General features: G+C 41.9%; 127 protein-coding genes, 6 tRNA genes and 1 pseudogene (1 of these 134 running past the window's edge). 78 read left to right on the top strand and 56 right to left on the bottom strand.

Annotation, left to right across the window (positions count from 1 at the left end; genetic code table 11):
• The 3 genes in view from COT72_04100 to COT72_04090 are tightly spaced (at most 54 nt apart) and all read left to right on the top strand, a layout consistent with a single transcriptional unit that may run on beyond the window.
• Positions 1–509 carry the 3' portion of a hypothetical protein gene (locus tag COT72_04100; GenBank protein ID PIN99989.1) on the top strand. 31 nt of this gene lie to the left of the window's left edge, so 509 of the gene's 540 nt are visible here — the last part of the coding sequence; its start codon lies off the left edge, out of view; its stop codon occupies positions 507–509.
• Positions 506–937, top strand: coding sequence for a hypothetical protein (locus COT72_04095; GenBank protein ID PIN99988.1), 432 nt, complete (start codon positions 506–508; stop codon positions 935–937). The genes COT72_04100 and COT72_04095 overlap by 4 nt, the downstream gene beginning before the upstream one ends.
• A 54-nt stretch (positions 938–991) precedes the next feature.
• On the top strand, positions 992–1,549 hold the full coding sequence (locus COT72_04090; protein ID PIN99987.1) for a hypothetical protein: 558 nt from the start codon (positions 992–994) through the stop codon (positions 1,547–1,549).
• Positions 1,550–3,291: 1,742 nt separating this feature from the next.
• Here the strand turns inward: COT72_04090 and COT72_04085 are convergent.
• Positions 3,292–3,369: pseudogene (locus COT72_04085) on the bottom strand (LysM domain-containing protein).
• Between the two features lie 29 nt (positions 3,370–3,398).
• Here COT72_04085 and COT72_04080 point away from each other — a divergent pair.
• Complete coding sequence (locus COT72_04080) at positions 3,399–3,647, top strand: 4a-hydroxytetrahydrobiopterin dehydratase (protein ID PIN99986.1); 249 nt, start codon at positions 3,399–3,401, stop codon at positions 3,645–3,647.
• Positions 3,644–4,126 carry a hypothetical protein gene (locus COT72_04075; protein ID PIN99985.1) on the top strand — a complete coding sequence of 161 codons (483 nt, stop codon included), beginning with the start codon at positions 3,644–3,646 and terminating at the stop codon, positions 4,124–4,126. Before COT72_04080 ends, COT72_04075 begins: the two co-directional genes overlap by 4 nt.
• Here COT72_04075 and COT72_04070 read toward each other — a convergent pair.
• From COT72_04070 to COT72_04055, 4 genes are read right to left on the bottom strand one after another with little or no spacing between them, the layout of a single operon-like run.
• A complete protein-coding gene (locus tag COT72_04070) occupies positions 4,111–5,058 on the bottom strand; it encodes an epimerase (GenBank protein PIN99984.1) in 948 nt (315 codons plus the stop codon). The two genes, COT72_04075 and COT72_04070, sit on opposite strands and share 16 nt — an antisense overlap.
• Positions 5,059–5,060: 2 nt before the next feature.
• On the bottom strand, positions 5,061–5,375 hold the full coding sequence (gene trxA, locus COT72_04065; protein ID PIN99983.1) for a thioredoxin: 315 nt from the start codon (positions 5,373–5,375) through the stop codon (positions 5,061–5,063).
• Complete coding sequence (locus COT72_04060) at positions 5,372–6,892, bottom strand: NAD-dependent dehydratase (protein PIN99982.1); 1,521 nt, start codon at positions 6,890–6,892, stop codon at positions 5,372–5,374. Before COT72_04060 ends, trxA begins: the two co-directional genes overlap by 4 nt.
• Complete coding sequence (locus COT72_04055; GenBank protein ID PIN99981.1) at positions 6,889–8,169, bottom strand: hypothetical protein; 1,281 nt, start codon at positions 8,167–8,169, stop codon at positions 6,889–6,891. Before COT72_04055 ends, COT72_04060 begins: the two co-directional genes overlap by 4 nt.
• A gap of 100 nt (positions 8,170–8,269) precedes the next feature.
• On the opposite strand from COT72_04055, the gene COT72_04050 reads away from it, so the two are divergent.
• Genes COT72_04050 through COT72_03990 form a run of 13 tightly spaced genes read left to right on the top strand, consistent with a single transcriptional unit; the run spans position 8,270 to position 18,267 of the window.
• Positions 8,270–8,518 carry a CopG family transcriptional regulator gene (locus COT72_04050; protein PIN99980.1) on the top strand — a complete coding sequence of 83 codons (249 nt, stop codon included), beginning with the start codon at positions 8,270–8,272 and terminating at the stop codon, positions 8,516–8,518.
• 15 nt (positions 8,519–8,533) lie between these two features.
• Entirely contained in the window at positions 8,534–9,328 is a 795-nt protein-coding gene (locus COT72_04045) for a sulfate adenylyltransferase (protein ID PIN99979.1), read from the top strand.
• A 6-nt stretch (positions 9,329–9,334) separates the two neighbouring features.
• The gene (locus tag COT72_04040; GenBank protein ID PIN99978.1) at positions 9,335–10,564 is read left to right on the top strand and encodes a hypothetical protein; all 1,230 of its coding nucleotides are present in this window, start codon (positions 9,335–9,337) and stop codon (positions 10,562–10,564) included.
• Between the two features lie 2 nt (positions 10,565–10,566).
• A complete protein-coding gene (locus COT72_04035) occupies positions 10,567–10,833 on the top strand; it encodes a hypothetical protein (GenBank protein ID PIN99977.1) in 267 nt (88 codons plus the stop codon).
• Between the two features lie 53 nt (positions 10,834–10,886).
• Entirely contained in the window at positions 10,887–11,585 is a 699-nt protein-coding gene (locus COT72_04030) for a glycosyltransferase family 2 protein (protein ID PIN99976.1), read from the top strand.
• Entirely contained in the window at positions 11,582–11,932 is a 351-nt protein-coding gene (locus tag COT72_04025) for a hypothetical protein (protein PIN99975.1), read from the top strand. Before COT72_04030 ends, COT72_04025 begins: the two co-directional genes overlap by 4 nt.
• Positions 11,929–12,759 carry a hypothetical protein gene (locus COT72_04020; GenBank protein ID PIN99974.1) on the top strand — a complete coding sequence of 277 codons (831 nt, stop codon included), beginning with the start codon at positions 11,929–11,931 and terminating at the stop codon, positions 12,757–12,759. The genes COT72_04025 and COT72_04020 overlap by 4 nt, the downstream gene beginning before the upstream one ends.
• A 5-nt stretch (positions 12,760–12,764) precedes the next feature.
• A complete protein-coding gene (locus COT72_04015; GenBank protein ID PIN99973.1) occupies positions 12,765–13,769 on the top strand; it encodes a hypothetical protein in 1,005 nt (334 codons plus the stop codon).
• Positions 13,770–13,829: 60 nt separating this feature from the next.
• Complete coding sequence (locus COT72_04010; protein PIN99972.1) at positions 13,830–14,861, top strand: hypothetical protein; 1,032 nt, start codon at positions 13,830–13,832, stop codon at positions 14,859–14,861.
• On the top strand, positions 14,858–15,964 hold the full coding sequence (locus COT72_04005; protein ID PIN99971.1) for a hypothetical protein: 1,107 nt from the start codon (positions 14,858–14,860) through the stop codon (positions 15,962–15,964). Before COT72_04010 ends, COT72_04005 begins: the two co-directional genes overlap by 4 nt.
• Positions 15,961–16,581 (top strand): hypothetical protein, encoded by a 621-nt coding sequence (locus COT72_04000; GenBank protein ID PIN99970.1) that lies wholly within the window; start codon positions 15,961–15,963, stop codon positions 16,579–16,581. The genes COT72_04005 and COT72_04000 overlap by 4 nt, the downstream gene beginning before the upstream one ends.
• Positions 16,568–17,212: a hypothetical protein gene (locus COT72_03995; protein ID PIN99969.1), complete on the top strand. Its 645-nt coding sequence runs from the start codon at positions 16,568–16,570 to the stop codon at positions 17,210–17,212. Before COT72_04000 ends, COT72_03995 begins: the two co-directional genes overlap by 14 nt.
• Positions 17,212–18,267 (top strand): hypothetical protein, encoded by a 1,056-nt coding sequence (locus COT72_03990; GenBank protein ID PIN99968.1) that lies wholly within the window; start codon positions 17,212–17,214, stop codon positions 18,265–18,267. The genes COT72_03995 and COT72_03990 overlap by 1 nt, the downstream gene beginning before the upstream one ends.
• 637 nt (positions 18,268–18,904) lie before the next feature.
• On the opposite strand, the gene COT72_03985 is transcribed toward COT72_03990, so the two are convergent.
• Complete coding sequence (locus COT72_03985) at positions 18,905–19,177, bottom strand: hypothetical protein (protein PIN99967.1); 273 nt, start codon at positions 19,175–19,177, stop codon at positions 18,905–18,907.
• Positions 19,178–19,199: 22 nt separating this feature from the next.
• Here COT72_03985 and COT72_03980 point away from each other — a divergent pair, with 22 nt between their 5' ends.
• The 4 genes from COT72_03980 to COT72_03965 all read left to right on the top strand — a co-directional run bounded on the left by COT72_03980 (position 19,200) and on the right by COT72_03965 (position 23,383).
• Complete coding sequence (locus tag COT72_03980; GenBank protein ID PIN99966.1) at positions 19,200–19,964, top strand: hypothetical protein; 765 nt, start codon at positions 19,200–19,202, stop codon at positions 19,962–19,964.
• A gap of 41 nt (positions 19,965–20,005) precedes the next feature.
• Positions 20,006–21,058, top strand: a complete 1,053-nt coding sequence (locus tag COT72_03975) for a hypothetical protein (GenBank protein ID PIN99965.1) — start codon at positions 20,006–20,008, stop codon at positions 21,056–21,058.
• A gap of 97 nt (positions 21,059–21,155) precedes the next feature.
• On the top strand, positions 21,156–22,328 hold the full coding sequence (locus tag COT72_03970; protein ID PIN99964.1) for a hypothetical protein: 1,173 nt from the start codon (positions 21,156–21,158) through the stop codon (positions 22,326–22,328).
• Positions 22,325–23,383 (top strand): hypothetical protein, encoded by a 1,059-nt coding sequence (locus COT72_03965; protein ID PIN99963.1) that lies wholly within the window; start codon positions 22,325–22,327, stop codon positions 23,381–23,383. Before COT72_03970 ends, COT72_03965 begins: the two co-directional genes overlap by 4 nt.
• Here COT72_03965 and COT72_03960 read toward each other — a convergent pair.
• Genes COT72_03960 through COT72_03925 form a run of 8 tightly spaced genes read right to left on the bottom strand, consistent with a single transcriptional unit; the run spans position 23,365 to position 32,032 of the window.
• Positions 23,365–24,762, bottom strand: a complete 1,398-nt coding sequence (locus COT72_03960; GenBank protein PIN99962.1) for a hypothetical protein — start codon at positions 24,760–24,762, stop codon at positions 23,365–23,367. The two genes, COT72_03965 and COT72_03960, sit on opposite strands and share 19 nt — an antisense overlap.
• A 55-nt stretch (positions 24,763–24,817) precedes the next feature.
• Positions 24,818–25,414: a hypothetical protein gene (locus COT72_03955; protein ID PIN99961.1), complete on the bottom strand. Its 597-nt coding sequence runs from the start codon at positions 25,412–25,414 to the stop codon at positions 24,818–24,820.
• Between the two features lie 5 nt (positions 25,415–25,419).
• Positions 25,420–26,433, bottom strand: a complete 1,014-nt coding sequence (locus COT72_03950) for a hypothetical protein (GenBank protein ID PIN99960.1) — start codon at positions 26,431–26,433, stop codon at positions 25,420–25,422.
• Positions 26,376–27,164, bottom strand: a complete 789-nt coding sequence (locus COT72_03945) for a hypothetical protein (protein ID PIN99959.1) — start codon at positions 27,162–27,164, stop codon at positions 26,376–26,378. The genes COT72_03950 and COT72_03945 overlap by 58 nt, the downstream gene beginning before the upstream one ends.
• Positions 27,161–27,937 carry a hypothetical protein gene (locus tag COT72_03940; GenBank protein PIN99958.1) on the bottom strand — a complete coding sequence of 259 codons (777 nt, stop codon included), beginning with the start codon at positions 27,935–27,937 and terminating at the stop codon, positions 27,161–27,163. The genes COT72_03945 and COT72_03940 overlap by 4 nt, the downstream gene beginning before the upstream one ends.
• Complete coding sequence (locus tag COT72_03935; GenBank protein ID PIN99957.1) at positions 27,930–29,030, bottom strand: glycosyltransferase family 1 protein; 1,101 nt, start codon at positions 29,028–29,030, stop codon at positions 27,930–27,932. The genes COT72_03940 and COT72_03935 overlap by 8 nt, the downstream gene beginning before the upstream one ends.
• Positions 29,011–30,477: a hypothetical protein gene (locus tag COT72_03930; GenBank protein ID PIN99956.1), complete on the bottom strand. Its 1,467-nt coding sequence runs from the start codon at positions 30,475–30,477 to the stop codon at positions 29,011–29,013. Before COT72_03930 ends, COT72_03935 begins: the two co-directional genes overlap by 20 nt.
• Before the next feature lie 40 nt (positions 30,478–30,517).
• Complete coding sequence (locus tag COT72_03925; GenBank protein ID PIN99955.1) at positions 30,518–32,032, bottom strand: hypothetical protein; 1,515 nt, start codon at positions 32,030–32,032, stop codon at positions 30,518–30,520.
• Between the two features lie 86 nt (positions 32,033–32,118).
• Here COT72_03925 and COT72_03920 point away from each other — a divergent pair, with 86 nt between their 5' ends.
• From COT72_03920 to COT72_03905, 4 genes are all read left to right on the top strand, one after another.
• On the top strand, positions 32,119–32,517 hold the full coding sequence (locus COT72_03920) for a hypothetical protein (protein PIN99954.1): 399 nt from the start codon (positions 32,119–32,121) through the stop codon (positions 32,515–32,517).
• Complete coding sequence (locus COT72_03915; GenBank protein ID PIN99953.1) at positions 32,499–33,311, top strand: hypothetical protein; 813 nt, start codon at positions 32,499–32,501, stop codon at positions 33,309–33,311. Before COT72_03920 ends, COT72_03915 begins: the two co-directional genes overlap by 19 nt.
• Positions 33,312–33,509: 198 nt before the next feature.
• Entirely contained in the window at positions 33,510–35,144 is a 1,635-nt protein-coding gene (locus COT72_03910; protein ID PIN99952.1) for a hypothetical protein, read from the top strand.
• A 7-nt stretch (positions 35,145–35,151) separates the two neighbouring features.
• On the top strand, positions 35,152–35,820 hold the full coding sequence (locus COT72_03905) for a hypothetical protein (protein PIN99951.1): 669 nt from the start codon (positions 35,152–35,154) through the stop codon (positions 35,818–35,820).
• A gap of 160 nt (positions 35,821–35,980) precedes the next feature.
• Here COT72_03905 and COT72_03900 read toward each other — a convergent pair whose 3' ends face one another.
• Together COT72_03900 and COT72_03895 are read right to left on the bottom strand one after the other, a co-directional pair.
• On the bottom strand, positions 35,981–36,319 hold the full coding sequence (locus tag COT72_03900; GenBank protein PIN99950.1) for a hypothetical protein: 339 nt from the start codon (positions 36,317–36,319) through the stop codon (positions 35,981–35,983).
• Positions 36,320–36,322: 3 nt separating this feature from the next.
• Positions 36,323–36,562, bottom strand: a complete 240-nt coding sequence (locus tag COT72_03895) for a hypothetical protein (protein PIN99949.1) — start codon at positions 36,560–36,562, stop codon at positions 36,323–36,325.
• A gap of 250 nt (positions 36,563–36,812) precedes the next feature.
• Between COT72_03895 and COT72_03890 the strand changes: the two genes are divergently transcribed.
• The 3 genes from COT72_03890 to COT72_03880 all read left to right on the top strand — a co-directional run bounded on the left by COT72_03890 (position 36,813) and on the right by COT72_03880 (position 37,703).
• Positions 36,813–36,887, top strand: a tRNA-Met gene (locus COT72_03890).
• 59 nt (positions 36,888–36,946) lie between these two features.
• Positions 36,947–37,156 (top strand): hypothetical protein, encoded by a 210-nt coding sequence (locus COT72_03885; protein PIN99948.1) that lies wholly within the window; start codon positions 36,947–36,949, stop codon positions 37,154–37,156.
• Positions 37,157–37,184: 28 nt separating this feature from the next.
• A complete protein-coding gene (locus COT72_03880) occupies positions 37,185–37,703 on the top strand; it encodes a hypothetical protein (GenBank protein ID PIN99947.1) in 519 nt (172 codons plus the stop codon).
• Between the two features lie 130 nt (positions 37,704–37,833).
• Here the strand turns inward: COT72_03880 and COT72_03875 are convergent, their stop codons facing one another.
• The 7 genes from COT72_03875 to COT72_03845 all read right to left on the bottom strand — a co-directional run bounded on the left by COT72_03875 (position 37,834) and on the right by COT72_03845 (position 41,876).
• A complete protein-coding gene (locus COT72_03875; protein ID PIN99946.1) occupies positions 37,834–38,061 on the bottom strand; it encodes a hypothetical protein in 228 nt (75 codons plus the stop codon).
• A 1-nt stretch (position 38,062) separates the two neighbouring features.
• Entirely contained in the window at positions 38,063–38,275 is a 213-nt protein-coding gene (locus COT72_03870) for a hypothetical protein (protein ID PIN99945.1), read from the bottom strand.
• 118 nt (positions 38,276–38,393) lie between these two features.
• On the bottom strand, positions 38,394–39,371 hold the full coding sequence (locus tag COT72_03865; protein ID PIN99944.1) for a GDP-fucose synthetase: 978 nt from the start codon (positions 39,369–39,371) through the stop codon (positions 38,394–38,396).
• A gap of 37 nt (positions 39,372–39,408) precedes the next feature.
• Positions 39,409–40,263, bottom strand: a complete 855-nt coding sequence (locus COT72_03860) for a hypothetical protein (protein ID PIN99943.1) — start codon at positions 40,261–40,263, stop codon at positions 39,409–39,411.
• 27 nt (positions 40,264–40,290) lie between these two features.
• A complete protein-coding gene (locus COT72_03855; protein PIN99942.1) occupies positions 40,291–40,914 on the bottom strand; it encodes a hypothetical protein in 624 nt (207 codons plus the stop codon).
• Positions 40,911–41,111, bottom strand: a complete 201-nt coding sequence (locus COT72_03850) for a hypothetical protein (GenBank protein PIN99941.1) — start codon at positions 41,109–41,111, stop codon at positions 40,911–40,913. Before COT72_03850 ends, COT72_03855 begins: the two co-directional genes overlap by 4 nt.
• A gap of 117 nt (positions 41,112–41,228) precedes the next feature.
• Positions 41,229–41,876 carry a hypothetical protein gene (locus COT72_03845; protein ID PIN99940.1) on the bottom strand — a complete coding sequence of 216 codons (648 nt, stop codon included), beginning with the start codon at positions 41,874–41,876 and terminating at the stop codon, positions 41,229–41,231.
• 86 nt (positions 41,877–41,962) lie between these two features.
• Here COT72_03845 and COT72_03840 point away from each other — a divergent pair, with 86 nt between their 5' ends.
• The 5 genes from COT72_03840 to COT72_03820 all read left to right on the top strand — a co-directional run bounded on the left by COT72_03840 (position 41,963) and on the right by COT72_03820 (position 50,834).
• The gene (locus tag COT72_03840; protein ID PIN99939.1) at positions 41,963–47,161 is read left to right on the top strand and encodes a hypothetical protein; all 5,199 of its coding nucleotides are present in this window, start codon (positions 41,963–41,965) and stop codon (positions 47,159–47,161) included.
• Positions 47,162–48,787 carry a hypothetical protein gene (locus COT72_03835; GenBank protein ID PIN99938.1) on the top strand — a complete coding sequence of 542 codons (1,626 nt, stop codon included), beginning with the start codon at positions 47,162–47,164 and terminating at the stop codon, positions 48,785–48,787.
• A gap of 119 nt (positions 48,788–48,906) precedes the next feature.
• Positions 48,907–48,981 (top strand) — tRNA-Arg (locus COT72_03830).
• A gap of 28 nt (positions 48,982–49,009) precedes the next feature.
• Positions 49,010–50,716 carry an arginine--tRNA ligase gene (gene argS, locus COT72_03825; GenBank protein PIN99937.1) on the top strand — a complete coding sequence of 569 codons (1,707 nt, stop codon included), beginning with the start codon at positions 49,010–49,012 and terminating at the stop codon, positions 50,714–50,716.
• Positions 50,717–50,759: 43 nt separating this feature from the next.
• A tRNA-Arg gene (locus COT72_03820) sits at positions 50,760–50,834 on the top strand.
• A 111-nt stretch (positions 50,835–50,945) separates the two neighbouring features.
• Here the strand turns inward: COT72_03820 and COT72_03815 are convergent.
• From COT72_03815 to COT72_03795, 5 genes are all read right to left on the bottom strand, one after another.
• Positions 50,946–51,197 carry a type II toxin-antitoxin system RelE/ParE family toxin gene (locus COT72_03815; GenBank protein ID PIN99936.1) on the bottom strand — a complete coding sequence of 84 codons (252 nt, stop codon included), beginning with the start codon at positions 51,195–51,197 and terminating at the stop codon, positions 50,946–50,948.
• A complete protein-coding gene (locus tag COT72_03810) occupies positions 51,198–51,425 on the bottom strand; it encodes a hypothetical protein (protein PIN99935.1) in 228 nt (75 codons plus the stop codon).
• A 73-nt stretch (positions 51,426–51,498) separates the two neighbouring features.
• Positions 51,499–51,684, bottom strand: a complete 186-nt coding sequence (locus COT72_03805; protein ID PIN99934.1) for a hypothetical protein — start codon at positions 51,682–51,684, stop codon at positions 51,499–51,501.
• On the bottom strand, positions 51,668–51,925 hold the full coding sequence (locus COT72_03800; GenBank protein PIN99933.1) for a hypothetical protein: 258 nt from the start codon (positions 51,923–51,925) through the stop codon (positions 51,668–51,670). The genes COT72_03805 and COT72_03800 overlap by 17 nt, the downstream gene beginning before the upstream one ends.
• Before the next feature lie 46 nt (positions 51,926–51,971).
• Entirely contained in the window at positions 51,972–52,262 is a 291-nt protein-coding gene (locus tag COT72_03795) for a hypothetical protein (GenBank protein ID PIN99932.1), read from the bottom strand.
• Positions 52,263–52,409: 147 nt separating this feature from the next.
• Between COT72_03795 and COT72_03790 the strand changes: the two genes are divergently transcribed.
• From COT72_03790 to COT72_03775, 4 genes are all read left to right on the top strand, one after another.
• Complete coding sequence (locus COT72_03790; protein ID PIN99931.1) at positions 52,410–52,799, top strand: hypothetical protein; 390 nt, start codon at positions 52,410–52,412, stop codon at positions 52,797–52,799.
• Positions 52,800–52,843: 44 nt separating this feature from the next.
• Positions 52,844–52,917: transfer RNA gene (locus COT72_03785), tRNA-Arg, on the top strand.
• A 124-nt stretch (positions 52,918–53,041) separates the two neighbouring features.
• On the top strand, positions 53,042–53,296 hold the full coding sequence (locus COT72_03780; protein ID PIN99930.1) for a hypothetical protein: 255 nt from the start codon (positions 53,042–53,044) through the stop codon (positions 53,294–53,296).
• Positions 53,293–53,607, top strand: coding sequence for a hypothetical protein (locus tag COT72_03775; GenBank protein PIN99929.1), 315 nt, complete (start codon positions 53,293–53,295; stop codon positions 53,605–53,607). Before COT72_03780 ends, COT72_03775 begins: the two co-directional genes overlap by 4 nt.
• Before the next feature lie 52 nt (positions 53,608–53,659).
• On the opposite strand, the gene COT72_03770 is transcribed toward COT72_03775, so the two are convergent.
• On the bottom strand, positions 53,660–53,923 hold the full coding sequence (locus tag COT72_03770) for a hypothetical protein (protein PIN99928.1): 264 nt from the start codon (positions 53,921–53,923) through the stop codon (positions 53,660–53,662).
• A 296-nt stretch (positions 53,924–54,219) separates the two neighbouring features.
• Between COT72_03770 and COT72_03765 the strand changes: the two genes are divergently transcribed.
• The 4 genes from COT72_03765 to COT72_03750 all read left to right on the top strand — a co-directional run bounded on the left by COT72_03765 (position 54,220) and on the right by COT72_03750 (position 55,519).
• On the top strand, positions 54,220–54,447 hold the full coding sequence (locus COT72_03765; GenBank protein ID PIN99927.1) for a hypothetical protein: 228 nt from the start codon (positions 54,220–54,222) through the stop codon (positions 54,445–54,447).
• Positions 54,429–54,767, top strand: coding sequence for a hypothetical protein (locus COT72_03760; GenBank protein PIN99926.1), 339 nt, complete (start codon positions 54,429–54,431; stop codon positions 54,765–54,767). Before COT72_03765 ends, COT72_03760 begins: the two co-directional genes overlap by 19 nt.
• Positions 54,768–54,917: 150 nt before the next feature.
• Positions 54,918–55,196 (top strand): hypothetical protein, encoded by a 279-nt coding sequence (locus COT72_03755; GenBank protein ID PIN99925.1) that lies wholly within the window; start codon positions 54,918–54,920, stop codon positions 55,194–55,196.
• Complete coding sequence (locus tag COT72_03750) at positions 55,193–55,519, top strand: hypothetical protein (GenBank protein PIN99924.1); 327 nt, start codon at positions 55,193–55,195, stop codon at positions 55,517–55,519. Before COT72_03755 ends, COT72_03750 begins: the two co-directional genes overlap by 4 nt.
• Before the next feature lie 60 nt (positions 55,520–55,579).
• On the opposite strand, the gene COT72_03745 is transcribed toward COT72_03750, so the two are convergent.
• From COT72_03745 to COT72_03735, 3 genes are read right to left on the bottom strand one after another with little or no spacing between them, the layout of a single operon-like run.
• Positions 55,580–56,320, bottom strand: coding sequence for a hypothetical protein (locus COT72_03745; GenBank protein ID PIN99923.1), 741 nt, complete (start codon positions 56,318–56,320; stop codon positions 55,580–55,582).
• A gap of 2 nt (positions 56,321–56,322) precedes the next feature.
• Positions 56,323–57,198, bottom strand: a complete 876-nt coding sequence (locus COT72_03740; protein ID PIN99922.1) for a hypothetical protein — start codon at positions 57,196–57,198, stop codon at positions 56,323–56,325.
• Complete coding sequence (locus tag COT72_03735) at positions 57,155–58,264, bottom strand: hypothetical protein (GenBank protein ID PIN99921.1); 1,110 nt, start codon at positions 58,262–58,264, stop codon at positions 57,155–57,157. Before COT72_03735 ends, COT72_03740 begins: the two co-directional genes overlap by 44 nt.
• A 361-nt stretch (positions 58,265–58,625) precedes the next feature.
• Between COT72_03735 and COT72_03730 the strand changes: the two genes are divergently transcribed.
• The 7 genes from COT72_03730 to COT72_03700 all read left to right on the top strand — a co-directional run bounded on the left by COT72_03730 (position 58,626) and on the right by COT72_03700 (position 63,373).
• A complete protein-coding gene (locus COT72_03730; GenBank protein PIN99920.1) occupies positions 58,626–59,729 on the top strand; it encodes a hypothetical protein in 1,104 nt (367 codons plus the stop codon).
• Between the two features lie 48 nt (positions 59,730–59,777).
• Positions 59,778–60,197 (top strand): hypothetical protein, encoded by a 420-nt coding sequence (locus COT72_03725; GenBank protein ID PIN99919.1) that lies wholly within the window; start codon positions 59,778–59,780, stop codon positions 60,195–60,197.
• A gap of 43 nt (positions 60,198–60,240) precedes the next feature.
• A tRNA-Arg gene (locus COT72_03720) sits at positions 60,241–60,314 on the top strand.
• 142 nt (positions 60,315–60,456) lie between these two features.
• Positions 60,457–61,248, top strand: a complete 792-nt coding sequence (locus COT72_03715; GenBank protein ID PIN99918.1) for a hypothetical protein — start codon at positions 60,457–60,459, stop codon at positions 61,246–61,248.
• Positions 61,245–62,297 carry a hypothetical protein gene (locus tag COT72_03710; GenBank protein ID PIN99917.1) on the top strand — a complete coding sequence of 351 codons (1,053 nt, stop codon included), beginning with the start codon at positions 61,245–61,247 and terminating at the stop codon, positions 62,295–62,297. The genes COT72_03715 and COT72_03710 overlap by 4 nt, the downstream gene beginning before the upstream one ends.
• A 22-nt stretch (positions 62,298–62,319) precedes the next feature.
• Complete coding sequence (locus COT72_03705) at positions 62,320–62,643, top strand: hypothetical protein (GenBank protein PIN99916.1); 324 nt, start codon at positions 62,320–62,322, stop codon at positions 62,641–62,643.
• A gap of 49 nt (positions 62,644–62,692) precedes the next feature.
• Positions 62,693–63,373: a hypothetical protein gene (locus tag COT72_03700; GenBank protein ID PIN99915.1), complete on the top strand. Its 681-nt coding sequence runs from the start codon at positions 62,693–62,695 to the stop codon at positions 63,371–63,373.
• A 5-nt stretch (positions 63,374–63,378) separates the two neighbouring features.
• Here COT72_03700 and lysS read toward each other — a convergent pair whose 3' ends face one another.
• Positions 63,379–64,812 (bottom strand): lysine--tRNA ligase, encoded by a 1,434-nt coding sequence (gene lysS, locus COT72_03695; GenBank protein PIN99914.1) that lies wholly within the window; start codon positions 64,810–64,812, stop codon positions 63,379–63,381.
• A 104-nt stretch (positions 64,813–64,916) separates the two neighbouring features.
• On the opposite strand from lysS, the gene COT72_03690 reads away from it, so the two are divergent.
• The 3 genes from COT72_03690 (at position 64,917) to COT72_03680 (ending at position 66,396) form a co-directional block, all read left to right on the top strand.
• Positions 64,917–65,801, top strand: coding sequence for a hypothetical protein (locus tag COT72_03690; protein ID PIN99913.1), 885 nt, complete (start codon positions 64,917–64,919; stop codon positions 65,799–65,801).
• 20 nt (positions 65,802–65,821) lie between these two features.
• Positions 65,822–66,055 carry a hypothetical protein gene (locus tag COT72_03685; protein ID PIN99912.1) on the top strand — a complete coding sequence of 78 codons (234 nt, stop codon included), beginning with the start codon at positions 65,822–65,824 and terminating at the stop codon, positions 66,053–66,055.
• Between the two features lie 101 nt (positions 66,056–66,156).
• Positions 66,157–66,396 carry a hypothetical protein gene (locus tag COT72_03680; protein ID PIN99911.1) on the top strand — a complete coding sequence of 80 codons (240 nt, stop codon included), beginning with the start codon at positions 66,157–66,159 and terminating at the stop codon, positions 66,394–66,396.
• Positions 66,397–66,429: 33 nt separating this feature from the next.
• On the opposite strand, the gene COT72_03675 is transcribed toward COT72_03680, so the two are convergent.
• Together COT72_03675 and COT72_03670 are read right to left on the bottom strand one after the other, a co-directional pair.
• A complete protein-coding gene (locus COT72_03675; GenBank protein ID PIN99910.1) occupies positions 66,430–67,602 on the bottom strand; it encodes a hypothetical protein in 1,173 nt (390 codons plus the stop codon).
• Positions 67,603–67,651: 49 nt separating this feature from the next.
• On the bottom strand, positions 67,652–68,293 hold the full coding sequence (locus tag COT72_03670) for a hypothetical protein (GenBank protein PIN99909.1): 642 nt from the start codon (positions 68,291–68,293) through the stop codon (positions 67,652–67,654).
• 125 nt (positions 68,294–68,418) lie between these two features.
• On the opposite strand from COT72_03670, the gene COT72_03665 reads away from it, so the two are divergent.
• The gene (locus tag COT72_03665; GenBank protein ID PIN99908.1) at positions 68,419–68,679 is read left to right on the top strand and encodes a hypothetical protein; all 261 of its coding nucleotides are present in this window, start codon (positions 68,419–68,421) and stop codon (positions 68,677–68,679) included.
• A 52-nt stretch (positions 68,680–68,731) separates the two neighbouring features.
• Here COT72_03665 and COT72_03660 read toward each other — a convergent pair whose 3' ends face one another.
• The 4 genes from COT72_03660 to COT72_03645 all read right to left on the bottom strand — a co-directional run bounded on the left by COT72_03660 (position 68,732) and on the right by COT72_03645 (position 73,409).
• Positions 68,732–69,187, bottom strand: a complete 456-nt coding sequence (locus COT72_03660; GenBank protein PIN99907.1) for a hypothetical protein — start codon at positions 69,185–69,187, stop codon at positions 68,732–68,734.
• Complete coding sequence (locus COT72_03655; protein ID PIN99906.1) at positions 69,184–69,654, bottom strand: hypothetical protein; 471 nt, start codon at positions 69,652–69,654, stop codon at positions 69,184–69,186. Before COT72_03655 ends, COT72_03660 begins: the two co-directional genes overlap by 4 nt.
• Before the next feature lie 699 nt (positions 69,655–70,353).
• On the bottom strand, positions 70,354–70,650 hold the full coding sequence (locus COT72_03650; protein ID PIN99905.1) for a hypothetical protein: 297 nt from the start codon (positions 70,648–70,650) through the stop codon (positions 70,354–70,356).
• Positions 70,647–73,409 carry a hypothetical protein gene (locus tag COT72_03645; GenBank protein ID PIN99904.1) on the bottom strand — a complete coding sequence of 921 codons (2,763 nt, stop codon included), beginning with the start codon at positions 73,407–73,409 and terminating at the stop codon, positions 70,647–70,649. The genes COT72_03650 and COT72_03645 overlap by 4 nt, the downstream gene beginning before the upstream one ends.
• Positions 73,410–73,532: 123 nt before the next feature.
• On the opposite strand from COT72_03645, the gene COT72_03640 reads away from it, so the two are divergent.
• The gene (locus COT72_03640; GenBank protein PIN99903.1) at positions 73,533–73,694 is read left to right on the top strand and encodes a hypothetical protein; all 162 of its coding nucleotides are present in this window, start codon (positions 73,533–73,535) and stop codon (positions 73,692–73,694) included.
• A 67-nt stretch (positions 73,695–73,761) separates the two neighbouring features.
• On the opposite strand, the gene COT72_03635 is transcribed toward COT72_03640, so the two are convergent.
• Positions 73,762–74,550, bottom strand: coding sequence for a hypothetical protein (locus COT72_03635; GenBank protein ID PIN99902.1), 789 nt, complete (start codon positions 74,548–74,550; stop codon positions 73,762–73,764).
• A complete protein-coding gene (locus COT72_03630) occupies positions 74,528–74,818 on the bottom strand; it encodes a hypothetical protein (GenBank protein PIN99901.1) in 291 nt (96 codons plus the stop codon). The genes COT72_03635 and COT72_03630 overlap by 23 nt, the downstream gene beginning before the upstream one ends.
• A gap of 103 nt (positions 74,819–74,921) precedes the next feature.
• Between COT72_03630 and COT72_03625 the strand changes: the two genes are divergently transcribed.
• On the top strand, positions 74,922–77,537 hold the full coding sequence (locus COT72_03625) for a hypothetical protein (protein ID PIN99900.1): 2,616 nt from the start codon (positions 74,922–74,924) through the stop codon (positions 77,535–77,537).
• Between the two features lie 117 nt (positions 77,538–77,654).
• Positions 77,655–79,109: an IMP dehydrogenase gene (locus tag COT72_03620; protein ID PIN99899.1), complete on the top strand. Its 1,455-nt coding sequence runs from the start codon at positions 77,655–77,657 to the stop codon at positions 79,107–79,109.
• Here COT72_03620 and COT72_03615 read toward each other — a convergent pair.
• Entirely contained in the window at positions 79,106–80,611 is a 1,506-nt protein-coding gene (locus COT72_03615; GenBank protein ID PIN99898.1) for a hypothetical protein, read from the bottom strand. The two genes, COT72_03620 and COT72_03615, sit on opposite strands and share 4 nt — an antisense overlap.
• Positions 80,612–80,725: 114 nt before the next feature.
• On the opposite strand from COT72_03615, the gene COT72_03610 reads away from it, so the two are divergent.
• Positions 80,726–81,250: a hypothetical protein gene (locus tag COT72_03610; GenBank protein PIN99897.1), complete on the top strand. Its 525-nt coding sequence runs from the start codon at positions 80,726–80,728 to the stop codon at positions 81,248–81,250.
• Between the two features lie 27 nt (positions 81,251–81,277).
• Positions 81,278–83,266 (top strand): hypothetical protein, encoded by a 1,989-nt coding sequence (locus COT72_03605; GenBank protein ID PIN99896.1) that lies wholly within the window; start codon positions 81,278–81,280, stop codon positions 83,264–83,266.
• Here COT72_03605 and COT72_03600 read toward each other — a convergent pair.
• The 6 genes from COT72_03600 to COT72_03575 form a co-directional block, all read right to left on the bottom strand.
• Positions 83,241–83,774 (bottom strand): hypothetical protein, encoded by a 534-nt coding sequence (locus COT72_03600; protein ID PIN99895.1) that lies wholly within the window; start codon positions 83,772–83,774, stop codon positions 83,241–83,243. The genes COT72_03605 and COT72_03600 overlap by 26 nt on opposite strands.
• 36 nt (positions 83,775–83,810) lie before the next feature.
• The gene (locus COT72_03595; GenBank protein ID PIN99894.1) at positions 83,811–85,178 is read right to left on the bottom strand and encodes a hypothetical protein; all 1,368 of its coding nucleotides are present in this window, start codon (positions 85,176–85,178) and stop codon (positions 83,811–83,813) included.
• Positions 85,179–85,232: 54 nt separating this feature from the next.
• A complete protein-coding gene (locus COT72_03590) occupies positions 85,233–86,597 on the bottom strand; it encodes a hypothetical protein (GenBank protein ID PIN99893.1) in 1,365 nt (454 codons plus the stop codon).
• A 60-nt stretch (positions 86,598–86,657) separates the two neighbouring features.
• Positions 86,658–86,741 (bottom strand) — tRNA-Leu (locus COT72_03585).
• A gap of 62 nt (positions 86,742–86,803) precedes the next feature.
• Positions 86,804–87,229: a hypothetical protein gene (locus COT72_03580; GenBank protein ID PIN99892.1), complete on the bottom strand. Its 426-nt coding sequence runs from the start codon at positions 87,227–87,229 to the stop codon at positions 86,804–86,806.
• On the bottom strand, positions 87,222–87,641 hold the full coding sequence (locus COT72_03575; protein ID PIN99891.1) for a hypothetical protein: 420 nt from the start codon (positions 87,639–87,641) through the stop codon (positions 87,222–87,224). The genes COT72_03580 and COT72_03575 overlap by 8 nt, the downstream gene beginning before the upstream one ends.
• A 139-nt stretch (positions 87,642–87,780) precedes the next feature.
• Here COT72_03575 and COT72_03570 point away from each other — a divergent pair, with 139 nt between their 5' ends.
• The 11 genes from COT72_03570 (at position 87,781) to COT72_03520 (ending at position 98,291) form a co-directional block, all read left to right on the top strand.
• Complete coding sequence (locus COT72_03570) at positions 87,781–88,470, top strand: hypothetical protein (protein ID PIN99890.1); 690 nt, start codon at positions 87,781–87,783, stop codon at positions 88,468–88,470.
• Positions 88,467–88,967, top strand: coding sequence for a hypothetical protein (locus COT72_03565; protein PIN99889.1), 501 nt, complete (start codon positions 88,467–88,469; stop codon positions 88,965–88,967). Before COT72_03570 ends, COT72_03565 begins: the two co-directional genes overlap by 4 nt.
• Before the next feature lie 7 nt (positions 88,968–88,974).
• A complete protein-coding gene (locus COT72_03560; GenBank protein ID PIN99888.1) occupies positions 88,975–89,424 on the top strand; it encodes a hypothetical protein in 450 nt (149 codons plus the stop codon).
• A 266-nt stretch (positions 89,425–89,690) separates the two neighbouring features.
• Positions 89,691–92,303, top strand: coding sequence for a hypothetical protein (locus COT72_03555; protein ID PIN99887.1), 2,613 nt, complete (start codon positions 89,691–89,693; stop codon positions 92,301–92,303).
• 120 nt (positions 92,304–92,423) lie between these two features.
• Entirely contained in the window at positions 92,424–92,855 is a 432-nt protein-coding gene (locus tag COT72_03550; protein ID PIN99886.1) for a hypothetical protein, read from the top strand.
• Entirely contained in the window at positions 92,852–93,970 is a 1,119-nt protein-coding gene (locus COT72_03545) for a hypothetical protein (protein PIN99885.1), read from the top strand. The genes COT72_03550 and COT72_03545 overlap by 4 nt, the downstream gene beginning before the upstream one ends.
• Before the next feature lie 14 nt (positions 93,971–93,984).
• Positions 93,985–95,277 (top strand): hypothetical protein, encoded by a 1,293-nt coding sequence (locus COT72_03540; GenBank protein ID PIN99884.1) that lies wholly within the window; start codon positions 93,985–93,987, stop codon positions 95,275–95,277.
• The gene (locus tag COT72_03535) at positions 95,271–95,915 is read left to right on the top strand and encodes a hypothetical protein (GenBank protein ID PIN99883.1); all 645 of its coding nucleotides are present in this window, start codon (positions 95,271–95,273) and stop codon (positions 95,913–95,915) included. Before COT72_03540 ends, COT72_03535 begins: the two co-directional genes overlap by 7 nt.
• On the top strand, positions 95,887–96,417 hold the full coding sequence (locus tag COT72_03530) for a tRNA (cytidine(56)-2'-O)-methyltransferase (protein PIN99882.1): 531 nt from the start codon (positions 95,887–95,889) through the stop codon (positions 96,415–96,417). Before COT72_03535 ends, COT72_03530 begins: the two co-directional genes overlap by 29 nt.
• A gap of 27 nt (positions 96,418–96,444) precedes the next feature.
• Positions 96,445–97,464, top strand: coding sequence for a hypothetical protein (locus COT72_03525; protein ID PIN99881.1), 1,020 nt, complete (start codon positions 96,445–96,447; stop codon positions 97,462–97,464).
• Complete coding sequence (locus tag COT72_03520) at positions 97,446–98,291, top strand: hypothetical protein (protein ID PIN99880.1); 846 nt, start codon at positions 97,446–97,448, stop codon at positions 98,289–98,291. The genes COT72_03525 and COT72_03520 overlap by 19 nt, the downstream gene beginning before the upstream one ends.
• Here COT72_03520 and COT72_03515 read toward each other — a convergent pair.
• From COT72_03515 to COT72_03505, 3 genes are all read right to left on the bottom strand, one after another.
• The gene (locus tag COT72_03515) at positions 98,224–100,242 is read right to left on the bottom strand and encodes a hypothetical protein (GenBank protein ID PIN99879.1); all 2,019 of its coding nucleotides are present in this window, start codon (positions 100,240–100,242) and stop codon (positions 98,224–98,226) included. The genes COT72_03520 and COT72_03515 overlap by 68 nt on opposite strands.
• Entirely contained in the window at positions 100,208–101,392 is a 1,185-nt protein-coding gene (locus tag COT72_03510) for a hypothetical protein (protein PIN99878.1), read from the bottom strand. The genes COT72_03515 and COT72_03510 overlap by 35 nt, the downstream gene beginning before the upstream one ends.
• A gap of 113 nt (positions 101,393–101,505) precedes the next feature.
• Positions 101,506–101,784: a hypothetical protein gene (locus COT72_03505; protein ID PIN99877.1), complete on the bottom strand. Its 279-nt coding sequence runs from the start codon at positions 101,782–101,784 to the stop codon at positions 101,506–101,508.
• A 52-nt stretch (positions 101,785–101,836) separates the two neighbouring features.
• Between COT72_03505 and COT72_03500 the strand changes: the two genes are divergently transcribed.
• Genes COT72_03500 through COT72_03490 form a run of 3 tightly spaced genes read left to right on the top strand, consistent with a single transcriptional unit; the run spans position 101,837 to position 105,424 of the window.
• A complete protein-coding gene (locus tag COT72_03500; GenBank protein ID PIN99876.1) occupies positions 101,837–102,748 on the top strand; it encodes a hypothetical protein in 912 nt (303 codons plus the stop codon).
• A gap of 44 nt (positions 102,749–102,792) precedes the next feature.
• Positions 102,793–103,740, top strand: a complete 948-nt coding sequence (locus tag COT72_03495) for a hypothetical protein (protein PIN99875.1) — start codon at positions 102,793–102,795, stop codon at positions 103,738–103,740.
• Between the two features lie 46 nt (positions 103,741–103,786).
• Positions 103,787–105,424: a hypothetical protein gene (locus COT72_03490; GenBank protein ID PIN99874.1), complete on the top strand. Its 1,638-nt coding sequence runs from the start codon at positions 103,787–103,789 to the stop codon at positions 105,422–105,424.
• A 237-nt stretch (positions 105,425–105,661) separates the two neighbouring features.
• Here COT72_03490 and COT72_03485 read toward each other — a convergent pair whose 3' ends face one another.
• The 3 genes from COT72_03485 to COT72_03475 all read right to left on the bottom strand — a co-directional run bounded on the left by COT72_03485 (position 105,662) and on the right by COT72_03475 (position 108,433).
• Entirely contained in the window at positions 105,662–106,318 is a 657-nt protein-coding gene (locus COT72_03485) for a ribonuclease HII (protein ID PIN99873.1), read from the bottom strand.
• A gap of 91 nt (positions 106,319–106,409) precedes the next feature.
• Positions 106,410–107,498 (bottom strand): hypothetical protein, encoded by a 1,089-nt coding sequence (locus tag COT72_03480; GenBank protein PIN99872.1) that lies wholly within the window; start codon positions 107,496–107,498, stop codon positions 106,410–106,412.
• Positions 107,432–108,433: a hypothetical protein gene (locus COT72_03475; protein ID PIN99871.1), complete on the bottom strand. Its 1,002-nt coding sequence runs from the start codon at positions 108,431–108,433 to the stop codon at positions 107,432–107,434. The genes COT72_03480 and COT72_03475 overlap by 67 nt, the downstream gene beginning before the upstream one ends.
• Positions 108,434–108,519: 86 nt before the next feature.
• Here COT72_03475 and COT72_03470 point away from each other — a divergent pair, with 86 nt between their 5' ends.
• A complete protein-coding gene (locus tag COT72_03470; protein ID PIN99870.1) occupies positions 108,520–109,569 on the top strand; it encodes a hypothetical protein in 1,050 nt (349 codons plus the stop codon).
• Between the two features lie 30 nt (positions 109,570–109,599).
• Positions 109,600–110,139 (top strand): hypothetical protein, encoded by a 540-nt coding sequence (locus tag COT72_03465; protein PIN99869.1) that lies wholly within the window; start codon positions 109,600–109,602, stop codon positions 110,137–110,139.
• On the opposite strand, the gene pth2 is transcribed toward COT72_03465, so the two are convergent.
• Positions 110,131–110,475, bottom strand: coding sequence for an aminoacyl-tRNA hydrolase (pth2, locus tag COT72_03460; GenBank protein PIN99868.1), 345 nt, complete (start codon positions 110,473–110,475; stop codon positions 110,131–110,133). The genes COT72_03465 and pth2 overlap by 9 nt on opposite strands.
• A 206-nt stretch (positions 110,476–110,681) precedes the next feature.
• Between pth2 and COT72_03455 the strand changes: the two genes are divergently transcribed.
• The 4 genes from COT72_03455 to COT72_03440 are packed head-to-tail and all read left to right on the top strand — an operon-like array spanning position 110,682 to position 113,293.
• Entirely contained in the window at positions 110,682–110,849 is a 168-nt protein-coding gene (locus tag COT72_03455) for an RNA-binding protein (protein PIN99867.1), read from the top strand.
• A 15-nt stretch (positions 110,850–110,864) separates the two neighbouring features.
• Entirely contained in the window at positions 110,865–111,146 is a 282-nt protein-coding gene (locus COT72_03450) for an elongation factor 1-beta (GenBank protein PIN99866.1), read from the top strand.
• 39 nt (positions 111,147–111,185) lie between these two features.
• Complete coding sequence (locus COT72_03445) at positions 111,186–111,755, top strand: hypothetical protein (protein PIN99865.1); 570 nt, start codon at positions 111,186–111,188, stop codon at positions 111,753–111,755.
• A 41-nt stretch (positions 111,756–111,796) separates the two neighbouring features.
• Entirely contained in the window at positions 111,797–113,293 is a 1,497-nt protein-coding gene (locus COT72_03440; protein PIN99864.1) for an AMP phosphorylase, read from the top strand.
• A 113-nt stretch (positions 113,294–113,406) separates the two neighbouring features.
• Here COT72_03440 and COT72_03435 read toward each other — a convergent pair.
• Positions 113,407–113,654: hypothetical protein (locus COT72_03435; protein PIN99863.1), on the bottom strand; the 248-nt coding region annotated here is incomplete at its 5' end.

Genomic DNA, 113,654 nt, shown 5'->3' with positions numbered 1-113,654 from the left:
TTGAAACAGCATTATTTTCTTTGTTGTGCAAGCGGGCGGGAGAAAAATTAAGTCAGCGAGAACTAGCTGGTTTATTATCCGTTTCTCCTACTGCTGTTTCTAAAGCAGTACATCGGCTTTTAGATGAGAATCTCGCGAAGCGAGAAAAGACTAGAACTGCACATTTCGTGTCTTTTAATATAAACTATCCACGAGCGATTCAACTTAAACGTGTTGAAAATCTTAGATTGGTCTATGTTTCTGGTTTATCTGATTTTCTTGAGGAAAAACTTGCAGGTGCAACGATTATTCTCTTTGGTAGTTATGCAAGAGGAGAAGATACAAAAGGATCAGACATTGACATTGCAGTGATTGGAAGAAAAGAAAAATACCTTAATGTTGCGGCATACGAAAAAGAATTACACAAGATGATAAACATTAATTTTTATGATTCTTGGAAATCTATACACAAACATCTTAAAAATAATCTTCTTAATGGCATTGTTTTAGAGGGGGGTGTTGAGTTATGAGAATAGTAAAGTCTTTTGAAGAATTTCTTGAAGAGGGGGTTATAAAAAAAGGAAGTAACGATGTAGAGCGAGCACGAAGTATGTTGTCAGAAGCGAAGCGAAAATTCTTCATTTTACAGAACATGGTAGATAGACTTGGCATAGATGATACGAATGCAAATGATTATGTTGAATACTGTTATAATATTATTATGTTTTTAATACGAGCAAAGATGTATGAACAAGGGTTTTCAAGTGTAGGGCATGGCGCTCATGAAGCGGAAGTTGCCTTTTCGAGAAAACTTAAGTTTTCTGAAACAGAAGTTCGCCTCTTGAATAAATTGCGCTATTTTAGAAATGGTATTTTGTATTATGGCAAACAGTTCGATAAAGAGTATGCAGAGATAGTTATACAATTTACCACGAAGATATATACCCGTTTTATATAATTCTTTTTTTGAAAAACATAATGGTTTTAAGTGTGTTCGGTCTTGTGTGATAGTATGTTAGAGTGGATTGGCGCTATTGCCATTGGGTTAATTGTGCTCCTTGTCATTGTGGCGTGGAGCGTGTACAATTCACTTGTCGTGCTCAAAAATCGTGTTGAGAATTCACTTGGTCAAATAAACGTGCAGCTCAAGCGTCGAGCAGACCTTATTCCAAATCTGGTTGAGACCGTTAAGGGGTATGCAAAGCATGAAAAAAGTGTGTTTGAAAATGTCACAAAAGCGCGTGCAAGCATGATGTCTGCACAATCAACTGAGGATAAGTTGAGTGCAAATAATATGTTAACCTCTGCGCTTAAGACGTTGTTTGCGGTTGCAGAGAATTATCCAAAGCTTCGTGCAAATGAGAATTTTGTGAGCTTGCAAGCACAACTTGCAGAAACTGAGGATAAACTCGCGTATGCAAGACAGTTCTACAACGACACAGTGCTTATGTACAACAATAAAGTGCAAATGTTTCCATCAAACATGTTTGCAAAACTATTTGGGTTTGCGCAAAAAGACGTGTTCAACCTGCCTGAAGCTGAGAAGGGTGCGCCAAAAGTATCATTTTAAAAAGGCATGGCACGCATTATTCAAAGCAACACATTTGAACGCGTTTTTGTTTTTTTTATATTTTCACTAGGCGTTTTTCTTTTTTTGCTTGCAGTTTTTCATCCGACTCTTGTCATTTCCTCATTTTCACAAAAGCATTACGCGCTTTCTGACGCAAACGTGACGGTGAACGTGCTCCAAAACGGTTCTATTGCGGTTCATGAAGACATCATGTTTGATTTTACGGGGTGCTACACGTTTGCGTACCGTACCATCCCGCTTGCGCAAGGTCAGCGTGTTACAAACTTTGCGCCAAGCGCCAACATACCAAACACCGTGTTGATTGGTGGTTCATCAGCGCAGGCTACGGGAAAAATCACGTTCACAAATCCTGTATGTAATCAAAAACAGGTTGTCAGTTTTGACTACGTGCTTAATGGTGCGGTGTACGTGTATGATGATGTAGCAGACATTCATTTTCAGGTGTGGGGTCGCGAGTGGGAAGCACTTGAAAACGTGTATGCCACAATTAATTTCTCGACGCCTGTTAGTAACTTCTGGCTTCAACCCTATTATGGCGTGAATGCGCGCTACGCGTCTTCACAAAGCATGTACACCATTACCGCAAAGGATTTGCCAAAAGGGCAGTGGCTTGAGTTTCGCGCTCTTATGCCCGGTGCAGCGTTCACCAAACCTAATGTTGCACAGCGCATGCCGGGTCTTGGAGAGGAAAAAATTCTTGCACAGCAAAACACTCATAACACACAAAACGCGCTCGTGTTTTATGTTTTCCAACTCATGCCTCTTTTGATTTTGCTCCCTCTTTTCGTGTTTGCGCTCGTGTATCTCAAATTTGGTCGCGAGCCTGACGTTGAGTATTTTGGCGTGTACGAGCGTGAACCCCCAACTGAGCACGCGCCTGCTGAAGTGAATGCGATGTTTCTTGCAAGCCTTGGCAGGAGTAGTGAACCTACGCTTGACGGGTTTTTAGCAACCCTTTTTGACCTTGTTACAAAAGGTTTTGTCAAACTCACACGCGTGTCACACAAGAAAGCGGGTCTTTTTGGAAAAAAGGTTGAAAAGGATTTCAAACTTACCTTTGTGCACGCAAAAAAACCGTTGCGCGATTTTGAAGAGTTGGTTCTTGAATACGTGAAAAGCGTGGCTCAAGGCAATGAATTGTTGTGGAGCGAGTTTCAAGGCCACATACAGAATCAAACAAATTGGCGTGCTTTTGACCGCGTGTTTAAAGAATGGAAATACTTGGTGAGTTCTCGCTTCTCAAAAAAACAATTATTTGACGCAACAGGGGTGCACGTTGTTCTTGGCACAAGTCTTGTTACCATCTTTGTCGCGCTTATGTTTTTTGTGCTTGTGTCAAGTAGCGCGTATTCGTATCCTGCAATTAGTATTGGGTGGGCAACCCTTTTTTCTGTGGTGATAAGCGCACTCACGCTTGTCGTGCCTATGGCGGTTGTGGGGCGCAGAACTGTTGAGGGTGCCTTGTTTTATTATAAGTGGAATAATTTTAAGAAGTTCTTGTCAGATTTTAGCTTGATAAAAGAACACCCTCCTCAATCAGTTGTGCTCTGGGAACAATATTTGGTGTATGGTATTGCCCTTGGCGAAGCGCAGAACGTGATTAAGGCAATGGAATTGTTTATGCCTGATTTTGAGAGAAGTTCGCTTGGGCCTGTTTTGTGGTATCCTGCGTTTTATATTGGTTTTAATAGCGCGTATGCTGCTGGTTCGCCCAAGAGTTCGGGTGGCGCTGGCGGTTTTGGTGGCGGCGGGGGTTTTGGTGGCGGCGCTGGCGGTGGTGGAGGCGGAGCTGGGTAAGCGCAGCTTTTAATAAACACGCGTTCCTATCATGTGTGGTATGGCATGGAAGCTTGAGAATGGGCAGTTGGTAAAAGAGTTTTCTTTTGAGGATTTTATGTCTGCAGTTGGTTTTGTTAATCATATTGGGTTGCTAGCAGAGCAGGCAAATCATCATCCTGATGTGTTGATTTATTCATATAATACGGTGCGTATTATGTTAGTTACGCATGCCAAGAAGAGAGTAACCGAAAAGGATTATTCTCTTGCAAAACAAATAGACGCGCTTTACGTGAAATGATGATGCCTCGAACGCACGTGTTGATTGGTTTTTGTGTAGCTGCAGTTATCAATCTTTTTTTACCGCTCGCATGGTGGCATTTTTTGCTTGCAGGTTTTGTTGCAGCAATCATCGACCTTGACCACGTGATTAATTTTTGGCGTGTGAAAGGAGAATTAAGCGTGCAAAAAGCGTGGAATACTGCGTTTGAGCATTTGGGTTTTGAACGAAGCTTTTTGCATCGCAAGTATGGCATTCTCTTTTTTATGGTGGTTTCCTCTTTTATCATGATTTTTTCACCAGTATCTGGTGTTATTGTATTTTGTGCGGCTCTTTCTCACTGGTTGTTTGACCACACCTATTTTAGAAAGGCGCATGAGCGTTTGGTAAAAGTAGGGCACTGGCTGTATCCCATAAGTTTTGAAGAACTCACCCTTGACATGGTTTTTATTTTTCTAAGCCTTGTTTTTTTAATGCTTAATAATCATGTAGCTGTTTGAACAAACCAGGTAACGGTCCTGTCAATGCCTTGTTCAATACTAACATCCGGCTCAAAACCAAGCTCTTTTCTTGCAAGAGAAATATCAGAATAATTGCGCAGAATCTCGCCTGCACGCGCTGGCTCGTGCACAGGCGGTTTTACGCTGATTCCGTGTTTTTTGCAGGATTCTTCTATAAGCGAGAAAAGCGTGTTCACACTTGTTTCTTTTCCTGTTCCAAGCTGGAAAAGGGAGAACGCGTTTTTGAGTTCTTTTGTGAGCGCTAAGTAAATTGCGGTACTGATGTCGTGTGTGTGAATAAGGTCGCGGGTTTGCTTGCCATCTCCGTATATGGTGATTTGTTCGCCTGCCACGATTTGTTTGATGAATTTTGAAACAGCGCTTGTTTTGTTGGTTGATTTTGGGCCATACACGTTTGAGAATCGTAATGCGATAGTTCTAAGTCCATATGAGCCTGCAAACGCGCTTGCGTACGCTTCATTTGCAAGTTTGCTCGCACCATAAGGGCTGAGTGGTCTTGGCACTTTTTGTTCATGAACGGGAGGTTCTTGTTCGCCAAGCGGTGCGGCTGATGAGGCAAGCACGACACGTTTGACGGCATATTTTTTGCATGCGTTAAGCATGTTAATGGTTCCTATCACGTTGGTGTGTGCATCAAAAAGAGGGTCTTCTATTGATTCTATTACGCCTACTTGTGCTGCGAGGTGCACAACAAAGTCGCATCCTTCAACTGCGTTTTCGATTTGTTGTTTGTTTTTAATGTCTCCCTCTATGATTGTAACCCTGTTGTTGTCGGTGTCTTCATTTTTTTCAAGCAAAGCGGTGTCAGTTGAATTGTCAAAAATTCGCACTGTCCAGTCTGTGTTTTTGAGCACGTATTCGGTGAAGTTGCTACCAATAAATCCCAGTCCGCCGGTAATCAAGATGTTCATGGTTATATTGTTTCAAGTGTGTTTAGTATAGTTTGTGGTCCTTGTGCGCCAATGAGTCGTGCTTTTTCTTCACCGTTTTTGAAAAAGATAAGTGTTGGCAACCCTTTTACGTTGTAGTGGGCAGTTGTGAAAGGATTTTTGTCAGCATTAAGGTTCACAATAATGGCTTGTCCGCGTATTTGTTTTTCAAGTGATTCTATCATGGGCTCCATTACCTTGCATGGCGGACACCAGCTTGCCCAAAACTTGACAATAACAGGAAGCGTTTTCTCTAGAACCTCTTGTTTAAATGTTTTATCGCTGATTTCTTTTGTCATGTTTCATGAAGCTTTGGTTCGAATCTGCTTGTTTTAGTGTTGACTGTGTTATTGTAGAGTTCAAGCGTTTCTGATTTTTTCTTAGTCCCATCCCAGCGTGTTTCAGGGATGATTGCATGTTTCATTGCTTCAAGGCGTTCAAGAGATTCGGGTTGTGTGAGAATTTCAAACATGTGTCGCACTTCCTGCTCAAGCGTAGTTTGCGTCTTGAATCCAAACGTGTTTGGAAGTTTTGTTGACACTACTTCAAGGGGATGATTGTCAGCTTCCACTCGCGGATTTTCGATTCGTTGTATACGAACAGTATAGCCAAATTCTTTGCCAACCTTTGCTACGGTATCTGCAAGTTCTCGTACTTTGTAGAGTCCAGACACTTGATTGACTACATCATATTGTCCGGGTTCTGGCGGTGAATTGATGAGGCGCACCATGCACTGCATGGCGTCTTCTAACGCGATGAATCCGCGTATTTGTTCGCCGCTTCCATATATAGTGAGGGGAATACCAAGAATTGCTTGAGCAACAAAACGGTTTATTACCGTGCCAAACCATTCATCAGCATCAAAACGGGTAAGTAATCGTTTATCTTTACTGATTTCGTTTGTGTGCACGCCATAAATCACGCCCTGCATGATATCATATGAGCGCAACCACCAGTACTTGCATGCTTCATATACGTTGAACGTGTCTTGCACTTTTGAAACGTGATAAAAGCTTACGGGGTCTCGTGGTGTCATCTCCCCGCCAAGACTCCACGTTTGCCCTTTCCACTCAATTGTAGCATCTGCAGGAAAGAGCCCCTCAAAAATTGGCCTGCCCGTGAGGGGGGCTCCGTACTCGCCCATAGTTCCAAGTTTTATGAGTGTTGATTCTGGAACAAGTTCTTTAATTAAGAAGAGTAGCCCGAGTGTGCCAAGTACGTTATTGTCTTGTACGTTTATCGCGTGCTCAGCGTTTACCATGCTGTAGGGTGCGCTTGGGCATTCTGCATAATGGATAATTACTTCTGGTTTGTGTTCTTTAAGAAAGTTTTTGAGTTTGTCTCGCTCGCGAATATCAATTTCTGCAAAGGCGATGTCAACATCAAATACTTCTTTTGCTGCTTGCAAGCGCTCTTGCATGGGGAGGATTGGCGTGATTGAGTGCGAATTTTTTTCTGCAACGCAACGTCGTCTCCAGTAATTGTCAAACCCTGATACTTTGTAGCCGAGTCGTGCGAGTTTGAGGGCAAGACTCCAGCCAAGGTAGCCATCCATGCCAAGAATCATGACGCGCATGTCTTTTAGTTTGTAGCCGTATTCGCTTTCTTCCCATTGGTTGCATTGTTCAAATGTCAAGTTTGGTTCAAAGTAGCCAAGTTCAGGTCGTCGTGAGCATTCAATCATAATTTGGCCTTTGTCGCCTTGTTTTGATTTGATGTCTTCTTTTGATTGTCCGCACGCGCGAAAGTCAACATTTCCTTTGAATACGGCGGCAGGACAGTTCCAGCAGGTTTTGTTTCCGTTTTTGCAGTTCATTGTTCATTCACGTGTTGGAGTTTTTTCATAATGTCCACCACGTCTTCAATGGTGGGATTTTCTGGGATGATGTTTGGTTGTTTTGTGTTAACATAGATGAACGCGTTTTCGAGGGTGTGTTTGCCCGTGAAAATTTCGTCTGCAAAGATTTCTTTTTTGATGATGTTTCCTCGCATGTTAAAACCTGACGCTCCCTCAATCACAAGGTCTGGCGCGTTTTTCGTGTAGGGACCATGATAGATGTCATCTCGTTTGTAGATTTTTGCAACGACCTTTTGAGCGTTCCATTCAAGCGATTCAAACGCTTTGATTAATTCAGTAATAATTTCTGCTTCTTCTTCAAGAAGTACTTCACCTTTTGGATATTTTCCTTTTCGATTCAGATAAATTCGTCCTGGGTCAAGACAGAATGCCTTGGTTCCTTCTTTGATATTATTGTAGCCTGCGCGCAGGTCATAATCCGCGTTCAAAAATCCTTTTTCTCGCAGGAATGCATTCACGAACACGTTTGTTTTAACCTGTTCCATACCATGGTCTGAGAGCATGAGGAGTTTATCATCTTCATGCATGCGCGAGACCACGTCACCAATTTGTTCGTCTACTTTTTTGAAAAAATTTAAAAAATCTTGGTGGTGCTTGTGTTCTGCGTTGTGGTATGCTTCCCATAAGAAATGGCCGAGCCGGTCACTGCCGGTGACCACATACATGAACGTATCCCACTCAAATTCTGTCCACGTTTTATCGAGTAGTGCTTTTCGTTTTTCAAGCGTGTAGAACAAATCTTTGATAAATAATTCCTGCGCTTCGTGCCCAAGCATTGAGTCAACATCAATTCGGTAGTCTATATTGTTGAGTGTTTGCAAATAGTCTGCGGGATAGACTGCTTTATCCATATCAATTGCAACAAATCCAGATACATGCAGGCCATTGATTTCTTTTGCAGGATATGTTGAGGGAACGTTCAAAATCACGTACTTTTTATCATCTTCTTGCCAAAATGCAGGTTGCATGACGCTTTTAAAATTGGGAAAACGCATGGTGTAGGTTCCTTCAATTAAGTCAATAAAACCGTACACGTTGTGCTCGCCTGCATTTTTCCCCGTAATCATTGAACTCCATGCAATAGAAGAAATGTCAGGAATGCTTGAGCGCAATTTTTTGAAGGTGCCTTGTTCCCGTAATTTTTTGAAGTGAGGCATGACTCCTCTATCTGATAAATCTTGCATGAGTTCATAGGGTACGCCATCAATGCCAAAAATAACGGTTCTCCCACGCATAACGCACTACTTTAACGGGCAGTATAATAAAAGTATTTCGTCAGTACTCCAGCTCAGAGGCGTAATGCTTATTAATGCAGTTTAATTAAAACACAGTGTTATGTTGGGGAGAAAACATACAACGGTTTCGATTCCTCGAAAGCTCTATGAGAACATTGAAAAACGGTTGGAGGGAAGCGGGTTTACAAGTGTTTCGGATTACGTAACGTATGTGTTGCGCCAAGTTGTTTCAGAGCTTGAACGAAAAGACAGTGATGTATTGCCCAAAGGCAAGCAAACATCTACCCCCTCAAAAGATGATGAGGAGGAAGTGAAAGCGCGTTTGCGTTCTCTTGGTTATTTAGATTAAACTGGTGGTTATGTCATGGATTTGAAGGAATTAGAAAATAAGAGCATTTATATTATTCGGGAAGCAAAAAAGCAATTCAAAAACCCTGCTATGATGTGGAGCGTGGGAAAAGATTCTACGGCAAACGTGTGGCTTGCAAAAAAAGCATTCTTTGGTAAAGTCCCGTTTCCAGTTATTCATATTGATACGAGTTACAAGTTTAAGGAGATGTACGCGTTTCGTGACCGGCTTGTTGATGAGTGGAATCTTGATTTGATTGTTGCGCAAAACAAAAAAGCACTTGCTGATGGCATGTCAAACGTGCGCAAGTTTGAATGCTGTAACGCGCTTAAAACGCAAGCGCTTAAAGATTGCATGGCAGAGTACGGGTTTGATGCGCTTATTCTTGCTATTAGACGTGATGAGCATGGCATTCGCGGAAAAGAGCGCGTGTTTTCACCGCGCAATAAGGAGTTTAAGTGGGATTATCAAAACCAGCCTGCTGAGATGTGGGATTTGTTTGTGAAATCAACTGATGAAGGTACGCACACGCGCGTGCATCCTATCTTGGATTGGACTGAGTTAAATGTGTGGGAGTACGTGTTGCAGGAGGGTATCCCAACAAACCCTCTTTATTTTGCACAAAATGGCAAGCGCTACCGAAGTCTTGGCTGCCAACCCTGCACGTTCCCTGTTGATTCAACAGCAAGCAGTATACAAGAGATTGTTGACGAGCTTAAGACAAGCAACCTTTCTGAGCGGTCAGGTCGTGCGCAGGATAAAGAGGACACGTACACGATGCAAAAGCTTCGCAGTCTTGGATATATGTGATACGTAATGGAAAAGCCGGTTATTCGTTTGGTATTTGTAGGCCACATTGACCATGGGAAGTCAACGCTCATTGGTCGTTTGCTTTTTGACACGAATTCTCTTAAACCAGAAAAAGTCAATGAAGTCCTTGCTCAAAGCAAAGCGCTTGGAAAAGATATTGAGTATTCATTTGTGCTTGACAGTTTTTTAGAAGAGCGCGAACAGGGCATCACTATTGACATTATTCGAATCCCTTTTTTGAGTGAAAACTATGAGTATCAAATTATTGACTGTCCGGGTCATAAAGAGTTTATCAAAAACATGATTTCAGGCGCGAGCCAGGCAGAAGCAGCAGTGCTCCTTGTTTCTGCAAAAGAGGGGGTTGAAGAACAAACCAAGCGACACTCGTTCTTGCTTAATTTTCTTGGCATCAAAAAAGTCATTGTTGCCGTAAACAAAATGGACCTTGTTGATTACTCTCAGACACGTTTTAATGAAGTGAAGCGTGTTGTGGGGGAATATTTGACTTCTGTTGGTTTTGAACAACAGCACATGACCTTTGTCCCGCTTTCAGCGAAAGTGGGGGATAATGTGATTGAACCCTCTGCAAACTTGGCATGGTATCCAAAAACGTTTATGCAAATTCTTGACAAGAAGGCTGCACAAAAAGAAGCAAAAGAACAGCATTTTCGCATGCCAATTCAGGATGTGATAGACATTGATGGTGAAAACTACGCGCTTGGAACGGTTGTGAGCGGTTCATTGCGTGTGGGTGAGAAAGTGGGAATCGCGCCTCACGGTCTTTTTGCAACAGTGGTTGATGTGCGCGATTTTACGGGTTCGCTTATGAGTGCAAGAGAGGGTCAGAGTGTTGGTTTAAAACTCAATGGCGCGCTTGTAACGTCTGAGCTTATTGGTGCGGTGTCATACACGCAAAGCCTCACTGCAGTGAGCAATACTATTAATTCGCAGGTTATTGTGTTTACTGACAATGAACTTCGTGAAGGTGAAGATATTGATATTCGCCTTGGCACGCGTTTAGTTCAAGCCCGCGTCTTGCGTATCGTGCAAAAAGTCAATACCGCTGGTGAAGATGCTGTTCTTGACAATAATCTGTTAGCCGAGAACGAGGCAGGCATGGTGTTATTAACCACGCGTGAAAATCTTGCGTTTGAGAAGTTCTCGGATGTGGAGAGTCTTGGTCGCTTAGTCTTGTTGCGCAACGGCAGACCAATTGGTGCTGGCGTGGTGTTATAGTTATGAGTGATTCTCATGTTAAGAGCATTGCAAAAAGTATTAGTTGGCGTTTTGTTGCAACGCTTACCACGTTTTTTCTTGTATTTATATTCACCAGAAAAATGACGCTTGCATTGTCTGTGAGCGCGTTAGAATTGTTTCTCACGCTTGTTATCTATTACGCGCACGAACGCGTGTGGGCGCGAATCAATTTTTTTGACACGGTTTATTTTACGTTCTCACCCCCTGCATTGGCTGCGCCCATGCTAGTGGAAGAAGAGGATGTGTAAGTCCGTTCTGTGAGAAAACAATTCTTTTAAACAGTTAGCAACATTACATACGTATGCCTCGCGTACTTGCGATTATTCCTGCGCATAATGAAGAAGCAACCATAGCTGGTGTGGTTTCTCAAACCAAAAAATACGTGCGGGACGTGGTTGTAATTGATGATGGGTCAGGAGACAGAACTGCTCAATTAGCGCGCCAAGCAGGCGCCTTTGTTATCTCGCGTGTTTGGGCGGGGGGTTATGGTGCTGCGCAAAGAACAGGTCACTTGTATGCTATTCGTGAAGGATATAATTATGTTATTCAATTAGATGGGGATGCTCAGCATAACCCAAAATATATTCCTAAACTTTTGCGTCCTGCTTTGAGCGGTAAATATGATTTAGTTATTGGTAGCAGGTTTTTGAATGGCAGCCATAAAAAGTTTAGTTTTGTTCGTCGCTGCGGCATCGCGTGGTTCACGTTTGTAGTAAGGCATCTTGCCAAGCTTGACATTACTGATGTTACTTCAGGTTATAAAGTGTTTAAGGTTTCGAGTCTGAAAAAACTTGAACGCTGTGCTGATATGTATCCTGCTGTTCAGCAAATGCTTGAGATGGCACGTAAAGGATTTAAGATAAAAGAGGTATCAGTAAAAATGACGCTTCGCGAACATGGTTCTTCTCATCTCAATTCATTTAAGAGCTTCTTTTTTTATCCTGTTCGCATGACAAATATTATTTTTACGTTTCTTATATTTGGCGGTGGTAGAAAATAGCACTCCTTTATGCTGTCAGTTTTGCTCTTGGTATTTTTATTCTCTTTAAGAGTTATACGCTTGCGCGAAAAAGTAAGCTTGAATTTTTTGAATTTGTGAGCTGGTCGCTTGTTGGTCTTGCAATGCTGCTCTATTCAGTGGGTGTGGATTTTGTTAAATATGTCCTTGTTATAACGGGTATTGGGACGAGAACAAATGCAATTCTTGGTTTTAGCATTCTTGTTATTGTGTTCTTACTGTTCATGTTGTTTAAGGAAGTTAAGAATCTTGAGGTTAAACTTTCTGTCTTAAATGATGAGTTGAGTCTTGTGCGCGTTCAATCAAGGAGGAGGAAGGGGAAAACGTGAAACAAGCAATTATTTCCTTTGATGTTGAGAACTTGTATCACATTCCTGCAGGAAAAAAAGCGTTGAGACGGGGCGTGAGAAAAGATGAGCTTGACCTAGACCTTTCTCACGCGCTTGGTTTGATTCTTGATATGTTGGCCAATCACGATGTTTTGGCAACGTTTTTCGTGGTAGGTGAGTTTGCCCAAAAGAACCAACATATAATCAAAGAAATTGCGCGAAAACATGAAATCGCGTCACATTCTCAAACGCACCCGTTTCTTAACCGCTGTACAAAAGATGATTTTAGACGAGAAGTTGTGGAATCTAAGAAGGTGCTTGAAAAAATTTCAGGAAAAAAAGTGATTGGCTTTCGAGCTCCAACGTTTAGCATGAACCACGAAGATTATCACCTGCTTAAGCAAGCCGGGTATCAGTATAGTAGCTCTTATATGCCAAGCATTAAAATACCTTTTTTTTATGGCGGTAAGAAATTTCCTCAAAATATGAGTATTCCTGAATTTCCGTTGTCAGTTCATCCTGTTTTTAAATTGCCCTTGGGTGGTGCGTGGGTTCGCTTGCTTGGAAAACAATTTGTTTTAGATGGGGTGCAACGTTTGACTGCGCACTCGCAGACAATTTGTTTGTATTTTCACCCTTGGGAATTTCTTAATCTGGCATCAACACCTCTCCCGTTTAGAGTTCGCTGGAGAACAGGAAACTATTATCAAAGTGTGTTTGGTTCTGTTTTGGATACGTTGCAAGATGAAGATTTTAATTTCACTTGTTTTCGTGATATGCTTAACTTGTATCCTAAGAACGTGATAACATATCATGGAGGTTGTTAAATACAATGCCGGTAAAATTGCTGGAATCAGCACAAGAACGCACCTATCATGAGTATGTCAAAAAACATCCGCATAGCACTATTTTTCACACGCTTGGTTGGAAGCGAGTGTTAGAAGAAACGTATGGCTACAAACCACTTTACACTATTCTCGAGGATAAAGGCAAGATTGTTGGTGTTTGCCCTGCTTTTCTTGTTAAAACAATTAAGGGTAACTCTATTGTTTCTCAGCCTTTTGCTGAGTACGGGTATCCTCTTGTCAACAGAGTTGAGGATATACAAAAATTTATTGAATTTTACAAGTCATTTGATGCGGACGTTATCGAATTTAGAGAGTCTCCATTTTATCCTATTGCCCATGAGAACAAGAAACTGAATGGTTACCTGTACTATCTTGACATTGCTGGAAAAGATTTTGATAATGATATTTGGCATGGTGTTTACACAAAAAAATCTGGAATTCGAAAAGCAATCCGTAAAGCAAATAATTCAGGCATTCATGTGTGTGAAACCAAGGATATTGATACATACTATTCATTCTATATCAAACGAATGAAAGAATTGGGAAGTCCGCCGCATGCAAAGTCATTATTTACGAATATAAACTCATATGTGAACTGTGCCCGTTTTACCATGTGCTATACGTATGAAATCCCTATTGGAGTGATGCTTACGTTTTATCATGGAAAAACAGCACTTATGTGGAACATGGCCTCTAACTTATCATATAGTTCTTGCATGTCAAATGATGTGCTGTATAATGAACAAATAAAACATGCATTAGATGTAGGCTGTTCTCGCATAGATTTTGGTAGAACCCAACCCCGTGATTCGTATATGCGTTTTAAAAGCAAGTGGGGTTCAAAACAAGCCATTCTCAATAGCGTGCACGTAAAAGGGGAGAGCATAGATAAGAAAAAATTTCTTTTTCTTTCTCCGCTTGTCAAGCATGCTCAAAGAGTCTTATGCAATCCCTATATCGGCCCTCAGATAAAACGGAGGTTTCCGTAGTTGATTCCTGCTCACACACCTCAATTAAGTCTGAACGAAGCATACACTGCACTTTTTAGGATGAACAAGCAATCCATATCCCAGTTCGAGAAGGAACTGAGTGACTTTTTGGGAGTAAAATATGTTGCGCTCTGTGCATCTGGAAGACAGGCATTGTTTCACCTACTAAAGTACGCTGGCGCGCCGTCAAAAGTTGTCATGCCCGCGTTTACTGCAGACATTGTTGCAGACGTTGTGAAATATGCTGGGGCAAAACCTGTTCTTGCTGACGTGCGTAGTGAGGATTATGCGCTTGACTCAGAAAATGTGGATTTTGCAAAAACTGGTTCAAAGATTCTTATTTCAGTTGACCCTTTTGGTAATCCTGCGCGCTTAGATGAGTTGCACGATTTTTGTCAGGATAATGAACTTTTTTTTATTGATGATGCAGCAACCGCATTTGGTGCACGATACAAAAATAGGTGTGTAGGTTCTTTTGCTGATGCAACTATTTTTAGTTTTGGTTTGGGAAAATCGCTTGCCCTTGGTGGTTTAGGATCTGTTGCAACAAATAATGAGGGGGTGCACTCATTCATAAAACAGCGTGTTGCCTTTTCATCACAAGGCCTAACGAATTTCGTACGAAATTTTGTGGCGTCTGTCCTTACTAATGAAACAGTCTATTCATATGCAGGACATTTTGTCAAACAGAAACGTCTCAAAACTCAATATGCCCATCTATCATCGCAATTAGCTGCGAATCCGTCACAGTATCTCGCGTCACTGGGAATTGTGAAATTGCGTGACTTTTCCCTTGAATTAGAGCATAGACGAAAAGTGTCACTTCTCTTGAGGAAAAAACTAAGTGAACACGGCTTTGTTGTGCAAAAAGAAAATGGAAAAAGCACGTTTAATCGTCTTATGTTTTCAACAGACTATAAAGCGAATACAATCCTCAGACTAAAGAAGCAAGGGGTTGAAGCAGTTTCCTTGTTTGGTGGGTTTCCTGTTGAGAGAGGGGTGTGTCCTGTTTCGGATAGTCTGGCTTCGCGGGTTTTGGGAATACCTGTTGACGCGCGTGTCGTACCACTAATGGAGGAATTGTTTGGATGAAGATATTGCAAGTTCCTTCAACGTTTCTTCCACGAAAAGGTGGGGTGCCTTACTACGTGTATTATTTGAGCAAAGAAATGATGAAACAAGGTCATGATGTTTCAGTGCTTACCTCGACTTTAGGCTCTAAAAAATCTTTTGAAGTTATGGATGGAATTCCCATAAAGCGAGTTAAATCACTATCCATTCTTGGTATGCCTTTTTCTTTAGGGATTTTCTTTGAAATTTTGAAGTCTGATGCGGATATCGTGCAACTCCATTATCCGCATCCTATTTTTTTAGATATTGGGGCTCTTGCATGTATTATTGCGAGAAAGACCTATGTTGTCTATTCTCATGGTAAAGAGATTCGCATGAACTGGTTTTTCGGATTGCCTTCTTCGTTGTATAATAAGTTTTGTTATACTTTCATTTTGAAGCATGCTGCAGGTATCATTGTTAATTCGCGTAAGGCAATTAAATCATCAAAATTTCTTTCAAGGTACAAGAAGAAAATAAACGTTATTTATCATGGTGTTGACACGAAAAAATTTGTTGCCAAAAAGAGAAATCTTCATTCTCCGTTACAAGTCTTGTTTGTGGGTGCTTTACGACGTTATAAGGGATTGGACTATTTAGTTGACGCTGCAAAGTTACTCGAGAATGAAAAGGTGAGTTTTACTATTGTTGGCAATGGTCCGCAAGAAGCAATGATTAAGAAAAAAGTACTTGAACTTGGTCTTGAGAGAAAAATAATTTTTCGGAACTTTCTCCCAGAAAAAGAGCTTCTAAAGATGTATGAAGAGTGTGATGTGTTCGTGCTACCCTCCCCGTCGATTGAGGAAAGTTTTGGTATGGTTGCCCTTGAAGCCGGCGCTATGGGCAAACCAGTGATTGTTACGTATGGTGCGGGTGTTTCTGAATTATTTTTAAAGGAGAAACTAGGAGTGGTTATAGAACCTTATTCGGGTAAGGCGTTGGGTAGAGCTATTATGAAGTTTATTAACAATAAAAGAGATATTACGCAGGTAGGATACAAATTAAAAGGGGTTATAGCTTTAAAATATTCATGGAAACATGTTGGTTTAGCTACGATTAATTTTTATAAGGGGATATTAAAATGAGTTTACAAGAAAGGATATTTGATACACCCTCACTTTATCGAATGAAGATAGTGCTTTTATCAAGAGTAGGGAAATATGCTAAGCGTTATTTTAAGAAGACATGGGACGTTCAAGATATAGTTTTAAGGTTTAATGTTCGTTCTATTGTTGATCTTGGTTGTGGTCGGGGGGATTTACAAACGAATTTAGGATTGGATGTTGAAAAATTTTATGGAATAGATCCAAGTTTTGAAATGGTTAAACATGCATCTAACCTAACTAAGTCATTTGTCGTAGGTCGCGCAGAAAATGCTCCCTTCCGTGATAACAGTTTTGATTTGAGCGTTTTGTCATCGGTTGTGCATCATATACCTATTGGTAAAGTAGTTTATGCTATTGAGGAATCATTACGTGTTTCAAGCTACACGTTAATATTGGATAATATTAATTCCAACAAGGGGTTTGTGCGTTTGATAAAGAATATATGGTGGAAATGTCTTGATGGGGGAACAAAGTATAGAACATTAACTGAATGGCATGAATTGTATGAGCAGTCTGGGGCAAAAGTGTTGTATGAGAACTATTCTAAGCCATTTAGACATTTTTATATCGCTGTGATAAAAAATGGTAATCGCTAAAGATAATATTAGAAAACATTATGATAATGACCCCCCTATGGCTATGTTTGATGACTCAAAACCATGGGGTCGTCTTAAAAAAAGAGAACTATCTTACGTGCTTGATTTTTTAGAAAATCGTTCAGGCACGTTACTTGACCTTGGTTGTGGTCCTGGTATTTACTCTTCGCAACTACTTAAACGCGGCTTATCTGTTGTTTCAGTTGATTTTTCATTTAATATGTTGCAATTTTTTAAGAAGACTGTTCAGTTTCCACCCTGCCCCGTTAATGCTGATGCGGAAAATTTACCGTTCAGGGACAGTTCCTTCGATTTTGTTCTTTGTGTGGATGTGATGCACCACCTTCCCGATGATGTTGTTGTCAACTCTCTTAAACAAATGCACGCCGTTCTTAAGAAAGAAGGAATTCTAATTTTTGAGTTCAAAAATTCATGTAACCCCCTCTTGTGGTGGAGATATCGAAAAAAAAGCAGTGATGAATTTCTGTTATGCAGTAGGTCCTTTGCCACGATACAAAAATTACTTCAAGATAGTGGTTTTGAAATTATCCGGACAAAGGGAATAGGATTCCCTCTTAAACTTATTGCACCCTATACTGTAGTGATAGCAAAGAAGGTAGGAGTGAGATAATGAAAGCTTGTCTTATTATTGATGATATGAATCTTTCTGACCATAACTATGGTGGAACTAATCATATCCATGATTTAGCTGTTTCTTTGCAAAAAAAGGGTATTGAAACCACTATTTTTTCTTTTTCTAATAATGAAGAAAAAATCAAAGCTGCATTTACGAATGCGCTTTCAAACACTACTGCGTCGTTTCCGATTCGTTTTTTTAAGAATAGCAGATCTATCTTGAAACATGTCGCATATTTCAAAGAATGTGATATCATTCATTCCGTTTCTTGGTCTTCAATACCAGCACTTCGAGTTGTCTCTCTAAAAACAAAAGTTCCTTTTCTTTTTCATTCCCTCAATTCTCTTAAAACGCCAAACGCAGGTTCTAACCACTATAAAAAAATCATGTTGTCACTTTTCTCTCCAGATCACGTTGCGTTTTGTGATAGGAATTCACAGAGAAGCTACCAGAGCGAAATTAACAAAGTTTCCTCTTCATATCTGCCGAATCCAGTTGATACTGAGCTTTTTTACCCTGTTCAAAAGCGTTTTTCAAACACGTTTCTTTTTGCGTCAAGTCTGACAAAAGCAAAGGGATTTCATGATGTAATTTCTGCATTTGAACGCGTGCATGCTAAATATAAAACTGTTCAACTCTTAGTTGCAGGTAAGGGATCCCTCTTGTCTCTTGCAAAAGAAACTGAAGGTGTTACTTATTTGGGCAGCATTTCGCATGCTAACATGCCTACTGTCTTTAATAAAGCAGATGTTCTTCTTAACCCCTCATACTTTGAAGGATTTTCACTAACAGTGTTAGAAGCTTTATCAGCTGGGCTTCCAGTCATCACTACTGCTGTTGGGGGTCATAGAATTCTTGAGGAAGAGCATTCTGCCATGATTATTGATTCTGGAGATATTGATTCATTAGAAGCTGCAATGTTTGATATTATTATAAACAAGGAGTTACGTTTAAAGCTTAAAAGAAACGGTAGGAATTTCGTAATGAAGAATCATTCGTGGTCTCTTATTTTGCAGAGAGTTTCTCAGTTATATGAACAGATTTGTTAGTGATTTCTCTATAGTTTTGATTGATAATAACTTTAAATTCTGCTGTTAGGTAATCTTTTCTTATGCGTATTTGGCTTTATCCGCTTATAGGGTTGGTTTTATTAAACATAGGCTTACTAGAGGAGAATACTCTCTTTCTTGTAGTTCTGTCACTACCCTTTATTGGTATTGGTTTTGCAACCTTGTTTAAACCATTTAATAAACTCTTTTCTTTTCTTGAGCTTTTGATTGCTGGTATTTTAGGAGTGTTGAGTATTTTTTCAATTATACAGTTTTTAAGTTACTTTATTAGTATTAGCGCTCTACTATTTTGCAACTTGTTTATTGTTGTTCTTACAATCTTGCACCTTTTAGACTTCAATAAACAGGTGAATCCTGAGAAATCGGAACTTTTTATAATCTGCCTTTCTTTTATTTTTTTAGTTTTACAACTGACGCGGAACTTACATATGATGGGTACCGAGGATGAATATGCTTACGCCTGGTCTATTTTACACCCTTCCACTTTTTTAGCCCTTTCAAATATTTTCCGTGTATTCTTCTCTCTTGTTCTTGCTTTTTTCGGTGAACTTCATTTTTCTCTTCTATTTTTGCGTTATGTGATGATTTTTTTATCATCTCTATTACCAATAGTTACCTATCTTATCGGCTCACTTTTTTCAAAACGTTTAGCGTGGTTTGCTTCTTTACTGGTAGTTGTTTTTCCTACAGTATGGTTTAACTCACCACGTTTATACTCTGATATTTTTTTAGCGATTACATTATCTTTTAGCTTATTCTTATTCTTAAGATATAGCAAAGAAAGGAATAGATCGCTCTTGTTTAGTTCATATATTTTTCTTACCCTTTCTTTTTTGATTAAACAATCTTCCTTTATTTTCTTCCCTTTATTCTTCTTTTCCCGTTCCAAAAAAATAAAACTTTTTTTAATTATGAGTTTTGTTTTACTTGTTTTTTCCTTGCCGAGTTTAAGTTTTTTAGTAACAGACTCCTTTGAATTTTTGCGTTCGTTATCAGATAATCTCGGAATAATTCAAAATAGGCTAGCCTCTCTATTTGGTCACACTGCTCTGTTGATAGGATTACCACTTCTTATATTTCTGGGTAAGCGTAAAATACCAAAACAAATATTATTAGCGATTCTTATTTTTTATTATTCTGTCTTTGCTTTTATTTTAGTCTACTGGGCTCATGGAACAAGACATCTTCTGTTTGTTTTACCAATATTTTCTTTTCTTGTAGTGTACAGCTTCAAAAAAGTCTTTACTCCTCGTATATTTTTCTTAGCAGTAACCCTCCTCTTTGTTGTTTTAATTAGTTTTTCATCTCTGTTTTTTCCTGTTCAATCTGACGAGTTTTTATCAGATGCTGCTAGCTGGATATTCCAAAATACGAATTCGTCTGATAGTATCCTCTCTAATGCGTATACTGCGCTTACCGTATATGCGAATCAAGAAATAACAAGCGTTCCAAGAAGAAGAATAGAATTTGAGCGATTGATAGAAAATCATTCAGTTGACTATCTGATTGTTCTTCACTTATATCCTTTACGTCATTATGAGCGGTGGCCTTATCTTTCAGACTATATAGCAAGCGAATCGAATGATTCACATTTAGATTTAGTTTACACAAAAAGTGGCAAAGACCCGACAACAAAGGTGTTTTCTCAAATAATTTCTGTATATAAAGTAGAGTAGTACCTATTACTTTTTATTTTTAATTCTTGTATACTCATTTTGTGAAGATAGGGCTTATTGTGTTTGGAGATTGGAGTAAAAATTGTGGTAATATTGTTAGGCCTAAGAATTTTGCATCTATGTTAGAACCCTCATATAATGTCAAAGTCTTGTCTACGTTTGAAAAGACTCCTTTTTTGCTTTCTAGAATCCCCCCAATGTTTAAATCTTTTCTTTATCCATTGTATAGTCTCTTATGGTATTTGAAAATATTGCTCTTTATGTCACGAACTTATGACGTATTTCTTGTTTCAGGCGTTTTACATGGCTTTTTCTTAATCGCAGTAGTGGCAAAACTTAAGAGAATAAGATTGATATACGATTTTCATGGGATCATCTCCGAAGAATCAAGGGAGTTTCATGTTACCAGAAGAAAGTCATTACTTGAGAGATTTATAATTAGGCAGAGTGATTTTGTTATTTGTGCTTCAAGAAATATTACTAAGTATTATCGTAGGGAATATGGTGTTAAAAAGATTCAAACAATAAATAATATTATTGATGAAAGCGTTTTCTATCCAAAAAGAAAAAACAATGATGTGTTTAGAGTAGCACTTGTTGGTCCTTTCGATTCTGTGTATAATAAAAACACGCTTAATTTTGTTGAGGAAAACGTGGCATGTTTTTCTTCTAATATCGAGTTTTTTGTTATAGGAAAATCACCTCAAAAATCTGACTCTAAAACTATTCATTACTTGGGTTATGTGGAAAATTACGCAGATATTTTGGCATCTAATCATGTTCTATTAGTAATCCCATTATTTAAGACCTCAGGTAGTCTTAATAAGATTCTAGAAGCAGCTGCTTGTGAGATTCCAACCATCACTAATGATAAGGGTGTTGAAGGTCTTAATGAGTTCAATTTAGATAGCGATATTATCTTGCTAAATAATGATGAGATCGTCAATTATATCAACAAGATGTCAAAAAATTTCTCCAAGTTTCACAAAACGGGTTCTAATGCACGGAAAACTGTTTTAAAAAACTATTCTTTTAGTTCTGTTGGCGAGAGCTTACATAATCTGCTACAGGGTGTATTTAAGTCTGACCAGTAGAGCTATCGTTTCTTGTTGAACTCGCACTATTTTTTTTCATCTGTGATATCAGAATCCTTAATAGTGTATTCCATACTAAAAAGTTGTGTGTGCGGTCATGAGAGTTGCTTTTTTAACATACTTAAATCTTGAGAATACTGCTGGAAAAAATTCTAGTGCGGGAGCTATTGCTCGTATTAGTGGACTATCTAAGCAGGTAGATTCTTTCATAGTGCATAAAAATAATTTTTACTATGCTAATTCTGATAGGTTAAAATATCCAACTCCACTTTTTATGTCTTATTATCTTTTTCTGCCAATTTACTTTCTTTTTGATAATATAATTTCGTTTCTATTTTTTATACTGGGTGGTTCTAATTCTTTCCCGCTTTCAGAAGCCGCGCACATCTCTTTTTCGTATAGGATAGATCTTTTTTTAAAAGTATTATATGTTGCTAAGAAACATAAACTCGATATCATTCAAGTTGAATTTCCCGCATTATCTGTAGGTGCTTTTTTTCTAACACGTCTTTTAGGATTAAAACTGGTTGTTGATGAACATAATATTGAGTTTCATAAGGTTCTAAGAAGCAAGGGAAAATCGCCAGCAGCATCTCTTCTTAAGAGTTGGGAACTATTTTGTTTGAAGTTAGCTGATGGTGTTATTGTTCCATCTAATCTTGATAAAACGATTTTACAAAAGCATGGCCTCAAAGATTACATTTTGGTAATTCCTAATGCGTTGGCGTCTTCGTATGAAATTAAGAATATTGATAAGACTGGTTGTACTATCATATTTCATGGTTCATTAAACTACTATCCAAATTTTGAAGCGATTTCGATTATTGATCGGTATATTGCAAGAAGAATGCCTGAGTTTAAGTTTGTAGTTGTTGGTTCGGGTGAGGTTTCCGTCTCATCTAAAAATGTTGAAGTTGTTGGCTTTGTTGAAGATATATACAGTTTTTTATCTCGGTGCGATATAGCTATCGTTCCTTTGTTACAAGGAGGGGGTACGAGATTTAAGATTCTTGATTACTGGAATGCAGCTCTTCCTGTTATCTCTACAAAAGTTGGAGCAGAAGGACTTGACTATACTGATGGTAAAAATATTCTAATAGCAGACACCTGGTCCAATTTTCGAAAAAAAATTAGACAACTTGCGCGTAATAGAAAGCTACGAGCGTTACTTTCAAAAAATGGGAAATCACTTTTGGAATCAAAATATCTGTGGAACAAACACAAATCTTCTTTGCACATATTTTATACGAAGTTAAGAGTGGTTAGATGAAACTGCTGTTGGTAAGCCCTATTTTTGAACCGACAAGAGGCGGAGCCAGTATATACTTTGCTATGCTTGTAGGCTATTTTACGCATGATCCTGACGTAGATGCTATTTGTTTGCTTACCGTTTTTAATAAACATGCCAAAATCGTTGAGAAACGTGGCAAGATTATTTTTCTTAGAGTTTTACCAAAAAATTATCTGCGGAAAACTAGATATATTGGTGCTTTAGCAGAACGAACAAAATATCTTCTTTCTTTTGTTTTATCTTTCTTTGTTATTTCTTTTTTTAATCCTTCAATAGTTCATGCGCATTCACATGTTGACTGTTATGGAACTATCCTTGCTGCTAAACTTTTAGGAAAGCCGTTAATTACTGACGTTAGGGACACAGGTTGTGAGAGAAAGATTTTTTCGAAAGGAGATAGAGTGATCGTAATGTCAGAAAATACCAAAAAACACGTAAACTCACTTAACAAAGAAAAAGTAAACTATATACCCTTGCCTTTTGAGGCGCAGCTTCCTAAAAAGTCCTTTGTTGAGAAGGTAATTTCTACCTATGGATTGAATGGAGTCAATTTTTTGATTTTTGTTGGCGATGCCTCTAATGATAAAGGTCTTTTGAATTTGATAAAAGCAATGAAATTTCTTGAAAAGGATAAATTACATCTTGTTATTATTGGCAAGAATTCTCTTGGAGAAGTCTTAGCCAAGTACACACGTAAAAATCAAAGAATCCATTATTTAGATCAATTAGACCCTCCTGCTGTTTTATCATTAATTAGCGTAGCAAAAATGCTCATCCTTCCCTCAAAGAGAGAGGCGTTAGGTCGGGTTGTATTAGAGGCGCTTTTTTGTGGAACACAAGTTCTGGTTCCAGACTTTATCTCAGAATTTTCATACTTTCCTAAAGAATCGCGCATTACTGATTTTACACCAAGAGGTCTTTCCTCCTCGATTGTTAACTCTCTGAAATCAAATATACCCCAATATGATTTTAAAAAGCATAAGCCAAGTATTGTTTTTGAAAAAACAAAGCAGGTTTATACCTCGCTCTTATGAAGTTTGTATTGTTCGTATATATTTAGTGCGTCGCTTATTTTAAATTGCACATCATTAGTTTGTTGCTTAAGAAACACCTGCAGTCTTTTTTTAGGGTTATATCGTACATTACGAATAATTTGTTCTCTTAATCTTGCAAGTTCGTCTTTGGATAGGTACAGTGTTTTTGCGTTTGGTTTTAAAAATAAAAATGAGCCACGTTGACCTCCACGTAGTGGACCGTTAATTAGTTTCATTTCTCTCATCGTTGTATATATTTCTGTTCCAGGTTCTGGGACAAGAAAATTTACACCGAAATTTTGTATATATCTAGGAAAGAACTCATTAAGAAACTGTTCCATTTCTAATAATGTTTCTCTGCTGTCCCACGGAAATCCAACAATCATTGAAGCATGAATTATAAAATTGAATTTCTTCAATTTTTTTAATCCGCGTTCAATCATGCTTTTATTAATACCTTTTTTAATCTTCTTTAGTATAAAGTCATTTGCACTTTCAAGACCAAGATGCAACAAGTCAAATCCTGCTTTTCTGAATGTGTATAATGTTTCATTCTTTAGCATGTATGCTCGTAATGATGTTGTCAATTTTAAATTAATATCATTATTAATTATTTGTTCTGATAAGTCATGAACATATTGATCATTAACTGCAAAATCTTCATTGAGAAGAAGAACTCTCTTGATGTTTTTGTATTCATTAATGTATGATAACGTTTTAATTATCTTTTCCATAGGTACGAACTTCGCTTGGTTTCCATGTAACGCTCCTTGATGGCAAAAAGTGCATTTAAAGGGACAGCCTTTTGCTGATCGAACAGGTGAAAAAGTATATTTTTTCATGTCAATTAAATCATAAGCAGGAAATTGCAGTTTAGAAAAATCTATTGTAACATATTTTGGTGTTGAAATGATTTGCCCGTTTCGTCTGAATAATATGCCTTTTATGTTCTTTAGGTCACGTTCTTTTTCTATTGCGTCAAGTAATTCCTCTATGACAAACTCTTTCTCTTCTCTCATAAGAATATCAATGAAATGATGTTCATTCATAACAAGACCCCCTGCATATGCGTCATTTAAAACAAGGATAGTAATGGCTCCACTTTCCTTTGCTTTCTCTAAATAGGCAAGTTCATACTCAAGTTTTAATTTGTAAGAGGCCATAGAAATTACAACATCAAAATTGTGCATATTGATGTCATCAACAGTTGTTTTTGTTATAAGGCAATCAATAACTTTTAGGTCATGCACCTTCCTTATTTCTGCTGCTATTTGGAGCATATGTTCTGGCACTACTTTACTTCCGGGACATAATCCGTTCCAATCTTCTTCGCGTCGTACATCTTCAGGATAGTAGGGATTAACAAGCAAAACTTTCATTTGAAAGATAACAATTGATAATCATATAAATAGTTTTGTGAATTTGATGTTGTCTTTATTTTTTAGCTTCTATGAGTAAATATGGTGCGTAATCTATGTCAAGCGCCCAAGACAATATTCTCTTTAATGGGAGTTTAAAATTTTTATGGACGCCGTTTCTAATTATTGTTATGTTTTTGAACCCTAAGATTTTTAGTAGAGAATATAAGTTCTTTCCAGGAAGATAGGTTCTGTGTTGCGGATCATGTCGTTGACTTGTTGGATGGTACACATTGCTCACTTGAATGAACAATAACCCGTTATCGTCTAGCACATCATAACTTTTTTTAAGGTAAGTGTAAACATCAGATAGTTCCAAATGGTCTAATATCCCAATCATTAGAACTATGTTATATCTGCCGTTTATTTTATGTATGGAATAGAAGTCATGCGTATTTCTTTTGTCGATGTCAAAGGACTTATAAACACATATCTTATTTTTCATTGTTTTTTTCATATTTTTGTCGGCCCCACCTATGTCAAGAATTTTTGCGTTAGGTAGAGCTTCTCTTGCAATAAACTCTTTGATATTGCCATATATGAGAGGATATCTCCGTATTGGTTTGAATTCTTTTGAATATCGGGTTAGAGATGTCCAGTCTATACTTTTCATTGTTATCACTTTATTTTCAGTAATTTATATAGTTTTGAATTTTTCGTCCATGTGATTGTTGGTACAGGTCTACCGCCAAAGCTTTCTTTGTATCTGAATAACCCATCCTCGAAATTTGTGCGAGCATTACCAAAATCATAGTACCGGTATCCGTTTTGTACGCTCCAGTTAAGGGCATACTTGTGTAGTATATCAGATATATGGTCATTTGTATATCCTTTTTCAATCCCACTTAGGAAGTGAAATATTGTTGAACGCGAGTTATCAAGTATGTACAGGTGACTGCCAATGATAATTTTTTCAAGCGAAGCGCCAACTAAGAGAATGTTTGATGCGCATTTTTCTAATAATACACTAAAAAAATTGAAGGGGAGAGCAGTTGAACCAAATTTTTTTACTAATGAACTGTAGAGCGCGTAAAAAGTGCGTAGGTTATCTTCAGTTAAAGGAAGGATTGAAATCTGAATCTTTTTATTTGCGTTTTTTATCTTTCGCTTTCTTGAAGGTTTCACGTCTTTATTAATATTATAGGAATCAAGATCGATAATGAATCTACAACTATCCATGTCTAATTTGTAATCAAACAACTTAAAAAAATCATTATATCTGAGATATGCGTGGTCATGACAGATTATTTTATGTTGGGAGTATAGGTTCTTGTCAAGTAATTTTAGCATGAGATGTATTATTTTTTTTTCATCTTTGATGATCACAGGTCCTCCACTGCCAAGAGGTATCGACACGTTTTTCTTGATATTTGCCCTCTTGTTTTTGATGAAGTTGGGGAAAACGCCTATTAACCTATCTGTTTCGTAAGCAACTAGATGCTTTGCTGGTAGGTTTAATCCTGCTTGTACACTTTCAAGCCATTCTGTTGTTTGGAAGAAAGTGCCTGTTTTTGAATGATATATTAGATTATCCCATTGTTTTTTAGTTTTTTCAGTGAATTCAGTTATTATATCTAGTCGCATATGATATCCCGTGCATTGCTTGTTCCGTATCCTTTTAACGTCTTGCATAATTGCTTAAATGTGCTAAATTTGTTAAGATTGTACATGCATTGTGGATGGACAATTAATGTAGAAACAATTCCTTGTTTTTCATTTTCTCTTATTTGTTCCTTAACTTGTTTGAGCCATTGATCTCCACTGAATGATTTATTGGTGAAGGAATCTGTCCATCCTGTTTTAAGAAAATTAGTTACAACTGTCTTTGTTCTAAATCCATGATATAAATGCTCATGGTCAGGCAGCACATTAATTGGTAAAATCATTACCCCGTTTTCTTCTTTTGGTTCAATATTTGGTTTAACGATATCTGATATGACTTTTATTCCTTGTTCTTGTAATATTTTCACTGTGTTAGCATCAGATGCGTAGGCGTGTGTGCGCCATGAAGTGATGTCTACTCCTCTCTTTTTGAACGCTTTTATCGTCCAAGAAATATCAAGTGCCTGATTGAAATACGGGCCATACGTTTTTCCGCTCATCTTTTTCATGAATTTGTATAGTATTGTCGGGCGGAACGCACTATATGTGTGACCCCCAATTTCTAGGTTCTCAAAGTTTTGTAATGTTTGAATAAATTCTTTGTCCTTCGCGCATTTTCCAGTTAGGAACAGTGTGATTTTGAGTCCATTTTTTCTTGCGATTTCTGTGTAAGTAATTGCAAGTTCTTGTTCAGTTTTATCACAGATTTGTTGTTCTTTTGAATTTATGATGTGGTGAACGTCTCCGGTTAAGCAGATCATTTTCTCTCCTCTAAAATAAAGATCCATGCAGAAGCAATATGTTTTGGCACGAACTTCGCGATGAAAGAGTCAATTTTCCTTAGAGTTTTTGTTGATTTTTGTTGTTTATTACTCCTCTTGAAAATGTATGCGATGAATGGTGTGAGAAATTCTGTATTCAGCGTTTCTAATAGTTTAAGATTGTTCTCTTCAAAGACATTTTTCCATGCGGAAAAGCCCTGTAAGTTCTCATGATCTGTGCGTATGTTCCCATAATTGTGTTGTCCGCCTCTATTCATCAATATATCATAGAGCACGCAATAAGCGCCATACTTGTTTGGAACGAGTATTATTATCTTTCCATCTTTTTTTAAAATTCGTTTAAACTCACCAAGAGCATTATTAACATTAGGTATATGCTCAATCATCGAAAAAGAAAAAATGGTATCTATGCTTTTATTTTTAATTGGAATTTTTTGAACATCCGCTTTTACTAAGGTATTTGTTGATTTTGTGAATGTTTTCAGCATTTTAGCTTCTCCCAGCGCAGAGTCTGATAAATCTAGAGATATAATTTTCCTATTTTTCGAAAGCTCAGAAGAAACCCATCCTGTTCCACATCCTGCATCAAGCAAAAAACTTCTTTCTCGTGAATATTTCTGTATTACTTTAATTCGCAGTTTTGCTGATGGAAATACTGTCTGTGGAAAGAATTTTTGCGTTACTTCATCGGGGCTATATTCTTTGTTTACCTCAGAGAATTTGCATATTGTTTCATGAAGTTGGTTATTCATGATATAGCCTCTTTAGTTTGTTTGCGATGATGCGTGGAGTATATTCTCTTTCTATATGCTGTCTTGCAGCTTGACCCATTCTTTTCTTTTCCGTTTCATTTTGGTAAAAGTATAAGATATTCTCTTTAATATCCTGTGGTGATTTATAATTTATTACAAAGCTTGTTTTTTCAGTAACTATCTCAGGCATACCCCCCACATTTGTCACAAGTGTAGGCTTTCCGCATGCCATGGCTTCATGCACAACTTGACCGAACTGTTCTTCATTGTTTTTGGTAGGTATACTTGGTAATATCCCTATGTCTGCTAAGTTATAAATTCTTGGTAACTGTTGATGTTCGACATAAGGGATGTGATAGATGTGCTTATGTCGTACATTGAAATGCTCAACATTTTTTCCAATAAGAATAAGTCGCACATCTTCTTTTTTGATTCTTTTGAAAGCATCTAGTAGCCAAGGTATTCCCTTCTGTTCGCTCAGGCGACCAACAAAAATAATGTTGAATGTGGTTTCTAGCTCTTTGGGTAAGTCTGTTCCACTTGTTCTTTTGGGTTCTGGTGTGAAGAGGTTCGTGTCTGTTGCGTTTGGGACAATGAATATCTTTTCATCATTTACTCCTTCATGAATTAATGCTTTCTTTGCTAATTCTGTGGTTGTTGTTATCTTCTCTGCGTTCTTATTAACAAACCGTTTAATGTGTTTTATTAAATAACTGTTCTGGGATGAGGGGTGCGGGATGTTTTCACCTTGTGCAAAAAAAAATCGTTTTCGCTTACAATATTTTGCTGTCTGATAGGAGAAAAGATGGTAGTTTTCGCTTACATGTAGAATATCATTTTCGTTAACTACTTGTTTAATATCGAAAAGCAGATTTCTTGGAAATTTTAATTTAGTTAGTGCGAATCTAACAGCCTTTGAATAGCCTTCGGGCCAGAACAATTCTTTTACTGGCATATTAAGAGATGAATATTCAAATCGTTTGGGTTTGCTAGCGTAGGCAGTCACAGCTATGTTAGAATGGTTATGTAGATATTCCCATGGAAGTACCCCATTCGCGCGGAGATAAGGTCCTCTAAGTAGGCCAACTTTCATTTTTTTTGCTCGGGTAATTGAATAGTACGAAAACGCCAATAGAATATATAATTATCCCCGCTAGGATACTTATTATCATGTCAAGAACGATATTTGAAATTACTATCTTTGACACAAATGTATACATAAGCAACGAAACGATGAAGTATTTGGAAATGTTAAGTATATCTATATTTGGTCGTATGTATACAAACACTAGGCCCCATGCTACTAAGAACTCTAGAACATAACCGATGCTAAGGGCTATTGCTGCTCCATTTAGACCAAAAAGAGAGATTAGTGCTATACTGATTATTGTATTTGAGATTAGATTAACTAAGGGGATAATTTGAACTTCCCTTACGCGTTTAATACTTAATAATGCTTGTCCGGCTCCAGTAGTTAAAAGTCCTGCAATCAATCCTGGAATCAATAAGTTAAGCACAGAGCTGGCTGCCAAATAATTTTTTCCAAAGATAATTAATATAATATTCTTGGAAATAGCAATGACACCAAAAGCAATGGGAAATGCAATTAAGCTCATGCGTTCTATTAATAGTTTAAGTGTATTCTTTAAGCGTTCCTCATTTTCAAGTCTAGAAAAAGTTGGGAGGAGTATAAATGACAAAGAGTTGGATAGTAGGAACATAAGGCTTAATATTTTGAATGCAGCATAGAATAGCCCTGCAGATTCAACACTAATGAAATAAGTTATTATTGGTGCCGCGATGTTGTGCCCAATTGTACTTATGGCGAGACCAAACATCAACCATTTATTAAAATTAATAACTTCTAGAGTAATCCGCTTTGATATCCGTGCGGTCAATATGTTGATTACTGGTGAAATACTTGCATAGGCTACCCCTGATAAGAGCAGTGCTATTATATATGAGATGATAGTGTTACTAACAGTAAGATCCGCTTTGATGATGAATAATGAAATTAATAGAATTCTTATGATGTCTTCGGTCACTCGAATAAGAGAGATTGATCGAAATTTGTGTAATGTTCTAACAATTGTGGATAAATAATTGTTTAAGTTAATTGCAGTGGCAAGTATCATCGTGTAAACTAAGGGAAGTTCAAATGAAGCATTATGAAACACGTTATTCGCGAGTAGGCCTGAGAGTGATACTCCTACTGGTAAAGATATCATTGTAACAGCTAATTTTGCTAATAATCCGAGTTTTAAGACAGCGAATCCGTTTTTATTCATTTTTTTCCCAAAATGTGAAGAGCTTATCACGGTAATAGCCGTGTTAATATTCAGTTCGAGTACCGATGAAATTATTACTGCAGATGAAAGTACAAATGAAAGCAAACCAAATTCAGTCGTTGATAAATTTCTTCCTAAAATGCTCAAAAGCAGCATCCCTATCGGGATTGTGATAATTTTACTTGACAATATGAAAATAGAAGCCTTAGCTATGTTTGAATTCTTAATTGATATAATTTCATCTATTCTCATGATTATAATACTAACCGTGTTTTATACTCCCATACTCTATCTATTTAATAATCTGTGTGCAATAAGTATCTGGATAGAATAAACCAATATTATTGTTTTCTATAAATGTTGTATTCTCGCAGTTCTCTTCAAAGAACCAGTTTAACTCTTGATTCCGTTCTGCCAAAAATTCATTTGGTCCGTCACCAATTCGTGAATATACTGGAAGTCCTGTTAACGGGGTAAATGCAAGTGCTTTCCACGGGTCAATTGCAACAACACCGCCAGTGTATTGCTCTTTTAATGAGAGAAATGTTGTATATTCATGCTCATCAATAACATTGTAGTATGGCATGTCTAAATTCCGTTGAAACGCAGGAATAACAATAGCAATAATGAGGGTAGTAAGACAGAGAATAGTAAGCGCGTGTTTTCTTTTACGAAGAGACAAGGGGACCATAATGCTTGCAATTCCTATACACAGTGGAATGAACGTGATGTGAAATATCCAATCCGCACTTGGTTTGGTAAAGGGATTAGTTCGAATCAGAAATAGAATAAATGGCAAAAAAATCAGGAGGGTTATAGTAAGGGCGGCATGCTTTTGTTCAATGAGGTTTTTTATTGTATAACCAATTGGAAAAACCATGAGCACCATTAGATAGAAATACGCGCGCGTTGGAGGAATGAGAAACGAAAAATCTTGAATGTGAAACAAGAAGATAATCACTAAGAGAAACATGCTTGTGATCGAGAAATACTTGAGTCGTCTATTCTCATGTTTCCAAACAAGATACACTCCAATAACAAAGAGTGCAGTAAGAACCACACCAAACTCTCGCGCCACATCTAGAACTACAGGAATAACTGTAAATGAAAGTGCTCGCCCCTCTGTTTCTATAACATACCTAAGATGTTGTGGAATGGATACCACTATTGCTATAAAAAATGGTATACTTAATAAGAATCTTTTTTGAAACACGATAAATGGCAAGACAATAAAACCTAATAGGATTAGTGCCGGAGGATACGCATATGCGAGATAGAGTGTAATAATACTTACACTTGTAAGAATGTGTTTTGTTTTTAATTCTCGCGTCAATAAGAGTATCCCAATAAGAACAGAAAGAAGCGTGAATGAAACTGGAACAAGAAATACGGGGCCAAGTAAACGTACACTTGTAGGAATAAGCGTGTAGACAAGTGCGCTTTCTAACCCTATATTTTCTCGTTTTCCAATGCAATACACGGTGAGAGTGCTTAAGAGTAAGAGTACTACGGGCATGAACCTGAATATATTCAACCAGGGGATGCCCGTTACCTGTTGTATTATACTTATGGAAAGGAATGTACCAATTTCTAAATCGCGATGGACTACATTTTGTTGGAGATACGGTTCTGTGTAGGGGATGCCGTCGTTTTCTATTTGTTGCGAAATTGCCCAAGACTTCCATTCATCAACATGAATTGGAAATTCGTAGTCAAGGCGCATATGAAAGTTTAACACAAAGGCAAGACCTAAAATGAGCAAGAGTAAGAAATACTTGTTTTTCAAAAAATTAAGCCCCACTTTCATGCAAATAGCTAAGCGGTTGCATAGTTAAAAGTTAATATGTCACGTATTGAATAACATTAAAAACTTAGCAACACTTACGTTTGATAATGAAAGAAATAAGTCTGCGTAGGCAGTGGGTACTTGCTGGAACCAGTATAGTAATACTAACGCTATGCGCGCTAGTCCTAGCCCTAACGCCATCGTTTACGTTAACCTCATCATTACGCGCGGTGTACGGGATTCCCTTTATACTCTTTCTTCCAGGATATAGTATAACAAGGACATTCATCCAAAAAATTGACAAACTTGAAACATTCGTGATTAGTGTTGCACTTAGTATCGCAAGCATGACAATGTTAACTTTTTTCACAAACTACTACTTGAGAATAGAGTTAAGCGCGTTAAACCTTTTAATACAATCCGTTCTCATAATCCTCTTTCCTTTAGTTTTCAAAAAGTATGAGTCAAGATTTAAAAATAAAATATTATGGAAAAACAAAAAATAAAACAAATACTAGGAGAAACATTAAGCAGCCTAACTTTGGTAACCCTCGTTCTTTGGTTTGTAAAAGGAGAAAGCACGTATCTGCAAAACCTATCAGAACGGATACTGCTCTTAACGCTGGGTGTTGCAACACTCACACTCGCTGTGCGCATAAACTTTCGTTTACGGCACAGGAATGTAGTGAGTATCCGCTGTTTTCTTAACAGAATAAAACCCGTAAAAACAATAAGCAAACTACTCAAAAAAACATTCACTTCATTCAATCGCAACGTACGAGCGCTTGCAAAAACAGTGGGCAAAACTATGGCGTATTTCAAAAAAAGAATACCTCTCAATACGGTTAACCATATAAAAATAATCCTGTCAAGACAGTTCAAACATACTAGACGTTACGCACATACAAAATTACACGAATATTCTCATCACGAACAAAAAACAGAACTCCTCATAAACTACGCATTTCAATTAAGCATCCTTATCTTTTTGTGTTTACTTCTCGTAAATGAATTCAAAGAATTATCTATAAATTTCACATACGCTATAATCATCATATCCATTCTTGGCGCAGCAACCTTTTTTCATCCCGTCAAACAAGAAGAGAAGACAAAAAAAGTAACGAAAGGGGATTACCTTCTTAGTGCAGCGCTTTCGCTCATTGGTGTAGCAATTTTATACGTTAAAACCAGAGACATTGGAGCTTTGGGGATTGGAATAAGCATTGCGGGCGGATTGCTCATACTGATTTCAAGTTTGCTGATTAACAGCGGGGAAGCAGAAGAACAAGAAGCAGTCTAATTGTTACATACTTTCAATGCCGCACAATTTCTTGAAAAACACCACGCAGGGGAATGGGTTAATAAACGAGCTTAAAGAACTTGAAAAAGAAATAAACACGTTCTCACTCTGTAGTGTAACACATTTTTAGCGTAGTGTAAATGCCTTATTGAGTAATGTAAAAAGCTTTATATATATTTAACACGCTTATGAAAAGTAATGGCTTTCAAACGAACCATTAATGGGAAGGAATATCTTTACGAGTCAGCACGAGTAGATGGCAAAGTTAAGAGCATCTATCTAGGACCCGCAAAAAAAGACAAGAAAAAAATTCTGCGTCCATTCATTGTATCATTTCTCATACTCAGTTTGTTAATTCTTTCAGGACCAGCTCAGGCAGTCACCGTCACATCATCTGCAGATAAGTCAACCTACAAAGCACTTGACCCCGTAAACTTTACTGTTGGCGTTGATATTGATGCAGGTGAGCGAATACCTGTTAAGAATTTGACACTTACAATTTCTAGTGGTCAAGTCAACAAAACGTGTGTGTTCACGCCGGGTGGTACTGCAGTTTCTGGTTGCGGAAATCTTACTATCTACCCAATTTACACGGTTGGTTATGCGTCAAGCACGAATCTATATGGGTACGGATATGGATACGACATAAGCTCAACGTCGTATGGTAATAACAACGAATCTTTCGCTAACGGCTATGGGTATGGATATGTTTCGGGATATAGTGATTCTGGTTTGTATGCGGGAGGCGAACTTCGCTATAATATTACCTGGAACCTCACTGCTGAAACGCTTGCGACAACAGGAAACTATACTGCATTCTTGAGCGCTCACGCGCAAGATGGCACGGGTGATTTCATTTATTCTAACATTAATAATAAAACATCATTCTCAATTGACTCAGTGGCTCCAACCGTGAGCTTGACGTATCCATTGAATCTTACCTATAACACCACGCTTGTTAATGTCACGTTCACGGCAGTGGATGACATATCAACCTCTTCCACGTGCCTCTACACGCTTGATGGCGCAAATACTACGATTGGCTCGGCAACAAACAACACGGCCACGTCAGTCAACACCTCAGACCTTGCAAACGGACAGCACGCAATCAATGTAACGTGCAGTGACGCTGCAGGAAACTACGGCACGTCATCAACCCAATACTTCAGCCTCAGTTACGCAGTGGGGGCAGGAGTCACCATCACGGTTTCAACAAGCACGCCTGCAACAAACAAGACCAAAAACACGCCCGCACAAGTAAACGTGGTTAAAGTCAACAAAACGCTTCCAATCGTGCCGCCGGGACTTGCTAAAAAACTTGAATTTGAAAATGCAAGCAGCACGAACATTAAATCACTGAGCATTACCACAAAAAACACGCAAACAAACGTCACAATAAGTGTGCAAACCCTCGCTGAAGAACCAACTGAAACGTCAGGCTTTGCAATTGCAGGACTCTCAGAAATCTACCGCTACCTTGAATTTACGTCAAGTGTGAGCAACGATGACATTGAAGAAGCAGTTGTAGAATTCCAGCTGCCAAAAGCATGGCTTGAAGAAAACGGCTACAAAACCAATCAAATCAGGCTCACCCGCTTCCACAACGGGGCGTGGAGCACGTTGCCAACAACCCTTGTGAGCAGTGACGGCGAGAACTACTACTTTGAAGCAAAAACGCCTGGCTTCTCGTACTTTGCAATCTTTGCAAAACTTGAAACCACCATAAGCACGCTTCGAGACTTGTTTGACCTGATAGACTCGTACTTTAGCGGTTCAAGCGCGCTCACGCTCAGAGAACTCTTTGACTCAATAGAAACATACTTTGGAGGATAGAAAAATCATGAAAAAAATCGTATTCGCACTCGCACTCCTCTTATTCATAGGTGCAGCACACGCTGAGAGCGTGAGCAGAAGCATCAGCCCCGCGCGCGCAGCATCTGGAGAAATCGTGACTATAAGTGTTAGCATCGTAACCGAGAGCCCCGCAGGATTCGCGCTCTCAGACAAACTACCAAACGGCTGGAGCGTGCAAGACTGGTCAGTAAGCGGGTTCTCACAAGATTACGTTACTGTCACGATTGTCGGACAAAACATTGACGTTGAATTTGACACGTCACTTCAAAACCTCACGAGCGCCACGTTTTCGTACACCACGCTCGCGCCAATCACTGAAGGCAGCTATTCGTTTGGACCCTACTTGTACGCGCAATCAACACCAACTTCAGTCAGTCAGGAAAGCGCGGCACAAACCGTCACGGTACGAACCATCACGTGCGGAGACGGCGTCTGTGAAGGTAGCGAGACTACAGCAAGCTGTGAAGCAGACTGTGCAGAAGCAGATGTTATCTCAGCACCGGTTGCAGAAGAGAACGTAACTGCTCAAACCGGCGTGAGCGAAGAAGAACCACGCACGAACTGGATGCTTTGGATTGGACTTGCGGGCATTGTAGTTGTGATTATTGCAGCTGCACTCTACCTGTACCGCAAACAAATGATGAGCCAACTCTAAACGGTTCATCACCAACTCTTTTTTTTCACATTCTTTTGCGGGGTCTGCCTGGGCGCAATTCACCGCGTATTCAACTACATAAAAGAAAGTAATGACGCATTCTGGATAATGACATCAAAAGAATTAAGAGAACTCACCAAAATAGGGGGAACGCTCAGTATTAGAAATTAAAAAGTGTATCATAATCAGGGTGGGATAAGCAATCTACAAGCAAAACGCCCACAATTTCAATATCATTAGAACCTCCAATGGTGTATAATAATCTATAACCGTCGGGGAGATTGATTATGTTAAGGTTTGAAAAACCCCTATATTTTTTGGGAATGAGCTTCTTTTTAACGTTTCTTCCCATTTCTGGATTGTCTTTCAACAATTTTTTAATTTCTTGTATCTTATGATATATTGCTTTGAAACTGCTGTTGTTGAATTCTTCAATCTGGTTTTCAACGTCTTTGTTTAAGAAACCCACTTTTATTTCCTTATCCTCCCACCAAGCCATTTTTTAAAACACCGCGTTTTTTATTAGTTCTGGCTGGTAAATCCAGATAATCTTTTTCTCCTTGTTTAGTATGACTCTGTTCTTTTCTTGCAAATAAAAGACGATTCGCTCTACAAGTTTCTTACTTTTCTTTATCTCATTTGCTAATTCTTCAATGGTTTGATATTCTTCTGCGTTCTTAATCGCGAATTCAACATCCAACACATCTTCTGAATCTATGAACGATTTATTTGTCATAAGCATGAGTTAGCGAATGCTAAAGTCTTTTTAAACTTTTTTGTAATACTAGAATTATAAATTAGCATGCGACTCCCCCTCAATCCCTCAACACATTTGTTAAAATGGTCGTTCACATTTAAAAAAGTTATTAAGAATTGGGCTTTGCACATAACTATAGTCACGTTATGTGCAACGTCTACGTTTCAGTTAACTTTAAAAGGAGCTTTCATGTTTCAAGTACGGCGAGGGTATAGCCCTTAGAGAACCTATTGATAGCGGGATAGAGCAGTTTGGAGTGCTCGCAGGGCTCATAACCCTGAGGTCGGAGGTTCAAATCCTCCTCCCGCTATACCCCCCACCTTTTTTTTCAACAATTCTTATATGCGCGCACATGCTTTACGTACGGGTATGAACGTGTGGAAAAAAGAGCGCGAATGCGCACGCAACCGGTTATGGCAAAGCGAGCCCTACCACGTATTTCACTTCAAAAACGACCACGATGCGCACGTGCTTTTTGAAAATCTTGAATACGCAACGGATTGCAAAAAACCGCAAGAACACTTGTTTCGCGTGTGCGAAAAACCCGGCACAAGCTCGCGCCGCGTGGTACTGGTTTAATAAAAAACACGCGCGCGCGTTTTTTTCCATGCTCAACGAGTTTGAAGTATTACTGCTTGCAAAACGCGAAGAACACGGGTTTCACGTTATTGGCTACGCGCTCTTTTCTCAAAACTGCCATGCGGGTTTTGTCCAAGATTTTTTATCAATTCCAAAACTTGATGCGATTATAAAACGCTTACTGTTTTTAGAATACCTTACCGTTATTCCAAAAGAGCGCCGCTCACGCGTTGGCAAAAACGCGTTTGGCACCCTGCTTTTTAATGCGCGTGAACAAATTGCGTTTGAGCGTGCTAAGATTGGCGTCATGCTCATTCCCGAAAACAGGTTATGGACGCGCTTTCTTGCAAAAGACAAAAAAAGTTTCTTATTCATCAAAGACCCGCGCCACAATGCATCGGCTCTTCTTGCGCTAAAAGGCTTTGACAACTATCACTCCATGCTTAAAGAAGAGCTCACTGCGCTTGCCAAAAAAGGCAGCATTGAGCTTCTAAGCCATGACGAGGCGCGCGAATATGTGATGCGCGCACAGCGTCACCTTCTTTAAGCGTGCGCACACGCATGACAACGCGCGTGTACTTTCAGACTAATAATAGGATGGTTCTATATTAGACCCGTATAGGGTATTCTATTCCTTAACTTTTTTCTCCCAGTTAGACGAAATCGAAAAAGTTGGTCTACACGTGTTTCATTAAGTCATCTCTTGTAATTTCCAAATCCTTCTTTACAATTTTATTTAGAAGTCCACGATTCAGTTTTTCTCTAGGGTAATTCGGTACTACCGTTGTTCTTCCGTCTGGATGCCTAAAAAATACGTGGCTTCCTTCTTGCCTTATCTTTTCAAACCCAAGTTTACTTAAAACTTTAAAGAATACTCTAGCGGATAAAAGTGGCAATTTTGACATGTTATAGTGCTATTTTCTGCATACCTATGAACGTGTCTGTAACGTCAACAGAGTCATCTTTGGATTTAAGATATAATGAAATTGCTTCTTTAGTTCTCTTAATCAATTCATCCATAGATTTTGCTTGTGTATGGCATCCAGGAAGTCCAACTACTTCAGAAATTAAATAACCATCTTCACCTTTTTCAATAATTATATTAAATTCTTTCATTATAAAAACGTATAATGCTTTGAGCCATATAACTCTTATTATCAGCTACACGTTCTCAACTTAAAGATTTAATCTTTCCTTTTTGCTTCTTCAGTATCCTCTCCATTTGCGCTTGCGTCTTTTAGCGTGAGGCTATGTTTTCAAGATACCATGCGTAGGTTTGTTTAAGGCCTGCGTCAAAATCAATGGTTGCTTTCCAGCCAAGTTGTGAGAGTTTTGATACGTCCAAGAGTTTTCGTGGCGTGCCGTCAGGCTTGGTAAGGTCGTGTTCAATGCGTCCCGAGTAGCCGACAATGTCTTTTATCTTGTAGGCAAGGTCTTTGATGCTGATGTCAGTTCCCGTGCCAATGTTGACAAAGGTTTTGTTTGGCGCGTTTTCTTCCCAGTCAAGGCGTGCAATGTCTTCGAGACTCACGCGTTCCATCACGTAGACGAGCGCATCTGCCAAGCTGTCCACGTGCATGAACTCGCGCTTTGCACTGCCCGTTCCCCAAAGCGTCACGGTCTTGTCTGCGCGCTCTTTTGCTTCGTGAAATCGGCGTATGAGCGCGGGAATCACGTGCGAAGACGTGAGGTCAAAATTGTCGTGCGGGCCATATAGGTTTGTGGGCATGACTGAGAAAAATTCCGCCCCGTATTGGGTGTGGTAGTGTTTGCACAGTTCCATGCCCGCAATTTTTGCAACAGAATACCCTTCATTGGTTGGCTCAAGCGGACCGGTAAGAAAGTATTCTTCTCGCATGGGTTGGCGCGCGAATTTTGGGTAAACGCACGAGCTTCCAAGAAACAATAGTTTTTTTACGCCCGTCTCGTACGCGGTTTTGATAAGATTAGTTTCAATAAGCAGATTGTCAGTAAGAAAGGTTGCAGGTGATTGTTTATTTGCCATGATGCCGCCAACTTTTGCTGCAGAAATGATAACATACTCTGGTTTTTCTTTTTGAAAGAATGCTTCAACACTGCTTTGTCGTCGCAAGTCAAGTTCGCGTGAGGTTTTGTACACAAGATTGGTGTAGCCCCGCTCTTCAAGTTTTCGCACAAGCGCGGAGCCTACAAGTCCGCGGTGTCCTGCAACATAGATTTTGGCATCTGATTCCATGAATGTAAGAACATTGCATGTTGGATTTTAAAGATTTCTACACGCTTACTTTGAGAAACGTGAAGTTTTCGCCAAACTCTTCTTTTAAGAATTTTTCCGCTTTTTTAGTGAGCTCTCCTGTTGCGAGATAGAGTATGGGTGCTTTTTGCTTTCGTCCCTCAAACCATGCAGCAATAAGGTCGTTGTCGTTGATTTTCTTTTTCTTGCGCGCTTTTACAAAATAGGTTTGGGGAATCAAGTCTCCCTGGATTTGCACAGTAAAGTTTATTTCCGCATTGCTTCGCACCACATCCGTGTTGAGAATGCGAATACCCCGCTTGACAAAGAAGTGTTTTACTTTGCGCGTGAACTCATCATCACCTGAATCTTTGAGATGGATGGGTTTTTTCTCCTCGTGGGGTTCTGCTTCTTGTTTGATAAAGGGTTGCTGTTCCTCTCTTCGCGCGCTCGGCTCTGGTTTTGACACAAGAGGTTTTGGCGGTTCAAGCGTTGGTTTTGCATTTGTTCCGGGCACTTTCCAGTACGTTTGGTTGTTTTCTTGTTCTGATTCAAAAAAATCAACCAAGTCCTTGATAAAAAACCGCTCAGTTGGGGTGAGCTCGTCCTCGCGCACCACGCCTTTTTTAGTGACAAAATCAACTAATTCTTTTTCTCGAGGGTCAAGTCGGTCATAAATGATTCTTCGTGCGTGATTAATGTGTTCTGGCAGAAAGTAGAGCGGTGAGTTGCCGATTTTTTTTCGCGTAAGCCTGATTTGTTTTGTAGCCACAAGCCCGCCAAGCAGTGCTGAAGCAAACATCACATTTTCTTCTAGTGCTTTTGACACTTGTACTGGCAGGCTTGGTCCGTTTGTTCGCAAGTACTGTACAACACGCGCTTCCCTTTCATTCATACTCGTTTTTGATGTGGCGTGGGTATTTCATATTTTCTGTATAAAACCCGTCACGTTCATTTTTGCCCTGCGCCAAACGCTTCTCATCGAGATGTTTTGCACGCGAAGCAGCCACACCACCCACATGAGCAGGATGAGCGCGATAAGCCCTTCTCTCCACAAGAATGTGTGCGTGAGCTCAAACCAGTCAAGCCCGAAGGTTGCGCCAATCCAGATAGTTGAGACAACCCGAACAATGTTTGTAAAAAAGAGAATGGGTGCAAAGACTATGAGCCCTAAGAGTCGTTTCTTGTTTGGTATGCGCGGCACCGCGAAGATAAGCGCAGCAAGCGCGATAAATGAGCGGTAGCCCGTGCATGCGCGCGCGATTCCCACGCCTTTTTCAATGCCCTGCACGTAGAGTAGGGGCATGGCAAGCCCGTTGTATTCGACCCCTTCGCTTCTCAACACTGCTTTTCCGCTTATAGTGAGGGCGTATTCGCTGATATTTGCAATAAGGTCTTCAGCAAAATAAAGCGAGAGTGGGGAGTACATGATAAGATAGAGCGGGATGGCAAGGAGAAGAAATCGGGTGAAGAATTCGAGTACGCGCAGGCGTTTTTTGTTTTGCGGAGTCCACAACGCGTGCCATTTTTTTGATGCCATACTCATTTTTTAGGTGTGGTGCTATCTTTAATCTTTGCGCGCGCTTGCTGTAGGGCTCTTTTTTGAGGGTTAAATATTGTTCTGCAGTTAAGGGAAAGTGTTTTGCGTTTTCCATCAGGGTGCGTTCGCACGTATTCAGACCAATACGTAATAAAGGCGTGCCTGTTTTCCTGATTGGTTACTTTAGGTTCAAGTTTTTTCATAGTTTTCAATCTTTTTCAAGCCCTGATGCTTTTGTTTTTGATAACATTCATAGCGTTTCACATATAGTGTGGATGTCGTGTATTTAGAGCATTTTCTCCTATCCCCCCGCTATTTTTTTATTGTTTATACCTCTTTTGTATAATGTCTTTAATGCGTTCTGCCGTGATTTTTCCCACACCCTCAACGCTTGTAAGCTGTTCATGTTCGCTTGTGACAAATGAATGAATGGTTTTGAATTGTAAGAGAATATTTTGCGCAGTTCGTCTTCCCACTCCCGGAAACGAGGACACGATGTATTCCATCAATTCAACGTCCGTTAAAGGTTTTGGTGCTGCACGCAGGTTTGCCTGCGTGTCAGTTTTTTCGCGCTTGAGAATGGTGATAAAAAAGTGAGCCGTATCTTTTTCATCTTTTGTAAAAATAATGGGTAATGAGAAGTCAAGAGCAAGGCTTGCCATTGCCCCGCGTATTGCATTTGCGTGCACGTTTCGAACCGAGTACATGTCTCGCGTGCCTTCAATAATAAGAAACGGTTTTTTGTACGCGTCTTTAAGCTGTTTGACTTGTTTGAAGAGTCTTCCGTCAAGTAGGCTGTTTACAAAATCTTCCACGCCTTTTCGCTCGCACACTACATGCTCGCCAAGAATGAAATCACCAATCGCGAGTTGTTCAGTTATGATATGTACCTTGTTTCGAAACAATTCTTTGACAACTCCACTTTTGAGCTCGCGATGGTCAACAACGATGCGCAATTCTTGCTCCATACCGTGTCTTGTGCGCGTGCATGCATTATAATGTTGTGCTCTTTTTCAAGCAAGTTTATATATATTTAACAGTGTAATATGTTATAATGTTGGGTGGGAAGGGGGCAGTATACGTTTTGTTGTTTTTAGCACCTATCCTGCTCTTGCCTGCGTCGTCTTACGCTGTTTTGCAAAACTCGTGTCAAACTCTGTTTTGTCTTTCTGACGCGTACAATACTGCTGGCAACCAAAGCATAACCATTTGTGCGGGCACGCTTCAAACAGTCAAGGATTTCAACCTCTGGTATGATGGCACGGGTCCTTTTAATTTCTCAAGTCCTGAATTTAACATAACAAACGCAACGCTTCTTAATGGTGCTCCCTTCGACAACGCAGTCGGGCTCACTAATGAAACAGGAGGGGGTTGTGTAGACCTCGTATTAAATGCTACGAACGCGCCATTTACAAACAGTACGATTCAAATTAATGCCACGCTTTTTAACAAAACAAATTACGCAACTACCGCTGCAGAATGCGCCGAAGGCGTGGGCTGTAACGGCAGCATGTTTACCATCAACTACGTTGCGTTGCACGCGCTTGATGAAGATGATAACCCAATTCAAAACACACTGCTCATGACCTACAATAATGGCACAAAATCTTTTATCGCGTCAGGTCCTGCAGCAACAGATACCTCAGGGTATTACGCAATTCATTGTTTAGGACAAGTTGATTCAGGTGATTGTATCAGCCCAACACCCGCCATATCCAATAACATGTGCGTAACGCGGGGCATACCGTTTCCTTCAGAAGGCGAAGGACCTTCAAGTGATTGCCAGATAAACGCGACCGCATCCATTTTTGCTTTTGATTTTATTACATCAAACACGTCCGCGGTTGTCAATATCACTCCGGGCACCGCGCTTAACGTAATTCTTCAAACGCCCGCAGCAGTGGGTTTTGTCTCGCCCCAATTGTACAGCACTTCACCAGGCATGCCCTCACAGCCAAACATTGCAGAACTTAACTTAACCGATTATGAAACCGACGCACTTGTCTACCACTCCGTACCCCCGCAAGGCGGCGGTGATGGACCAAAAGGAGGTTTTCCTTTTTTTATTGCAAACAATCACTTCTATAATATCCAAGCAAACGTGTCAGGAGTCGGCTTGCGTTCGTATCCGTTCATGACACCGTCAACTGGCATGACTGGCGCGGATATCACTGTTGTGAACACTACTACTAATTACACCGCGTTTATTGGCAAAGTCATAAACAGCACAAAAAATGCCGTTCCTAACGCGATTGTTTATGCCCAACTCTATCAGGGAGGGGGTGGTGGTTTTGGTATCTCGTTTATTAATTCAACCGTTACTGACGCAAACGGAAGATTTAGTTTAAGCGTGCCAACAACGCAAATGATTTCAGATGATTTTGGTTCCTATCCATACCCTATCTACCAGTTTTATATTATCAGCAATGAAACTACTGATGGCGTGCCAATATACTTCCCTACGGTGGAAACAAATGGAAACCGCGGTTACTTCGCGCAAAGCGCAACAGTAATTCTCTCACCCCTTCAACTCGAGGATGGTGGTCGCGTTGACATTAATGTAACGCTCAACAGCGCGGCTCTTGTGTTAAGCGAGTTAAGTAAAGTGGTTACAAATGGTATCGGTCTTTTGAGAAGCGCAGTTGCAGGAAAAATCAACATGCTTTCAATTTTTACTGGTGTGTCGCTGCCGCAAAACCTGATTCTCTCACTGCTTGCACCCGTGTCTAATGATGATGTGTTTTTCAACTTGCTTGGAAAAAATTCCACGTTTGGCGGCGGGCCAGGGGGGAGTAGTCCTGCAATTGGTGTGTGTCAAAGCGAAGTAACAATTATGCAAGGAAGTGCAACAGCAAGCACCTGCAATCTTTCAGAGCCGGGCTCACTTAATCTTTCAGTTACTGATTTTCAAAATATTTTTAATCCAACCGGGGGAAGTCCGCAACTCATTTCGCAGTTCAATTTCTGGTTTGAAACAAACATTGTCATTAGAAATTCAGTAAACGGGAAAACTATCTACTACCTCAACCCTGATGGCACAATACTCCAAGACATTCTTGGTTTTGGCCAAAATCCTGACCTAAATATCAGCATCCCGCTTCCAGCAGGCTCCTACACAATTGAGCTCGCGCCTCGCTTTGAAATGAGTCGTTTTCTTGGTGTGTATAACAGCACAGCATTTACAATTACTGCAGGAGCAACAACAAATGTTAACCTGCGAAGAGGAAACGCGTGGCAGGTGCAGCCAATGTTTCCTGACTCAATGACGCTCTCAGACAATAATACACTCTTTGCATCAGTTATGGGCAGCACCGGACCATTAAACAGCACCTTTGTTAACCTCACCGGCCACATACTTTTTGTCAACAAATCTTCTGCAACAGACAGCCCAATCAATTTCACCTTTGACCCAACCGGTCCGGGGGCAAACAGTTTTAATGCAACCCTTAACGCAAGCGAACTCGGTCTTATTGGTGACAAGTACTGGTTGCTGCTTAATGCAACAAACAGTACTGACGGCGTGACGTTCTCTTCAACCACGATTTTTCCTATCAATCTTTTTGACTTCGTGCTTGGTCTTGACCTACCGGGCTTTAGTTTTGGCACGGGACAAAGCGTTTCGGCAAAAATATTCGCGTTCAACGCAACAGGACCTGTTGCGCAAAACACGTCAGCCATCATTGTTGAAATGCATGACGCAAACGGCAACGCAGTGAGCATCGTAAACGCGTCTTCAGGCATTGCTGATGGTGAAGGAACACTTAACCTCACTATGCCTTCCTCAGTGGGTTTCTACGAACTTACCGTGAAAATTGAAGCAGACGGACGGTATGGTGTTTCAAACCGGTGGATTCAAGTCAGCAATCTTAACATCAAAGTTGAATCAGAACGCCAAAAATACAAACCAGAAGACATAGTCAAGCTGAATGTTGAAGTATTGAACGCTGCAGACAACGACCCGCTTGTGAATGCAACTGTTGAGGCAGTAGTTGATAATAGTAATACGCCAATTATTAATCTCACGGGCAGTGATGGAAAAACAAGTATTTCACTTGACCCAGCAAGTCTTGGCACGAACGGGCAGTGGAGTTTTGGCTTCCATAACGTGCAACTCAAAATCTCGCGTGATACAGGAACTGACGTGGTGCGGATTGAAACATTCTATGGCTTTGATATTCGCGGTCTTGATTCTTTTGTCCACCCTGATCGTCCTGTGTACGAAGCTACTGATGACGTGTTCATTAACATGTTCTTCCCGCCTGACGTGTCAATAAGTTCGATAAGCGCCGTTGTTGACGGAAACGATTCAGTTTCATTTGCTGGCGAACAAGTTGATGGCGGTTTTTGGCACGTTAATTTGAGCAGTCATGCGGTAGGCCATCACGATGTTAAGCTTACGGTTACTGATGCAAATGCAAATTCTCAAAAATTCTTCACCGGCTTTGACGTGAACGCGTACATCATACACGCGCAAACAGACAAATTCAGTTATGATACCAACGAACACGTGAATGTCACGATTAGTGTAAGTTATCCAAACGGCACCGCTATTGACGCAACTGCCGTTGCAGCAACGCTCTTTAAAGCCCAACCGCCAAATGATATTAACGTAAGCGCGAATGTGAGCACTACAAACGAAGCCGGTCGGGCAAGCGTGCTTTTGAACGCGTCAAAACCCGGTTTCAACTACGTGCGAATCGTTGTTGGCGGTCAATCACAATTCATTGGATTGCAGGTATCTTCGCTTAAAGTGAGCTTGCTTAACGCTACTGCGGGAAGCGAAGTCACGTCATACAACGCAACACCGGGCTCTTTTGTAACGCTCTTTATTAATGCGTCAAACAGTGGAAACGTGCCAGACGATTCTGTTGTTGATGGTATTATCTGGGCGTTTGGAAACCGCATTGAGCTTCCATCAAACACGACAACTGACGGAAACGCAACAATCAGCTTTCCAATCCCGCAAGACGCGCCAACACACAGCTACGACCTTGAAGTGAGTGTGACAACGCCAAGCGGCGAGCGCGGGTTTGCGCCGCCAGTACACTTTGTTGTTACCGGTGGCACTGCACTCAACATTGATGCAAAATCAGACAAGCCTTTCCAAAACCCATACCGTCCCGGTGATGTTGCTACGTTTAGTGCACTCGTATCATTCTCGAATAACACTGCTATTGCTGGAAAGAACGTGACATTTGAAATCGGTTCAAAAACGCTTAAGCCAACCACGGTTGGAACGGCAATAACTGGCGCGTCAGGTGTTGCAAAAATAACATACAACATAACTGCAAACAACACTGACGGCGATTATTTCATCCATGCCTTTCTTACGAACAGTCCAAGTGTGCAATTCTACTCAGGATTTGCAGTCAGCCGCTTAAAAGTGGTGGTTAATTCATCAAAACCTCAGTACGCGCCAGGCGAGAACATTACGCTTAATGTGCAGGTCATTAATGTAACCCTTGGTGGCGAGGTTAATGCTTCAAGCAGTTCAATTTCAATTTTCACGCCAAAAGGAGAAATCAAACAGGCATTTAATACTACAGGTAGAAGCCAGCCATACATAATAAATATTTCAATTCCTAATGAAACAAGCGTTCTTGGCGACTACCCTGTTGGTGTGCGCATGTTTGTAAACCAGTCAGTTGGTTTTGGCTTTGCGTTTATTAGCATAAAGAGTGCAGGCGCCCAAATCAATCTCTCCGTTCCATCAATTGTTGCAGGAGAAAGTTTCCTTGCAAATCTCAGTTCAAGCGCGAGCACGACAGCAAATCTTACTGTGTTCTCGCCTGCAGCAAAAAACCTTGCTTATGATAATGGAAGTGTGGTTTTGAGTGGCGGCATTTCACAAGTCACGCCTGTTAATATCACCCTTGCAAGTCCTGGCTTGTACGTGTTCAAAGCGTTTGTTCCTGGTGTGGGAAGCGAGACAAAAGTTGTAAGCGTTGCGCCTGCGTCAGGGTCAGTTCCAATTATCTGGACAGGTTCAAGTGTGTCAACTAACGCGACACGCTTTGCAAGTAACGAAGACGTGTATCTTTTGACTAATGAAGCAAATGCAACGGCAACTACCATTACGTTTAATGCAACATCAAACGAGACCACCTCGTTTTCAACTCCGCTCAACCAAGTATCAGGCAGTAATTATTATGGCGTGCTCAACAGCACGAATACGATGAGTGGTAATTACTTTGTCCGCCTTGACATATCTTCAGCAACTGCAGTTGCAACAAACATATTTTCGGTGTCATAAATGAAACGAAACGCATTACTGATTGCAGCCCTTTTTGTAGCGTTTAGTGTGTTTGCGCTTCCCGCGCACGCAGCAGGTTCGCTTTCAATTACGAGCATCAGTATTCCTGACAGCGCGTCACAAGCGTCTTCTTTCACAATTTCATTATATGCTTCAGGCTCGCAAGTGTCAAGTGTTAAAGCATCACTCACCCTGCCTTCAGGCGTGTCATGTTCACCCTCAACGCCTCAAGATGTTTCATTAAGTGCGTCAGGCACTGGTTCTGCCAGCTGGTCGTGTTCTGCTAGTCTTGCAGGCGATTACACCGGTCAAATCACGGCAAGCCTTTCAGGCACTGATTCAGGTACGGGCGGAAGCCTTTCAGACAGTCAGCAAACCGGGCTTATTGTTCCTGCTCCTGCGAGTCTGGCTGCGTCCTCATCAGCGCTTTCAGCCTCAAGTGTTACTGCAAGTGCTGCGTCCTATTGGGCAGTAAGCGTTCACAACACGGGGGGAGAAACAACAAATTATTCAGTAAGTGTTTCCTCATCTCCCTCTGGCGTGAGTGCGTCACTTGTGTCAGGCTCTGTAAGCGGCTCTATTACGGGGGGTTCAGTTATTGACCTTAATTACTCGCTTTCAGCATCATCAGCTAATACGTATAACGTGAGCACAACTATTACGGGTGGCAACGGGCAAACGCTTGTTGAGTACACGTCTCTTACGGTGACTGCATCTTCTTCAAGCACGACTACTACAGTAGTATCGTATGATACGCCATCATCCAGCACGAACCAGACGCAGACAATAAACGAAACGCAAACAAACCAAACTCAATCAGCCACAACGAATGAAACAGAAGAGGAAGCACTAAGTAATGTTACTCAATCAATGGCGCGCACGCAACGAACCATCGCACCGCGGGGCATTATCAATAACACAAAACTCCTTGGCGCACTCGAAAACGTGCTTGCAGCAGATAAGCTTGCAGACCCTGCTCAGCAGAACTTATTGCAGCTCTCACAACTTATCACTTCACAAACAAGTATTGACCGCAGCGCACGCGCTGAACCCGGAAGGACCGTAGTGAGCACACGAATACGCTATGCGGGAAATCATTCTGTTCAAAACTTCACCATCTACGAGCGCGTTCCAAAAACGTTTGCAGAGCACGCGGGAAGCATTATCGTAAGCGCGCGTGGCGCGCGTTCTATTCAAGTGGTTACTGCAGACCCTGAATACCTTATTACCTACGATTCTGTTGAGCCTGGTGACGAGTTTGTGGTAAACTACACGGTTTCGCGCGAAATATCTAATTCTTCAAGCGTGCTTAACACGCTTGTAAACGGGTTTTCCTCAGAATTGTTTGCTGACGCGCTCATTGAAGAAGCGAGTTTAGCCTGCACGCCAAATCAGCCACGCTGTTCTGACAACGTGCTTGAACGCTGTTCAAGTGATGGCCTTGCCTGGGTTGTTGTTGAAGTATGTGAAACATCATGCACAACAAGCGGGTGCGCGCTAGCACAAAAAGAGTCGGTAATTACCCTTGTCTCTGCGCTTATCATCTTCATTTTTGTCGGAGCAGCAGGAATTGTTGGCTACCTTCTCTACCGCAATAAGAGTTTTAGCTCACCTTACCGCAAGTAGGATTTTTGGGGTGGTGGAAACTTTTTTAAGGCATTTAAGGGTGTAACTGTTGTTATGTATGGTGAGTGTCCCAGAAACCGCCAGTACTTCTGACTTTTTTAGTTGCACTCATACTAAACGGGCGTGTGGCCTAGTCTGGATAAGGCACCTGGCTTCTAACCAGGGGATCGGGGGTTCAAATCCCTCCACGCCCACTCATTTAAAGGGAGGGACTGTCTTAGTATGAGTGTGGAATTTGGTTTTAATGAGGCTACAAAGCTCTTAGCAAAACCTACTGGTCTAAAAACAAAAGAGGTTTTTGCACTGCTCGAAACGCCACCAGACCAGTCTCTTGGAAATATCGCATTTCCGTGTTTTAGTTTAGCAAAAGAGCGCAAAAAAAGCCCTATGCAAATTGCAATGGACATTATTCATACTCTTGACGTGTCAAAGAGTGCATTGTTTATTGATGCAAAGCCCCAAGGCCCGTATGTGAATTTGTTTTTTGACAAAGCAGAATTTTCAAAACAAGTATTGTCCTGCATTTCAAAAGAGAAATCAAGATTCGGGTTTAAAAAACCAAACAAAAAAGTGGTTGTTCTTGAGTCGCCCTCGCCAAACACAAATAAGCCACTCCACATTGGCCACGTGCGAAACATGGTCTTAAGCGAATCAGTTTCCCGCATTCTTGAAAGCCAGGGTTATCGCGTCAAACCGGTGAATTTGAATAATGACCGGGGCATTCACATTTGCAAATCAATGCTTGCCTACCAGTTGTGGGGCAAGAATAAGAAGCCGGATAAGAAGTCAGACCACTTTGTTGGCGATTATTACGTCTTGTTTTCACAAAAAGCAAAAGAACATGAAGAACTGCAAAAAGAAGCTCAAGACATGCTTGTCAAATGGGAAAACAATGACCCTGAGGTTCGCGCGTTGTGGAAGAAAATGAATGCGTGGGCGCTTGACGGATTTTATGAAACATACAAACGCTTTGGCTTGAAGTTTGACAAAGAATATTTTGAAAGCGATATCTACGAACGTGGAAAAAAACTCGTTCTTGATGGGGTCAAAAAAGGCGTGTTCAAAAAGCGTGAGGATGGTGCAGTAATAATTGACCTTGGAAAACCATTGGGCGAAAAAGTGTTGTTGCGCGCAGATGGCACAAGCGTGTACATCACACAAGACCTGTATTTAGCAAAGCAAAAATATGCTGACTTTCATTATGACCAGTCGCTGTATGTGGTTGCAAATGAACAGGATTACCATTTCAAGGTTTTGTTTGAAATTCTCAACATGCTCAAACTCAAAGCAGCAAAAGGAGTGCGCCACTTAAGCTACGGCATGATTGGCCTGCCAACGGGCAGGATTAAATCACGTGAAGGAACAACTGTGGACGCAGACGACTTGCTTGACGAGCTTGCAAAAAAAGCGCAAGTCGAGCTTGAAAAGCGCAAAGGCATCACAAAAAAACAAATGAGCGTGCTCTCAGAAAAGATTGGTCTTGGCGCGCTTCGCTATTACATTCTCAAATACAGCGCGCACAAAGATTTCGTGTTCAAACCTGATGAGTCCATCTCGTTTGAAGGCGAGACTGGACCATACTTGCAGTACGCGCTTGTTCGCGCAAAACGTATTGAGCACAAAGTGGGCAAAAAAACAGCAAAGCCTCAAATGAGTGCGCTTTCAAATCCTGAAAGCCAGGCGCTTATTCACTATCTTGCGCGTTTTCCGTTTGTAGTTGAGGAGTCTGCAAACCGGCATTCTCCTCATACTATAGCTGAATACGCGTTTTTACTTGCATCAAAGTTTAACGCGTTCTACGAAAAAAACAGCGTGCTTCACGCGCGTGGTGGCGTTCAAACTGCGCGTTTAAAGCTGGTAAACGCGTACGTACACGTGCTCTCATCCTGCTTGTCTTTACTTGCTATTGAACCTGTTGAGAAAATGTGAGCAGAAAGGATTAAAAAACAGTTCTTTATGTTCTTGTGGTAATGGGCGTGTGGCACAGTCTGGATAGCGCGGCTGCCTCCTAAGCAGTAGGTCGGGGGTTCAAATCCTCCCACGCCCGCTACCCTTTCTTTTTTTTCTAAAAAAGAACGTGTAAGATGCCAAAATAAAAAAACTGTTTTTGGTCAAGCTTTTTATCAAGAAGGTTGAGTGGAATCCTCCCATGCCCGCTTCATTTTTTGTAAACTTTTTTTCTGTGCTTGACGTTAAGGATTAATATTGCAAGCTTATCCTTAATAATAGTAAAAATAACCCGGTAATCTCCGACCCGCACCCGGTAAAAAGAAGTGCCAGCAAGCTTTTTAGCATTAGAATAAGGATTTTCCTTTAATTCATCAACTTTTTTGTAAACTCTTTTGCTAATGTTTCTTGGAAGTTTTCTCAAGTTATTAGCAGCATTATCTGACCAAACAATTTCAAACATTTAAAAACCTAATTCCTTACCCAAGTCTTCATGAGAGACGAATTCTCCTCTTTGAATCTGAGCAATTGATTCAGAAATCTCTTTCTTAGTAATTTCATTCAATTCCATAGTATCTTCAATCAACTCCTTAATCACATCATTAAAAGTATCCCTATCAGAAAGCTTCAATGATTCTAATTTATTTTTAACTTCAACATCAACCTGAATCGTTGTGATAGCCATAGACATCTATATATAACTATGGTTTATATGGTTTTCTCCTTAATAAAACTCAAAAAAATCCTCCCACGCCCGCGTTTTTTCAAATAAAGCGGTCTGTTTGTACAAACTTGCTAAACATTTTTGTTTTGATAAGAAGGTCTGCCATCTCTTTGGTAAGGTAGTGTGTTGGCGTGTATGCGCTAAATGTGGCGTCACGCAAAAAGAGCACGTTTGAACATTCATGTTGCGAGAAGTCAAGCTCGTTTTCGCTAAGCCAGCCTGTCACGTTCTTGTACGCTCTTGCTTTCGTGTTGTAAAATACGAAGTACGTGGCGCTTAACATTAGAAATAAGCGTTTCCAACTTGGAAATCTGGTTGTTTGCCGTGGCGTGAAAGAGTCCAAACTCGCGTGGCTTATCAAGACCCATACCAACACACGTCGTGATGTTGTAGGTCTTAATTGGATACATATCCTTAGCAATAGCGTATTCGCTCATGTATACAAGATGACCAGCAGGCTCATGCATGCTCCTCACCGTATCGCGACGCCTTTTTTAAGGTTTTGGCGCTTGTTTATTCTTGTTGGTGTATGATGTAGAGGAGTCCTTGGTTTATTAAATCCGAAAACTCGCCGAGGTGTTGTCTGTTAATTACTACTGCGCAAAGTTGTTCGTTATGGGTTATGAGCGCGTGATAGTCTCGGACAAATTCTGCAAAACCAGTCTTGCCTGCAAGCAAGAGTTGATTGGGCATCATGTTCTCGAAAAGGTAGGATAGTTCGTTTCGTGCTTTGCTGATAAACACCCGATGACCCTCTTTTTGGTCAAGAAAAGATTTGACTTGATTGTATGTTGCTTCAACCATTACTATTAGAGGTGCATTTGCTTATTTATGCGTTATGAACGTTTCAACTCCTGTTCCCTCTTTTTTTAAAAAAACAGGGGTTTTTGGGCTCTTTTTTGGTTTGGAAATGTTTAAAAGCAGTAATGAGGGTATTCTTGTTGAAAAATCATGACTTGGCTTGAAGCAACGCGCAAAGAATCAGAAAAACGGTATGAAGAACTAGTCATGCTTGTTGGCAAGTTTGAAGTGTTTCGCCCCGTGTTATCAAAAGAAGCGTTTGCACAAATCTCAACACTCACCTCGCTTCTTGGAACTGAGTTTTCTTCATTGAGTTATGGTAATCTTAAGGAGTTGCGAAACACGCCGCTCTACACGCGTCTTGACGCCTCGCTCAAAGCATATGTTGATTCTGCAAACGGTGTTTCGTTTGAAAAGATTAGCTCGTTTCAGGAGTTAAAAACGTATAGCGCGCTTTTTGAAAAGTATAATGAGCGTGTTGCTGAGCTCTATTCTCTTCTTGAGAACAATCTCGCACAGCTGAGAAGCGTTCATACGTAAACGCTAAGGTTTAAAAAGCAGTTTCTCGTATCTTTATTGCGATTGGGCTTATGAGGTAATCTGGATAGCCTGGCAGGCTTCGGACCTGCTCGTCGGGGTTCAAATCCCCGTAAGCCCACTCCAGTTTTTTTTTTTGGTGCAGCTTTTCTTAAAAGGTGCGGTGGAATCCTCCCTCGTCCGCTTTTTTCATGCAGTACTCACGAGGAAAATGCTTAAATATCTAAAGATACCTTCGGATATTTATGGGAACAAAGCAGTTGAATGTTAAATTACCCGAAAAGTTATTGCAGAACGCTCAAAAGTATGTGAAAACGTTTGGTTTCACCAATGTTCAGGAATTGATTAGAGACAGTTTGAGAGAAAAAATTTTTGAATCAAGATATGATGAAACATTCACGCAAAGAGAAATAAACCTGATTGACAGTGTTATAAAAACGTCTTTAGAACAGGGTCATGTTATTTCTGAAGAGGAACTCGTGAACGTGTTAAGAACATGAGGTATTCCATAAAGGCGTTTAGAATTTTCAAAGAACAAGTAGCGCAGATTGATGCAAAATCTAAAAAGATTATTGAAAAGAAAATCTTGTTGCTTAGAGAAAACCCCTTCCGCTTTAAAGCAGTACATTCAAAACTGTTTAGAAGAGTGTTTCGCATACCGCTTACCATTCAAGGAAGAAGTGTGAGACTGATTTATGTAGTTATACAACCAGACGTTATACTCATCTGCCTCTTAGATAGAGGAAATGACTATGCTGATTTAGAATCATATCTGGAAAAATACCAAAAGCAAAGAGAATCAAAAACGTGATTTCTGATACTGAATAAGCAGTAGATCGGGGGTTTGAATCTAGGTAAGCCCATTAGATTTGTTTCTTTAGTTTTTTAATCCATTCATCAGCTTTCTGGATTAAATCTTTTTGTGTGAGTGTGGGGTCTGTTAAGTCATTTAGTTCGAGGAATTCATCATCGCCACCAACTGCTGCGGCTATATATCCTGCGAATTCAAAATGACCTTGTTTTATCTTGATTAGATAGTCAATGAGTTTTTTACGAAACATTTGTCTGTCACGGTCTAGATGCTGGGCTAGTTCGTTTATTAACCTCAATCGATACTCTTCTCTCATGATATATTAAAAAGAAGGCATTGCCCTCTTAATCCATTTTTGGGAAGTTGTTGAAGATGTTATCTGAGTGCCCGTGGTTCCGTCTCTTCGTGTGTAATTCATTGTATTGTTTTATATCACCTGTGGCAATGAATTCAAGGATATTTAAGCAGACTCCTTTAATGGTAGTTTCCCATTTCAGTGCAAGAGCGATTGCTCTATGATGTCCACCAACTAAATAATACTCATCCTTTTTTCCATTAAGTATCTTCCATTCTTGAGATATATTTAAATAACAGTAATCTCTTGGGATTACTATGAAAACAGTGACGGTTAAATTCCCAGAAAAGGAAGCAAAGGAGCTTGACACGTTTATTAAGGAAAAAAATTATCCTTCAAAATCAGAGTTTATCAGAAATTTAGTCAAAGATAAGCTTAATGAGTTTGAAAAAGAAAAGCAAGGATGGCTTGTGCTTGCCGAGCAGAAGATGAAAGAATTATGGGATAATGAAGAAGATGAAAAAGTTTGGGGCAAGTACCTGTGAAACAAGGAGACTTACTTCTTGTACCTTTTCCATTTTCTGATCAGTCGGGAAGAAAAGTTCGTCCAGTAATAGTGGTAAGCAATAATTCTTTCAATAAAACTCAGGATGTAATTGTTGTTGGCGTAACTTCAAATCTTGATGGGGGGGATATTATCATAAACCCCGTGGATGTGGAACAAGGTAATCTTTATGATGAGTGTTGTGTTAAAGTGAGTAACATTCTAAAGCTTGACAAACGGTTAGTAATTAAGAGGATAGGAAGAATAAAAGCAGGACTACTCCGTGAGATAATAACTCGTATACATAAAATACTATGCTAGGGCAATATTTTGTTGGATTCGGCGAGAGCTGGGGCGGGTTCAAATCCCCGTAATCCCATTACTTTGAGGTTTTCTTTTTTATTTTGCTTGGCACGTGATCAAATACTTTTGAGGAAATGTTTATATATCAATTGATATACTTACTTGATTATGCAGCAGCAGTCAGTGAAGAACCCATTTGTGCGATCTCCAACATTAGCTACGGTATTGATGGTTGAAAAAACCATAGATGAATTTAGTGGCGAGTTTAATAGAACAGACTTGTGGAAAAAGCTTCCAAAGAAAGTGATGTGGCAGACCTATTTGGTTGTACTTGAATATCTTGAAAGCATAAATAAAATCGCTTTTGACAAGCAAGGAAAAATAGCCTATATTTGGAATCCGGTTCTTGCAAAAAAATTGGCAAAGAGAAAGGAGATTGAAATATGATTAAAGCTTCACGAGTGGTTTTCATCTCAGATGAATTAGAAAAAGTGTTTCATGCATTATCTGAAGAAGATTTTGTTAAAAAATCAATGATACGAGCGATTCATGACTTAAAGCAAAATGCGTTTGCAGGAATTCAAATACCTAAAAAACTTATCCCTACGAGCTATGTGCAAAACTATGGTATCAAAAACTTATGGAAGTATGATTTGCCAAGAGGATGGAGATTACTGTATACGGTTACTGCTGCTAACGAAGTCGAATTAATATCGGCAATTCTAGAGTGGTTTAACCATAAACACTATGAACGAAAACTGAAATACTAAATCAATTCATGGAGCGCTGGGGCGGGTTCAAATCCCTTGTATGATACGTGTATTAGACTGTTATTTCATCTCTTGTTGGAGTTCTGTTCTTATGTGAGCATATGTTTGTCTGTTGGCCATCGCTTTTTTGATGATAGGCCGCATTCTTGATTCAGGAGAATTCTCTGGCATTGGCCCGCTACTGATTATAATACCTTTTGGTGCAAAGACGCGTGTAACTGCTTCAATGAAATTTCTGTCTTCTTTGAAGTAGATATTTTTTTGTGTAAAATGAATAAGCTCATGAATAAGTACTGCAAAGTCTTTGAAGATAGTTTCTTCTGAAAAATTCTGGTAATTACGGGGAAATAGGAGGACAACATCTTTAGAGTATCTAAAATCAACGTTACCCTTTCCAAAAAGAGTGGTTGAACCTGGGCATAGGATGAGTCTTATTCGCTTAGGAATGGCGTAACCAAAGAATTTTTCAACTGGTGCGAGTGAATCAAAATTAAAAGATTCAGCGTTCTTTTGGATAGCACTTCGAATACTGTCCATGGTGGTGTGTGTTTTTTCCCAGTATTTGAGCCATGCGTTCCAATTTATTTCTTTGATTTTTTGAAGCTCGGGCGCAGTGTTGATTTTTTCTGTACTTGCTGAGAAAACGCCTTCCTTAATTATTTTTTTTGTTACTTCTGATACGGTGTATTCAGAGAGTACTTGTTCAAACTCGTATCCCATCTTTTCTGAATCCGTTCTGTTTAGGTTGAATATGCTACTCCAAAACATGAGTTCTTTGTCATCTACAAATTCAATTTCCATGGTTAGAATATGTACCTCTCTAAGAATTCAAGGTTTCTTTTAGTGTGTATTTTAAGAATTTCGGGATTGTCTAATGATTGTCTGTCTGATATAATGTCTGTGATAATTCTGTACACGCAATCGCCGAATATGAGTTTTTCTAGCTCGTCTGCTGTTGCGTGTTGCATAAGTGCTGTGTTTTCCATCTGTGAGATGTATGAATCCAAAACTGTTTTGACATTAGTGATGGAAACGTCAAATAATGCACGTGCAAGGTCCCAGGTGGGATAATCAAAATAAGCGCGTTCAAAGTCGTTAAAGAGGATGTCACCACTCTCTTTTCGATGAATGTTTCCTCTATGGAGGTCTCCATGTGTTAGTATCTTTGGCAGTTCCTCATATGCGTGAGGTGGGACTTCATTTATGTAAGAGTGTAGTCGTTCTGTATCAACTGTATCTTTTAGTAATTCTGCATGTTTGTCAAGACGAGGTACACCCCTTACCCGTCGGTCATTACTAAATATCTTGCTCTTGAGATAGTTTGGATAGTTGTTGAAACCAACTGCTGCAGTGTGGAAAGATGCAATGTCGTTTATGCATTCTTCAACAAGAACATCTTGAAGTTCTCCTTGATATGTGGTTATAAGAAAACCTTGCTGTGAATTAATCAGTGTAGGTACTGGGATGAGTTCTGTTTCATTAAAAAAACTAAGTGCTCCTTTTTCACGTTTTTCAATCATTTCGCGAAGCAAGGGACTTTCAGAGTACACCTTTATGAATAATATTGGTTTGTTTTCCTGATACAGGATGTACTTATCATTCTTTGTGTGTTTGTCAAAAGGGATTATGGAGATATTATCCGTTGAAACCAATTTTTCTAAGTAGTCTTGTTTTAACATTAGGATCCTCCAAATCTTTTCTTATGACATTGAATAGTTCCTTTCTTGGCTCACAATAATATGTTTTCTCGAATATATCCCTCTTGAAAGAATACGCTTCAATAGGGCAACCTCCCGAACAATACGGCAAAATATCACAACCTTTGCACTGTCCTTCTTTGAGGGATTTGTATCTGTCAAGTATAACTTGATGTGCTTGGTTGCCAATAATTTCATATAAGCTTTGTGTTTTGATGTCGCCAATTTTTAGTTCTGGAAGATGTGTCGCTCGTGAGCAAAGATAAATCTCTCCTTCAGGATTTGAACCTACGATTCTATAACATGCATATGCTGAGAAATCACATGTTTTAACCCATCCCAAAGCGAGACCGCGTATAATGCTTGAAAATGGGTTGAGGATGAATTCTGTTTCGTCTTGTTTCCATAGCTCATAAAATCTTTTGATGGATTGCTCAGCTTCATTTTTTGAGGGGAGTAATGAATCTAATCCGCTAAGAGATCCTCCTGACGGCGTGAAAAAATTGATTCGCGCCCGATCCGTGAGCGATGTCAAATTAGAGTAAACTTCTTCTTCTCTGCCAAGCATCGGTTTGGTTAAAACTGAGATTAGTCCAAGAGTGCCTTCTATTGAATTAAAATTGTTGAGAATCTGCTCTCCAACGGGAATGAGATTGTGAGTTACTCTGTTTGTTTCTTGGAGATCAAGACAGCCATCAAAACTGCCTCCCACTTTGTAGCCCATTTCATGCAAAGAATCATAGCGTTCTTTAGTCAACATGAGACCATTTGTTTGGATTGAATGACTTATCTCAAGATTTTTCTTGTTATGTTTCTCACTCAGTTCGATTATTTTTTTCCAAAATGAGTTTTTTCTAACAAGTGGTTCGCCTCCAATCCATGTAAAATGACCAAACTGATTATTGTAGCTAAGTGTTTGTTCAATAATCTGCTCTAAGACATCATCAGTCATATCCCTATGTGGGCGGTCTCTATCCATGTAACAGTATGTGCAGTTTAGGTTACAATTATCCGTTACTTGTACAACTAATGATATGTCTGGTCTCATAATAGAATAGGTTTAGTAGTCTTGATAATCAGGAGTTGAACTCAATTCGTAAGGACGTTGTTTTCTGAAGTATTCTAGTCTTTTCTCGTCAATGTCTGTTTTTATCAAAGGAACTAGATCTAAGACAATGTCTTGCAGTTTTTTTTCTGAATCTTTTAAATTTTCAGTTGTCATGTTGCGACATGAGTAACAAAGTTAATACTTAAACATTTGGGTAAGCATTTTATTCTCGTACCCATATCTTTTTGATTCTGATACAAGATTCAAACAACTTTGCGAGAGCTGTGGAGGGTCAAAATCCCCGTAAGCCCACTCTCTTCTTACTATAATCTTTTTAAATTAAGGGTGCGATTTTTTGTTGATGAAAGTGAACGTGGGCGAACTCGTACTAGACGAAAACGCACGAAAATACGTGAATGATGCGCTTGAACGAAACTGGCTGAGTCGCGGAAAATATCATGAATTGTTTGAAAAAGAATTTGCTCGTTATCATAACGTTTCTCACGCTTTGCTTGTTGCAAGTGGAACTGACGCGCTTAAAATAGGATATGAAAGTGTAAAGCCCGAACTAAAAAAGCAGGTGTATACGTCAGCAACCACATTTCCGGCAACGTGGAATGCCGCGCACTATGGGGGAATGCCTGTTTACGGTGTTGATATTAACAAGGAAACATGGCTTATTGACATGAACGATTTAGACGCGCGCTTAAAGAGCGTTCCTGCAAACGAGCACGCGCTTGTTGTGCCTGTCCACTTGTTTGGCGTTCCCTGTGACATGCCTCACTTTGAGGAATTACAACAAAAATATGGTTTTAGCTCGGTAGAAGACTCGTGCGAGAGCATGTTCTCAACATTTCATGGACGGAGTGTTGGCACGTGGGGCGATTTTGCAGCGTTTAGCATGTACGTGTCGCACATTATTACTGCTGGTGTTGGAGGGATTATTACCACAAACAATGATGCCTTGTTTGAGCGTGCAAAAACCATTGCCGTGCATGGTCAGGAAAAACAAGGAGTGTACGTGCACAAGTACCCGGGTCATTCTTCACGCATTACCGAACTGGAAGCAGCAATTGCGTATGCAAACGTGCAGCGCATTGAGCACAATATCACCTCACGAAAGCATAATTACACCTGGATTCGTTCACGCCTTGAAGAGTTTGACCAGCTCACGTTCCAAAAAATTCAAAAAGGCATTGATTTCGTGCCCATGATGCTTCCTTTCAAGTGTGAGTCGCCTGAATTAAAGAGCGCGCTTGAAGCGCACTTGCAAAAAAATGGTATTGCAACGCGCGAGCTTTTCCCAATAATTGAAAAAGCACCGCTCAATTTGAACAAGAACTATTATCCTCACTCGTACGAGCTTCAAAAAAATGGTCTTTACATGGGGTGCCATGAGCATTTGACAAAAGAACAATTGGAGTATGTTGTTCAAACCATTGAAACGTTCTTGAAAAAACAGTAGGTGCACTACCTCAAATTTTATGAATGCCTGTTTTATGTTTTTGTAGTGATGAGATTGTGGAAGCAGTGGCTTGTAGACATATTCTCTGAGAGAAACGAGTTTAGTGTAGAAGAGCACCCCGTTCTTTCACGGATTATTAAGATTCAGCGCGACCGCTATTATGCCGGTATTGTGAGCAAAGCAAAAAGTGATGAATTTGCACGTGCGCTCTCTGCACGTATGAACACGTTTTTTAACGCGGTTTCCCGAAAAAATGATGATATACTCCAGCGTTTTGATGACGTGTGTCAATTCGTGCTTGACGTGTTTGAGTCAAATGATGAGCCGCGCGCGTGGATTCGTGACGCGTTCGTGATGGGTATGGCGTTTCGCTCAGCACTCCAAGAACTTGGTCATGTGCTCAATCCTCCTGAGAGTTCAGTGTTTTTCGTGCTTGAAAAGAAGTATTTGTCAAAGAAATTCTTGTGAAATAAAGGCTTATAAATGCTAACCCGTTTTGTGTTGGATAATTGCTCCCGTAGTATAGCATGGATAGTATGCGGGCTTGCGGAGCCTGTGACCGGGGTTCAAATCCCCGCGGGGGCACTTGTCAAATGGGTTAATGCCCTCAATTTTGAAGACGTATAAGCCCCAAACAATCAAGACGGAATCACGCTTGACAGCAAACTAAGAGGGATTTGGGAATAAAAGATGCGGAGGCGTTGCAGTGAAAGAAATTACTATTACTGTGAGTAAGGAGTTAAGTTTTCTTGTTTTTCTTCGAAATTTGAGTAATACTCCTTTAGAGAAAAAATATGTTGATCGTTTTGGAGCGTTAAATAAGTCTGTTTTAGATTCTTTTTTTGATGAAAGTAGTAATCTTCGAGCTAGCGAGCTTGAGGAGATCTTTTCCGAGTATGGTAGAATACAGGAGAGTTTTCCTAAGATTTTAACATGTTTTTGGAAAAATTTTTGTGTTTTATGGGATGAACAATTTCCTTTGTTGCAAAGAAGAGTTTGGGAAATTGAACGTAGAACGGGTGAGATAAGAACTGAGTGGTTTGATAATATTGCTTCTTTTTTTAAGGCAGGAGGTTTTTCAAAGGTTAACGTTCTGATAGTTAATAATTTTCTTGAGAGCGGGTGTGGTTCTTCTAATAGGGATTGCTGTGTTATTTTGGAGCCAAGAAATTTGTATAGCAATGATTCTGAAGTTATTCGCAGAGATCTTTTTGTTTTGTTTCACGAGTTGACTCATAAGATTGTTTCTTTATCTCTTCTAGAAGATAAAGCAGGTAATTTACGGAGAAAGGATTTAGTTTTTATTTTGGAATGGCTAATCGAGATTGTTACCCTCCCTTATTTTTATAATAATCCTGATCAAGTCCTAAGCAAGAAATTAGAACACATGCCTGAATTTCAAAGAAGTTTTTATAAGCTCATTCTTGACAAGAACTTGTTTGATTACACGAAGTTCAGTTTTGAACAGATTATTGATATTGCTCTTACTCATGTGAGGGGGCGGGGGGCTGATATATGAAGCTTATGTTAAATCCCACTGAATCCTGTAACCTCTCTTGTTCATATTGTTATATTTCAGACAAGAAAGTTAAACGATTGAGTTATGAGAATTTAGAACGTATTTTTTCTCAGCTTTTTGAAATTGAGAAGGAGTCCTTAAACGTTTTAATCATTGGAGGTGAACCTCTTGCTTTTGGCTTGGCCGGTTTGCAGGATATTGTTTCAATTGAAAAAAAGTATAATTACAAGAACATTCCTGTTTCTAATTCTCTTCAATCAAATGGGACGTTGATTACAGAGGGTATTGCTCAATTCTTTCATGATGAGCACTTTAATGTTGGGATTAGCTTTGATGGTCCTAAATGGCTACATGATAAGAACAGAGTGTTGAATAATAGAGAAGGTTCTTATGATTCCGTGATTCAAGGTATTAATCACTTGAAAAATGAAGATGTGCCTTTTAGTACCCTAACTGTTTTAACGCATGATTCTTTAGGTTATGAGCGAGATATTATTGATTCTATTAGGGGTGTGGGTTCAAAACGCGCACGTTTAAGCGTTTACACCCCATCTAATGGTTCTAATGATTCTTTTTTTGTTACACCAAAGGAATTAGGGGAGTCTTGGATTCGTTTTTATGATTATTGGATGGAAACAGGAGATATTGTTTTGGAACCTTTTGAGAGCATTGTTAGAAGTTTTCTTTTAGGTTATAATGACGGGTGTGCTTATTCCGCTGTTTGTGAGTCTGCATTTGTTGCTGTAGATTCTTTTTTAGATGTTTATTCATGTAATCGTTTTGTTGGGCTTAAAGATTTTTCTTTTGGTAACATATTTGATACTTCTTTGTCTGATTTGCTTTCAAAAAAAGCAGGTTCTACACTAATGGGTAGTGAGGTTAGGCGAGCTTACTGTGATTCTTGTAAGTTTGTTTCTATCTGTAATGGGGGTTGTGCTAGTGAAACATTAGGCGTTTCTGGCTCTGTTAATACCCATTATCCTTTTTGCCAGTCCCGAAAAATGTTATTTGAGCATGTAAAAAATTCTATTGAAAACATGATACTTTGACCTAGCAGTCTCATACCTGCGGGTGTGGGATGTTACTATCTCTCTTGAGGAATTGGCTTTGCGTTCAGGCTACTCGCAAAGAAAGGTGAAAAACATGCTTAAAAGATATGCGTCAGACGCAAATGCACTTCTCGTATTAGACCGTGAGGACACGCGGGTGCGCGTGCGCTCTATGCATGAATTAGTTATACCGCAAGCGTTGTGCTTGCCTGAGCGCGTTAGTGAGGTTGTACCTATTTCAAGCCTGCTTTCACATCTTGCAAAACGCTATGAAGAACACAAACAAGCGCGATACGAGGAAGCTCCTGAATTGAAAAAAGCTCTTGAGGAATTGGCAAAACTCTAACGTTTTGTAGCAGTATATTTTAATCCTTAAAAGAGGGTATATCAGTATCATGGCATTGTTTGGTCCAAAATACAGCGTAATTATTCCTGTTCTAAATGAAACTCATGAACGTATTATGTCATGCATTGATGCAATTGTAAAGGCGCGAAGCAAAGTTGAGGTGATTGTGGTTGATGGGGGCAGTGAAAATCCTCCGCGCATTCCAAAAGCGAAAGTTATCCTCTGTGAGTCTCCTAAAAACCAGTTAGAAGAAGGTGTTCGTGCTGCGCGTGGTGACGTGGTCTGCACAATTCATGCCGACACTCTTGTTCCGGTAAACTATTTTGACGCGATTGATAGCGCACTTAAGGCCGGGGTTGACTATGGCGTGTGCACGCTTGATTATGATGTGAGCGGTTTTGGCGCGCGTGTTGCTTCATTTCTTGCAAATCAGCTTCACGCATGGTTTCGTTTTAGTTGGGGCGATGACGCGTTTTTTGTGCGAAAAAACGTGCTTAAAGAAGTGGATTACGCGAACGCGGATGTGCTCGTGTGGAACGTGTACGTGTCTCGAAAGCTTGCAAAAAAGAAATACACATTTTCCAAGCTTGACTGCCATGTGGTAACGTCTGCGCGCCGCTTTCAGCGTGTTGGCTTTTTTCGTTTTGCACGATGGGTGTTAGTCTTGAGCATTCCCGCATTTTTTGGTATGAAGCGTTCGCTCATGGTTCAAACCTATAAGAAACTGTAGCTGCTTTACTTTTTTTCTTTGAGCATGGGAAAGAACATGACGTCGCGAATGCTCTCATTTTCGAGAAGAAGCATGAGCAGGCGCTCAATACCCATACCAATCCCGCCAGTGGGGGGTAGTCCGTATTTGAGTGCGTCAACAAAATCAGTGTCTGGTTCGTGTGCTTCTTTGTCGCCGCGTTTTTTGAGCTCTTGCTGCATGGCAAAAAATTCTTCTTGAATTCGAGGGTCATTGAGTTCAGTGTACGCGTTTGAGAGTTCTCGTCCAGCCGCAAACAGCTCAAATCGTTCAATAAGTCGTGGATCATCTTCGCAGGGTTTGCAGAGCGGACTTGTTTCTTTTGGGTGTCTCATAACAAACGTGGGCTGCACAAGTTTTGGTTCTACAAAGTGTTCAAACACGTCCTGCACACCCCACCCCCACGTGAATGCGGGTCTGATGGGAATTTTTTCTTTTTTGAGCACGCGCTTCAAATCTTCTTCACTCATCGTGTTGACGTCAATGCCGGCATATTTCTTGATTGCATCAATCATGGTGATGCGCGCAAAAGGTGGTTTGAAGCTCACTTTTTGTTCTTTAATAGTGAATGTTGTTTTTTTGAGCACGTTTTTGAGAATATCAGTAAACAAGTCTTCGTTGAGTTTTATCATGTCTTCATAGTCAGCGTAGGCTTGGTATGCTTCAAGCATGCTAAATTCAGGGCTGTGCGAGGTGTCAATGCCTTCATTTCGAAAGTTTCTGCCAATCTCGAACACGCGCTCCATGCCCCCTACTGTTAAGCGTTTCAAGTAGAGTTCAGGACTGATGCGCAAGTAGAAGTCGCGTTTGAGCGCGTGATAATGTGTTTTGAATGGTTCAGCATTTGCACCCCCATACAAGGGTTGGAGAATAGGTGTTTCTACTTCAACAAATCCCTTTTTCTCAAGAGTTTTTCGCATCTGAGAAACAATTGCGCTTCGCATGAGTAAGAGCTTTGTGGTGTTATCATTAAGTATCATGTCGCGATAGCGTTGTCGGTATCGAAGTTCGGGGTCTTTGAGCCCATGCCATTTTGAGGCGAGGTCGTAGAGCGATTTTGCAAGCAGTTTAAATTTTTTGACTTGCAGTGTGAGCTCATTTTTATGTGTATAAAAAAGTGTGCCGGTTACTTGAATAATGTCTCCTGCTACGATGGTTTTTTTGAATTGTTTGTGCGCTTCTTCACCAAGATTATCGCGTGTCAAACTGATTTGGAGGCGCTTGCCATCAGAATGCAGATCTGCAAATATGAGTTTTCCAAAATCGCGAACAATCTTAACACGCCCTGCTGTGTGATATGTTTTTTTCATCTTCTTTTGAGAAATCACATCAGCAAGTTGGTGTTTTACCTGAAACTCGTACGGGTAAGGTGTGATGCCTTGTTCTTCTACATTTTTGAGCGTGTCATATTCGTGCGCCATACTATTCAACTTAATGGCATGAACGCTTAAAAAAGTTATTCAGGATTTTCTAGTGTGTCGTTTATGATAAACTTATTAAGCATCGTTTTCCCTATTGTTTGGGTATGGTGGAGGAATTCAAGTCTGATATCAACACTGCAAAAGGCGATTGGTTTGACAATTGGATTGACTACTTCTCAAAATATCTGGCACGTTTAAGAAATGACCGAAGAACCAGTTCTCTTGCCGTTGATAATGTGTACTACCCTAAAGCGCGCGGCATGTTCAACGCGGACGAGTTGATTGATAATGCGCGAACACTTATTCTTGGTGGCAAAAACGCGCGCATGGACCGCCAGTTTAGCCAAGTTGGTCCTGTTGACCACATGCTTGTGTTCCTGCAAGCGTATAGTACTGCGTTAGTGCAAACTATCTCAGCAAGAAACAACGCTGCGTACGTGGCGTTTCTTGGTTCTGGTGAAAAAAAGATTGGCAACCTCTCAGGCGTGCGCGCGAGAAAAACTGATTCATTGGGAAAATCACTTGAAATATTTCGCTACCGCATGCGAGAACTTGAAAAAGCGCTTGATCTCAATTTCAGAAAAGCAATCGGCGATTTTAAAGACGCGTTTAAGGAAGGCGGAAAAGCAGGCAACCAGCAAAAAGCCGTTTCAAACCTTGCCGGCGTTCTTGCGTACTTCATAGGTTCAGAGTCAGTTGTAAAAATATTAGGTTTGAACACGTCAGAGCGGATAGGCGTGTTTGAAGTGGGAAATATGCGTTCAGCAGGTCTTGGTTTGAATCGAAGCGCGAACGCTGACCACCCCCAAACATTGAATGACTTTCATTATTCACTGTACCATTACACGCGTGCTATCTGGCAGGAGTGCGTAAAAGAGTTGGAAGCGTTTCGCGCGGCAATGGACAAGAGCGCGTATGACGATGCCGCATCAAAACTGGAGAGCGTGTTAAGAATTATTTCGGATCGCGCGCTTCCGCGTCGCGGTTAACAAAGAGGAGTATATTGGTTATGAGTTTTATTGCAAAGATCGGGAGCATGTTTTCAAATAGTAATAAAGTGGATTATCGCTATTTTATTCCGCCTCAGTCAAAGGGCGCGTCAAAAAACAAGCTTGAGCTCATGCGGCGTTTTTTGTTAGAGGAAAAAGAGCGTAGCGAGAAAATGTTCAAACAGCTTATGTATATGCGTTCAGAAGTTGAGCGCATGAAAATGCTTCTTATGGTTTTGCGCGAAAAACGGTAAACTTTCATTATCAATTATTTTGTTTCAGTAGCCAGGGAGTATTTTCTTGGAAATCTTTTCCACGTATCTTAATTCTGATACTGTTAGGGTTTTGTATTTAAATGGATAAGAAAGATTTAAAAGGCGTGTTGCGGGATAGTGTATTAGTTATGTCAGATGATGTGTATAATCCTCAAAAAAAGCCGGTCTATGGAAGAAAGCCAACTAATTTTGAAAAATCATGGGATGCGTTTCATGATAATTTGGTCAAGATGGGCGAGCGGTTTGATGAGATGGCAAAAGAAAGTAAAAAGGATCGTGAAGAGTTAGCTAAGCTTCTTGAAGAGATGGAGAGCTGGTGAAGAGTTCGCTAATCTTTTTGAAGAGCTTATGAGTTAAGCGGTTCGTGCTATGTTTTGTATTGTCTTTTGTGTTTTTTCGCTGAGTTTTTGAAATGTTTGTGTTAGATTATTGGCGAGTCTTTCTCCTTCTGCGTCAAATGAGAATATTCTTGAAAGTTCTTTTGAGGGTTCTTTCACGAGTTGATTACTTTGTTCCAGCTCGTTTTTTATTTGTGTTAGTTTGTTTAGCGATTTGATAGCGTTATCAAAAAGAATTCTCTCAGAGTGCAACACTTTTGTGATTGTAAGCTGAGGATATTTTTCTTTAGTGGTATAAATCTTCTTCAATTCGTCTATACGTGTCAGTTGCTCTTTTACTTCTAAATTAAGCTGGGGCATTCGTTTCTGGATATCTGTTTCAACAGTTCCCAATCGTCCTGCTACATTCTGGTCTTCTATTTCATTTGTTATGACCATTTCGAATTTTTTGAGGGCTTTTGATACTTCACCTGCTTTTTTTCCGAGTTGTTCGAAAAGTTCGTTAATGCCTGATTGTTGGAAGTGTTCAAAAAGTGCGTTGAGTTTTTTGATGCGCTCAGCGTCGCGTTCTTGTATGAGGTCAAAGACTTGTTTGATGCGTGCGTCTTTAGTGTCGAAGAGTGCTTCACCTGCTTGGTTTCGCGTGAGGTTTGGGTCGTTTGCTAAGAGTTCTAAGTATTTGATGATGTCCCACGTGGTGAGCTGGTCGCGGTAGTGCGGGTTTGCAATGTATGCTTCAAAGTTTTTTGCTTCCTGCTTTTCTTCACCCTCGCGAACGCGAAGGTCTTGGTCAATGACGCTGACCATTTGCGTGTTAGCTTCGTTTAAGTTCATGCCTGTTGCGAACGTGACTGCTGCTTTGTAGTGTTCTTTTTCTTTTTGCGGAAAGTTGTAGTGCATTACGCGTTCAAGCAGTTGTGCCGTCAACGCGTCATTATCATGAAGTTTTGTTAGCGTTTGTTGCGCGTCTTGTTTGAGTTGCGGGTGTGTGAGCGCGTCAGCCATTTTTTTCTGAGTCTTTATCATTCCTGACTGGTAGTAGAGCATATCATTCTTGTCTGAACTTCGCTTTGCTGCGCTAAAGCCTCCGCGCGTGAAAAAGTCTCCTATGCGCGCAAGAATTTTTACGGGGATGTTGAGCAACGGTATTTTCTCAAGATAGTAGAGTGCGCGCCCTCCTGCTCCCATACCTGTTTTAACGGTTGTGGGTTGTTAAAAAGTTTTGGCTTAAGAATGGTCACGTGTCATAATAGATGCGTGCAAAGAGTTTGACAATAATGATTTGTGAGTACGTGCCGATGAATATGATTAAGACAATAAACACAAGCAAGTTCACTAGGGTAAGTGTGGTGAGAATCCAGAGCCCTATGATTGCTTGGAGCACTGCAGTCAAGATGAGAAACATGGCAATAAGAAGCACGTACTGACTCAATTTTTTGCGCAAATCAGCAACTACTTCGCGAATCGTGAGTGCTTTGAAAAAATTCTTTTTCACGGCTAAGCGCACAATACTCACGTTCACAAAAAGTGGCAGTGACGCGCTCAAAACTAAACTAATAGCAAGCGCGCCAAGAGAGATGAGTCGGTTGCTGGTTCCAATCAAGCCAAGGATGATGTTAATAAGCAAGATTATGACATACCAGAAGAGCAGGATGCCAAACACTTTAAACCCAGTTATAGCCAGTTCTTTCCAATTGTTTAATTCAGGAAGCGTCTTGCTGCGTTTTTTCTCGCTTTGCGCGACGCGCACCATGTAACCAAGCAGCATGGCACCGGGAATAATAAGAAATGAGAACATGACAAGAAGCAATGCGCCAAGAAATCGTGCAATATCCTTAAAGGGGGATGAAAGGATGCGGTTTGCATCACTGCTTTTCATACAGTACTTTTGGAAACTTCGCACTTTTAACGGTTGTTATACGCAATCAAAAAAATTATTAATTTAAGGGTCAGGTCTTAAAAAATAGAAACATCATATATAACTTTATATGAGGTAACCTAAAAATGCAAGAAATACTCCATTATCCAAATCTGAAAACTGTGCTTATTGTAGAGAAGGTTCTGCAAGATGCAGATACAGTCATCAGCAAAAGCGAACTGAAAAGACGACTTCCTACTCAAATCATGCACCAAACACTTAATTTAATTTTGGAGTACCTTGACAAGAGTGGTAAGATTATTATTGGAAGTAAAGGAATTACTTGGATTTACAATAATAATCCAAAATTAAAAGCTTTGCTTAGTAAAGCAGTTAGGGTTGCATGAAAATAAAGAAGGAAATCTGGATTGAATTTTCAGACCAGTTAATTTTAGTTCTCTATCCTGTGATAGTAACAAACCAAAGAGAGATTTTTCCTGTTTCTTTGTAACTAGTGTATGCTATTGTTATGCGGTCTCTTTGCAAGCCCATAAGAACGCTTTGGATGTCTTTAAGGGGGATGCTTGTAAGTTCGTCCATTTCTTTTTCAAGTTTCTTTGAACCTTTGACGATGTAATCTTGCATCTCGTCTTTAGTTGTAAAATACTTCTTTCCTTGATAGAAACTTATTGCTCGTATAACTGGGGTAATTCGTTCGCGCAATTCTTTTTGTTTAGGAGTTAAGGAATTTAAAAAATCTTGTTTTTCTTTTTCTCGTTCTTCATGTAATCTAATACCTTCCTCTTCATGTTTAGCCAGTTCCGGGTATTGCTTACGAAGCTTAGCCCGTTCTGTCATATATTCTTTTCTAGCATCTTCCAATTTCTTTAAGATATCTTCTTTGCTTAGTTTCATTTTATCGGATTCTCATATATTTTTGTATACACATCACTTAAATGCTTTATCTCCACGTTGTAATTCATAAGTGTGGGGTTGTAATGGAGTGTAGTGAGTTGTTGTAATAATCCAGTCCACATCTCTTCTGCTTTTGGGTCAACAACAAACCATTCGGCTATGCTTGCACGTTCAGTTGGGTTTTTTAATAAAGTGACTAACCAATCTGTATCCAGCATATTAGGTCTCTCAGTCATTAATTTGACTTCAGAGATACCATGAGTCGTGTCTTCAAGTAGTTCAAGATATCCCTTTTTGAATCGCTGGAACTCTTGGGGTGTTGAAACAAGTTCTTGATACTTAAGGGTGAGCAAGTCGTGCGCTTCATTTTGTATTGCATTCATAGCTTCTTTGTTGCCCTTCATTACGCCTGCGTCAAATAGAGCATCCAATACTTCTTCTTTATGAACTGCGGTGAATGCATGCATGAATTCATGATGCGCAAGTGAGTAAAGGGCATCATCACTAAGTTGAGCTAAATCAGCTGAATTATAGGTAATCCTCTTTATGTTATCAAAATATCATACTGGCCAACAGCACCTACAAGTGAGCCAAATACAATTTCATCAATACCTTTGTTAGTGTATGTTGTTCTCCTATCTTTTGCATTTTCTTTCGATTATCTTCTACACTATCTATCTCAGTAGTGCTAAGCCGCCTATAATATAGTTCTCTAAATTTTTGAACATCGTTCTTATTTACCATTTAATGTTAAGTCTGCCATATAAATTTGAAAATTTGTCTTTTAATATAATAATATCTTCAGCGTAGGTTTTTAAAGAGGGTATGTTATTTATCTGTTCAATAATTAATTTAATATTCTCTATAGTTTTTGGTTGAATCGTTTTTTCTATATAATATCTGTTTTTCCCATGACCAAGAGAGTTTTTGTTTGCCCTAGAATTGGTACAATAGTTTGGTCTTTTTTAACAATTCGTTCAATCAATTCTGTATCTCCTTGTATTGTTGCTTTTAAGAGATCATCCATGATTTTTGGTTGCATCCGTTGTGAATATCCTTGAAAGTATGTTTTGTAATCAAGAATGTTTTTTTATCACAAGTGAGTGAACTAATCTCAATTTTCCAACCACTCCCGTCTGCGCAGATTTATTATCATAGTAGTCTAATTAGAATTCGTGGATATCAAATATTTCTGGTTCCTCAGGATCCGTCTGGAACTCTTTGATAAGACGCGTTCGTATTTTTTCTGCTTCTGATTTGTTTTTCTTGTCAACATATATTGAGTATAGTCGAACCAATATATCTTTAAGATCGTAGGTTAATATCTCTTCTTCGGTTTTGCCCTGATGCTTAGCATATAGTTGCCGTTCTTTACGATGTTTTTCTAATTTTTGTATCTCTTCTGCTGTAAAATTTTTGTAATATTCTCTTCTTACCTTTTCAACTTCGCTCCTCTTTATCATCTTGCACCTCTAAGTTTTGCATATTCTGTAGCTATAACATTAATATCTTCAGAATATGTTTTTAAACTTGTAATACTGGCTATACTTGCTCTTGCTGAAGCTAGCTTTTTAGCAGTTTCAAAATCGAGATAATTTTCAAGTACTCTTGTTTCACCTAGGAAAGGAACAACTATCTTCTTTTTGGCTACAAGTTCAATTATTTTATTAGTGTTTCCTGTTTCAACAGCAGTAAATAAATTAGTCATAGTTGGCATATTCATTCTTTGGTCGTAACCAGCAAAATATGTTTTGTAATCAATCACGGCTTTATTCTCTATAACTAGTAGATGTACCGCCATATCCTTAAGTTGATTTTCAACAACATCAACTCGCTTTTTTATGCCGCTATAGCTGTTGAATAACTCTATATTATATTGGTGATTTAATTTCTGATTTATTGAATGAGCAAGCTCGGTTAGAGCCTCATTTGTTATTACTTTTCCATTCAACGTGGATTGCCTAACTTGGAAGAAATGATGACCAATTTCGTGAACACTGGTTTCATATCTTTTTGGTCCTGTTAGTTTTGAAGCATCAAGAAGTATTGTAGCTTCATTATTTTTGAAGCGATACAAGCCAGTAGAACCATCTAATTTAGTTAAAATTATCTTACTGACTCCGACTTTGTTCATTTCTTTCATATGTTCAATAGCACGTTCCATTTCAGGAATTATGTCATTAATATTTCTGGTAATTCCATCCTGTTTGATTAAAACAGGAATCTCCATTTTTGCGACCTTCAGTAAATTTTCTTTGGATAGAACTAGCGCTAATGTTCGTGTTAAACTTCCATCTTGATTGTCTAAAAATCGTTTGATTGCTTTTAAGTCGTCGAGGTTTGTAATCTTGAGCAACTTTGAGAGCTCTTTTTCTCCAAGAACGCCAAGAGACTTCCCTTTTGTTTTAAGCCAGTTGAGCACGTCGTCTTCAATGTTTATGCCTTTTTTGAGTACATCATCAATGGCGAGCAAAGGCGTTCCGGTGAAGCCAAACGTGTCTGCGATTTGAATTGTTCTTGTGTTGAGCGTCACGCCAAGATACTTGCCGGATAAAATAGCAAGGTATTCGCTGATTTTGTTAAAGAATTTAGACACGTTTGCAACAACATCACCGCCCGTTGTGAGAAGGTATTTGAATTTTTTAAGTACTCTGCTCACAAGCCTGCCTGCAAATCGCACACCATCAATAAGGCTTGCTGGCGCCTTTGCTACGAGCCCAACGGCCTTGAGCCCCAGCATGAACAGTTCCTGCACGTTCTTGATTGTTTGTTTTATTATGAACTTCACAAAACCAGACACCAAATCAGTTGCAACACCAAGCACGCTTGCTCCTGTGCTAATCCCCCCACTTGCAATAGCGCCAAGCGCGCCAAGAACTGCGCTGACATCAGCGCCAAGACCAAGACTTGAAAAACCACTAATCACGTAATCCCACACGCTCAACGCCATTCCTTTAATTTTCTTCCACGCAACCTGCGCAAGGTCAACTACGTTACCCACAACAGGAATCATACTGATAAGCAATGGAAGGAGCGTGTCGCGCGTGAAATACGCAAGACCTGCTGCGCCAACAACGCCACCAAGAACAACCAGTCCCGTTGCTGAACCACTCGCGTCATGCGTGCGTGCAGCACGCTTGCCACTGCCATCTTGTGCGTTAAATGGTGTAGTAACTGCGTGCGCGTATTGCTCTTGCACGGGTTGTTGTGCGTTAATGATGAATGTTTGAATACTGCTCTCTGCGTCAATCTGGTCAGTCACAATAATAGCAAACTCATTAGATTCGCGTGCAGTGAACGGATAGGTTCCTTGCGCGTTTTGATACGCGCTTGTTTGCAAGCGTTGCGCGTCACCATTAATGCTCACCAGCACGTCAGCAACACCCGCATGATACACGTGTTCAAGCGTGTAAGAAAGATAATACGCTAAGCCGACATCAAGCGTGCTCACTTCATTACAGGGATAACCCTTGCACACGCGCAGATGTAAGTCTGGTTCCTGATTTGCACATTCTTGGATATGAGCCGTGTATGTGGTAATCGTGTTAGAACAATCATACGGGACTTGCTCGTACTGGGCGCACACCTCGCACGTGGTTGCGGTTTGAGCACACGAATAATACGCAGTTGAGCAGGTTGTTTTTGACCAGTCATAACATGTGTCATGCGCTTCTTTTACGCAATTACTCGTGTCAGTAACGTAGCCGCCCTTACAATCACCCGCACTCCACACCGTCCGCGTTGCACTGCACGTTGTTGTGCACGTTTGCACCGTTGACGCACACGAATCCCACCAGGGGTAGGGAATACCAAACCAGCCGGTTTTTATTACCAACCCGCCTTTACACGTATCAGTGCACGTGGTCTCGTACGCAGTGCACTGCTCGGTTGGCTCAAGTTCGCGCGTTGCACACGAATCCCATTTTGTGCCGTATTGTTCGCAGCGCGAATTGCACGCGTATGAAGGAGTTGTGCACGCTGTTGATTCGCACGTTCCAGAAACCGTGTGAGGCGCGCACTCTTGTGTTTTAGTGCGCAAACACGTTTCATTCTTGTAGCACGTATCAAGAATAGTAGTAGTGCTTTTCTCACAACTCGCATACCTCTCACAGGAACTAACCTGCTCAAAAACAGTGGTGCATGCATCACTTTCATACTCTTGTGCGTACGCCACAGAAATGGCTATTAACATAAGGAAAATGAGCAGGAGATGACGCTGCATGCATTGAGAATTTTAACTAGGTTATAAAGGCATTATTGCGCTTTTTACTAGATATTCAAAACCCTGTGTTAGTAGCTGTTTTCCCCTAAAACATTTAATACATGAGCACACTATGAAGTGAGTATGGTTGACAAGAAACTGCTTGCAATACTCGCGTGTCCAGTGTGCAAAGCAGACGTGGCTGAAAAAAAGAAAGGAAAAAAAGAATACCTTATATGCACAAAATGCACGCGCGAATATGAAGTCAAAGACGGCATTCCAATCATGCTTGTTGAAGAAGACTAAACCACGTGCTTATTCTTACAGAAAAACGTTATTATAGCACGTAGAAACCTGTTCAAACCGTCCGTGCTCACTCTTTTAATCCTACGCGCGATAAGAGTTTGCCAAAAAACGAGGTCTTGCCATAAAATTTCTCACCCGTTACTGTTTCAAGAATGGTCACATAATCGCTTGCTGCGTTCGCGTACGGGAATGAGTGGATAACCGGAACGCGGCGCGTAATGCTCTCCGTTACTTTCTCATCATTTTTAATCGTGCCAAGAACAGGCACGCCAAGGGTTGCTTCCAATTTCTCGCGCATCGCGTCATTGAGTGGCGGGCTTTTGTTGAGAATCACGCCAAGAATTGCTTTTTTATGGTGCTTTGCATACTCAAGCGTGCGCTTTGCTTCAAGCAGGCTTGGCCAGTCATTATTGGTAACAAGAATAATCTCATCAGCAGCATCAATGCCTGCTGTGCTCTCATCGCCAAGGGTTGGCGCGCAATCAAGAAGAATATAATCCACGTAGGGTTTGAGCGATTTCGTGACTTTTTTTAATTCCTTAGGGTCAGTGTCCAAATTATCCAGATGTGTGGTTGCAGGAATGAGCCGCGCCCCGCTTGGGTGCGCGTACATTGCCTGGCTAATATGTGCTTTGCCATTGAGCACATCATTGAGAGAAATCTCGTACCAATATTTTCCTAAATGCAGGCCAAGCCCGGAAGACGTTGTGTTTGCGTCAATTAAAATCACATCTTCTTTATAGTTCCACGCAAGACCAACACCAAGATTTGCGGCAGTTGTTGTTTTACCCACACCACCCTTGCCGCTTACAATTGCAATAACACGCGCGCCATCAGGCATATTCTTTTTCACCATAATCTGTTTTTATTTCCTTAGCCTCGTAAAACGCGTCCTCCATCTCAATGGTTTTTCTCGCTTTCTTGATTTTTTTTGCTTTTTTTGTTACTGCTTTAAACTCATTCCAAGGAAGGCTTTCAACGCGTTTTTTCTCCTCATCCTTTGCCGGTTCTTCCTCATCTTCAACGCTTTGAATAAGCTTATATAATATGACTGTTACGAGAATAGCAACAACTGCGTACGCGATTTTTAACCATGGAAGTGATACAATCCATTCCCCTGCCATAGTGCAGGATAAACTGATTTATCTTTTAAATGTTTGTTGCTCAAAAGACTATACTTCATGTTGTGTACGAACTTTTAATAAATCATGACGACCCGTATATCCTATGGTGGGACGGGGTTTTGTGTCGTGTCGTTCACTCGTAGTAGTGTTCATGCTTGCTGCAGTTTTTTTGCTTCACCCACCAGTTTCGCATGCGCTTCTTGTTGACATCCAGCGTGATGTAGCAAATGCATCAATTATAAATAATGTTATTAACTTCACGCTTCGCCTCGACATTGAACCAGCCGGAGACAGTGTTTCAGCAGATTCCGCGCCCGTTACAAACGCGACCTTAAACATTAGCGGTGCTGAAAGCAAAGTGTGCACGTTTTGGGTGAATGGTACGGCAATTAGCGGGTGCACGAATATCGTGCTCACCTCAATTACTGAGCAGAACACGACAAGTTCAGCAGACCCGCGCTACGCATCAGGCTACGGCTACGACCCTGATGACCCTTCAACTGTTGAGAACATTACTGAAACATTCAGCTCAGGCGACGGGCTCGTGCACGTTTCTGGCTATACTATGACTGGAGGAAGTGGGCCTGAATTCCAGATTAACGCGTCATGGAATGTATCACTTGACACCGCAACAACCGGCGGGTATAGTGCTAATTTTGAAGTATATACTGAGGACGGGTCAAAAAACCAAATATTTTTTGACAACACGCCTGTTGTGTTTGGCGTTGATTTGCAAAAACCAACCCTGGTTCTCACCTACCCGCTCAACAAGACCTACAATGAAACATTTCAGGGCATTGACGTGAATCTTACCTTCACTCCAACTGATGAAACATCCTCAACACTGAGCTGTAATTACACACTCAACAATGTAAACTACACTATTGGCAGTGTCACGTCTGCTGCAGCAAAAAACGTGAGCCTGAGCATTACTAATAATTCGCGCGCAAACTACACAACAAACGTGTGGTGTGCAGATGGTTCTGGAAACATTAACGCCTCAAAAACCCAGTACTTTATTGTTGGCGGTGTTAAAGCAAACATCACCCTTCTCCAACCCCAAAACACAACATATGCATACCCTCAAGTTGACGCCCTCTTTAAAATAACTGATGACAATTCAAGCGTGGCCAATTGCAATTACACCCTTAACAGCACGTCATACCCGCTTGGAAACGTGACGGTTGCAGTAGAGCGCGCCTTTACCCTGCCTGTTCTTAACAATAACACACACAGCCTTGCTATTTCCTGCACTGACGCAGATAGTCTTGAAGCATTCTCAACCACGCGCTACTTTACTATCGCATACGCGCCGTCAAGTGAAAACATAACGGCAACCCCATCAAACGTGAGCGCCATACAGGAAGCCCAGGAGGTGAGCGCGATTACTCAAAACTCGTCAGTCACGTTTAACTACACAAACTCGAGCACGATTCTTGTGCGTGCAATTACGGTAAACGCCACGCAAAATGCGTCAGGCGTGCGCATCACCGTTCAAAAACTGGATACCGCGCCAACACTCACACCTGAAAGCGAGGGTGAGGTGTATTCATATCTTAATATTATTCCCATTAACCTAAGCGACACAAATATTTCCCAGGTTGTTATCAGTTTTGAAGTCAACAAGTCATGGTATTCAGGCAATGGCTTTTTGGTTACTGACACGCGGCTTCGACGCTTTACTAATAATTCATGGGATATTCTTCCAACCACGTTTACTGGAAGCGGTAGCACAGTTCACTATTTTAGTGCAACAAGTGAAGGATTCTCCTATTATGCTATCACGATTCCAACCCAGCAGGAATTAAGTGAAGAAACAACAACTGAGCAAAACCAAACCGTGAGCGCAAACGAGACGGCACAAAACCAAACACAAACCAATCAAACCGTGAGCGCAAACGAGACGGCGCAAAACCAGACTCAAGAACAACAAACCGTGCAGGAAACAACCCCCCAGCAAAACATAACCCTGCCGCAAGCACCCACCGAAGAAAGCGGAGAAATGAGCGTGATTACACGGGTACTCATCATTGTCGCACTTTCAATTCTTGGAGGCGGTGCAGTCGTGGTTTACGTGCTTCGCGATAAAATATTTGTGGACTTGAAAAAACCAAAAACCCCACCCACACCTCCCGCAGTAACTGAAATAAAACCCCCAATGTTGCCACCCTCACAAGGCATGCCCGCAGCAAAAGCACCGCCAAAGCGCATTACAAAAAACGTGCCAACCCTGCCTGCAAAGCCGCCGCGCGAATCAAACACGCAAGCGTATGCACGCCAATTGCTTGCGTATGCTGAGCATATTGAAAAAATCCCGGCACCACCGCAAAAAAAGCAAGCCATAACTGTGTATGCCGCGCAAGTACGCGCGTACGCGCACGCACTGCTTGGAAAACCGCACGCTCAGGCAGTGCGTAAAACAGAAAAACCAGAACTCTCAGCAAAAAAACAGCGCGAAATCATTCGCAGAGCTGAAGCAGAGCTTGCAAAAGAAGAAGCAGAAATCAAAAAACACGTTGAAATGGGAAGCAATTCTAGCGAAGACGACCTGTCAGGAGAAGAGGACGTGCCAAGCGATGAAGAACTTGCAGAAATCGAGGCGCTTGACGAAGCAGACATTCAATCCCGCATTAGTTCAAATCTAAAAGAAGAAAAAGAACTCCTTGAAGAACTCTCAAAAGAAAAAAACAGTCCTCATCAAAAGAAGAACCAAAAATGATGCCCGCGCAAGTCAGCAAAACAAAAAATGTCTAAGGGAAAAAAACGTACAACCAAATCATGCTTGGTGCGTCTCTTGAATCATAACACTTTTAAATGGTTTTTTTATTAAGATTATATGGCAGCTCAGTTCCCGTTAGCACTCACGTTTGATGATGTGCTTCTCAAACCCGCGTTTTCTCAGGTTCTTCCAAAAAATGTTGACACGCGTGCACGGCTTACAAAAACCATTACGCTTGCTATTCCGCTTATGAGCGCAAGCATGGATACCGTAACCACGGCGCGCATGGCAATTGCAATGGCGCGCGAAGGAGGCATGGGCATTGTGCACAAAAACATGTCAATTGATAAACAGGCAGATGAGGTTCGAAAAGTTAAGCGCTCAGAGAGCGGCGTCATTATTGACCCGTATCACCTTTCTCCACATAATCTCGTAAGCGAAGCTCGCGCGCTTATGGAGGTAAAACATATTTCCGGCGTGCCCATTGTTGACAAACACAACGTGCTTGTTGGCATACTCACGAACCGTGATTTGCGCTTTTTTGAAGGACCAGACCAGACAATTGAAAACGTGATGACAAAACATAATCTTGTTACCGCCAGCAGTACAACCACTATTGAGCAAGCAAAACAAGTGCTCTCAAAACATAAAATTGAGAAACTTCCCCTTGTTGATGCAAAAAACGTGTTGCGCGGTCTTATTACTATTCGTGACATTGAAAACGCAAAGAAATTTCCAAACACCTCAAAAGATGCGCACGGCAGGCTTCTTGTTGGTGCTGCAGTTGGTGTTTCAAACGACACGCATGAGCGCGCAGAAGCGCTTGTGAACGCGGGCGTTGACGTGCTTGTAGTTGACACGGCTCATGGCCACTCAAAAGGCGTGCTTGACACCATCAAAGAACTCAAAAATGATTATGCGCACGTGCCGGTTATTGGCGGCAATGTGGCAACAAAACAAGCAACCCACGACCTCATACAAGCCGGCGCTGACCTGGTGAAAGTGGGCGTGGGTCCGGGCTCAATTTGCACTACGCGCATTGTTGCCGGTGTTGGCGTGCCTCAGGTGAGCGCAATTATGGAGTGTTCACGCGTTGCGCGCGAGCAGGGTATTGCAGTCATTGCTGACGGGGGCATCACGTATTCAGGGGACCTGGTCAAAGCGCTTGCATGCGGCGCAAACGCAGTCATGGCAGGAAGCTTATTTGCAGGCGCTGATGAGAGTCCAGGCGAGCGCGTTATTTACAAGGGGCGCAGCTACAAGGTGTATCGCGGCATGGGCTCAATTGGGGCAATGAAAGAAGGCAGTAAAGACCGCTACTTCCAGGAAGGCGAGAAAAAACTGGTTCCCGAAGGCATTGAAGGGCGTGTGCCATACCGCGGACCAGTGCGCGACACCGTGTTCCAGCTTGTTGGCGGGCTTCGCTCAGGCATGGGTTATTGTGGCGCAAAAAGCATTGATGCACTGCAAAAGAACGCGCAATTTGTACGCGTCACTGGAGCAGGACTCAAAGAAAGCCATCCTCACAGCGTGGCAATTACAAAAGAATCGCCAAACTATTCCACGCGCTAAGCAGTGAAATCAGAAAGCGCGTACTGGTGTAGGTCCTCTCCATTAAATGATTCAAGCGTTTCAATCATTTTTTTTTCCCGATGACGGCTAATCCAGTAGTAGCGCTCATCAATACACCCTTTAGTCATGAGTACGTACACCCTGCCAAACGCGGTTCTGCCAACTCTGCCTTTTCGCTGAACGCTTCGAAGCGCTGAGCTTACTGGTTCAAAAAACACGCCAATGTCAGCATCACTCACGTGAATGCCCTCCTCACCAATGCTTGTTGAACAAAGCACATTGTACTCGCCGTGTTTGAATTTTTCAAGAATATCCTGCTGCTTTTTTTGCGTCATACCTTCTTTTTGACCAACAAACACGCTTGCATGCACGCCTTTTATTTCGTTGAGCTGTTTGACCAGTTCGCGCGCGGTTTCACGAAGCGACACGAAAATAATGATGCGTGAATGCGCCATGTCCTGTTTTTTAATAAGGTCTTTGAGCACGTCATATTTTGGGTGCTCGCTTGTGGTGTCAAACGCTTTGGTAAACGCAAACGTGAAATCAGGAATGCTAAACAAAAGTTGGGACGATTTGGTTCGCTCACGCTGTTTTTTGAGCTTGTCAAAATATGCTTGCAATGGTTTGATTCCGTTGACCTGCACGAGTTCAAGCGCGTGCAACACTTTGTGCGCGCCAGCAGCAAGCTTGATTGCTTCAAACACGCGCGTGTTTGGCTCGCCGCGCGCAACCACGCTTTGCAAGTGTGCTTGCAGTTTGATAAGGTCGCGCTTGTACACGTTGCTTGTGCGTTCAAGCACGTCAAGCTCAACAAGCCCCGAGAGCATGATAGTTGCTGCTTTTTCAAGATGAGCTTTGATTGCGTTAAGCTCTTTTGGCAAAGTAACAATGAGGGGTGTAATCTTTTTTTCCTGCACGTAAGGTTTTACCGTAGGGTCGTCTTCACCGCGCACTTCAACCCGGTCAAGACGCAGGTTTTTGCAAATTGTTTTTATTTTCTCCTTTGAATGGCCGGGTGACGCGCTCAGCGCGAGCACGTTGCCGTACCTTGATTTTTGCGCGTATTGCTCTGCAACAAAATTGTATGCATACTCTCCGTCACTTGCGCGGTGTGCTTCATCAACAATAAGCAAGCTCACTAGAGAAAGATTGAACCTGCTTGTGAGAATATCATTTTCAAGAGTTTGGGGCGTGCAAAACACGACCCGTGCTTTTTTGTATGCTTCAACGCGTTCGCGTGGCGGGATTTTGCCGGTTGCAACAAGCATTGGCACGTCAAGATAGTCTTCAAACAATGCTTTGTGCTGTTCAACAAGTGGCTTTGTCGGCGCCATAAACACAACCACGCTTTTGGGATTCTCCCGTAATCGCAAAACCGTTAAACCCAGTGCTATGAGGGTTTTCCCAAGCCCCGTTGGCAGCACGACAAGCGTGTTATGCGCTTTTGCCGCGTTAAGCAAGTGTTCTTGATAGAGTCGCAGTTTCAATTCTTTTTTGAGCATGGATATACCTTTTTACCGGTGTTATTACATAAATGTCTTGCATGCGCTGTCCGCTATTAATTTAAGGGGAGACGGCAAGACACATTTAATAATATACCGTGCAAATACTTTACTATGGTTGCATGGCTTGATGGCTTCACGCTTGCGCGATTTTCTGAAGTAGTAGTTCGGACCACTATCATTTTTTTCTTCACCTTTCTTGTTATGCGCATTCGCGGCCAGCGCCAGCTCGCGCACCTCAACCTTTTTGACCTTGTTATTATTATTGGGCTTGGCTCAGCAGTGGGCGATGCTATGATTTATGGTGATGAAGTTGTACACCTTCTTACCAGCATGACGGCAATTGCAACAATTGTTATTCTCATTTGGGGTGTGGAAAACATTCTTGAACGCTCACCTTACTGGCTTGTTGCTATTATTGAAGGAAAAAGCACGGTTCTTGTAAGAAACGGGAAAATCGTCAAAGAAGCGTTGCGAAAAATCAACCTGCATGAAGAAGAATTGCGCGCAAAGCTTCGAGAAAGCAATGTGCACTCAATCTCAGGCATTCGTGAAGTCAGGCTTGAGCCTGATGGCGGCATAAGTATTACGCGAAAACGCCCCCCCACAAAAAAGCAGGCGGAGAGTAAAAATCTTTAAGAGCGGTAACTGAGTGAATACTATGCGATGAGAATATTTCATGCGCTTACCATCTCTGTTTCGCTTGCACTCCTTCTTTTCGCGCTTGTTCTGCTCTTTAATACGCAGTACCCTGTGCTAGACTCAGCGCTTTTCCAAAAAACTGACACGCCAACAAAACTGTACTGGTTTATTCCTGATGGCATGCGCGCAGAACCCAAACTCTTCACCGTCTATGAGTGGGCGCAAAACGGGCTTTTGCCAAATATCAAATATTTAATGGACCACGGCACGTATGGATACTCTATTCCTACCTTTCCTTCTCACACACCCACCAATTTTGCAACACTTCTTACCGGAACCCTTCCTGAACTGCACGGCGTTGCTGACGGACCAATGCACGTTGAGGGCGCGCCCCTTGATAAACCATCAGTAAAAGGGTTTGCGTCAACTGCAAAAAAAATACCCTCAGCATGGACGCTCTTTGAGGATGCAGGAAAAAGCGTAGCTCTTCTTTCTGTTCCCGGTTCAACACCGCCTGAACTAAGTGAAGGCGTAACCATTCTTGGACGCTGGGGCGGGTGGGGGTTTGAAAATCCCGCACTCATTTTTGAACCGCAATCACGCGCAGACTTTAGAAAATCACTTGGCAGAGGGGCAAAACTGTTCTACCTTGGCCAAGCACTCACACAATTCATCCCTGAATCAGAACCAACAAACTGGGTATTTGGCTTTGAATCATTTAGCCCGGCAAAAGAACTCGCCCTCACCGCGTATGGCGCAACTATTTACGCACTTATCACGGACTCAACTGATGACAACACGCAAAACTATGACACGCTTATCGCGTCAACTGACAAGCAAAACCGTGTCACGCTCTTGCAAGGGGAGTGGAGCGAGTGGACAAACATCACGCTTGCTTGGAATAATTTTACGTACAAATCCGCGTTTAGAATCCATCCCATTTTTATAAAAGAAGACGGCACGTTCAGGTTGCGCGTGTTTTATGATAATTTCAACCCAACTGTTATTGACCCGCAAGAAGCATTTGAACACGTGCATGAAAAAACAGGACCCATGGTTGATTTTGTTGACAACTTCCCACCACAACTCATCTATGAAAAAGAAGATAAGCAAACCTTTCTTGATGAAGCATTTTTCTCACTTGACTGGCATAAAAACGCAGTTGGCGCAATCTATGACACGCTCAATCCTGATGTGTTTATCCACGACATTTACACGCCAAACCAGATGCTCACGGGCAAGTGGTGGATGAGCGCGTTTGTTCAAGGAAACACAAGCGAACGCAGTGACGTGCTTCGCATGTACCAGGCCCTTGACGCGATTATTGGCAAAGCACTAAACAACACTGATGAGAACACGCTTTTTGTCCTCAGTTCAGACCATGGCGCAGTTGAACTCAAACGCCAAGTGCACCTTAACAATTATTTTGCACAAAAAGGCTGGCTTTCATTTACTATTAACAATCAAACAGGAGAGCCAATTATTGACTGGGACAAAACACGCGTAATCTTTCTTAAGATGAGCAATGTGTACATAAACCCAAACGGTCTTGGCGGAAACTGGCAGCGCGCCTCAGGACCAGAATACGAAGCATTGCGTAATGAAGTTGTCCACGCACTTTACGCGCTTGAAGATGAGGACGGTTCAAAGCCCGCGGCAAGTGTTGTTCGATGGGAAGACGCGCCCCGCTACCTTGACCTGCCGCAAGACCGTGTTGGCGATTTGCTTCTTGCAAACATTCCCGGCTACGGCTGGTATGAGGAGATGGATGAGAAATACACAATCTTTTCAACACCACTCAAAACCGGCTACAAACAAGCTATTTTTGCTCAAGAAGAAAACGGCATGTGGACGCCCTTTATTATTATGGGCAAAGGCATTAGCAAGAACGTTTCACTTGACATGCCCATTCGCCACCAAGACCAGTTGCCTACTATTCTAAGCGCAATGGGAATGGACATTCCTGCTTACATGCAGGGGTACGTAATTAATCAGGCGTTTGCGGACACGTAAGGTTTTGTGCGAGTTTTGAGAAATCATAGCTTTCTCCGCTGCTTGTATGACAATACTTGAATTCGTAGAGATACTGTTCACAGCCCAACACCCCCATAAGACAAGAATATGCAACAAGGTCTTTTGAGCACACGCCAACTGTTTTTTGCGAGCCTGCAAACACGCGGTACGCACGCGCGCTCACATTCCCCTGCATGACGGGCAAAAACTCGTCAGGACAAACAATTTTTTTTGTCACCGCACCAGGATAGGGTGCTTCTGATTCGGCAAATATGCTTTCAAATGAGCGAACCCACGAATCATAATATGCAGCTTGTTCTGCTCCGCTAAGCGCATAGATGTTGAGCATTTTGTAGGTTGACGCGTTCTCAAACTCGTAGCGCACATGTTCAACACCGGCAACATCGCTTGCGCGCACAAAATGCGTGTTCTCAAAGCCGGCAAGCAGAACCTGCGGGCCAGCAGTACACCCAAGAAGGAAGACAAGAAACAAAACCGCGCGCGTCATACCATTTTGTGTTAGACATGCTTCATTAATAAACGCTTAGCGAAAACCCGCGCTGCTTTTGTAAAACGAGACAAGCGCACGATATATATCAGTTGATTCAACATTCATTTCTTCTGCAAGGTTGCGCGTTTCATTTGGGTCGTCGCGTACGTTATATAATTCAACATTTTTCGCACTAAAAAAATCCTGCACTGCAAGCCTGAGCGTGCCGTCAGTTACCATATACGCGTTTGACGTGTTTTGGCTCTCGCCAAACACGTAGTCATGGCTTGCTTGCCAAATGTTGACGCCGTCAAGCCCGCGCGGCGCGTCAAAACCAAGCATGCTTACGAATGTGGGGAAAAAATCAGTGTTACTCATCAAATACGTAATGTCGCGCGCAGTTGAAGATGGCGTGCGCACGCGAACGGGGATGTGCACACTGCTTTGGTAAAAATCAGTGCGAGACAGCCAGTGCTCAAACACTTCTGTGCCATGGTCTGAGCCAAGCATGATAATGCTGTTATTCACTAAGCCTGATGATTCAAAATACTCAAAAAGCGCTTTGAGTTGCGCGTCCATTTCAAGATACGTGTCATAATCTCGTGCGTGCACATAATCAATATCTTCTTGCGTAAGCGCGAGTGGGCCCTGCGCGGTGTTCAGCGTGAATGCAAGACCTGCGTCAGTTCTTTGTGCGGTAATATTATTGAAAAACGGCGCCTCCAAATACACATTAGTAAGCGGTCCTGTGTAGTTGAGCGCGCTACTAATGGCGCCCGTCTTGTAAGGGCGTCTTAAATTGAAAAATGAGATTACCATAAAAAAAGGTCCTTCTTGAGATTCAAGCGCAGAAATTACCTGGGCGCGAGTTGTTGCGTTAAGATAGATTATTTCTTGTGCGTACTCAAACTTTTCAAGAATATTATAAATTGAGCCAAGATGGCTTGACCCGCTAAACACGCTGGTGTTGTATCCTTGTGCAGCAAGAAATTGCGCGATATTTGTAATAGTGTCAGGAAGCCGTGAGGCTTGGTCATAGAGCGCGCCATGACGTGATGGGTAGACGCCGGTAAGAAATGAGCTATGGCTTGGCAGCGTCCAGGGAGCAGTTGAGTACACGTTTGTGAAATTCCACGCGTCTGCAAAAAAGGCATCAATGGAGGGCGTGTACGGACCAACCCTGTCTTGGCGAAGCAGTTCAGGAATGATTACAATTAAATTGCACCCCTTACAATCAGTGTTAATACTTTGCTTTTCAAGAAACACAAACACGGTTTGTGCGTTGATTCCAAGAACAAGAAACCCAATAAACACGATAACGCCAATCTTTGCTCCCGCGCGCAGTTTTGAGATGATGGTGACAAGAACACCAAGGATAAGCGATACATACACCACGCGCATAAGCACTGCCAAAACAACCATGTTATTTGCTCTCCCTACTCTATTATTGTTTGTTTGCGCGAATTAAAAACATTGCTACGAGCGCGAGAACAACGTGATTTGGTCAAAATAGGTTTGCGCGCCAGTAAGCCCGTACACGTTGTAATTCTCGCCGGGGTCGTTTTTGATATTGTATAATTCAATAGTGCCAAGAAAGTGCTCGTTTTCAACAAGCAGTTTGTACGTGCCGTCAGTTACCATGTATTTGTGTCGCGGAATATCTGATTCACCAAAAATATAGTCATGGCTTTCATTCCAGATGTTGATGCCATCAATGTTTTTTGGCACGTCAAGACCAACAAGCGCGCTGAGGCTTGGAAACAAGTCAACATTACTCATAAGTTTGGTGTATGTTGTTTTTGTAGCCTGCGGGATGCGCAAAAGCAGAGGTGTATTCATCACTGGCTCGTACATAAGACTGTGCGAGAGCCAGTGCTCGTAGAGTTCCTCACCATGATTGCTTGTTAAAACCACAATCGTGTTATTGAGAATACCGCGCGCTTCAAGCGCGTCAAACACTGATTTGAGCTTGCTATCAAGATGCACCACGTTGTCCGCGTAGCGCGCCCGAAAATAAGCAACATCTTCATCACTAAGGGTGACAATACTCTGGTTTGAAGTCACGAATGCTCGTGAAAGATTGACAATGTTTTGCACGTATAATTCACCCGTGTGCTCAAGCGAGCGCGTTGAAATCGGGTCTGAAGCAAGAACGCCCGTATACCCTGTTGCCGCGCTCACTGGTCCGTAGCGGTTGTAGGGGTCATGCACATCGTACACAGACATGAGCATGAGAAAAGGTTCTATGGTAAACGCTTCAATGGTGTCAAGCGCGATATCAAGGTTGTTTTCAAAACGGTATAGCTCGCGCGCATAACTAAAACCACGCGTTAAATTATAATCCGCACCCATATGACCTCCGCCATTAAGCGAAATCGTGAAATACCCGTTTTTTGCAAAATACTGCGCCATAGTCATAATATCCTCACTAAAATTGTAGCCGTTATGAATGAGTTTATGGTTTTTTGGATACAAACCAGTCAGCATTGATGTATGGCTTGGCAGCGTCCAGGGCGCGGTTCCATAATAGTTTGTAAACTTCCATGCATCTGCAAAAAAAGCATCAATGGAGGGCGTGTACGAAACGCCTGAATACACGCCAAGATAATCTTTTCGCAACACTTCAGGAACAATAATTACCACGTTGCAGCCCTCGCACGTTGGCGCAACCGGGTCGTGTGCAAAAAAACCAGTAACATACGGTCCGCTCACCATAAGTGCAACAAACGCAAAAAAGCCGAGCGCGGGAAAAAATAAGCGCTTATCCCGCTGATACATGTAGCCAAGAACACTTGCAGCAATCACCACGCCTAACACGATGTTTGCAATCTCGCCATTCATAGCAGTATATTCTTAGAACAATACTGCAAATAAAACTAATGATTAAAAAAAGAAGTTGCGTGCGGGGAGAGGGATTCGAACCCACGAAGAGACTAACTCACAGGATCTTGAGTCCTGCGCCTTTGACCACTCGGCAATCCCCGCAACATTGACTGCTTTGACAAGTGTTTGATTTAAAAATTTATAGGATAAAAAAATAAGGCAGGCTATGCGAGTTTGCTTAATTGTTCATTAATCCGTTCAAGGTCGCGTCTAAAACTCTTAATGCGTTCAAGCTCCTCAATGCGCGTCTTTTCAGGCGTTTTGACCTCAATGGTTTCGCTCTTTACTGATTGCATTTGTTGCTTGCGTGCCGCAACTTTTTGTTTAAGCTCTTTTTTGCGATGCGTCTTTGACGGGTGTTTGATTTTGATTTTTGGAATAACCTTCTTGAAATGCTTGAATTCCTGAAGAAAATCCATCATCTGGTCAAGAAAATGGACTTTTGCAACATCATACCCTTCTCTGAGTTTTTTCAGCTCTTCGACCGCTTCTTCACTAATGTGCATGAGGTGCTTGTATGTTTCAATATCAGAACTAACTATGTCTGGATTTTCTATGCCCACAAACACTGGTTTAAGCGTGCTACTCATAATCTTCACGAGCTTCTTTGAACGTTTTCTCCAAGTCAATGACCACGTCTTCCATTCGTTTCATCGCACCTTTGAGCGTGTCAATCTTTTTGACTTCCTCATCTTTGAGGTTTTCCATTTTTGCAAGCGTTGCAGTCAAGTCTTTGAGTCGTTCATTCATTTTTTTCACACTTGCCCGAACATCGGTGTACTTGTCAACTTTGATAAACAAGTGCGGTTCAGGGTGTCGCACGTTTTGAATTGTCTGCAACCCCTGCAGGTGAGATTCTGACTTCATCGCAGGCTTTGGCATGCTTTGCATTGCCGGTTTTGGCATTTCTGGTTTTGGTGCAGAAATGGTTGGATAACTCATTGGTTTTGATGGCATAGACGCTGCTGGGCGTGGAGGAAGTTTGAAAGGCTCAGCTGTCATCTTCTTGTTTTTATCATCAGATTTCATAAATAACTCCTTAATCCCCATAATTTCATTCACCTTCCCTACTCAATTCATGGGACCCAATAGTATATAAATATTATTAAGCACGGTCTTTTGCGCACCACTCATAACTGATATGGAACTTTACAAAACAGCCTACAATCAGGGCATGAAAATCGCGCGCTACGAGCGCGACCCTAAGGTAGTGTTACTTGGCGTGTCGCACACGGTTGATAACTCGCTTATTCAGTACTGTTTTCTCAAGAACGTAGCACGCCCTAATGACACCGTGTGTCTGGAAGGTGTGCTTGCACGCGATGACCCGCAACCCCTTCTTGATGGTTTGCACGCAACAGTTCACGAAAAACAATTAACCAATTATATTGCATCGCGCATACAGGGCGTGTTTGCATGGCAGCCATTTCTTGCTGATGCGTATAGTATCATACCCCAATCCCTGCAAAAACCGCATCTCACGTTCTTTCTTATCGCGCCTCCAGCTCTTGGAGCAGTTAATGCTCGCGCGCGTGTTCTTGGCATGGAAGACACGTCCCTGCTTCACGCGCTTATAGATTGGGATAAAAGAGCCAGTCCTGCTCGAGATGCATCAATGGCGCGCATGATTAATTACGCACTCAACACATCAGAAGGCCGCGTGTTTGCGGTAGTTGGCAAAAACCATGTGCCTGCCATTTGCGAGCAGATGCAAACACCACCTGCAGTACTTCTTGCAGATAAAACAACGTGTGATGATGTAGCAACCTACTTTGGCGCAATGTATGCGCTTACCGTCAATGTGCGCAACAGGCTACAGGAAAAACTATGAAACAAAAACTGCTCCTTCTTGGATTACTTTGGTTTACTCTGATGTTACCCGCATCAGCACTCACCCTTGAAAAACATGATTTTATCATGAACGCAAACATCACCGTTACGAACGGAACTGTTCGCGCTGACATAGTCCTTTATAATATGCAAAACCAGACGCGAACCGTGTCACTCTACTCCTATGTATACAGCAATGGCTCAAGCGTGTCTGGCGCGTGGACACAAAACCTGCAAGAACACACGCTCGCACCATTAGGGTCGGTAAAGACCCTGCTTGAAAACAATGTGTACGTTTCAGGAACGCATGATTATAAGATTCGCATCAAAGAAGACAAAACCGTTACTGATGCAAAAGCGCGCATAACTATTAAGCAAAGTCTTAAAAAGCCTGACCCGGTTAGTCAAGATGAATTACCCGTAAGCACGCCTGTTGTGTTTGCCGCAAGCAGCGCACTGGGAATTGTGGCGTTATGGGTTGCAACACGCAAGGTGTAAAAAAGCAATGTTTGAAGTTATGTGTTCACTTGAATTATTTGGAAAACATCCACACAGCAATGAGAAAAGCAAAGAAGCCGTAGAAATGGCCGTAAAAGAATTGGTCAAACGAATCGGGCTTCGTGAAGAACTGCGCGTGCTCAAAGAAGAGTACCAGCCCGCAGAACCAATGGAAAAACAGCCTGACTTTTTTATTGCCGCAGTAGAACTGCTTGTTTCTGTTGAAACCTTTGAAGCACTTGTTGGATTCATGATTGATTTTGGACCATCTCACCTTGAAATCCTCAAACCTCATGGCAAAGTCACGCTTGACGTAAATGAAATAGAGTCAGGACTCAATGAAGCACTCTTTAAAATTCAGGAACTTGACAAAACACTCAAAATAACGGCAAACACGCTTCTCAAACTCCAGCGCCAAGGCTCACAGCAACAAAACCAAAAAGAATCAACGCAATGACTCCTCACAAATCTGCGTGGAGCAGGGCGTTTGCATTTTAATGGTGATTGTAATACCTGCGTTATGCATTTTAAGCATTTAGAAATGCCCGTTTTGGCGCTGTTTCGAAACATATATAAATTTGCGTATGATGTTATCATACTAGAAGTATTAATCGAACGAGGGGTTTGCACATCTCACTTGAGGTGTTATACAGCAACCAAAGAAAATACTTCGCTAATAGTCAATTTATCAACAACCCCTCCGGAGAGGTAGGTGAATATAAAATGCAAGAGGAATTCGTAAAAACAATAAAAAGAACAGCCAAGAAATTCGCGGCAGTAGCTGTTGGTGCTGGCATGGTCGGCGCAACAGTTGCAGGTGCAGCATTCGCAGCTGACTTAAGCGGACTCCCTTCTCCACTGGTATCAAGCGGAATGTTTGATGCATACGTGGCAGTAGGCGAAAACGCTAAGCCAATTGATGTTGCAGGTGCCGTAGAAGTCGCTACCGCATTTGGACAACTAGCAACAACATCCACAGGAACAAGTGGATCAGCAACACTCGAAGTGAACTACACAACCGGTGAATCGCTTAACGCGTTTACCCTTGACACTGATACGGGCTACGTACTCGGCAGTAGCACACTTTTTGTAAACCACAGTGACGTTGCAGAGTCTTCATGGACAAGTGCAACAAACGCAGACAACATCACAGTGCTCGCAAATGTGACAACTCATGTTGGCACACAAGACATTGTGGCAGGCGGTACGTTAAGAATAAACCCTGATGGGATTAAGCTTGACATTGACGGGCTTGGATTAATCGTAAACGCAAGCGACTCTTCAAACCACGTGGTCAACTGGTCACTTGGTACGAACAGGTCTAGCAGCTTTGCGGGAGTATTCCAAGTTGGAGACCAAATCGCTTGGCTCGGTTCTGGCTATGAAATAACTGCCATTGACTCACAAAACGTGACGCTTGGCTCAACAACAACTGTTGAAGTATCTGTTGGCGCAGAATTCACTGTTGGTAGTACAACCTTTACGTTGGATGACGTTTCAACCAGTGCAGCATTAATCAGCACAGGCGGAAACACATACACCGTTAACACAACGTACTTAACCATTGGCAGTGAAAAGCTCAAACTTAACGAAAACCCATTCGTTGGCAGTACCGTTAAGAAAGCAACATTCAAAGCCATCTCAGAGAGCAACAAGTTCAAACAAGGAGACGCGTTCCCATTGAGCGCTGCATGGGTTGTCGATACGTTAAGCATTAACAGTACCGCAACTGGTGTTACAAGCCTTGTGCTCAGAAACAACCAATCGTACTCTGTCGTTTCAGGCGGAGAAGTTGCAATTGTGCCGGGCATGAACTTGATTTACGCAAACAACTCAAAAGGCGCAAACATTGAGTGGTTTAGAGTTGCTGAAAGTGCGCAAGTTGACAACGCATTCAACATTAACTCCACCGAAGACGGCGGCGCAATGTTGGACTTTTCAGACAACAGTACCGTAGACACAGTGATTCCTGGTGTGACCTATGTCCGTTTTGACGGAGATGGAACTGCATACCAAGTAACCCCTGCTCAAATCAACGACAGTGTTTACAATGCAACGTTGGAAATCGGTCGAGACGAGAGTTATGTCTACATCAACAACAGTGACGGTAAGCTTGAATTGAGACTTCGATTCTCAAACAGCTCGCTATCTTGGGATGCGTCATACCCTGTAGCAACTAACAACTTGACAGCGGGAAGCTCGCCAACATCAGCAACATGGCAAACCATTCCAACAACCGGAAGCCACGTGACTCCTTCAGGAATCAACGTGACGTACTTTGACTCAGTCAAAACCGGAACAACAAAGGATGCAGTCATTTTGAGAGCTAAAGCAGCACTTATTCAGTACAGTGCAGATGCAAACTTCGATGCAGTTGTTACCAACTTGTACACCCGCGATGGTTCAAGTAAAGTCTTTACATCAACTCAGTCTTATGGAACATACGTGTCCCAATACGGCGCACGCATTACCTGGGACGATGGTTCAGATGTAGTGACTATTACACAACCAGACGGACAAGCATTGGCAGTGGACTTCCACTTTGATGCATCAAGCGGTAACGCGTCATTCAATGCAGCAACAGATGTTAACTGGAATGGTGCAGACTCAACTGCAACTGCATTTAAGTGGGGAGCCGACAACGACTTTGCAACAAACAGCGGAAACTTGACGTCAACCTACTACCAGCTCACAGACTACAAGTCTGAAATTTACTTGGTAGATGGTAACGCAACAGCAGGATACGCTACAACGTTTGGTGACAGTAACGAAAACCTGGATACCGTGGACGACTCAGTGTTGTTTAAATTGTTTGACCGAAGCTTTGCGCTTACGGTTGGAACAAAAGCAGCACAAGAAGTTACCTTGGCAGCAGGTGAAAACACCACAGTTGGCGGAACCGGCATCAAGTTGGTCAGCTCAGCTGGCGAAGCAGTAAGCATTAACAAAGTCAGTCCAGGCTTTGCATTGCTCGACTCAGACATTGACACAGCATCAGTTGATAAGCCAATCATCGCTCTTGGTGGTAGCGCAGTCAACTCAATTGTTGTGGACCTTGTTGCTGCAGGAAGCATTGACTACACAGACTTGATTGCGTACGGCGCAAGCGGATACGCACAAATCGACTTTGTAGAAAGCGCTTTCAACGGTCAAGACGTGCTTGTTATTGCCGGCCTTGCTGGTGAAGACACGTTGATGGCTGCACGCGCAGTTGCTGCAAGCTTGTTGCAAGGAGCTCCAATCGACTTTAGTATGTACGCACAAAACAGCTTGATGCTCAACACGGGCACCACAGTTGTAAGCGACATCGCAGTTGTTGAAGCTGCTTCAGCATAAACTTAAGAAAAAAGGGTGTATACACCCTTTACTTTTCTCTTTTTTTTCTTTTTTTTGTATCCTACATTTTTGTACGTGCAATAATGTATATAAGCGCAGGAAAAGTGAGCATATACTGGTATGAGCCAAAAAGAACTCACCCTTAACAAAAGCATAATGCAAAAAGCACGCTTTGCAAAACGTGTTCTCACCTCTTTTGAAATGAAAGTAACCCTCACCCTTCTTGTTTTTGCTCTTGGCTCACTCTGGTTTGTCCTGTTTGCGCAAGGCTATCGCATTCATGTTGAGCCAACAGGGAAAATCTTACCCCCTTTTAGCGTGTCATTTACTTTTGATTATACGGCGCGCAAAGATTTTATTGTGCAAGATGAGCAGTGTGTTGCATTTGGCAGTGAAATGAAACAATACTTCACTGACCCCACACTCTCATGTGATTGTTATTATGACTTGAACAAAACTGATAACAAAGAGCTTGACATACGCACACGACCTTTCTGCACGTGCAGTTGCACAAATGATACTACAACAACCGTGATAGGCATCCGCATATGATGCGCGAAGATGAGTTTGGCATTTTGCAGTATGTTACACAAAGCCCCGGCGTCGGCGGGACGTTTAACACGTTTTTTTCTGATTTTATTGTTGAAGAGCGCGACTATTACGGTCAGACAAGCATTACGCCCACACTTGCAAACAAGATTAGTGATGCATTGTTTTTTTTGAAAAAACCAAAAAAATACGTGCACGCAACCCTGGTCAAGCAGGACTACACCACGCTCAAAGCAGTGTCTCGCGTTGAAAAAGAAATGCGCGCAAGAGTTGGCTATGCTGGCTTAAAAGACAAGCGCGCCATAACTGCGCAGCGCATAAGCATTCCAACGCAAAACTTCCACCCCTTCAAAGAAGCTGATATACGCCTTAATGCGTATGCGTACAGCAATTACCCGCTTACGATTGGCGCCTTGTGGGGCAACCGATTCAAGGTTATACTCAGAGACACGATTCTGCCTGTTGATAGTTTTGTAGCAGAGCTTAGCGAGAAGAATTTTTGCATGCCAAACTTTTATGGCAAGCAACGGTTTGGTAATGGAACCACGCATCGCGTGGGAAAATTCTTAGTAAAAGGCGATTTTGAGCACGCAGCAAAAATGCTTCTTACTAACGGAACAAACGAGCCTGACGCGTGGCGTGGCGCGCGAAAAGAATTGTTTGACGCGTGGCCTGATATTGGCACGGTTGAATTACCCCAAAGCATGTGGAGCGAGCGCCAATTTCTTGCGCGTTTTGAGGGGAGTTTTAAAACCGCGTTTTTGCGTTTGAGAAGAGAACTGCTCTCCTTATACGTGCACGCGTACCAGTCATATCTGTTTAACCGCTGTCTTTCAAAAAAAATACGTGAACACAAACAACCCGTTACTGTTGACGTGCCTGGGTATCGAAGCGGGGAAGATGACCCGGACATGCGCGAGTTGCTTGAAAAAGAGGATGTTAGTTTTGAGGATTTTCAAACACTCAAAAAACAGGTGAGCAGTGCTGGTGAAAAGCGAAAAGCCTTTGTGCGCGTGCGCGATTTTCGCGTGCTTAAAACAAAACCAGTAACAATCCGGTTTACACTCAAGAAAGGAAGCTATGCCACAATACTTTTAAATGAGCTCATAAAACCATAGGGGGAGAGCAGACAATGATTATTAGAAGCTTTGTGCTTATTGCCGCAGTCATTTCATTAGTGCTCAACTTGTACTGGATACTCCTTTATGTTGCGCATCGAAACATGCTTTCTCGCGAGCCAACCCAGTTTAACAAACGGTTTGTTTCTATTATTGTTCCTGCACACAACGAAGAAGATTCAATTCACAAGTGCGTGGCAAGCCTGCTTAAACTCAAGTATCCAAGTGATTTGTTTGAAATCATAGTAGTTGATGACGCGTCAACTGACAAGACAGCCCACGTTCTTGAAGCATTCAAGAACGTAACAAACGTGAAAGTGGTGCGCACGCCCCAGAACGGCGGAAAAAAATCGCTGGCAGTCAATTATGCGCGCGAGTTTCTTGACGCGCGCTGCGAGGCAGTGGTCGTGCTTGACGCGGATTCAAAAGTGGGACCTGACACGCTCAAACAGGTGTTGCCCTATCTTGAGGATGAAAATACGGGCGCAGTTTCAATCCGTTATTTGCCCTGGAATGTGCGCGGTTTTCTTGCACGACTCCAATACTTTGAATACTTGTTTTCAATTTTGTGGCGGAGAATTCTCTCGCTTCTTGACTCAATGTATGTCACGCCTGGCGTGTTTAGCATGTACAAAAAAAAGGTCATAGATGAGATTGGCTGGTTTGATAATACTGCTATGACTGAGGATATGGAAATCGCGCTTCGCATACAAAAAGCAGGATACAAGATTGGCTACGCATTCTCACCTATTGCGCACACGGTTGTGCCAGAAACGCTTCGCGCATTTGTTCGCCAGCGCGTGCGCTGGCAGAGAGGATTTATCAGTTCACTGCGCGCGCATCCTGATGTTGTGTTAAGTCCTAAGTACGGGAATTTTAGTGCCGTTATTATTCCCCTCAACATTGCAAGTCTTTTGCTCGTGTTTTATTCGTTCTCGCTTGTCTTGCTTGTTTTGTCGCGAAAAACTCTTTCATTTTTGCGCGCTATATACAAGCTCTATTTGGTTGACTTTGATATTATTACCATTTTAAAATCCGCTGATTTCTCACCTCAGCTTAGTCTTGAAATGGTTGTCACACAATTACAATCCTATTTTGTGAGCCTTGATATTGTCAGTTTCTTTGTGTTTACTTCCCTTATGTTTGCCCTTGTGCTTTTGGTAGTGGTGCGCTATCACACGCGCGAAAAAATGGGCATAAATCTCTTGTTTTTTCCCTTCTTTTTAGTTGTGTACTTACCTTTAAATAGCGCGATTTGGCTATATTCACTACTGCTTGAACTTAAAGGTGCACATCGCGCATGGTAAACCGACCTGTGAGCAAGAAACTTGTCTACCTGTTTGCCCTAAACCTTGTTCTTGCATCATCTATTGTGCTTGCCGGCTATGCGTTTTCAGGTTTTACGCACACTGCCCGCGAGCAATTCATTCTTGACCAGATGCGCGCAGTTGAATCGCGCGTGTACGCGCTTGAATTTGAAGAACAAAATGAGTCAGAACTCCAGCGCGACGTGTATAGCGCGTTTGCAAGCATTGATTCAGTGCACAGCCGGCTTCGCGAATACATGACTTCAGACCTTGTATCACAAGGGTTTTATGCAGAGCAGGAAGAAAAACTTGTCACACTCTCAACGCTTCTTCTTAAAACCGTGAAATCCGAGTTCGCGCACAAGACGCTTGTGTACTTTTATTGTGAGCCACAAAACCATGAATGCGACTACGAAAGTTTTGTCTTATCATATTTGTCTGATACCTATGCTAAAGACTTGTTTATTGTTGGTTTTGACGGCACGTCAAGCCACCCGCTTATCACAATGATGATGAAACGATATGAAGTAGATTCCTTTCCTTTTCTTGTGATTAATGACCGCGTAGTGCGCGGGTTTGTGCGCGCAAGCGTATTAAAGGAGATTATTGATGAAGAACGTGAGCGTGCTTCGGCTTAACCATCGCAAGAGTCGCGATAAACGCGTCACCACGCACGTGTTTCTTACCGCCCGCGCGCTTGGCGCAACAAGCGGTATTTTGTGCGGTGAGTCTGACAGCGCGCTTGTGTCAAGCGTGAACAAAACGAGCAGGAAATGGGGCGGAGAATTTTTTGTTCGCTACGAAAAAAATTGGCGCGCCCTCATAAAAGAGCATGCAAAAACAGTAGTGCACCTTACTATGTATGGGGAGCCTGTTCAAAACGTGATTTCTCAATTGCGAAAAAAAGATGAGCTTCTTGTTGTTGTTGGCGCGTCAAAAGTGCCGCCTGACGTGTACAAGCACGCCGCGTACAATGTGAGCGTAACAAACCAGCCGCACAGTGAGATTAGCAGTCTTGCCATTTTTTTACATGAATTGTTTGGGGGCAGGGAACTCAAAAAAACGTTTCAAAACGCGAGTGTCAAAATTGTTCCAAAAAAGAAAGGAAAGCACGTAATCAAAAAAGATAATAATTCTTAAAAACGCGCGCCCTCTTGTAGCGCACACATGGCGCGAATAACTTTTGTTGATATTGCACGCGGTCTTGCTATTTTGCAAATGGCAGGCTGGCAAGTGTTTGATTTTTTTTCAACAAAAAACGTGTACGCAGACGCGCCTTTTTTTATCCGCGCGTTTAACATGCCCCCGCATTTTTCAGTACTTGCCCTGTTTCTTGCAACAAGCGGGGCAGGATTGTTTTTGTCCCTAAAAAGCAGGAAAAAGCGTGGCGCATCGTGGAAGCAGAATGCAGCGCACGTTCTTGTGCATTACGGGTTTTACATCGCGTTCTCAGCGCTCTTTACTACGCTTATGTGGGATTTTTGCATGTTTCAGTCGTGGAGCGAGGCAATACAGGGTGTGGGCATTACCGCGCTTGTTTCTTTTGCGCTTCTTTCGTGCAAGCCTTCAAAGCGAACCCTTCTTGTTATCATTATGGGGTTAGTTATTGTCCAACCCATTATTAAACCTCTGGTGTATGATGCGAGCGCACAATTTCCCGTATGTACTGGCGTGCGTGATGCATCAGTGATGCCAAGCATGGTCATTAACGCGTTGTTTCGCGGCTTTTTCTCACCGCTTAATCTGCTTCCTCTCTTTTTGGTAGGCGTGCTTGTTGCATGGGCGTATACTGACGCAAAAAACAAGAGGGCATTCATGCACAAAATCCGCAATATCGCACTTGTTTTAACGCTGTTTGCGCTTTTTACGCACGTGGCAATTGCGCCAATCAATTTTTATGCACGCAACCCTCACTCAGTTATGCTTGAAGTGAGCGTGTTTCTTTTTGCAGTTTCACTCTACGAATTGTTGCGCACAGGTGCGCTCAAACGCATTATATCACGCATTCTTGTTCCCTATGGGCAAAACCCCTTGCTGGCGTATCTTGCGCATTTCATTCTCGTGCTCAAACCCCTGCAACTGCTTGGTCTTGAAAGCACCTTTGGATTAGTTGCAAGCCTTGTTGGAGCGTTCGTGTTCATGATTGGATTAAACGTGGTGTTAACAAAATGGATAGGTATAACATAAGTTTTGTCACGCTGACAATCATCCTTATTTTGCTCTCCTTTGTGGAGAACCTGCCTGCTACGCGCGAGTACGTGCTTATAAGCATTGATACGGAAAGAGACCTCGTGCCTGTTCTTAACACCACAAAAGGACTCACTGAGGGATTAGATTATCTTCGCGCACTGCTTTTGCACGAGGGCGTGCGCGCTTCCTTTTTTGTTACGGGCAATGTTGCGCGCGAATACCCTGAGCTTGTTCGCTCGCTCGCGCGAGAGGGTCATGAGTTGTGCGGTCATGCATACGAGCATGAAAACTTTACTGGTCTTTCCTATGAGCAGACGCGCGACATTGTGGTAAAAACCATTGATGAAATCAAGAACGCAAGTGGTGTTCGCATCACCTGTTTTCGCGCACCCTACCAGTACACAACCGACGTTTTGTTGCGCGTCTTGAGCGAACAAGGCATGACCAGTGAGGGTTCCCACGACCGCGAATACCCCATGCTTGTTGCAGGAACAAACCTGACTCGCATCACATCAGCCCCTCTTTTTTATCCTTCCACAACCTATCCGTTAGTGTGGACTGATGTGTATGACAAAACCCTTGCGCGTCAAAAAAACAATACGCACGTGTTTGTTGTTGTTTCACTCCACCCCTGGGAGCTTGTCCCGCTTTCTGGAGTGGCAGGTTTTGAAGCGTACACTACGCCTGCAGGAACCTACACGCGAGAAAATCTTGAAGCACTTATTGCGTATGCTAAAGAGCGTGGCGCGCGTTTTATCACCTTCCAGGAAGGTGTTGAAATTCTTGAGCAGAAATGCGGGTCACGCCTGCTTTTTTGTTCGTAATATAATTCACGTCAGCAGCGGTTTTGAGTTCTTCTTCATGCGTTACAATAATGATTTGGGGTATGCGAATGCTTTGAAGGATTTCAGGAAGTAAGCGCACATCTTCACTGTCAAAACCAACCGTTGGCTCGTCGAGAATGAGAAGTTCACTTTGTGACACCCCGCCTAATTCTGCAGCAATATAGGCAAGTGCAAGCCGGTACGAGAGTGCAACACTTGTTTTCTCCCCTCCGCTTAGCGCGTTAATGCTGACTTCAAGCCCGTCTGTTGCGTACGCTACTGGTTCGTAATCGGTTTTCACATCAACGGTGTATTCTTCTTCAAAACGGCGCAATTCCTCAAAGTATTTGTGAAACTCAACTTTAAACGCGTCTAGAAAGGTGTCGCGAACAACTTCACGAATGTTGCGCACATCTTCTCGAAGATTTGAGAGAAACACGCACACGTTGCTCACCTGTTTTCGTTGCGCTTCTTGCTTGCTAATCTGTGCTTGTTCTGCTTTTTTTTGTTTAATCTGTTCTTCATGTTCGCTTATTGCTTCAAGCAAGTACGCGCTCTGTGTTTCAAGCTGTGCGCGTTCTGTGCTCAGTTGGTTTGCGCGCGCAATGCATGCTTCACGTTCTGCTTCAAGCTCGTGCATGTTTTTTTCAGACACGCCCTTGTCATCCTCAGCATGTAGCGTTGCAAGTTCATCTAACCTGTGCGTGCGTTCTGTTGCAAGCTCGTGTTTTTGCGCTTCTAGCGCGTCTTGTTCTTGTTTTGCGCGCACCCCTTCCCGTGCGTTTTCAACACGTTTTGCAAGGTGTTCATGATTTTGTGAGAGTGCGTCAATTTCTTTGTGCAATTGTTCAAGAGTAATAGCGTATTCATGTGAAACCTGCAAAACATGTTCATGTTTGACCTCTTGCTTGCATACTGGACACGCCCCAATGCCAAGAGCGCGAATACGCTTTTCTTCTTCTTCTGCTTTTTTGGCGTGTTCTTGTTTTGTTTCTAGTAGTGCGTGGGTTTTACTTTTGTTTTCTAACAGTAGGTCAAATTCGTGCGCCCCGCTTTTTGCAACCATGATTTCAAGGTCCGGCAGTTTTTTTTCAATCTCATCAATGCGCTTTGCAATAGCGTCTTGTTGTGTTTCAAGACTGTGTATGCGCGCTTTTTTTTGATACACGTGTTCTTGTTGTTTTTTAAGCGCGCTATACTGCTCTTGCGTGCGTGCGTGTTTTTTTTCGTGTTCGCTCTGTTTTTTTTGCAATGCGCTAAGACGTGCTTTTGCATGCGCATACTCCTTTTCTTTTTTTTCTTTTTTTGCGATTAGTTCGCTTTGTTCTGCTTCAAGACGCGTTTTTGCGCTCAGCATGCCGTCAATGCGGCTGAGTTCCTGAGAAAAATGGGAAACAAGGTCTTTTATGTTCACCCATGCGAGCTTGTATTTTGCAAGTTGCAGGATGCTATCAATAAATTCCTGGCGTTTTTCTGATGAGAGGGTCATGAGTTTTTTTATTTCATCCTGGCGTGTGTAGGAGGTTACGCTAAACAGTTCAGACGCGTTTGCGTCCGCGTCGTAGCCAAGAATGTCGCAAATCATTTCATCAAGGTCGCGAACCCTGCTGATAACCGGCACGCGCTCGCCGTCTTTGTAGAGCGCAAGCGAATCTTTGTTGAAGCTTACTTTTTCTTTGATGCGCACAAGCCCCCGCTCAACCACGTACTCGTGGCCCGCGTGTTCAAACACAAGACGAATACTTCCTTCGTGCGCGCCTCTTCGAAGCAGGGCGTTTCCAGAAACGCTTGCTGCATTGCCAAAAAGCGCGTATTCAAGGCTCATAAGAATAGTGCTTTTGCCGCTGCCGGTTCTCCCGGTAATAACCGTAATGCCTTTATCAAAGCCAATACTCTCATGCAGGTATGAGCGAATATTAGTTAATTCGATAGTTCGAAGTATCACGGTCAATTTCCTCTACTAATTCTTTTTGAGCATCACGAATCTGCGTCGCGTTTTTTGTTGAATCGCCAAGAGATTGAATGATTTTTTGCCCAAGAGCAATTTGGCGTGGCAAATACCCTTTTTTTGTGAGGTACTCTGCTTCAATGAGTTTAAGGCTTTTACCTGCTGAGAGTACGCGCACGCTCTGGTTTGGGCTTAACACGTCAGCAGTACGCACATTACAATACAAATACCCTTGTTTTTGTGCTTCTTCATTGATGTTAAACTTGTTAATCTCGCTTTTTGTTCCTCCACGCAGTGTGCCGTGCACTTCAATAACAAGCAGGGTTCCGTGGTTTTTGCTAAGAAGAGAAAAACACTTCTCATTTACGTCATCTGCAAGCATGTTCGTGCAGTCAACGCGCTCAACACGCACGTCGCGCGTGGCAAGGGGTATGCGCTTAAACGTTTTTTTCTTAGTATCAACAAGCACCACGCCCTTTAGTCCGCCATGGCGCATTTCTTTGAGTTCCACAAATTCAGGCGAGCCCGGATACACAATCATTCCCGTGTCATACGGTTCGTCAAACGGCAGGTGCCAGTGCCCGCCAGCGTAATAATCAAAGCCGCGCGGCAAAAGCGCGGTTGGAATGTCTTCAAACACAGGAGAAATAGATGAGATAGTGTGGTGAAATACGAACACGCGGTACGCTGCGCGGTGCTCTTTTATAGTGAGTGCTTTGAAAATGTCTTTAATCTGTGCTTGTCGTCCCGGAACGCCGCACACAAACGCGTCACCTACTACAACCCCGTCAAGAACAAGCTTGTCATTTTCCACTGAAAAAAAGCGCTGGCTTGACAGGTTTACAATCAGCCCGACTTTTTCAAGAATAGAAAGCACAGTATCATCTTTACTCATGTCATGGCTTCCTGCAACGGTGAATACCGGGATATTTTGTTTTTTAAGGCGTTTGAGCTGGGTGATAACAAACACGATTGATTTGTGGCTTGGTCTGCCAATGTCAAACATGTCGCCTGCATGAATCACAAAATCAACCTGCTCTTCGAGCGCAAGACTCACGCATTGCTCAAATGCGCGTTCAAAATCACCTTCGCGCTCTTCAAGTTTGAAGTTGCGTTTACCTATATGCGTGTCTGAGAAATGTAAAAACTTCATGCCCTCCTCACCGTGTGTTTTGAATGGGCAGAATAATATAAGAAATTATGTTCTGTATAACACATGTTATCTTTGACGCTCTTAAACTGCTTGTTTTGCGCTTTTTACTGGCCTTATTTGCCAAAACGCACGAGTTCGCCGGTTGCCTGGTCTTTTTTCTGGTACTTGTATTTGTAAAAGACAAAGCCACCGAATACAATGACAACAAGCACTGCTACAAATCCGCCTCCTGCAAAGCCGTACGCTACGACAAGCCCATTAGTGTAGGCGAGTTCTCCGCCAACCGGTTCCCAAAAACCGCCGTCAAGGGTTTGCGAGTCGAAAATGCTTTGTGCAAGAACAGGCGTAGCAAGCACGAGTACCATAAGTGTAGCTAACATTCCCCGTTTCATACTATTCTAGGTGGTATTTTTAAATATTTTAATCTTACTCATTACACAGGGTATGAAGCTTACAAACAAACTGGTTATTTTGTGCGTGCTAACCTTTGTTTTTGCCCAATTCCTGCCCGCAGAGTTTGTTGCAAAAAACTTTTTTTACAGTCTTGGAAACTTTCTTGAAGGCAGGGTGTATGTGGCAATAACCGCACTTTTCATGCACGCAAACATCATGCATTTACTCATTAATCTTGGCCTGCTCTATTTTATAGGAAACCTGCTTGAGGATTTGATTGGCGTGCGAAAATACGCAATTGTGTTCTTTTTTGGCGGGGCTGCAGCATTCCTGCTCAGCTCGCTTGCGTATGGTCGTGCAAACTTGCTGGTTGGCGCGTCAGGCTCAATTTTTACCATTATGGCAGTTGCGTTTGTAATGAATCCGCTTGCTGTTAAAAAAACGCGCGCGTACTCCTTTGTGTTTGGTAAGACACAGGTTGCAACACAAACAGAGGAGGTCACGTTTAGTAAGATTACCTTTTTTGTTGATGTGCTTATTGCATCAATTGTGCAGCTTGCCCTCATTGGCGCGTACAGTTTTTTGAGTCTTGAAACCGCAATTGCGCAAGGCGTTTTGTCAGGGGATTTGGGTCACGTGATTGGTTTTTTGATTGGATTTGTTTTTGGCGTGTCATGGAGTGAGCGCTGGAGCATGTATGCAAAACAGGCAGGTCGCGTGATGGTTATTCTTTTTATTCTCTTAGTGCTTGGCGTGTACACATACTATTCATTTGTGCACGCAGTTAATCCCCACGCGCAAACGTTTATTGATACATTTCTTTCATCATACTCAATTGAGATTTTCCAGTCAGGGCGCGCTCGCTGCAACAATTTCTGTCTTGATGAAGGGTTTGATTATGGTGAGCTCGTGGACGGATTTTGCGAGTGCAAGTTTGCGGGCGCAGTGAATATTGGAAGCTAGAACACCACTTTTTTTATTAATCAAACATATGTGCAATTAAGGGAATGGATAAGTCATTATTTCTTGGTATTAAAAAAAGTGTTGAATCCCTTGAAGGGTTTCATGGCAGTCACGACCTGTTCTTGGAAGAAGAGCGCACTGACCCGTTACCGTTTCAAAAGCAGGCAAGCGTGCGAACCACCATTGACACGGGCACGTTTGATATTGCGCACCATTCAAAAAAGTTCTCGTCAGTGTATTTTATTGATGGCATCCAGCGCACGCTTATGCTTGGAGAGATTGACACGCACCCATTGTTTGTGCATTTTTCAGGAGCAGCAATCATGCGAAGAAAAGACGGCGTAATAACGCCCTTTGGCGAGCCGCTTATGCACGCTTCATTTATTACGAGCAGTCCAAAACCTTTTGAATCAACATTGCCGATTGAACGCGTTGATGCCCAAAACCCGTTAGAGTATTATGCGCGTTCCTCAAGCCTTCGTGAGAATTTGGAGCGCACGCTTCTTAAAAAATCACTTAAAATTGTGGGTAGTGATGAAATCATTGTGTATGACGGCAGGCTTGTGTTTCCTGAAGTCTTCACGCCGGGGTTTAATGTGCTTGGCGTGATAAAACGCCACGCATCACTCTACGTGCCAGACAAGAGCGTGTTTTATTCGCTCAAACACGGCCAGCGAACAGGAGCGTTCACGCTTGGAATGGGCGATGACAAAGACCCAAAACCGGTTGTTTCTTTTTATCAGAAATTGTTTCCAAAAAAAGACCCGTACTACTCAGTTGTGCGCGTGGAAGTGCCCCACGCTATTTGTCAGAGCGTGAGCGACGTGAACGCATTTGCGGGTTTTGTGCATTCTGAGCGCTTCCCTCTTGACATGAAAACGCATCAGAGCGGAAAAAAACTCTACCCTATTAGCGTGTGCGAGAAGTTCTTGTCATCAAAGCTTCCGTCAATCCAGCTCGTGTCTGTTTTCTTGCGTGATGCTTTACAATAATGATTAATAACGCCCACTGCACACACAGGCCTAGGCGAGCTAAGTTATGCTTAATGAAGAGATTCTTGTGGGAAAAACATTTTCAACAGCGTCGAGTGTGTCAAGTACGGTTGAGCACTTCCACTTCTGGGTGCACAAGGACGCTAATGTCAAGTTCTTAGAGCCCGGAAGCGTTATTGGCATCAAAGATGATACGGACGTGTGTTTTGCTGTTGTTGAGAGCGTTTCTGAAAACATGGATTATGCTTCCGCTCTTGAAGCCTTTGCTTCACACAATTTTGGTGATGCAGAATACGAGAGCAAAACAGACCGCTTTATTTGCCAGGCTGCGCGCGCAAAAATCCTGCGCTGGCTGAGCGGAACCGTGCGGCCCGTGTCTGGTGAGAAAAAAGTGTTTCTTGCAACCGCGCACGGCGTCAAATACGCGTTTGGCATGCCTGACAAAGGCATTCCCCTTGGGTTTTCAACAACGCCGACAGGAAACGTTTCAGAACAGAGCGCGCTTATCCTGCTTCCTGACCAGTACTTGTTTGGAAAAGAAGCGCAAGGCATCAACATTGGCGGACAAACCGGTTATGCTAAGACCAATATGGCGCTTAACGCCGCGCTTCTTGCACTCAAAAACTTGGATGACGTGTGCGTGATTGGCATTAACGTGAAGGGTGAGGACTTATTGTGGCTTGACTATGTTAATGAGGAACTTACCAGTGAAGATGAGCGCTTGTGGCGCGCGCTTAACATGACTGATTTGAAATGGCTGAATTTCCAGTTGTTTGCACCCGCAGGGATTTCGCTTCGAAAAGATGGTAAAGAAAAGGATTTCACGCTCTCATGGAAAGATATTAAGTATGATTTGAATCTGCTTTTTTCTGAGAGTAAAGACGATGAGAACGCGCGCATTCTTGTTTCACATCTTGGGTCAATGCCTGATATTGAGAATTTTGATGACGCAATCCGCCTGCTCGAAGAGTGGCAGGAAGCAGCAGATAATGAAAAACGGGTTCCCGGAAGCCATCATGCAGCAACCATTCGAAAAACAATCAAGCACTTGCGCAATCTTGCAAGCAAGAAATTTATCAATAAAAATTTCAAAAAATCAGTGTTTCCTGATTTACTGAGCGTGATTCAGCCAAAAACATTTGTCACGTTTGATTTAAATGATGTGCTCATGACCTCAACTGCGCAGCGCATGATTTTTCAAAAAATCCTCTCGCACGTAAAATCGTATCTGGAAACAAAAGTTTTAGAGGAAAAAACCGGTGTCAAGCGCGTTGTGTTTTTTGTAGATGAATTAAGCAAGTACGCGCACCGTTCAATGGGTTCTGAAAGTTTTTTGAGCGGCGTAAAAGCAGGAGTAAAAAACATTGCCGAGCGCGGACGATTTGCAGGACTCTCTCTTCTTGGCGTAGAACAATACCCAAGCCAGATTGATGATAACATCCTGCAAAACATGGCAACGCGCGTGTTCACGCGCCTTAAAGCAAAAGAGCTGAGCGCAGAGATTTATCGGTATTATCCAAATGATTTTGTGCGCGCAATCACGCGCCTCAACAAGGGTGTTGCGCTTCTTGACCATGACACCTTTCCTGAGCCCGTGTTCGTGCGATTCCCGCGCTCTTTGTGCGCTACAAGCAGGCCAAACAAAAAGGTCAATCCAAAGAATTTTGTTGTCGGAGTCAGTTAATGTTTAAACCGTGATAGTGCGTGGTATAAGAAAAGGTTTAAAAGCGCGGTACAATGCTTGGTTGTCATCACTGCTTATAATCACTCCTTATTTGCTGGAGTGATAGGGGCGTGTCACAACTTCCGCGGCGTGGCACGCCTCGCTATCACTTCTCATACCAACACATTTTAATGTACTCTGTGCACTGTTTGTTTGCTATGAGTGACCGGGTTTCTCTTGTTCAGGCGATTCTGATTTTTAGAAATATTTGCTGATATTCATTTGGCCTTTTTTTGCTTTGAGCCGTTTTATTGTGTCCCACGAGTTGCGGATAAAAGGAATCTCTGAGAGCTGGCTCCAATACGTGTCAAGAAATTTTTGCGTGATAGGGTCGCTTGGATAGCCTGAACCAATTTTAAGTTTCAATACGTCTTCAATCTTTACTACTTCCTGATCGCGCGTGACTTTTGCAATGATGCTCGCAGCAGAAACAACCGGATATTTTACATCTGCTTTGTGTTCTAAAATAAGTTCGCAGTCGTGTTTCATCAAGTCCCTGATTTGTTTTGTTATTGCAGGAATATTCGTGCTTGGCGCGTCAATAATCACGCGGTCTGCTTTGAGAATATCCGCAATTTTTGCCATGTTGATTGCTTCTAAGTCATTAAGGTTGAGTCCGCGCTCTTCGCGTCCGTCAATTTCTTTAGCGGTTATTTTGATGCAGTGTACTTTTTTTGCAATTGCTTTGATTTTTGGAAACAGTTCTTCACGGCGTTCTGGTGAGAGCATTTTAGAATCTTTAACGCCAATACTCATTAATTCTTTGAGCCGGTCTTGTTCAACAAGAACGCCGCACACTACAAGCGGTCCAATAACCGGTCCTCTGCCTGCTTCTTCAATGCCTGCAATTAACATTCTCTTATTCCCCTCTAAGAAGAAGAGCAAAGCATTAGCGCTTAATAAACGTTTATTGACCACTGCGCCGTGAACACGCAGCGGCAGGGGGTCATCTTCGTTTGAGATAGATTTCTTTAAACGCGCCCAAATCTTCTTCTTTGATGGTAAGTGCAGCAGCACTCTTGTGTCCGCCGCCGGTTGCGTCCATTTGTTTTTTTACTGCGTCAATAATATCAAGAATGTTTTCGCTTCGCGAGCGCAAACTAATATGAATGTAGCCGGTGTTTCTGATTTCTGCAACGGCAATTGTCTTGCTTTCAAGGCGTGCTGAGAGCATGGTTGAGAGCGTTGAGCGAATATTGTAGTGCTGGTCTTTGAGCATGAACAAAATCCTGTTTTGTGAACGCTGGGCTTTGTTTTTGAATCGTTCAAGCTCGCTTTCAATGCGTTCTTGAATTTTTGTGTACAAGCGGTAGATGAGTTTTATTTTTGGGTTTCGCGCTTCAAAAAAATCGTGTGGCCCGTCACACTCAAGCACGGCTTTGACAGCAACGCTTGCACGCGTAATGTCTCCTGCAGTGCGAACTGCATTAAGCACTTTTGCGATTTCGCCTAGTTTTGAGTCAAAGAATTTGTTGTCACCACCCTTGTCAAGATTGTATTTTTTGTGCACGTCCTCAACAAATTTCGTGTGCCATGGACCCCCAAAATCACTTATCACGCCGACCGCGCTTATCCAGTCATGCGCGTCAAACGTTTTGCTCATTTTCTTTGCCAGTTCAAATACCATTTTTGCTGTTGGTGTGTAGGCTCCTTTATGTTTCCAGATGCGCACGTTTTTTGTGCTTCGCTGGAGCCCGCTTTCATGATGGTCAATATTGAGCACGTGCAAGTCTTTGAAGCGTTCAACATCTTCTTTTGTAAGTGAAATGTCAAGAATTGCAATGTCTGGATAGTATTTAACAAGTTCAAAAGCGGGGTTGCGCTCAAACGATGGTCGCGGGCTTGCAGCAAACTTTCTGACCACAACACCGCGCTCTTCTAAGAGCTTGATGAGCAGTGCGCACGAGGTGATGCCGTCAACATCAAAATCATAGATAATACCTACTTCTTTTGCTTTTTTTACCCATTCTATTGCTTTTTGCATACTATCTCTGTACCTTTGACAACGTACTGATAATTTAATAATTGTTCGCATACCCACAGGTTTGTCTTAGTATGCAAACTGATTCGTGACGTTCTAAACCGCGAGCCTGGTGTCATGAAGGGTATGAGCTGGTCTGCCATGTGCTCGTCAACCGGCGCTTTGCTTGCAAGTTCAGCGTGCAATTTTTGCGCGCACTGTTTTCCAACCTGTTCTGCGCGCACGCCTTTTTTGCCAAGCACTTCAACCCCGATTTTTGCGTGCTCGTAGTACGCGTGCGCATGAATGTTGCTTCCTGCACTCATGCTTTGCACGTACTGTGCTGTGCCCGTGATGGTTTGGTCTGTGAACTCTTTTTTAAATGCTTCGAGTTGTCGCTTTGCAACGTCCGCTTGTTTGAGGTGGGTTGTTGCAATGCTGTGGGCGTCAATGCCTTTAAGCGCGCCGGTTTCAACAAACAAGAAGGGTTGCAGGTTTGTTTTGGTAATGGCAAGACTCACGTGCCCGCCGCCTTTTGGATAAAAACCGTATTCGTGCAGTCTAAACTGCAGGTCGCACCCTATGTTTTTCATGAAATCACAAAACACGTGCTCAAAGTATTCTGCAGGCGGGCTCCATGCCACATGCGTTCCTCCATATACATTGATTTGAACGGGTTTGTGCGCGAGCACAGCTGTTGGAACCAAATTTTGTAGTACAAGCGTTGTTGCTCCTGCAGTAGGAATCCTGACGCTGATGTTCTTTTCAAACGTTCTTCCCGGGTAGAAGCGTATGCGCTCAGAACCAATAGTTGCTCCTTTGAGCGTGCCATTGCAAAATGTGCTGAGTGCTTTGAGCGCGTGCAAATGTTGCATTTTGAGTCCTGAAGGGGTTCTGTTTTTTCGTATATGGTACACTTCAATTGGCTTGCCAATTGCTGCGCTAATGCTGGTTGCAAGGCGAAGCAGGGAACCTCCGCCTTCAAATTTTGAGCCGTCAATACGTTTCATAGCCTATGTATGTTCGTGTGCGCATATTTGATAAATCTATTTCTTCGAAACATAATTAAGCCCCGCGTGCCCTTGTGGGTATGGGTATGGCTGATATTATTTCAACTATTTCAGACGCGCTTGGTTTTGGCGAGATATTTTTTTGGTTAAACAAGCTTACCGCGCTTTTTATTATCTGGTGGCTTGGCGGCAAGTTTTCAGCAAAGTTTGAAGCAAAACTGCCCTCAGCGCTCACGCTTGTAATTCGTATCATTAGCGGTGTTGCAATTTATTGGGCGGGCGTTATCATTGGTGCGCAGTATTTTAGCAGCCTTCCCTTTGATATTGGTGACTTTATCGGCGCGTTTATCGCGTTTATCGGGTTTTACATCGTTGCAGAACTGCTCACATTTGGCTTGAAATCAAAGCAGGTTTCACGAAAAGAATTTGAAGCACTTGAAGTGATTGTGCAACGCCTGCGCGCTCTGGTACTGCGTCTTGCAGATGCGAGCATGGCAAAAGGCATTTTGTCTGAGCGCGTGACGCAAGCAGAAGCAACGCGTCTTTGCCAGGAGTTCATGCATGAAAAAGGATTTGAAGACGTTCACGTGCAGGATGCAAAAAAAGAAGCAGAAACATGGGTTGTGCGCGTTGCGTGCAAGTGGCGAACCTTTATACTAACCCTTGACGAGCAAACCGGGCATGTTGTTTTGTTTCATCACGCAAGAGATTCACCGCAAAACGTGGTGCTTGCGGTTACCAGTTATTTTTATGACCACAAGCTTGCGATTTTTGGCGTTATCGCGCTTATTATGCTCTTTGTAGGCATTAACAGTCTTGCAAGTCCCCAGTCATCAACGCGCATTGGCGAATTGCTTTCCTTAGAATATGCAGGCCCTCAAAATGCGTCAGCAGATTTAGGTGACGTGTTTGGTCAGCTTGTCGGAGACGCGCTTGGTCAGGGTCTTGCAGGCGGGCTTTCAGGATTGCTTGGCGGGGGGTTGCCCCTTGGCGGTCTTAACATGACTGACCAGGATTGTCATGACCTTGTGGTGCAGGCAACAAGCGTTACAAGCGCAGAATACAACACGCTTTCAAGTGAAGAACAACAGCAGTTGTGCAATTCAATTCTTTCAAGCGCGCTTGGCAACACATAAAAAGCGTTGCGCGCTATAGACCTGTAACAGATGACTTGCAGTTCGTGTAAGAGACCCGCGCGCATTCAGGTAACATATAATAATACGCGCGCGTGCGCGTCATGTTTTGAGCAAAGCTTGTTCAAACGCGTAAAACGCGTGATTCGAAAATACCGCATGATTGTTCCAAACACCACGTATTATCTGGTTGATAATGGCTCAACGCCTGCTCGCTTTCTGGTGCGTTTTTTTAAAACCTACTTTCCAAAACCCGTATTTGATATTCGTGTTGTGTCGCACACAAAAAAAGTTCCGCGCATAGAATCGTGCACGCTTACTAATGCGTCAAACGCGTTTTTGCACGCTATGTTTACTAAATCAAAATACAACCTTTTTCTCGCGTCCCGTGGTATTGCGCGCCCGCTTATAAGCACGACAAATGAAGAATTAGCATGGTTGGCAAAAGCGCACAAAGAAGCGCCACGTTTTTTTCTCACCCACGTAAAAGAGGACGCATTTATTAAAGAACTTGAAACAAGAAGAAATATGGTTCGATTCTCATTTCTTCGGTTTATTGACGCATTAGAGTAATTTCAAGTCGCGTACAAGCAGGTCAATAACCGCATCATGGTCGGGTCCAATCGCGATTGCCGTGATGGTTCCGGGCTCAACTTGGGTTTTTCCCGCGTCTTTTATGAGGCTTGCGATTGTCTTTTTTTTGGCACGCTCAAAAAGCTCAACAATTTCTTCTTTACTCATAACTTTAAGAACTATTTTTTTCATACCCTCACGCGTCCATTGCTCGTACGTGTCAGGACTTTTTTTGCGCGCTTTTTCTGCTGCGTCAACTGATGCATGCGCGCCTTGCGCAACGAGTTTTCCTGCCTGCATGCCCACATCTTTTCGCAACACAATTGCCTGTTTCATATGGTAGTATTGGTATGATAAATGTTTTTAAATGTGCGCACCATCAATAGAGCTGCGAAAAGACGTGTATGATTTTATTATGTATGGTGAGAAGCTCGTGCGCGAGGCGGACTATACACTACGCGCAGCCCAAGACGCGCTTGACAACTACCTTACTGATTTTTGAGTAAGCTTTTTAAAGCAGTGCTCGTTTTAGTCGCTGTATCATGGAAAAGAACGTATGCGATAATTGCAGCAGGGACTTGCTTGTAAGCGGGGACTCCGTGCAATTTAAATGCCCAAAGTGTTTAGCTCACGTTATCAAGCGCTGCGGGAAGTGCAGAAGTAATGCAGTTAAGTACACGTGCGCATCCTGCGGATTTAGCGGACCCTGATGAGTTGAGTTACCCATGGCAGAAGTAATTGTTACCTTTAAAATCATGCCTTCAAGCGTTGATGATGACTTGACGGCAATTGAAAAGCAAGCAGTTGAACAGCTTGCAAAACATGGTCGCGTTGAGGGGGTTGAACAACAACCGCTCGCGTTCGGCTTGAAATCACTTATTCTCTACGCTGTGTTTGACGAGCAAATCGGAAACAAAGTTGATGATTTTGCTGATGAACTCAAAAGCATTGACGGCGTTGAAACCTGCGAAGTTGAAGACGTGCGACGCGCAATTGACCTTGACTGAGCAGAAAAACTTAATACGTGTTTTTTCTACAGACTAGGTATGCGTTCTCAAACATGCACGATATACCCCTGCTTTAATACGCGCCTTGGACATTTTGACGGCGAGCACTGGCAGTGTGATGGCTGTGTGAAAAATCCCGTAGCAGACAAGACCACAAAAAGCGTGCTTGAAAATTTTATTATTTCTTCAAACCTGCTTAATACACAACTCGTTGAATCACGCACACCACCCGCCCTTGAGGTGCTCAACAAAACGCAGGGTCTTGCACATGCGCGCGTTCTTTTGAAAAAAGAAAAACAAGAGCTCTACGCGCTCACGCTTTTTGAAGACGCGTCAAACGTGGGCGTTCTCAATTGCCTTCAAAAACCAACAAGCATTGCGCTCAGCCATGACAGCACGTTTCCAAAACCGTCACTTCCACTGACGGTGTTTTTCAAACACAAACAGCCCTCAACAAAACAAGATTATGATGAAGTTGTATTGCCTGCACTTCCCTTTGCTAATGTGCCTGCTGTTTCATCATCTCCCGGGCCTGCAGCCCACGCGTTTCTCGCATCACGCATGCGCCTTAAAGAGGGTGATGCAACCCTAATTTTAGGTTTTGATTGAACAATCATTAAATAGTTCTATTCACTATTAGTGTAGTAGCTATGATTCCTATTCTTAGAGCGCGAACACTTGATTTTGAAGCGGGCGGCACTATGGTTGCAACCATTAACAAGAACTTTGCTGAGGATTATGATATCCACTCTCTTGACCGGATTCGCGTCACCCTGGGTGCGCAGTCTATGATTGTGCTTGTTAATGTTACTGAATTTCAGGTAAGTTATGACCAGATTGGATTTTTTAGAGAAGTATGGGACGAGTTGAGCATTCGAAATAATGAAGAAGTAAGTATTGAACCCATTGCAAAACCGCTTGCGCTTGATGCAATAAAGAAGAAACTGGATGGTGAGGAACTCGTAAAAGAAGAAATTTTTGACATTATCAAAAATGCAGTTGACAACACGCTTTCTTCAGTTGAGCTTGCCACCTTTGTTTCAGCAATCTATACGCGGGGCATGACGGTAGGCGAGATTGCAAACCTCACAAAAGCAATGGTGAGCTTTGGCGATAAGCTTTCATTTGGCAAAAAAATCGTTGTTGACAAACACTCAGTTGGCGGTGTTGCAGGAAACCGCACAACACCCCTTGTTGTGTCAATTGTTGCTGCAGGCGGCCTTACTATTCCAAAACTCTCATCGCGCGCAATCTCTTCGCCTGCGGGAACTGCTGATACTATGGAAGTGTTTGCGCCCGTGTCGCTTCCTTCACATGAGCTTAAAAAAATCGTGAAAAAAGTTGGCGCGTGTATTGCGTGGGGTGGGGCGCTTAAAATTGCATCAGCAGATGATGAATTAATTCGCATCAGACACCCCATGAAGCTTGACCCTGAGGCGTTGCTTCTTTCAAGTATCATGGCAAAAAAGAAGGCGGCAGGTTCAAATGTGGTGCTTATTGACATTCCGTTTGGTGAGGGCTCAAAAGTGCAGTATTCAGGTCTTGCAAAACATTTAGCACGCCAGTTTGAGTTGCTTGGAAAAGCGCTTAACATGCACGTTTCAGTGATTATTACCGATGGTTCACAACCAATAGGCAATGGCATTGGTCCTGCGCTTGAAGCAATTGACGTGCTTAAGGTCTTAATGGGAAACGATGGTCCAACAGATTTGCGCGATAAATCTGTGCGGCTTGCAGGCCGCATTCTTGAAATGGGTGGCAAAGCGCCAAAAGGAAAAGGTGAGGTGCTTGCAAAACAATTACTTGATTCAAAAAAAGCATACAAAAAATTCAAAGAAATCATCAAAGCCCAGGGAGGAAACCCCGAAATCAAGCCAAAAGATATCCGTGTCGGAGAATTCTCAATAGCAGTCAAAGCCGCTCGTGCAGGAACGGTCAGTTCAATTAGCAGTAAAGCACTCTCTTCGGTATGCCGGGCTGCAGGAGCGCCGCGCGACCGCGAAGCAGGTGCGTACCTGCACAAGCATGTAGAAGACAGAGTCAAAAAAGGAGAAACCATTCTCACCATTTATGCAGGCGTTGAGCACAAGCTTGAGCGCGCAATAACCACATACAAAATGCTTCCTGAAACAATTGTTATTAGCTAACGCGGGGTTTTTACTTTTTTCTTGTTTCAATGGCGCGTACGCGTTCTTCTAATTCCTCAACGCGTACAATCAGTTCCTGAAGCGTTTTATTCATGTCTTTGAGGAGTTCTTCTTCAATGGTATTCATAGTAGGCACCAAACGTAATGCTAAGATTTGTATTGCAAGGAGTATTAAAGTTTACGCGTGCAGGTCGTGCATGGGTGAGATTCACCTGAGCGTCTTTATCAAATAATACTTCATTGTTTGCCTGAAAAATGTAGTGGTTTGTGACGAGTGCGCGAATGCTGTTATTAATGTAGGTAAAGAGTCCAGGCTGGGGTGTGGCGCACGCGTCTAGTGCGAGTTCGTGAAGCACGGTTT

The sequence above is a fragment of the archaeon CG10_big_fil_rev_8_21_14_0_10_43_11 genome, from assembly GCA_002763265.1.
Taxonomy (GTDB): domain Archaea; phylum Nanobdellota; class Nanobdellia; order PEZQ01; family PEZQ01; genus PEZQ01.
Note: the sequence above shows the minus strand (reverse complement) of the source record. Positions and strands in the feature narration are given on the sequence as shown.

Coding starts and splice junctions, on each gene's coding strand:
- COT72_03630 (PIN99901.1), bottom strand. CDS start 74,818: ATGGCAGGGGAATGGATTGTATCACTTCCATGGTTAAAAATCGCGTAC.
- COT72_03860 (PIN99943.1), bottom strand. CDS start 40,263: ATGAATGAAAGGGAAGCGCGTGTTGTACAGTACTTGCGAACAAACGGA.
- COT72_04095 (PIN99988.1), top strand. CDS start 506: ATGAGAATAGTAAAGTCTTTTGAAGAATTTCTTGAAGAGGGGGTTATA.
- COT72_03565 (PIN99889.1), top strand. CDS start 88,467: ATGAAACAAAAACTGCTCCTTCTTGGATTACTTTGGTTTACTCTGATG.
- COT72_03700 (PIN99915.1), top strand. CDS start 62,693: ATGGCATTGTTTGGTCCAAAATACAGCGTAATTATTCCTGTTCTAAAT.
- COT72_03955 (PIN99961.1), bottom strand. CDS start 25,414: ATGAAAAGTATAGACTGGACATCTCTAACCCGATATTCAAAAGAATTC.
- COT72_03735 (PIN99921.1), bottom strand. CDS start 58,264: ATGAGACCAGACATATCATTAGTTGTACAAGTAACGGATAATTGTAAC.
- COT72_04080 (PIN99986.1), top strand. CDS start 3,399: ATGTGTGGTATGGCATGGAAGCTTGAGAATGGGCAGTTGGTAAAAGAG.
- COT72_03650 (PIN99905.1), bottom strand. CDS start 70,650: ATGATAAAGAGGAGCGAAGTTGAAAAGGTAAGAAGAGAATATTACAAA.
- COT72_03545 (PIN99885.1), top strand. CDS start 92,852: ATGATGCGCGAAGATGAGTTTGGCATTTTGCAGTATGTTACACAAAGC.
- COT72_03865 (PIN99944.1), bottom strand. CDS start 39,371: ATGGAATCAGATGCCAAAATCTATGTTGCAGGACACCGCGGACTTGTA.
- COT72_03845 (PIN99940.1), bottom strand. CDS start 41,876: ATGGAGCAAGAATTGCGCATCGTTGTTGACCATCGCGAGCTCAAAAGT.
- COT72_03560 (PIN99888.1), top strand. CDS start 88,975: ATGTTTGAAGTTATGTGTTCACTTGAATTATTTGGAAAACATCCACAC.
- COT72_03645 (PIN99904.1), bottom strand. CDS start 73,409: ATGCAGCGTCATCTCCTGCTCATTTTCCTTATGTTAATAGCCATTTCT.
- COT72_04005 (PIN99971.1), top strand. CDS start 14,858: ATGAAGATATTGCAAGTTCCTTCAACGTTTCTTCCACGAAAAGGTGGG.
- COT72_03790 (PIN99931.1), top strand. CDS start 52,410: ATGACTTGGCTTGAAGCAACGCGCAAAGAATCAGAAAAACGGTATGAA.
- COT72_03555 (PIN99887.1), top strand. CDS start 89,691: ATGCAAGAGGAATTCGTAAAAACAATAAAAAGAACAGCCAAGAAATTC.
- COT72_03765 (PIN99927.1), top strand. CDS start 54,220: ATGAAAACAGTGACGGTTAAATTCCCAGAAAAGGAAGCAAAGGAGCTT.
- COT72_03590 (PIN99893.1), bottom strand. CDS start 86,597: ATGAATGGCGAGATTGCAAACATCGTGTTAGGCGTGGTGATTGCTGCA.
- COT72_03690 (PIN99913.1), top strand. CDS start 64,917: ATGGTGGAGGAATTCAAGTCTGATATCAACACTGCAAAAGGCGATTGG.
- COT72_03450 (PIN99866.1), top strand. CDS start 110,865: ATGGCAGAAGTAATTGTTACCTTTAAAATCATGCCTTCAAGCGTTGAT.
- COT72_03540 (PIN99884.1), top strand. CDS start 93,985: ATGATTATTAGAAGCTTTGTGCTTATTGCCGCAGTCATTTCATTAGTG.
- COT72_03780 (PIN99930.1), top strand. CDS start 53,042: ATGGGAACAAAGCAGTTGAATGTTAAATTACCCGAAAAGTTATTGCAG.
- COT72_04090 (PIN99987.1), top strand. CDS start 992: ATGTTAGAGTGGATTGGCGCTATTGCCATTGGGTTAATTGTGCTCCTT.
- pth2 (PIN99868.1), bottom strand. CDS start 110,475: ATGAAACAGGCAATTGTGTTGCGAAAAGATGTGGGCATGCAGGCAGGA.
- COT72_03445 (PIN99865.1), top strand. CDS start 111,186: ATGCGTTCTCAAACATGCACGATATACCCCTGCTTTAATACGCGCCTT.
- COT72_03835 (PIN99938.1), top strand. CDS start 47,162: ATGAAACGAAACGCATTACTGATTGCAGCCCTTTTTGTAGCGTTTAGT.
- COT72_04040 (PIN99978.1), top strand. CDS start 9,335: ATGGAAAAGCCGGTTATTCGTTTGGTATTTGTAGGCCACATTGACCAT.
- COT72_03810 (PIN99935.1), bottom strand. CDS start 51,425: ATGTCTATGGCTATCACAACGATTCAGGTTGATGTTGAAGTTAAAAAT.
- COT72_03465 (PIN99869.1), top strand. CDS start 109,600: ATGACTTGCAGTTCGTGTAAGAGACCCGCGCGCATTCAGGTAACATAT.
- COT72_03920 (PIN99954.1), top strand. CDS start 32,119: ATGAAAGAAATAAGTCTGCGTAGGCAGTGGGTACTTGCTGGAACCAGT.
- COT72_03725 (PIN99919.1), top strand. CDS start 59,778: ATGAGATTGTGGAAGCAGTGGCTTGTAGACATATTCTCTGAGAGAAAC.
- lysS (PIN99914.1), bottom strand. CDS start 64,812: ATGGCGCACGAATATGACACGCTCAAAAATGTAGAAGAACAAGGCATC.
- COT72_03930 (PIN99956.1), bottom strand. CDS start 30,477: ATGAGAATAGATGAAATTATATCAATTAAGAATTCAAACATAGCTAAG.
- COT72_03850 (PIN99941.1), bottom strand. CDS start 41,111: ATGAAAAAACTTGAACCTAAAGTAACCAATCAGGAAAACAGGCACGCC.
- COT72_04075 (PIN99985.1), top strand. CDS start 3,644: ATGATGATGCCTCGAACGCACGTGTTGATTGGTTTTTGTGTAGCTGCA.
- COT72_03600 (PIN99895.1), bottom strand. CDS start 83,774: ATGACGCGCGCGGTTTTGTTTCTTGTCTTCCTTCTTGGGTGTACTGCT.
- COT72_03730 (PIN99920.1), top strand. CDS start 58,626: ATGAAAGTGAACGTGGGCGAACTCGTACTAGACGAAAACGCACGAAAA.
- COT72_03960 (PIN99962.1), bottom strand. CDS start 24,762: ATGAAAGTTTTGCTTGTTAATCCCTACTATCCTGAAGATGTACGACGC.
- COT72_03580 (PIN99892.1), bottom strand. CDS start 87,229: ATGAGTAGCACGCTTAAACCAGTGTTTGTGGGCATAGAAAATCCAGAC.
- COT72_03655 (PIN99906.1), bottom strand. CDS start 69,654: ATGCATGCATTCACCGCAGTTCATAAAGAAGAAGTATTGGATGCTCTA.
- COT72_03640 (PIN99903.1), top strand. CDS start 73,533: ATGGTTGACAAGAAACTGCTTGCAATACTCGCGTGTCCAGTGTGCAAA.
- COT72_03945 (PIN99959.1), bottom strand. CDS start 27,164: ATGATCTGCTTAACCGGAGACGTTCACCACATCATAAATTCAAAAGAA.
- COT72_03470 (PIN99870.1), top strand. CDS start 108,520: ATGGCTGATATTATTTCAACTATTTCAGACGCGCTTGGTTTTGGCGAG.
- COT72_03550 (PIN99886.1), top strand. CDS start 92,424: ATGAGCCAAAAAGAACTCACCCTTAACAAAAGCATAATGCAAAAAGCA.
- COT72_03950 (PIN99960.1), bottom strand. CDS start 26,433: ATGCAAGACGTTAAAAGGATACGGAACAAGCAATGCACGGGATATCAT.
- COT72_03775 (PIN99929.1), top strand. CDS start 53,293: ATGAGGTATTCCATAAAGGCGTTTAGAATTTTCAAAGAACAAGTAGCG.
- COT72_03855 (PIN99942.1), bottom strand. CDS start 40,914: ATGAGTATGGCATCAAAAAAATGGCACGCGTTGTGGACTCCGCAAAAC.
- COT72_03615 (PIN99898.1), bottom strand. CDS start 80,611: ATGCTCAAAAAAGAATTGAAACTGCGACTCTATCAAGAACACTTGCTT.
- COT72_03885 (PIN99948.1), top strand. CDS start 36,947: ATGAACGTGTGGAAAAAAGAGCGCGAATGCGCACGCAACCGGTTATGG.
- COT72_03595 (PIN99894.1), bottom strand. CDS start 85,178: ATGGTTGTTTTGGCAGTGCTTATGCGCGTGGTGTATGTATCGCTTATC.
- COT72_03670 (PIN99909.1), bottom strand. CDS start 68,293: ATGAAAAGCAGTGATGCAAACCGCATCCTTTCATCCCCCTTTAAGGAT.
- COT72_03905 (PIN99951.1), top strand. CDS start 35,152: ATGAAAAAAATCGTATTCGCACTCGCACTCCTCTTATTCATAGGTGCA.
- COT72_03620 (PIN99899.1), top strand. CDS start 77,655: ATGGCAGCTCAGTTCCCGTTAGCACTCACGTTTGATGATGTGCTTCTC.
- COT72_04035 (PIN99977.1), top strand. CDS start 10,567: ATGAGTGATTCTCATGTTAAGAGCATTGCAAAAAGTATTAGTTGGCGT.
- COT72_03505 (PIN99877.1), bottom strand. CDS start 101,784: ATGAAACGGGGAATGTTAGCTACACTTATGGTACTCGTGCTTGCTACG.
- COT72_03910 (PIN99952.1), top strand. CDS start 33,510: ATGGCTTTCAAACGAACCATTAATGGGAAGGAATATCTTTACGAGTCA.
- COT72_04000 (PIN99970.1), top strand. CDS start 15,961: ATGAGTTTACAAGAAAGGATATTTGATACACCCTCACTTTATCGAATG.
- COT72_03535 (PIN99883.1), top strand. CDS start 95,271: ATGGTAAACCGACCTGTGAGCAAGAAACTTGTCTACCTGTTTGCCCTA.
- COT72_03500 (PIN99876.1), top strand. CDS start 101,837: ATGAAGCTTACAAACAAACTGGTTATTTTGTGCGTGCTAACCTTTGTT.
- COT72_04060 (PIN99982.1), bottom strand. CDS start 6,892: ATGAACTGCAAAAACGGAAACAAAACCTGCTGGAACTGTCCTGCCGCC.
- COT72_03815 (PIN99936.1), bottom strand. CDS start 51,197: ATGTTTGAAATTGTTTGGTCAGATAATGCTGCTAATAACTTGAGAAAA.
- COT72_03575 (PIN99891.1), bottom strand. CDS start 87,641: ATGACAGCTGAGCCTTTCAAACTTCCTCCACGCCCAGCAGCGTCTATG.
- COT72_03875 (PIN99946.1), bottom strand. CDS start 38,061: ATGTCAAAATTGCCACTTTTATCCGCTAGAGTATTCTTTAAAGTTTTA.
- COT72_03935 (PIN99957.1), bottom strand. CDS start 29,030: ATGAAAGTTGGCCTACTTAGAGGACCTTATCTCCGCGCGAATGGGGTA.
- COT72_03570 (PIN99890.1), top strand. CDS start 87,781: ATGGAACTTTACAAAACAGCCTACAATCAGGGCATGAAAATCGCGCGC.
- COT72_03755 (PIN99925.1), top strand. CDS start 54,918: ATGCAGCAGCAGTCAGTGAAGAACCCATTTGTGCGATCTCCAACATTA.
- COT72_03510 (PIN99878.1), bottom strand. CDS start 101,392: ATGAAGTTTTTACATTTCTCAGACACGCATATAGGTAAACGCAACTTC.
- COT72_03490 (PIN99874.1), top strand. CDS start 103,787: ATGCTTAATGAAGAGATTCTTGTGGGAAAAACATTTTCAACAGCGTCG.
- COT72_03685 (PIN99912.1), top strand. CDS start 65,822: ATGAGTTTTATTGCAAAGATCGGGAGCATGTTTTCAAATAGTAATAAA.
- COT72_03940 (PIN99958.1), bottom strand. CDS start 27,937: ATGAATAACCAACTTCATGAAACAATATGCAAATTCTCTGAGGTAAAC.
- argS (PIN99937.1), top strand. CDS start 49,010: ATGAGTGTGGAATTTGGTTTTAATGAGGCTACAAAGCTCTTAGCAAAA.
- COT72_03990 (PIN99968.1), top strand. CDS start 17,212: ATGAAAGCTTGTCTTATTATTGATGATATGAATCTTTCTGACCATAAC.
- COT72_03625 (PIN99900.1), top strand. CDS start 74,922: ATGGTGGGACGGGGTTTTGTGTCGTGTCGTTCACTCGTAGTAGTGTTC.
- COT72_03915 (PIN99953.1), top strand. CDS start 32,499: ATGGAAAAACAAAAAATAAAACAAATACTAGGAGAAACATTAAGCAGC.
- COT72_03900 (PIN99950.1), bottom strand. CDS start 36,319: ATGGCTTGGTGGGAGGATAAGGAAATAAAAGTGGGTTTCTTAAACAAA.
- COT72_03520 (PIN99880.1), top strand. CDS start 97,446: ATGGATAGGTATAACATAAGTTTTGTCACGCTGACAATCATCCTTATT.
- COT72_03745 (PIN99923.1), bottom strand. CDS start 56,320: ATGGAAATTGAATTTGTAGATGACAAAGAACTCATGTTTTGGAGTAGC.
- COT72_03980 (PIN99966.1), top strand. CDS start 19,200: ATGAGTTTTGTTTTACTTGTTTTTTCCTTGCCGAGTTTAAGTTTTTTA.
- COT72_03605 (PIN99896.1), top strand. CDS start 81,278: ATGAGAATATTTCATGCGCTTACCATCTCTGTTTCGCTTGCACTCCTT.
- COT72_03530 (PIN99882.1), top strand. CDS start 95,887: ATGAAGAACGTGAGCGTGCTTCGGCTTAACCATCGCAAGAGTCGCGAT.
- COT72_03795 (PIN99932.1), bottom strand. CDS start 52,262: ATGGTTGAAGCAACATACAATCAAGTCAAATCTTTTCTTGACCAAAAA.
- COT72_03995 (PIN99969.1), top strand. CDS start 16,568: ATGGTAATCGCTAAAGATAATATTAGAAAACATTATGATAATGACCCC.
- COT72_03740 (PIN99922.1), bottom strand. CDS start 57,198: ATGTTAAAACAAGACTACTTAGAAAAATTGGTTTCAACGGATAATATC.
- COT72_03485 (PIN99873.1), bottom strand. CDS start 106,318: ATGTTAATTGCAGGCATTGAAGAAGCAGGCAGAGGACCGGTTATTGGA.
- COT72_03610 (PIN99897.1), top strand. CDS start 80,726: ATGGTTGCATGGCTTGATGGCTTCACGCTTGCGCGATTTTCTGAAGTA.
- COT72_03895 (PIN99949.1), bottom strand. CDS start 36,562: ATGCTTATGACAAATAAATCGTTCATAGATTCAGAAGATGTGTTGGAT.
- COT72_03840 (PIN99939.1), top strand. CDS start 41,963: ATGTTGGGTGGGAAGGGGGCAGTATACGTTTTGTTGTTTTTAGCACCT.
- COT72_03680 (PIN99911.1), top strand. CDS start 66,157: ATGGATAAGAAAGATTTAAAAGGCGTGTTGCGGGATAGTGTATTAGTT.
- COT72_04055 (PIN99981.1), bottom strand. CDS start 8,169: ATGCGTGGGAGAACCGTTATTTTTGGCATTGATGGCGTACCCTATGAA.
- COT72_03475 (PIN99871.1), bottom strand. CDS start 108,433: ATGAAACGTATTGACGGCTCAAAATTTGAAGGCGGAGGTTCCCTGCTT.
- COT72_03970 (PIN99964.1), top strand. CDS start 21,156: ATGAGAGTTGCTTTTTTAACATACTTAAATCTTGAGAATACTGCTGGA.
- COT72_03660 (PIN99907.1), bottom strand. CDS start 69,187: ATGAAACTAAGCAAAGAAGATATCTTAAAGAAATTGGAAGATGCTAGA.
- COT72_03440 (PIN99864.1), top strand. CDS start 111,797: ATGATTCCTATTCTTAGAGCGCGAACACTTGATTTTGAAGCGGGCGGC.
- COT72_03495 (PIN99875.1), top strand. CDS start 102,793: ATGGATAAGTCATTATTTCTTGGTATTAAAAAAAGTGTTGAATCCCTT.
- COT72_03800 (PIN99933.1), bottom strand. CDS start 51,925: ATGCATGAGCCTGCTGGTCATCTTGTATACATGAGCGAATACGCTATT.
- COT72_04015 (PIN99973.1), top strand. CDS start 12,765: ATGCCGGTAAAATTGCTGGAATCAGCACAAGAACGCACCTATCATGAG.
- COT72_03925 (PIN99955.1), bottom strand. CDS start 32,032: ATGAAAGTGGGGCTTAATTTTTTGAAAAACAAGTATTTCTTACTCTTG.
- COT72_03525 (PIN99881.1), top strand. CDS start 96,445: ATGGCGCGAATAACTTTTGTTGATATTGCACGCGGTCTTGCTATTTTG.
- COT72_03965 (PIN99963.1), top strand. CDS start 22,325: ATGAAACTGCTGTTGGTAAGCCCTATTTTTGAACCGACAAGAGGCGGA.
- COT72_03770 (PIN99928.1), bottom strand. CDS start 53,923: ATGAGAGAAGAGTATCGATTGAGGTTAATAAACGAACTAGCCCAGCAT.
- COT72_04010 (PIN99972.1), top strand. CDS start 13,830: ATGAACAAGCAATCCATATCCCAGTTCGAGAAGGAACTGAGTGACTTT.
- COT72_03635 (PIN99902.1), bottom strand. CDS start 74,550: ATGGTGAAAAAGAATATGCCTGATGGCGCGCGTGTTATTGCAATTGTA.
- COT72_03750 (PIN99924.1), top strand. CDS start 55,193: ATGATTAAAGCTTCACGAGTGGTTTTCATCTCAGATGAATTAGAAAAA.
- COT72_04050 (PIN99980.1), top strand. CDS start 8,270: ATGTTGGGGAGAAAACATACAACGGTTTCGATTCCTCGAAAGCTCTAT.
- COT72_04045 (PIN99979.1), top strand. CDS start 8,534: ATGGATTTGAAGGAATTAGAAAATAAGAGCATTTATATTATTCGGGAA.
- COT72_03880 (PIN99947.1), top strand. CDS start 37,185: ATGCTCAACGAGTTTGAAGTATTACTGCTTGCAAAACGCGAAGAACAC.
- COT72_04070 (PIN99984.1), bottom strand. CDS start 5,058: ATGAACATCTTGATTACCGGCGGACTGGGATTTATTGGTAGCAACTTC.
- COT72_03665 (PIN99908.1), top strand. CDS start 68,419: ATGCAAGAAATACTCCATTATCCAAATCTGAAAACTGTGCTTATTGTA.
- COT72_03455 (PIN99867.1), top strand. CDS start 110,682: ATGGAAAAGAACGTATGCGATAATTGCAGCAGGGACTTGCTTGTAAGC.
- trxA (PIN99983.1), bottom strand. CDS start 5,375: ATGACAAAAGAAATCAGCGATAAAACATTTAAACAAGAGGTTCTAGAG.
- COT72_03710 (PIN99917.1), top strand. CDS start 61,245: ATGAAGCTTATGTTAAATCCCACTGAATCCTGTAACCTCTCTTGTTCA.
- COT72_03480 (PIN99872.1), bottom strand. CDS start 107,498: ATGCGAACAATTATTAAATTATCAGTACGTTGTCAAAGGTACAGAGAT.
- COT72_03675 (PIN99910.1), bottom strand. CDS start 67,602: ATGGGAGCAGGAGGGCGCGCACTCTACTATCTTGAGAAAATACCGTTG.
- COT72_04030 (PIN99976.1), top strand. CDS start 10,887: ATGCCTCGCGTACTTGCGATTATTCCTGCGCATAATGAAGAAGCAACC.